Here is an 82002-nt window from a genome sequence, read left to right on the forward strand (position 1 = left end):
GCTGGCCAATCGTCAAAGTACACAAGACTGGCTTGACGCCGGCAGCCCCGACATCCTCGAACAGGCTGGTGAACTTGTTAGGCACATGACAGCCGAGCCCCCAGATCACCTGCCCCCGGACCGCGAAGCGGCTATTCGGGCCGCATTCGATATCAGGCGTTAAGGAGCATCCGATGAAACCCCATGCACGCGTAGTGGTCATCGGCGGCGGTGCCGTCGGCTGTTCGATCCTCTATCATCTTGCCTGCGCAGGCGTCACAGACACTGTCTTGCTGGAGCGGGACGAGTTGACCAGCGGCTCCACCTGGCACGCGGCGGGCAACATTCCGACCTATGCAAATTCATGGCTTGGGATGCGCGCGGGAAATTATGCGTGGTCTCTCTACAAGGATCTGGAACATGTGGTGGACAGTCCGATCACCTATCGCCACACCGGCGCGTTCTGGCCAGCACATACGCCGGAACGGATGGAGCTTTTCGGCCACCTCGAAGGTATCGCACGCAGCGCCGGTTTCGACCTGCATCGTCTCAGCCCTGCTGAAATGGATGCCATGCACCCGTTCTGGTCCCCAGATGACACGGTTCTGGGCGGCATCATGGACCCTTACGAGGGTGATATCGACCCCAGCCAGCTGACACAGGCGCTGGCCAAGGGCGCCCGCGACCTTGGGGCCGAAATCCGGCGGTTCTCGCCAGTCAAGGCTATCGAACGCCTTCCCAACGGGGAATGGCGTGTCTCGACCGCCAAAGGTGATATCACCGCCGAGATCGTGATTAACGCAGGCGGTTTTTACGGGCGCAAGATATCGGAAATGGCGGGCATCTACGCACCTGTCATCACCTTGGAACACCAGTATCTGGTAACCGAACCCCTGACCGAACTGGAACAGCACCCCGACCTGTTCCCACTGGTTCGCGATCCGGATATCCGCTTCTACCTGCGTCGTGAACGCAATGCGTTCCTGCTGGGATCTTACGCCCATGCGGGTCGTCCGGCATGGGCCGACAGTGGCCCGCCCGACGATTTTGCCCACCAGCTTTTCCCGGACAGTGTCGAGGACATCCTTGACGTGCTCGAAGACACGATGGCGCATGTTCCACTGCTGGGCAAAGCGGGTGCGCAGCGGTTCGTGAACGGCCCCATCGCCTATGCCCCGGATGCGCTACCGCTGGTTGGCCCGGCGGCGGGCGCGCCGAATTTCTATCAGGCAACGGGGGTTCAGATCGGCATCACTCATTCGGCTGCCATCGGCAAGGCCATGGCCGAATGGATCACCGAAGGCGAAACCGAATGGGACCTTTCCGCCTGGGACCCGCGCCGCTTCGGCGATTGGGCTGCACCGGATTACGCCCATGCCCGCGCGTCAGAGCACTACGACCTGCAATACGCCATTCCGTTTCCGCACCGAAACATGCAGTCGGGTCGCCCCGTTCAGCAAACACCGCTTTACGACACCCTCAGGGCCAGCGGTGCCGTGATGGGCCAGATCGCCGGGTGGGAACGCGCGTTCTGGTTCGAAACCGACGTGGCCAAAGACACCGGGCATCTCAGCTATCATGACGAACCCTGGCACGCTGCGGTTCGCCGCGAATGCGAAACCGTACGGGACGCGGCAGGGCTGATGGATCATGGCGGGTTCACGAAATACAAGGTGCAGGGCCCTGATGCCGAAGCCTTCCTGAACCACGTCTTTTGCGGCACGATGCCCAAAGTGGGCCGCACAAAACTGTCCTACATGCTGACCCCCAAGGGCCGCATCTGGTCCGAGGCTACAATCGCCAGACTGGCCGAGGACCAGTTTCTGCTGTGTGGACCAACCCTTGCGGACCTGCGCGATTACGACTGGCTGAAAAGCCACTTGCATGACTATGACGTTACCCTGTCCCGAGGCTTCCAGCACGACGGCGCGCTGATGCTGATGGGCCCGAAATCACGCGAGATTCTGGCCGCGCTCACAGATGCCGATGTCTCCGCAACAACTGCGCCTTGGCTTTCGGCTGCTCAATTCAAGGTCGCCGGAGTGGACGTCACCGCGCTGCGTGTGTCCTATGTCGGAGAGCTCGGCTGGGAACTGCACGTCGCCAGCGAAAACCTGAACACTCTCTACGATGCCATCATGGCCGAGGGCGCGGCGCATGGCATCTGTCAGTTCGGCTCCTACGCGCTCAACGCGATGCGGATCGAAAAGGGGTACCACGCATGGGGCGCGGATTTCGGAACCGAGTACACTTTGTATGACGCCGGACTACAAAATTTCGCCAATCTGAAAAAGCTGGCGTTTGTGGGGCGTGAAGCGGTTGTGAGCCAATCCCAGACCGCCGCCGAATGGGAATGGGTCGGGCTGGAAATCACGCAAGCCTCACCCGATCCTCTGGCGTCTGAACCGATCCTTATAGATGGCCAACCGGTTGGATATGTGACGTCAGGAAGCAGTGGTTACAGAACCGGCAAGACACTTGTCCTTGGATATATCAAGCGTGGAACCCTCGGAATGGGCGAAACCTGTCAGGTAATCATTCTGGGCGAGGCGTATGAGGCACGCCGCCACGACCCGCATCAATACGCGCCCCAAAATGGCGGTTGATAAGGCTACCGCCGCTGCGAGTCCCTGATCAAAGCAGCCAGTCGAAAGAACCCATGCGCCATCTTGGTGTATGGGGTCAGCAGGAAAAACGTCAGAACCGACCCAAGATGCAGCGCCAGCAAGGCGGGCATCAGGGCGGTTGCCCCCAGCACGTACAACGCGATCCCGCTGAGCCCCACGAAACCCAGCAACAGGATGAACCCGAATTCGCCAGACCACGCGCCTTGGTCACCAAGATCCGGATCCGAGCGCAGTTTCAACGCAATCATCCAAACGCATCCCAGCACCATCAGCACACCGCCGGGCAGACCCAGAAGTTTCGGGATCGAAAACAACCCGTAGGGCGCGGACATACCGAACCCATAGTGCAATACGGTGGCCGCGCTGGTTGACGCAAAGCACAGCAGAAACCCATACATCACCGCTTGATGCGCGTATCGGCGCGCTTGTGAGAACCTGTCTTCGTCTTCGAAGTTGCAACCCTCGCCATGACCTGCAGCCAGATCCCTGATTGTGGCCGCGCGTGCAACAGCGCGGGCAAAGTCCCGAAAGCGAATTGGCTCGCCACCAATATCCCGCCAGAAGCGCCTTAACCCAACCGCAAGGCTGCCCAAGGGCAACAGGAACGCCGGGGCAAAGATGCCGACCATCGCGGCGTGAGAGAGAACGGCATAAAAACCCTGACCGTCCGTAGGGCCAAGGGCCTGCATCGCCCAGATCAGCAGGGCAATCCCGGCGACCAGCGCCAAGGCAATCGCACCGCCATGACTGTGAAAACGCCGCGCCAAGGGCTGTGGCCAGACGTAATCTTCCCAACTTTCGCGACGAATTTCGGCCAATATGCCGGGCAGGTTCAGATCGAACTCATGCGGCGCGGTGTACTGGCAGGCGTAGTAACATCCACGGCAGTTGTGGCACAGGTTTGCCAGTTGCACGATATCGCTGTCGGCAAAGCTGCGTTTAGCGTGCAGGGCCGGAAAGACCGAGCAATAGCCCTCACAATACCGGCACGCATTGCAGATTTCAGCCTGCCGGCGCGCTTCGTGGATCAGATCAGTTTGCATGTCTGGCTGCCTCACGCCCTGCAATCCGGCCAAACACCGTTCCGATGGCCATGCCAAACCCGGCCAGATACCCCTGCCCCAATATTGACCCGGCCATGGTTTCCCCCGCCGCCCAGAGATTGCTGATCGGCCCGCTGGCTGTCGAACACTGCGCGTTTTCGTCAACCTTCAATCCCAGATAGGTGAACGTCACCCCCGTCCGCAGGGAATAGCCATAAAACGGCGGCTCTGTGATCGGGCGTGCCCAGTTGGTTTTGGGCGGTGTCAGTCCACTTGTGGCCACGCCGTCCAGTTGCGTCGGGTGAAACGCAGATGTGTCGCCGCAGGCCGCATTGAACCCGTCCACCGTCTGCCGCAGCCTGTCCGGCGGCAATTCCATCATCACGGCCAGCTCTTCCAGCGTGTCCGCCTTGAGAGGCGGAAAGACCGAAGGCATGAACAAGTCCAGCGCCTTCGAGTCGATAATCGCATACCCCACCTGATCCGGCTGCGACGCGACCAATCGACCCCAGATCGCGTAGCGTTTGGGCCAAAGGTCCTCGCCCTCATCATAGAATCGCTCGGCATTCCGGTTCACGACAACCGAAAAGGGCACACAGTCCAGCCGCGTGACAATACCGCCGTCATATTTCGGAGCCCGCCCGTCAATCGCAACCGCATGGCACTGATCCGCGTCGCCGACGCTTTCCGCCCCCTGATCCAGCAGGTCGGCCAGAACAACACCGCGGTTATAGGGCGTACCCCGGATCAGAAAGTTGCGTGCCGGCGGCCCCCACGCCCGGGTTAGCCAGTCGATATCGGCCTGAAATCCGCCCGAGGCAACAACTACAGCTTTCGGTGAAATGCTGTGCGCATCGCCCCCATAAGAATACTCAACGCGGACAATCCGGTCGCCTTCCAGCGCAAGATGCGTCACAGCCGCATCATATAATACGTCCACGCCCAGCGCTTCGGCCTTACGGTAATAGGCGTTCACCAGAGATTTTCCGCCCCCCATGAAAAACGCATTTGTCCGCGCCAAGGACAACGTGCCCGACAACGATGGCTGAAAGCGCACGCCATGTTCCTCCATCCACGGAAGGCACCCTTCGGACTCGCGGATGACCATCCGGGCCAGATCTTCGTTGGTCTTGCCCCCGGTAACGGTCAGCAGATCGGTCAGATATTCCTCTTCGTCATATGCGTCCACCAGCGGCCCCATTGGCTGGTGGTGCATACAGCGGAAATTGCGGGTGTGGCGCGAGTTGCCCCCGCGATAATCCTTGGGCGCCGCCTCCAGAATCAGTACCTTAGCTCCGGTTCGGGCAGCCGTCATCGCCGCACAAAGCGCGGCGTTCCCTCCCCCGATCACGGCGATATCGTATTGGTCCGAACCCAGTGCACACATATGCTTTGAATAGGTCGCCGGGGGCGGTTTGACCATTGGGGATTTTCTCAATTTTCATTTCGAATTGCGTGTTTTTCGCAAATCCCGTGATCACCTTCTCGCCGCAGTAAAAACACCGGCATGACTTCGGCAGAGAAAACGGCGTTCCGGCCTGAACTTGGTTCAGCCATATGCGCCGCCAAAAAATTAAGTGACTAAAATACTCAGGTTGACATATCCGACAAATTCTCTCAGTTACATCACCGGAAACGCCCTGTGCTCCGGATAACGTGCTGGCGCCAAACATTAACAAAGGGAAAACCATGTCCAAACTGCTTTACACAACCGGCGCGCTAGCAATCCTGGCCACCTCTGCCGCAGCGACTTCGGCAGCACCGGCCAAAACCGACGTACTGGATACATACGCCAACATTGCCGAAGCCAAGTATGACGACAGCGTTGCCACTGCGAAGACTCTGCAAGCCGCAATTGACGCGCTGATTACCGACCCGTCCGCCGAAAACCTCAACGCAGCGCGCAGCGCCTGGATTGCGGCACGTGTTCCCTATCAACAGACCGAAGTTTACCGTTTCGGCAACGCCATCGTCGACGACTGGGAAGGCAAGGTGAACGCATGGCCGCTGGACGAGGGCCTGATCGACTATGTTGACCCGGCATACGGCGGTGCAACCGACGAGAACGAATTCGCCGTTCTGAACGTGATCGCCAACCCCAGTTTCGAACTGTCGGGCGAAACCATCGATGCCGGTAAAATCACCCCGGAACTGCTGGCCGAAACTCTGCACGAAGCAGATGGGATCGAGGCCAACGTCGCCACGGGCTATCACGCCATTGAATTCCTGCTGTGGGGTCAGGACATGAACGGCCACGGCACGGGCGCGGGCAACCGACCCTGGACTGATTATGCCCGTGGCGCCGACTGCACCGGAGGAAACTGCGACCGTCGCGGCCAATACCTGAAAGCCGCGACCGATCTTCTGGTCAGCGACCTTGAATGGATGGCGGCACAATGGAATTCCGATGGCGACGCCCGCGCAGCGCTGTTTGAGAACGAAACCGCAGGCGTCAGCGCCATCCTGACCGGCATGGGATCGTTGTCTTATGGCGAACAGGCGGGCGAGCGGATGCGCCTTGGCCTGATGCTGAACGACCCCGAAGAAGAACATGACTGCTTCTCGGACAACACCCATAACAGCCACTACTATGACGGGCTGGGTATCCAGAACGTTTATCTGGGCGAATACGCCCGCGCGGACGGTACACTGGTTTCCGGCCCCTCGCTGTCGGATCTGGTTGCGGCCACCGACGCGGAACTGGACGCCGAGATGAAAACCAAACTGTCCAATACCATGCAGGCGCTTGGCCGGATCAAAACCACTGCCGAAGCAGGCTTTGCCTACGACCAGATGCTCGAACAAGGCAATGAAGGCGGCGAGGCCCTGATCATGGGTGGTGTGGACGGTTTGGTCGATCAGACCAAAACCATCGAGCGCATCGTGACAACACTCGAGCTCGACCAGATCGAATTCGAAGGTTCGGACAGCCTGGACAACCCCAACGCCGTTTTCCAGTAACTCCATCCCCAAGCTCAGCCAGCACCCCCTCGGCCAGCCAAGCTACTCACTCAAGAAAGTAGCAAAACAACATGAATACCAAACTTACAGCGGCGCTTGTGGGCGCCGCCTCCTTTTTTGCGGCCTCCGCACACGCGCAATCCTATCCAGAATTCTCGTATGAAGGCGAGTTGGAGATTGAATCCGAAAACCTGTTCAAATCGGATGACCCGACGCGCGAACTCAGCGACACCAAGGCCCGACTGGAAGTCACCGGCGCGGCACAGTTCAACGAAACCTTCGGGGCATTCGCCACAATCGCTTCGGAAACCCTGACCGACCCGTTCGAAGACCGCGTGTTCGAGGATCAGGGCATTTACGTCAAGGAACTGGCCTTGACCTTCGGGTTTGCCGACACGGTCGTTTCTGCCGGTAAGGTCACACCGGTGTTTGGTTCCGCTTTTGACGTAACTTATGGCTTTTTCGCCGGTTCACTGGCTGAAGATTACGAACTGGTGGAACAGATCGGTATCCTCGGCAGCACCGATCTGGGCGCGGGCGGCGTGCTGGATTACGGCCTTTTCTATGCCGACGACACCGTCCTCAGCGAGTCCCTTGGCCACAAACGCCCGCGCAACACCACCGCCGACGGTGGCGCGGGCAACACCGGCAAGCTGAACAACGGCGCGCTGCAGTGGTCCAAGACCTTCAACGACAGCACGACCGTTGCTTTGGGCGCCCGTTATCTGAGCGCCGGAGAGGGTGACTTTGACGACGAAAAGGGCTTTGTCGCGACGGTTGCGCATTCCTTTGACGGCATTCCGCTGGATGCCTACGCCGAATACGCCTATCTCGAGAACTTCGAGGGCACGGCGGATGACGCACAATACCTTACTCTGAATGCGGGGTATGCCTTTGGCAACCTGACAATCTCGGGGGTGCTTGCCCGTCGCGATGTGACCAGTCAGGGCGTTACCGATCTGGCTTCAATTGCCGCTGAGTACGAATTCAACGATTACGTGACAGTCGGAGGCGCCTACGCCTTTGTCGACGAAGCCGGTATCGACGATCAGATTTTCGGCATCAACGTGGTGTTCGCCTTCGGAAGTTAAGGCAAGAAATAAACCAAGCGATCAGGGCCGTAGGCAACGGCCCTGATTTAGTGCAAAGTGCCCGGGCTTACCTAAGGGACCGGGTGGATACTGGTTGAACGACCTGTCGCCCAAAAGTTTGAAACAACGGCGTTTTTTGTGGCGGAGGCGAATATGCCCACATTGGACTGGAATAAAGAAACCTGGGGCAACCGGGATCATTGGGATCAAAAGGTCAGCCACGGCGAATCGTGGTCAAAGGGCTGGGGCACAAGTGAAGTCCATTGGAAGTTTCACCTGCTGCCGCGGCTGCAACCCATTCTGGCGAAATCCGGCTCGGTTCTGGAAGTGGCGCCAGGCTATGGCCGGTGGACCAGATTTATCGCCCCTTATGCTGACCGCTTGACCACGGTTGATCTGAACGAGAATTGCATCGAGCACCTGAAGACGATCGATCTTGGCTGCGACAACATCGAATACTTCGTCAATGACGGCATGACGCTGACGGATGTCCCTGATCAGTCGGTAGATTTCATATTTTCCTACGATTCTCTTGTCCATTGCGACAAAACCGTGCTCGAGTCCTATCTTTCTGAATTCGAACGCGTTCTGCGCCCTGACGGGTTTGCGTTTTTTCATCACAGCAACCTTGCAAATGCACGCAAGCCCGAGGAACTGGCAGGTCAGAAAGTGACCTCTCATGCACGCGATCCTGAAGTTTCAGGAGAATGGGTAAAGCAACAGATTGACCAGTCGGAAACGCTTGAATTGCTCCTGCAGGAAAATGTCGACTGGGGGAACGAGAATTGGTTCATCGACTGTTATTCCGTGCTGCGCAAAGGAAAGACAGGGCAGAAAACAAGATACAGCAATCTGTCAATCATCCGGGAAAAGACAGCAGCAAGGAAATGGTTCGAGATTACGAAATCTCCCGGGCAGGAATGACCCATCAATATCCTGCGACGACTACTTGAGAAATTCGCCCCTGATCGGCCTTTTCCATCCTCGTGGGAAAGGCCGATCTCATTTGAAGCATACCCGGAGCCATTTCTTATTGGCCTTTTGGCAGAGGGCAGATTTCTCTGGACCTCAGAATATAATCTGACTAATTAAGTAAGAAATACAAACTCCCGCGAGTCGCCATGATCGTCTGTCATTGCACAAACATTTCCGACCACGAAATCCGCGCTGCGATTGACTGGATGAGGACCGCTGATCCCCAGACGGTGATCACGCCGGGAAAAATCTACCATGCCCTTGGAAAATCAGCAGATTGTGGCGGTTGCATGCCGCTTTTTCTGGACACGATGCGCTCAAGCGATAGTCTGGAAGTCCCAATGCAACTCCACGCCCTGCGCGCCGGAGTAACACAGGAGAGTGCAGATGAAGGGCGACCCCAAGGTCATAGAATATCTAAACAAATCTCTGCGGCATGAACTGACGGCGGTCAGCCAGTATTGGCTGCACTACCGCATGCAGGAGGATTGGGGTCTTGGCAGCATGGCCAAGAAAAGCCGCGAGGAATCCATCGAAGAGATGGAACATGCGGACAAGCTGATCGAACGAATCCTGTTTCTTGAAGGACATCCGAACCTTCAGAAGCTCGATCCGCTTCGGATCGGCCAAACTCCGAAGGAAACACTCGAATGTGATCTGGCCGCCGAAATCGACGCCAGAGCTCTTTACAAGGAAGCGCGCGAATACTGCCGGGAAGCCGGCGACTATGTGTCGATGTCTCTGTTCGAGCGATTGATGGCCGATGAAGAAAGCCATATCGACTTCCTCGAAACGCAGCTCGACCTCTTTGAAAGGATCGGCGAAGCTAACTATGCGCAACTCAACGCGTCAAAAATGGACGAAGGCGAATAGCCTCATTCTCCTGCCGGTGGCCGCGTTCGCGGCCACCCAATCCCTGTCAGCTCCGCTGCAGGACGACCATCTCAACACCCTTCCCAGAACGCCGGACGAACAGGCCCGAATTACGGCAGCGACAGCTTTGCCAACCGATTTCAGCGCGCCGCAACCGTTCGAAGAACTCAGTGCAGGTGCCGCCACCGTGCGTGCACGGACGAATGCCGACGCGTTTTCGCAACCCTCCGGCAATCTTGAATTCGAGCAGGAGCTGGATTTCAGGGTCGGCAACGGATTGTTCAAGAAGATCTGGGTTTCATCTCCCTCTTCTACCCTTGCCTCGGACGGGCTCGGCCCGCTTTATAACGCCCGCTCTTGCCAACGCTGCCATGTCAAGGATGGCCGCGGACATCCTCCGGCCGGTCCTGAGGACAGCGCAGTATCGATGTTCCTGCGCGTCTCGATCCCCGGCACGGCCAAAGAGGGTCACGCCGATATCGCAGATTATATCGCCACCCTGCCCGAACCGACATATGGCGGCCAGATGCAGGATTTCGCGCTGGCCGGACACCCCGCCGAATACCGGCTGGACATCACCTATGAGGAGGTCCCGGTCGAACTTTCCGATGGCGAAACCGCCTCGCTGCGCCGCCCGACCTACAAGGCCGCCGATCTGGGCTATGGTCCACTGCACCCTGATGCCATGCTCAGCCCGCGCGTGGCACCGCAGATGATCGGCCTCGGGTTGCTCGAAGCCATTCCAGTTGACGACCTTTTGGCGAACACCGACCCGGATGATGCGGATGGCGATGGTATCTCGGGCCGCGCGAATGTCGTCTGGTCGATCGAGTTCGACAAACCGATGATGGGGCGGTTCGGTCACAAGGCAGGTATGCCCACCATCATGGAACAATCGGCGGCCGCCTTTGCCGGAGATATCGGCATCTCAAGCTCGCTTTATCCGGCGCCCCACGGCGACTGCACGAGCGCGCAGGTGAACTGTATCGACGCTCCGCATGGTGATGACGATGTGCGCGGGTACGAGATCGACGCCGAAGGCATGGACCTCGTCGCCTTCTACAGCCGCAATCTTGGCGTGCCCGCCCGCCGCGATGTGGACGACCCGCAGGTGCTGCGCGGTAAACAGGTGTTTCACGACGCGGGATGCGCCTCGTGCCACACCCCGTCATTTGTCACTCACCGCGTGCCCGACCGTCCGGAACACAGTTTCCAGCTGATCTGGCCCTATACCGACCTGTTGCTGCACGACATGGGCGAAGGGCTCGCCGACTACCGCCCCGAGGCCCGCGCCACGGGGCGCGAATGGCGCACACCGCCGCTGTGGGGCATCGGCCTGACTGAGCGTGTCTCGGGGCACACGCAATTCCTGCATGACGGGCGCGCCCGCTCATTGCTCGAAGCGATCCTGTGGCATGGAGGCGAAGCACAATCCGCCCGCGACACTGTTGTGTCCATGCCCAAGGCGGATCGGGATGCGCTGATACAATTCCTCGAAAGCCTCTGACCGATGCGTATACCTGCCATTGCCGCAGCTCTGCTGCTTCCCGTGATGGCCCTCGCCGATGAGCGGGGGCCAATCCTGTTCGAAACAACCGAAACCCACATCCTGCCACACTTCGCACGGCTCGCGGAAACGGCAGAAGCGCTGAACGCAACCGCCTTGGCTGACTGTGCACCGGATTCGAATGCCCTGCGCAGCGCCTATGGTGATGCCTTTGATGCCTGGATATCCGCCAGCCATCTACGGTTCGGTCCGACCGAGACAGATGACCGTGCCTTTGCGCTGGCCTTTTGGCCGGATACCAAGGGGTTCACACCAAAGGCACTGTCTCGCCTGATCGCCAGCAAGGACCCGGTGGTGCAAGACCCCGCCACTTTTGCCGAAACCTCGATTGCCGGACGCGGGTTTTATGCGCTGGAGCTGCTGCTTTACGACCCCGCCTATGCGGAACAGGCTGACGCGGAGTATCACTGCGCCCTGATCCGCGCCATCGCGACGGATATCGACCGGAACGCGGACGCTATTCAGCAAGACTGGCAGAGCTATTCACTTAAACTGACGCAGCCCGGCGAAGGCAGCCTCTATCGTTCAGGCGATGAGGCGATGCAGGAGTTGTACAAGGCCCTGATGGCGGGGCTTGAGTTCACTGCCGACACCCGCCTCGGCCGACCCATGGGCTCGTTCGACCGCCCGCGCCCAAAACGGGCGGAGGCGCGCCGCTCTGAACGCTCGCAGCGCCACGTGGAACTGTCGCTGATCGCCCTGCGTGAACTGGCGGCCCTGTTGTCAGCCGATCACCCCGACATCGCCGCCGATCTGAACGCAGCCTTTAACCGCAGCATCGACAACGCCCAAACGCTGGACGACCCTGCATTTGCCGGGGTTGCAGACCTGCAAGGGCGTTTCCGGATCGAGGCCCTGCAGCAATCCATCAACGATATCCGTACGATTGCCGCGACCGAACTTGGCCCGACCCTTGGCATCAGCGCCGGTTTCAACTCGCTGGACGGGGATTGAACCATGACCAGCCGCCGTCATTTCCTTGCCGGTCTGGCCGCTGCCACATTGGCCCCGGTCAAAGGGTGGTCCGCCGTCGGCGCACCGGATTTTCTGTCCGCAGCGCTGTTCCCCGACGGCTCGTACCGGCTGGCCGGTCTGGACACCCGAGGTGCGATCACCTTTTCACTGCCGCTGCCCGCGCGCGGTCACGCCGCTGCTGCCCACCCCCTCCGTGCACAGGCCGTGGCCTTTGCGCGTCGTCCCGGCACCTTTGCTTTGGTTGTCGATTGCACGACAGGCGAGCAAATCGCACAGCTTGACGCGCCAAAGGGCCGCCATTTCTTTGGCCATGGCGTTTTTTCAACGGACGGCGCACAGCTTTTCACTACTGAGAATGATTATGACGCCGGCGAGGGCATCATTGGCATTTGGGATGCCGAAAACGGGTACTCGCGACTAGGCGAGTTCCCGTCCGGCGGCGTTGGCCCGCACGAGATGCTGCTGATGCCCGGTGGAACATCCATTGCCATTGCCAATGGCGGCATCGAAACCCATCCGGACACCGGCCGTACCAAGCTGAACCTGCCCACCATGCAGCCCAACCTGACCTACGCCGACCTTTCCGGCGGGATACTGGAGCAGGTGGAACTGCCGCGCGCGATGCACAAGAACTCGATCCGCCACCTTGCGGTGCGGGCGGACGGGCTGATGGCCTTTGCCCTGCAATGGCAAGGGGACAAGACGCAACACCCGCCCCTGCTGGGCCTGCATCGCAGAGGCGAACCGTCCCTTCTGCTCTCTGCGCCCGAAGTCGAACAAAGCACGTTGCAAGGATACGCGGGCAGTGTCGCCTTTTCGACCGGTGGTGAAACCGTCGCCATTACCTGTCCGCGCGGCAATGCCCTGCATCACTTCCGAACCCGGGATGGCTCATTCGCCGGAACCATTGCAGTGGAAGATGTCGGCGGGCTGAGCACCGGAGCTGATGGTTTGATTTTCACCACCGGCACAGGTGAGATGGGAAGTCTGTCCAGTGATCGCGCCCGGATCATTGCACGGGCGCCATGCCAGTGGGACAACCATCTGATCCCAATACATCGACACGCATAATCTCGGCAAATCCCTGCCACATAGATTACACTTGGACGAATCAAACGGCTGCCTTATTGGCGGGCGCGAAACCCTGCCACCCGAACCGCAAGGACTGACTTGATTGAAACAGACGCCTGACGCACCGCATTCCATCTACGGGGTTGAGAAATGGGGCAAGGGCCTCATCGAGGTGACGGAGAAGGGCGAGATCGGATTGCGCAACCCCATGGCGCCCGATGCCGCGGCAATCAGCCTGCCGGGTATCCTGAAAGACCTGGACGAGCGCGGCATCAAATCACCGATGATCCTGCGCATCAGCAGCTATCTGGAAAGCGAAATCGCCCACATCAACGAAAGCTTCCGCGATGCCATCGCGCGGGTGGGCTACAAGGGCAGCTATCGCGGTGTGTTCCCGATCAAGGTGAACCAGCAGGCGCAGGTCATCGACCGCATTGTCGAATTTGGCCAAAAGTACAATTACGGGCTCGAGGCCGGGTCAAAGCCCGAGCTGGTGATCGCTCTGGCCCACCGTCTGGCGCGCGAGGCGTTGATCGTATGCAACGGCGTCAAGGATGCCGAATTCATCCAGTTGGCCATCCTCAGCCGCAAGATCGGCTTTAACACGGTCATCGTGCTGGAAAGCCCGAAAGAGGCCGACACGGTGATCGAGGTCTATAACGAACTAGGCATCGAGCCCCTGATCGGCGTTCGGGTAAAGTTGACCAACCAGATCAGCGGCAAGTGGGAAGAAAGCTCTGGCGACCGTTCGGCCTTTGGCATGAACACCGATCAGTTGGTGGCCACAGTCGACAAGCTGAAAGACGCTGGGCTGCTGCATTGTCTGAAATTGCAGCACTCGCATCTGGGATCGCAAGTGCAGGACGTCAATGACGTCCGCCGCGCGGTGGGTGAGGCGTGCCGATACTACACCGAACTCACACGCGAAGGCGTTCCGCTGACCCATCTGGATCTCGGCGGCGGCATGGGCGTGGACTATACCGGCGAGAAGAAGGCCGCAGAGAACTCGATCAACTACACGGTCGAGGAATACTGCGCCAATGTCGTCGAAACCGTTGCTTATGCGATGGATGAGGCCGAAGTCGCCCACCCCACACTGGTCACGGAAAGCGGGCGCGCGGTTGTGGCGACATCCTCGATGCTGGTCTTCAACGTACTGGAAAGCACGCTCTACGACGCGCCCAACGGCCCCGAGGTGGATCCGGACGACCACCATCTGGTCTCGGACCTCGCTGCGGTTCACGGCTATCTCAGCAGCGACCGCCTGCAGGAATGCTGGAACGACGCCACCTTCTACCGCAACGAGTTGCGCGCGCTTTTCAGACGCGGCTATGTCGATCTGCGCCAGATGGCCCGCGCCGAACGCATCTACCTGTCGCTGATGGCCAGCCTCAAAGCGCTGGCGGCATCGGATGAGTTGGAAACAGATGTAGACGACCAGTTGGAGAAGGTGGCCGATATCTACCACTGCAACTTCTCGCTGTTCCAATCCTTGCCCGATGTCTGGGCCATCGACCAGTTGCATCCAATCGTGCCTTTGCAAAACCTGAACCAGGCGCCCGATCGTCGCGCGGTGTTGTCCGACATCACCTGCGACAGCGACGGCAAGATAGACCGGTTCATTCTGGCTGACGGTGTCTCGCCCAGCCTGCCGGTGCATTCCCTGCCCGAAGAGGACGAATACTTCATGGGCGTCTTCTTTGTCGGCGCCTATCAGGAAACGCTGGGCGATCTGCACAACCTGTTCGGGGACACCAATGTCGTGACAATTGACCTGCGCCCCGACGGCGGCTTCGATCTGCTGCACGAACAAGAAGGCGACACGATTTCCCAGGTCCTGTCCTATGTGGAATTCGACCCTGCCGACTGCGTCGCCGCCTTCCGTAAAATGGTGGACGAGGCGATCTCAACCGGTACTCTGATGGCAAAGGACCGCAAAACTCTGATGAGCGCGTACCGCGACTCGATCAACGGCTACACCTATTACGAATAACCCCAGAGAGGAGATGACCCCCATGGGAACTTTGAGTGGCAAAACACTGGTTGTCGGTGCGGGCGGCGTATCCCACGCCGCCGTGCACAAGATGGCGATGAATTCGGACATATTCACCGAAATCACTCTGGCCAGCCGCACCAAGTCGAAATGCGACGCCATCGCCGCAGCCGTGAAAGAACGCGTGGGCGTCGACATCAAAACTGCCGAACTGGACGCCTACAAAGTCGCGGACACCGTGAAGCTGATCAAGGAAACCGGAGCGGAACTCCTCGTGAACCTCGCCCTGCCCTATCAGGATCTGGTGCTGATGGACGCGTGTCTTGAGGCCGGTATCCACTATCTCGACACCGCAAACTACGAGCCTGAGGATGAAGCCAAGTTCGAATACCACTGGCAGTGGGCTTATCAGAACAAGTTCAAAGAGGCCGGCCTGACCGCCATCCTAGGCTCGGGCTTCGATCCGGGCGTTACGTCGGTCTTCGCCAAATGGCTCAAGAAGCACAAGCTGGACACAATCCGCCAGATCGACGTGCTGGACGCCAATGGCGGCTCGAACGAGCAGGAATTCGCCACCAACTTCAACCCCGAGATCAACCTGCGCGAAGTGCTGGCCGAAGTGCGCCACTGGGAAAACGGCGCGTGGCAGCACAGCCCGGCGATGACCCATAAGGTCGAGTTCGATTTCCCCGCCATCGGCCCCAAGAACATGTACCTGATGTATCACGAGGAACTGGAATCGCTCTCGACCCATTTCCCCGAGATCGAGCGCGCGCGCTTCTGGATGACCTTCGGTGACGCCTACATCACCCATGCCAAGGTACTCGAAAACGTCGGCATGACCCGGATCGACCCGGTGATGCATGACGGCAAGGAAATCATCCCGATCCAGTTCCTGAAAACCCTGCTGCCCGATCCCGGTGATCTGGGTGCGGAAACCAAGGGCAAGGCCTGCATCGGCGACATCGCCACGGGTCAGGCCAAGGACGGCTCAGGTGAGAAGACGTATTACATCTACAACATCTGCGACCACGAAGAATGCTACCGTGAGGTCGGCAGCCAGGCCGTCAGCTACACCACCGGCGTCCCCGCCATGATCGGCGCAGCGCAAGTCCTGAAAGGCAACTGGTCCGAGCCCGGCGTGTGGAACATGGAACAGCTCGACCCCGACAACTTCATGGACATGCTGAACGAACACGGCTTGCCATGGCAAGTCCACGAACTCGACGGCCCGGTCGAATTCTGATCTGGACTTCATCTTTTCAAAAATACTCCGGGGGTCCGGGGGCAGCGCCCCCCGGCCTCTCCATTACACGGAGACGCTGGACATGTCCGACATGATGACCACCCAAGCGGGCGATGCCGGAGCCTTCCGCGATTTCGACCTGAGCCGCGTACCCACACCCTGTTTCGTGGTCGACGAAAAAGCTGTCGAGCGTAACCTGCGCGTCCTCGCCGAAATCGGCACCCGTTCCGGCGCACATGTGCTCAGCGCGCTCAAAGCTTTCTCCATGTTCTCCCTCGCCCCGCTGGTGCGTCAGCACCTCGGCGGCACCTGCGCCAGCGGTATCTACGAGGCCCGGTTAGGACGCGAGGAATATGGCGGTGAGGTTGCAACCTTCTGCGCCGGGTACAAAGACGCTGACATGGACGAGATTCTGTCTCTGTCGGATCACATCATTTTCAACAGCCCCACGCAAAAGGACCGCTTCCTGACAAAGGCTCAGGCAGCAGGCGTACAGGTTGGCCTACGCATCAACCCGGAACATTCCGAGGGTGAAGTGGCCAAATACGACCCCTGCGCACCCTGTTCGCGCCTAGGCACCCCGGTCAGCCAATTGACCACCGAAACCCTGACCGGAGTCGATGGCCTGCACATGCACACCCTCTGCGAACAGGGGTTTGAACCATTGCAACGCACATGGGCCGCCGTGGAACCGAAGCTCAAACCGTTTATGGGCCAACTCAAATGGCTAAACTTCGGTGGCGGACACCACATTACCCGCGACGACTATGACCGCGACGGGCTGGTGGCGTTTATCAAGACTATCCGTGAGACATACGGTGTCGACGTGTATCTCGAACCCGGCGAGGCGGTGGCACTGGACGCGGGCATTTTGGTCGGCGAAATCCTTGACCTGCCGGTGAATGGCATGAACCTCGCCATCACCGATATCTCGGCCACCTGCCACATGCCGGATGTGATCGAGGCCCCCTATCGCCCCGCCCTGATGGACGAGGCCGACGCGGGCCATGCCTACCGGCTTGGTGGCCCCTCCTGCCTCGCAGGTGATGTGATCGGCGATTACACATGGTGCAAACCCCTTGAGATCGGTCAGCGCTTTGCCTTCCTCGATCAGGCGCATTATTCAATGGTCAAGACCAACACCTTCAACGGCGTCCCTCTGCCCACCATCGCCCTGTGGAACAGCGAAACGGACGAACTGAAGATCATCAAACAGTTCGGCTATGAAGACTTCAAAGAGAGATTGTCATGAGCATTTTCTTCGACAGTGAACTAACCGCCGCCGAGCGCACCGAAGATGCCCGGTTCCGCGTGATCCCGGTGCCTCTGGAGCGTACGGTCTCGTACGGGTCGGGCACTGCCAAAGGTCCCGAGGCGATCATTGAAGCCAGCAATGAGCTTGAGCGCATCACGGGCCACGCCGAACCCTGCGTCGAAGGGATTTTTACCGAAGCGGAGCTAGACTGTAACGCCGCTCTGCCCGAGATCATGGATCGCCTTGCCGAGCGCACCGAAGCCGCAGTCCGCGCGGGCAAAATACCCGTCGTTCTTGGCGGTGAGCATTCGCTCAGCTACGGCGCTGTCACAGGCGTTGCCCGCGCGCTGGGTCAACCGGTTGGCATCGTTCAGATCGACGCCCATGCCGACCTGCGTGACGCGTATCAGGGCGAGAAGCACTCGCACGCGTCGGTCATGCATCTGCTGGCGCAGGACGGCATTCGCCTCGCCCAGTTCGGCGTGCGTGCATTTTGTACAGAAGAGGCCAATTCCCGTGTACAAAACAACATTTTTCACGTGGATGCTGAAGAATTGGTTACCGGCAACATTCACGCCATCGACCTGCCGGAAGATTTTCCCGAATTGGTCTATGTCAGCTTTGACGTCGACGGTCTGGATCCTGCGATCATGCCAGCCACCGGCACCCCTGTCCCCGGCGGGTTGGCGTATTATCAGGCGCTGCACCTTGTTGAACATGCCCTCAAGGGCCGCAAATGCGTGGGCTTCGATGTTGTCGAACTGGCCCCCAACGGCGATACCGCGTGGGATTTCACAACCGCCCAGATCGTTTATCGTCTGATGGCCTCCTGCTGATCCTGTGCGGCAAAACGCGGGCTCTGATATCAGAACCCGCGCCGTCGCATGTTTCACCCACAGTGAATGCAGAGTTCAAGCAGACCAATCCGATCCGCCTGAGCTGATCGTTAGTCGACCTTGCCGTCGTCGACAGTTTCGTTCAGCTCCATATGGCCTTCGCCTTTGTTCAATAGCCGGCGCAGCATGGGTTCGAAGAACTCCAGCGGCTTGGTGGGATAATCCGGGTCAAAAGCGCACTGGTCGTATTCGTGGCAGAAGTAACGGCAGTCTTCCCAATAGGGACTGTCGCGGTATTTGTCGCGTGCGTTTCGGTCGCCGCCCAGATGATGGTTGTAGTAGTACCCCTGAAACACGCAGTGATGCTTGAGGATCCAATGGGTCCGCTCACTGACATAGGGCTTCATCATTGCCGCGGCCAATTCGCCGTGATTATAAGGCGACAGGATATCGCCGGTGTCATGCACCAGTGCGGCCACGATGATCTCTTCGTCGGCGCCATCCTCATAGGCGCGCGTCGCGGCCTGAAGGCTGTGCTGATAACGATTCACGGGATACGGGGTCCATTCCTCGTCCAACGAGCGGATCGCATCAAGGATACGGTCAGGCAGCGCAGCGTTATACGCTTCCTCATAATCCATGACCGCAAGGAAATCTTCCTTGGTCGCTTCTCCAAAGCTGGTCCAGGTCGGTTTGTGGCTCTTGTCAAGCATGGCGGCATCCCTTGGCATTTCTGGTTCAGGCAGGTTAAACGCAATTAAATGACAAAAAAAATAAATTGATTTTATCGCTTCGATCAAAAAATACTTTCACATGCAGACTAAGTCCTTGGAAACATTTCTGTGCGTTGCCGAAACGGGCGGCTTCCATGCTGCGGCTCGAAAGCTGAACGTCACGCAAACCGCCGTCAGCGCCCGAATCCGTCTGATTGAGGAAGCGACCGGCAAGGCCCTGTTTACGCGCGGGGCCGGCGGCACCGCCTTGACTGATTTTGGCCGCCAATTCCGTCCCTATGCTGAACAAATGTTGTCGCTCTGGTCCTTTGCTTCACGAGATCTTCCGGCACAAAGCCAAAGCCGCGTGGCGCTCAGGCTCGGATCGCAACTGAGCATCTGGGACCCTCTTCTGGTGGATCTTGCTGTCCGGTTTGAAGAGCGGTTCGGGAAGCTGTTGCTGACCCTGAACTATGATCATGACCTGAACGTGATCGACGCGGTTGCCACGCATGTTCTGGATGCGGCCCTGACCCATGTTAAGCCATCCGATCCACGCGTGGCGTGCCACGAACTCAACCCGGAACGCCTGCTATTGATCGAAACGCCGGGTGCGTCCGGCAGTGAGGATGACTCGCTCTTTGTCAATCTGGAGCTGGGCGAGATATATCAGGACCACGTCCGTGCAACGGCCCGACAGGCGTCGGGTCAGACAATCTTTCTCGGAAACTGCATGATGGCGCTGCGCTATGTTCTGCAACGCGGCGGGCAGGGATATTTCCCTGCCTATGTGGTGAAAAAATATCTGGCAGATGGCGCGTTGATACCGGTCCTCCCGGCGCGCGACCTGATGTTGCCGCTGTATTTGGTCGTGCGCCCCGAAAACGAACATCACGGGCTGGTCGACGAGGTACTGAGTTGCCTCAGGGACCTCAGAGAGCAAAAAACCCGGCCTTGATACAGGCCGGGTTTGCCATTGATCAGAAACCTTTGAGATAGGCGATCACGTCTGCCTGATCGCTTTCTTTCTTCAGGCCGGGAAAGGACATCTTGGTCCCCTTCACCAGTTCCTTGGGCTTGGCCAGGAACAGGGCCAGATTTTCTTCGTCCCAGACCAGACCACCATCTGCGGCCTCGATCAATGCGCCGGAATACTTGAAGCCTTCGACCTGACCGGCAGGGGCGTCAACGATACCATTCAGCATCGGGCCAACCTTGTTCTTTGCGCCCTCACCTACGGCATGGCAGGCCTTACACTTCTTGAAAACCTTTTCGCCATTTTCGGCATCTCCTTCTGCCATGGCGGGCATGGCCAGGGCGGCTGCTAGCGTTGACAGGATGAGCGTGCGTTTGATCATGTTTCTTTCCTTTTCATGTCTCAGATCAGCATTTCGAGTTTCGATTGCGGGAATTGTGTAAGAACCCGGGCGATGTCATCTTCCGACAGCAGGCAAAGCGCAGTGGACAGCCCGTCCGCAACCGCAGCGCCGGGGGCAGAAACAGATACTGCGCGGTGAGTTGGCGTACCGCCGCGAGGGTCTAGGATGTGCCCCTGTTCCGCGCTCAGCATGGTACCTGCCGGGGACGAGGTCGCGATCGCCCTGTCGCGCAACGTGATACGACGAACTGTTGCCCCTTTCGGTTCGGCCAAGCCAACCCGCCACGCCGTTCCGTCTGCGCGTTGCCCGAGGGCCGAAATCTCTCCCATATCGACCAGAACGTCACGCAATCCGAATCCTTTGAGCAATGTCGCCACCCTGTCGGTGATCGCTCCCTGAGCGATACCGTTTAGCGTTAGCGCCGAAACACCCGGGCGGGCCAGACGAATTTCACCCGAACGCACCGTGACATTGTGCCACCCAACGGCGGAATTGGCCTTCGCAATCTGAGTTTTCTCTGCGCCCGTGGCCACGGCGTGCCACAATGGTTGCACGGTCGGATCAAAGGCGCCCCCGGTTGCGTCATGGATCGCGCCACACAGGCTGAGTACATCCAATAGCTCGGGCGCGGGTGCTGGCAACACTCCGTCGCGGTTCAGCCGGCAAAGTTCCGAATTCGGGCGATACAGGCTAAAGATGTTCTCCAGCCGGTTCACCTCGGCCTCGACCGCAGAGATGACGGGCGCAGCCTGCGCCTCAGTCAATCCTTCAAGACGCAGGCTGGCCCCTGCGCCCAGCGCGACACCACGCCACCGGGCAACCGGTGCAGCGATGGCACCTGCGGGCAGCGCCGCACAGGCGGCAGAGATCGTCAGAAAGCGGCGACGCGATACATGGGTCATGCCGGTGTCTCCAGGCTGAGGTCCAGATCGACTGGTCCAAGAACTTCTTCGGCCGGAATTTCACTCAGCGGCAGTGCTTCTCCGCCGTACTGGTCGATGAAACCCAGCGCTGCCGAAGAGTTGGCAAAGGGAACGACTTCGGGCGCGCCCATACCACCCGCCACGTTTGCACCAACGACAAATGTTGCGCCATCGGCAGAAATCCAGTTGGAAATCCCCGGCTGCCGCCAACTGGGTGCTACCCCCATGTCGCTGACATAGATGGCGGTTATGTCCGCGTCGCGTTCGGGGCTTTTGAGATAGGCCAGCATGTCGCGTACCTGAGCGAAAAACAGCGGTGCGGGATAGCCCTCAAGATGAATTTGCCCCTTTGGCCCGCCATGTTCCGCAATGTTCATCTGGCAGAAATAGCTGAGCGCGGTTTCCGTCAAATCGACCGGCTCGGGCGGTGCTGCCACCTGTTCCTCCTTACAGGCGGCAAGGGCCACAAGGGCAATAAGTGCAAGGTGCTTCATGGCTCAACCCTCCGGAATGCGGCGCGGGCCAAAAGGAATCCCAGAAACGGCCACAGCAGCAGCGAGGCAGGCGCTGCCCAGGCTGGCAATGCCTGCGCCGCGCCGGACATGCCGGATGCCATCGCAACACCTTCGGTCGCGGCGATGTTCCACAAACGGAATGCGTCGGCCGGGTTGGCCACCATCACCCAAGGAAAGACGGATCGGGTGAAGGTGCCGCCCTGATCCATGACCACGGCTCCCAACAGCCCGAGGTCATAAAGGACGACAAAGACCAGCCAGAGCCCGGCCGACAGACCTGCCGCCGCCGTGGCGCCCCGTGCGAGGGCGGACAGCAGGTATCCCAGCGCCAGAAACACGGCGCCCAGCAGGATGGATGTAAGGATCAGGCGCACCAGTGCCATCAGGCTTTCCGGTCCCGCCCCGCCGAACCATGCGGCGACGGCACCGGCGGTGCCGAAACCAACAGTCATGGCAAAGGCCAGAGCAGCCAGATGGGCCGCGAATTTACCCAGCAGAATTTCACCTCGCCCGGCAGGGTAGGATAGCAGCAAGGCAAGACTGCCCCGGTCAACGTCTCCGGCGATGGCGTCAAAGGCGATCATCAAGGCCAGAAGCGGTGCGAGGTAAACCGACAAGGTCGTCATCGAAGCGACAGACACGGTCAGCATATCCACACCCAGCGTTCCGGTGGGTGCACTGCCAGCAAAGGTCAGCGCCAGTGCGAACAACACCATGATCAGCGTTGCCACCAGCAGCCAGCGATTACGGCGCAAAATCATCATCTCGGTTCGGGTAATGGCAAGAAAGCGTGTCATTGCAATGCCTCCTGCGCATAGTGGCGATACAGGTCTTCCAATTTCGGCGGGGTCATTTCCACATCCGCCACGGCGTCGCCCATACCCGCGATACGCCGCAGCGCCTCCATCTTGTCGGCGGGAGCGCACAGCAACTCAACCGAGGCTCCGTTGACGCGATCACCGCCCAGCTTTGCGGCCAGCACATCGGCGTTTTCAGTCGCACGTACACGCAAACGGATTGGCAGCCCGGCCAATGCCGACAGATTGCTCAGGGTGTCATCAGCCACCATCCGCCCTTTGCGCATGATCGCGATACGGTCGGTGCGCGCCTCGACCTCGGTCAGTGCGTGCGAGGCGATCAGGACTGCCGTGCCCTGCCCCGCCAGATCATCAATGATGGCATACAAATCCTGACGCGAGATCGGATCGAGACCGCTTGTCGGCTCATCCAGAAGTGCCACCCTGGGTTTGCCCAGCAGTACCTGCGCAAGGCCCAGTCGCTGCCGCATCCCTTTGGAATAGGTCCCGATCCGGCGATCAAGCGCGTCGCTGAGGCCGACCCGATCCAGCAGGTCCGGCACATCGGCCTTTGCGCCCGAGAGGCTGGCAAACAGAGTCAGCTGCTCGCGCCCGGTTAACGCGGGATGGAACGACACCGCTTCGGGCAGATAGGCCGTATCCCGCCGCGCCTGTGCGCTGCCGGGGCTGGCCTCGCCTATGCGGATCGCCCCGTCGTGGATGGGTGTCAGTCCGAGAATGGATTTGATCAGGGTCGACTTGCCCGCGCCATTATGGCCCAGCAGCGCCACGCGCTGACCGGGGGCAAGGGACAGGTTGATATCGCTGAGGACACGGGTTGATCCGCGGTCCTTGCAAACATGTTCGATGGTCAGGGCCTTATCCGTCATGAGGCACCTTTTTCATTGCTGGGGGTTCAGGGGCTTTGATCAGGGGATTGCTGTCGATCACCCCTCCCGGCAGCAGTGCCGGAAAGGCCGATTGCGACCAGCGCACCAGCTGCACGGCAGGAGAGCCGAGCAGCATTTTGGCTGCGGGTTGGGTCCACAGCACATGGTCCATACTATCGTTGGGGCGATAGGGGGCGTCGGCAATGCCGTTGCCGTCAACGTCATAGGCGGCAAAATCGGACCAGTAGTTGCCGCGCCCATCTTCAGACCACTCGACCCATTTGGTCGAGACGTATTTCACCTGTGTCCGGTTGCCGATGAACGCATTGCCCACGATGCGGTTGCGTTCGGAGCCGGCGGTAAAGTGGATACCGATACCACAGCCCTGGAACCAGTTGTCGGTGAAGTCGTTCTTGTTGGAATTGTACAGAAAGGTGCATTTCTCTTTGGCACCTTTCACAACGTTTCCGGAAATCACGCTTTTGTTGGCATAGTTCAGCATCACGCCATGCTCGCGGTCACCTATCGACACATTTCCGGTGACTTTTACGCCGGTCGAAAACATGACGGCATAACCTAAGTCATTTCCGATCGAGATATTGTCGCTGACCACCGAATCATCGGCGTACATGTAGTGAACGGCAAAGCGCAGATCGCGAAATAAATTGCCCGAAAAGAAGTTCTTCTTCGAAGAATTGACGAAGATGCCATCCCGGCCAAATTGTATGTCATTGCCTTCAACCACAGCACCCGGCGCGTTCCAGACATAGACGCCGTTGCCGCGCGTGTTCATGTGGCGGTCCTGCCGCCCTTCAATCCGGTTGCGGCGAACGATACTGTCCTTGGCGCCGTGAATGTCGATGCCGTAGAGATTGCCAAGCAGCACATTGTCTTCGACCACCGGCGCGCTGGCCGTCTTGGTCAGTTTGATACCGCTGTCGATCTCATCATGGCCCGAGCCCGAACCAACCACCGTCAGGCCGCGCACGGTCACGTCCGGCCCCGTAACGGTGATGACGCTGCCTGCGCCCTGCCCGTCGATGGTGGCCTGCCCCAGCCCGTCTATGGTGACGGGCCGGTCCAGAACCAGTTGTTCGGTGTAGGTACCGGGGCTCAGGCGGAGGGTGTCTCCATCCGCCGCCTGTGCCAATGTTTCATTGATGGCCCCTGCCCGGTTGGGCACATCCCAATCCGCCGCCCAAAGGGGCGAGCCGAGCAGGAGCGGTATGAGCAGGGGCCAGCGCATGATTACGCGCTCCGCGGCTCAACAAGCATCCGGCCGCGCATCTCCATGTGCAGCGCGTGGCAGAACCACTGGCAATAGTACCAGTGCACGCCCGGACGGTCGGCGACAAATGTGACCGAGGCGGTCGCCTGCGGCCCGATCTCCATCGCGACACCAAAGTTCGACAGGCACAGGCCATGGGTCACGTCGTCGACGTCATCCAGGTTGGTGACATAGATGGTAACCTCATCGCCCTGCTTGACCGTGAACTTCTCCATGCTGAAGGTCGGTGCGATCGAGGTCATGTAGACACGCACCTTATTGCCGTCACGGATGGGTTCTTCGGCCCCTTCTTCCAGATCGACGCCATCAGCCTCGGCCTGTTTGCGCGCATCTTCCCACATTGGGTCGTCGCGGTTCCAGACATTGATCGGGTTCACCTTGGACCGGTGCACGATGATCGAGTCGTGCGGTTCCGCAAAGGTTGGGCCGTCATGGACCACCTTCATCTTGTCGCCCGAGATATCGATCAGCTGCTCGTTCTCCGGCTTCAGCGGACCCACGTTCAGGAAGCGGTCTTTCGAGAACTTGTTCATCGAAATCAGCCACTTGCCATCAGCTTCGGCAGTTTCACCCATCGAGGTCGAGTTGTGACCCGGCTGATACTGCACGTCCACCTTGTCGAGGATCGGATCGACATCAGAACCGGCATAGGCCTCAATCGCCTTGGCGATGTCCCATTTCACGATCTGGCTATCGAGGAACAGGGTGGTATAGGCGTTGCCCTTGTTGTCGAACGCAGTGTGAAGCGGGCCAAGGCCCAGCTGCGGTTCGGCAACGACAGCGGAACGCGGATCGGCATTGTCAGCAAACAGCGCGTCGACCTTTTCCACATCGATCACAGAAACGGTCGGCGACAGCTTACCGTTGATCATGATGTGTTTCTTGTCGGGTGCGGCGTTCACACCGTGCGGCGAGTTCGGGATCGGGATGTAACGAGTCAGGTTGCCGCCTGCCTCTTTACGCCCGTCCACAACCTTGACGCCGTTCAGTTCCTGATAGTTGCCGGCGGCCACGGCCTCTTCGATGCCTTTCAGGTTGAACACGACCACGTGGTCCAGCTCGTTCTCGGTCATCTCGGCCAGGTTCATACCCATTTCCGAGTTGTACGAGGTCGAGAAGGCGTATTTGCCCTGATAGTCGCAGTCGGTGTTGTCGAGGTTGCCCGACACCATCACCTGCCAAGCGATCTCCATCGTGTCGCCGTCGATGGCGGTAAAGATGTTCACGTATTGCGACGGATCATCGAGGATTTGGCCGTCATTGACCAGCGGTGCCTCGTGTTCGCCGTTGGCAAAGATGTAACCGGTGCGCGGATATTTCTGCGGACGCAGGCCGTGGATGTCATGCGCGTTCGGGATCTCGATGATCTTGTCGCATTTCATCACATCGCAGCGCACGCGGGCCACGCGGGTGTTCGCCTTGTCGTTCATGAACAGATAGCGGCCGTCATAGGTGCCATCGGTGAAGGACATGTGCGGGTGGTGCAGGTCGCCGTTGTCATAGGTAACCTTGCCGTTTGCGGCCAGGAACTCTTTGGTTTCGGGCAGCAGGCCCTCGGTCAGGATCTTCAGCGACTCGTTGGTCTGACCCCAGCCGGTGGCCGAGCAGCGGTTGAATACGGGTACCCGCATCAGCTCGCGCATGGAGGGCACGCCCATGATGCGCAGCTCGCCGGTCTGGCCCGACGACCAGAAGCCGTAATATTCATCCAGTTCACCAGGCTCCAGATGCTGCTTGGCCGCGGCGCTGGCCTCTTTCGCGGACATCAGGGTCGAACCCAGACCTGTCCCGGCCAACACGGCGCCGGTTGCAGTCGCACCCAGCATTCCCCGGCGTGTGACTTTCAGTTTGTTATCGTGTTCCGACATGATCGTTCCTCCTTTTTAGGAAACAGATTGCGGTTTGGCGTTCGGATGGTTCGCCGGTGGTTGTCCGAGAGGGGTCTTGAGGTTGACCGACCCTGTCTTGGCCCGCCGTTTCAACTGGCGGATGACGACGGGACACTTCGCCTCGGACTGATAGAGCACCTGACAATGCAGGCAGGTGACGCACTCGTTCGGGTTGATCTCACCGGTGGGGTGGATTGCTTGAACGGGGCATTCGTTGGCGCAGGTCTGACAGGGGGTGCCGCAATCCTTGTAGCGGCGCAGCCAGTCAAACATGCGTATACGCGCGGGGATGGCCAGCGCTCCGCCCAGCGGACAGAGGTAGCGGCAATAGAACCGTTCGATGAACAGCCCGATCCCTAGCAGCAGCAGCGCAAAGACCACAAACGGCCAGTCGCGCATGAATTTCAGGATGATGGCGGTCTTGAAGGGTTCAATCTCGGCATATGTCTCGGCCAGCGGGATCGATACAAAGCTGAGGCCGAACAACCCGAGGAAGATCATGTATTTCGCAGGCCACAGGCGTTCGTTCAGGCCCCATGGCAGGGTCCATTGCGGGATTTTCAGCGCGCGGGCGACCTTGTTGGTCAGCTCTTGAAGCGCACCAAACGGGCACAGCCAGCCGCAATAGGCGCCGCGACCCCAGAACAGCAGGGCGGCCGCCACGGCGAACCACTGAATGAAGACCAGCGGATCCAGCAGGAAGGCGTCCCACGAGAAGCCAGTGCGTAGGCTGCCTGCCAGCGCCATCAGGTTCACCACGCTCAGCTGCGCATTGGCGTACCAGCCGATGAAGAACAGGGTCATTGTCAGATAGCCGATGCGGAACCAGTAGAAGACCCGCGCGTTCATTGTGGCGTGGAACTGGAAGAAGAAGGTTGCGGTCAGCACCAGCAGCATGACGCCAAGTACGGCGATCTCGACTGTGCGGTCCTTCCAGATGCGCTTCCAAAGCGCGGCTTTGGCGTTGGCCTCGTCGGTGGCATCGTCAACAATCGTGGGTGTGGCGACGGGCAGCAGATAGTTTTCGGGCAGTTTGTATCCCAGATCGAAGGTCAGAAAGGTCTTTTCAACCGCGCCCACGGCCCGTTGCGCCAGCAGTTGCAGACGGAAGGGTTCGGCCGGATCGAACTCGGCATCGGCGGGGATTTTGAAAATATCGAGTTCGCTGAAGCTTGGCGCGTCGGGGGCTGCAACCTCGCCCAATCGCCGCTGTTGACGGTCGAAAAACCGGACCGAGCGATCGCCCTGAATCAACTGTATCCGATCAAAGATTCCCCCGCGCACATAGCCGGAACCCTTGAAGCTGTAGGCGCCGCGGCCCAGCACCAGAATGGCCTGCTCGCCCTCATCCAACCAATTGACAAGATTGGCATATTCCGCCTCACCCAAAAGCGATTTTCCGATTGAGGGAACCGAGACCAGAGCCATGTGCATGTCGATGAAAGTGTCATCCGGCTCACCAGGTTCGGGGCGTTTGATGGCGCGCAGATCGCCGGTGGCCTCAAAGGCGGCGTTGATCTGCCCGATGTCCAGCGTCAAACGCCGGACCGAGCCGTCTCCGGACAGGGTCGCCCAGTCGTAGGTCGCACTTTGCGCCATGTCGACTTCGCGTTTGGGGCCGTCGGCCTGTACCGGAGACAGCCCACCCAGACCCAAGGCACGCGCCACCTTGATCCCACCGCGCACGAGGCTGTCGTCGATCACCATGATCGTCACAGTCGCGCCCGAGATGATGTCGAGGTCGTGCCCCTCACCGCCGGTTTCGGCCTCACGTTTGAGGTCAAGGCCAGCATAGCCTTCGGTCAACTCGACCATGCGCGAGTTGGGAATGCCAATAAGAACAATGGGTTCCGAGTGCTTGACCAGCTTTACGCCGGTTAGAACCGCGTCGGCGTCAATGGCTGCAACCACGTGAATGGGTTTGCCGGAATAGCCGGTCGTCCCTACAAAATCGGAAGTCAGGAAAGCCCATGCAATCGTCTCGCCCCCCTTCAGAACAGGGGCGACCTTGACGTCATCGCGCACCGGGCCAAAGGCATCGGCACCGGGGGACAGTTCGGCAGGATCGATCTCGGGCAGGAAGCTGGCGAGGCTGTCGGCATGGGCCGCTACGGCCATCAGGCAGGACAGGATCAGGGCCAGCAGAAAATGGGTTGCGCGCTTAATCGTCATGGCGCACCTCCGGATACTTGGATTGACGCCATGGACGCGCGCGGGGCGCGTTCGGTTCTATCTTGGGACGCGGACGGGGGTCCGCGGGTTTCGGGCCAGAGACGGGCCGAATTGTACGATTTGTACAGGTTCCGGCACCCCAATGTTTCGGTTTGTACACCTGCTGTCAGACCCAGTTCGGGCAAGTTCGGCAGCGGTGCCGCCCCGGTCACGGCGCACAGGGCGCAGTCGGCGCATTTCGGACAGGGCGCGGCGGGATCAGTGGAACCTTCTTCCGGCTCGATCTGAACCCAGACCGCCCCTGCCTCCGAGCAGATCTCCATCCAGACGCCTTGTCCGGGACTCGCCAGCGCCGGACCGAGCATCTGCAACAGCAACAGGAGGATGCCCGCCAAGCCCACCACCGCACGAAACGCGCGGTCGAGAGGGTTAGGGTGTATGCGGCAGGCAGGCATGGAGACTCCGACTCGGGAAGTTTGTCCGAGTCATAGGGAGTCTGCAGGTGAGAAGACTTGACTTAGGTCAGGTTCACAAAATTGAACGCAAGTGACGACCGCCGACATTTAGCGATTGGGGCCGACACAAGGATAGGTCGGGATGCCAAAAATCTGCCCTGCGATTCAATCTGACTTTACCGGACCCAACAGCCACCATGTTTCGACCATTCCCATTCCCTTGATGTCGACCTGCCCCCGCTTTTCGAACCGGTAATCACCGACCAGTTCGCTATACGCCGGTCCGGTGACCTGTATCCGTCCGGGTTCACCGTGGCTTTCCATGCGGCTGGCCGTATTCACCGTCTCGCCCCAGACGTCATAGAAGAGCTTTTTGTTGCCGATGACACCGGCCACGGCGGGCCCGGCGTGGAGGCCAATTCTGATATCCACCGTGTCTCTCAGTTCACCAGAAAGGGGTTTCATCGCCTCTAGCATCCCCAATGCCATTTCCGCCACGCGGTGTACTGGATCACCACAGGGGTTGGGCATTCCGGCTGCAACCATATACGCATCGCCGATCGTCTTGATTTTCTCCAATCCATAGGTTTCCGCGATTGCATCAAATCTGCTGAAAATCAGGTTTAGAAAATCCACAACCTTTTCCGGCTCCATTGCGGCGGAGCGGGGGGTGAACTGGACGATATCCGCAAATAATATGGCCACTTTCGGCAGGTTGTCCGCGATTGTCTTGTCCGGTTCAACCTTGAGCCGCGCAGCGATTTCTTCCGGCAACAGATTGTAAAGCAATGCTTCCGACTTTGCATATTCAGCCTCAAGCGCGTCTTCCGCACTTTCCGCCCGCAGGAACGCGAAATAGACCGCAACGGTGATCATTGCTGCGGTGAGAAAAGCCGCAAGGACAAGAAGCACGCTTTGAAACGGTGGTACGTTGGCTGCGGGTAGTGCAGGTTCGGAAAAATGCAGCGCAGCGTATGCAACAGAGAGCGCACAAACCAGCGTGCAAAGGATGATGCTTTGCTTCCATTTGGTTCCCACCACGACAACGGCGGCGGGTGGAACGACAAGTATATACAGATAAACACCCGACTCAGTGCCCACGAAATAGGTGAGCGTAACAAAGCATCCGCAGATGGATACCGTGGAAAAGGCCGTCAAAGCGGCCGCGCCCAACCGGCTGACAAATGGCAGGGCAAAAATACTGAGCCCCAGAACCACAAGCACCACGGATGCGGGCCACATAGACATGTCGTGAAACTGATAAAATCCGATAAAGAGGAACGAATTGGCCGCCCCCCACAAACTGACGACATTTGCGGTCAGCTGACGCCGTTTTTGACGGTGCGACTTACCCTCGAAACCGGAACTTAAATACCAGTCAAGCCATCGAGGAATTCGAACGCCTGGCAGTATGTCTGAGACCGCCATTAAAATCCCCTGTCAAAAAACTCCTTCAAACATAGCGGTGTTGTTTGGATTTGGTAAACGCGGTGGCGTTTGCCCGGCGGAAACAAAAATGAGCGCGCTAATTTATCGCGCGCTCCAGTCTCAGGGAGGGTAATGAAAAAATACGCTTCAAATAACTCGATAACGCACACTCTGTAATGATCCCAGCATGGCACGGATCAGAGGTGCGGTCAGTGAAGCCGGTTACACAGTTGGGCCATTCGACCGATTAATTTGGCGGCCATCGGCAAAAAGAAGCCCCTGAGATTGCCATTTGGCAATGCGCTTTCGGACGTTGAACCGCACGTGGCGTCATGTGCCGAGTTGATCGCGCAGCAACCGGCGCAGGATTTTTCCGGATGCGGATTTCGGGATTTCCTCGACCACCTCCAGAATGCGGACCTGTTTGTAGTGGGCCAGCCGGTCTTCAAGGTAGTCCTGCACGTCGCCCAGTGTCGGGGCCGTCTGGCCCGGCGCGGCGACGATGAAGGCCATGGGCAGTTCGCCCGCCTCGGCATCGGGTTTGCCAATCACGGCGGCATCGGAAATCGCGGTGTGGGTCAGAAGCTCGGCCTCAAGCTCGGCCGGGGCGACCTGGAACCCATTGTACTTGATCAGTTCCTTGAGCCGGTCGGTGATGTAGATGAACCCGTCATCGTCAACATGGCCGATATCCCCGGTTCTGAGCCATCCGCCATCGACCACGGTGTCCGAAGTGGCCTGTGGGTTGTTGAGGTATCCTTTCATCACCTGTGGGCCGCGCACCCAGATTTCCCCGTCCTCGCCAGTTGGCAGGTCATCCTGCGTTTCAGGGTTTACGATCCGGCATTCGGTGTTTGGAATCACCACGCCCGATGCGCCGGGTTTGCCCCTGCCGAAAGGTGACAAGTGGCTGACGGGCGACAACTCTGTCATGCCGTAGCCTTGCGTGGCATTGGTGCCAAGGCGCTTGCCCATCGCTTCGGCCACGTTGGCGCCCAGCGGTGCGGCGGCCGAGTTGACCTGCACGACACAGGACAGGTCATGGTGATCGACCATTGGGTGCATCGCCAGTGCCAGAGCGACCGGCGGCACGACCCAGAGCCGGGGTGTTTTGTATTTGACCACCAGCGACAGGTACATCTCAAGATCGAAACGCGGCATGGTCACCAGACCGCCATTTGATGCCAGATAGATGTTCTGCAGGATCTGAAGCCCGTAGATGTGGAAGAACGGCAGAAAGGCGATCGTCAATTCGCCGGGGTTCATATCGACGGTGGCAAGCGTCTGGTCGATATTCACGACAAGGTTCTGGTGGGTAAGCATCACGCCCTTGGGCAGCCCCGTCGTGCCCGAGGAATAGGGCAGCGCGACGACATGCTCGGCGACATCGACCGGGGCCTGCTCCTCCAGCGGCGGCCCCATCAGTTCGGATAGTGGGACCATGCCTTCGGGCGCGTCGCCGATGATCACAATCTCCTGCACGCCAGTGCCCTTGATGGCCTCTTGCGCGGTTTCGGCAAACATCGCAACTGTGACCAGAACGTCAGCTCCGGCGTCGATAAGCTGATGGTTGGCCTCATGCGCAGTGTAAGTCGGGTTGATCGTGGTCACCGTTCCCCCCGCCCAGGCCGAGGCGTGAAAGACCACACAATATTCGGGAAGGTTGGGGGCCATCAGGGCCACCACTTTGCCTGCGCCCCATCCGCGCTGTGTCAGACCCCCCGCCAAGGATTTGACCCCGTCTATGAACTGTGCACCGGTTATCGAGCGCCCGGACGGCCCGTCGATCAGGACCGCCATGTCGGGGTCGATTCCTTCGAACACACGCTGAGTAATGGTTTTTTCGGTCAGTGAGACGTCAGGAAATGAACTCTTGTAAATCGTCATGAAACATCCTCCCTCCCTGAAGGATGGCACAGGGAGGGAGGCAGACCAAAGTTTTTCCTGACTCTGCGGCGGTTTCGGGCCGATCGGACAGGGGGTGTTATTGCGCGGCGACCGGCATCCGGGCGATCTGACAGCGTTGCCAGAGGGCCGATAATGCACCGACCAGATGGTCGATATCGGCGTCGGTATGGACCGGCGACGGAGTAATGCGCAGGCGTTCGGTCCCTTTGGGAACGGTCGGGTAGTTAATCGGCTGGATGTAGATGCCGAACTCTTCCAACAGGGTGTCCGAGATGAACTTGCACTTGACCGGATCGCCCACCATCACCGGAATAATGTGGCTGGGGTTGGGCAGGTGCGGAATGCCTTCGGCATCCAGACGTGCGCGAACCTGTTCGACACGCATTTTCTGGGTATCCCGTTCGACCGCAGACTGTTTCAGATGCCGGATCGAGGCGGCGGCCCCGGCGGCGATGGCTGGCGGCAATGCGGTGGTAAAGATGAATCCGCTGGCAAAGCTGCGCACGAAATCACACAGGGCGGCAGAGGCGGCGATATATCCGCCGACCACGCCAAAGGCTTTGCCAAGCGTGCCTTCGATGACCGTCAGGCGGTCCATCAGACCCTCGCGTTCGGCAATACCGCCGCCGCGCGGGCCGTAAAGACCAACGGCGTGCACCTCGTCCAGATAGGTCATGGCGCCGTATTTGTCGGCCAGATCGCAGATCTCCTTGATGGGAGCGATGTCGCCATCCATTGAATAGACCGATTCAAAGGCCACCATCTTGGGCGCATCCGGATCAGCGGCGGCCAGTTTCGCCTCGAGATCCTCGAGGTCGTTGTGTTTCCAGATCACCTTTTGGGCGCGGGAATGGCGGATACCTTCGATCATCGAGGCGTGGTTGAGCGCATCCGAGAACACGATCAGGCCGGGGATCTTGGAGGCAAGGGTACCGAGGGCAGCCCAGTTCGAAACATATCCGGAGGTAAAGAGGAGTGCTGCCTCTTTTCCGTGCAGGTCGGCCAGTTCGGCTTCGAGCAGCACGTGATCGTGAGTGGTGCCGGAAATGTTTCGGGTGCCCCCGGCCCCTGCCCCGCAGCGGTCAAGCGCATCGTGCATTGCCGCAAGGACGGACGGGTGCTGGCCCATGCCTAGATAGTCGTTCGAACACCAGATGCGCACGTCGCGCCGGGTTTCACCGTCGGTCTGGCGGGCATTTGGAAAAGCGCCGCAGCGACGCTGGAGGTCGATGAAAACACGGTAATTCCCTTCGTCCCGCAGATTGTCGAGGCTCTGGGTGAAATATCGCTCGTAGTCCATGACGTTCTCTCCCGGGAATACTGGCTTTGTGGCGACGTTAGAACCGGTGGCGGGCCGGGAACATGACTATTGTCAAGTGTCGCAAAGGATTGACGGCAGGTCGTGGAAAAGGCAGGTGCACCGGGGCCAACTTTGACGTAGTTTGGGTTCGCATGACCCACTGGCCGGATCGAGCCAGCAGGAAATTAATGAGGTGGCCTTATTGGCGCATGAAGCACAGAAAGCGATCGCGCGGCAGTCATTGCTGCTGCGATCACTGCCGGAACAGCATGTCGACACGTTGTTGAGTCACGCGATCTGGCGGAAATACGACCGCGGAGAAACCATATTTCTGCAGGAGGAAGAGGCACAGGCCATTCACGTCGTACTGAGTGGCTGGGTCAAGCTGTTCCGAATGGCGCCCACGGGTGCTGAAGCGGTGGTGAGCGTCTTTACCCGCGGTGAGAGCTTTGGCGAGGCCGTGGCGCTGCGCAACATGCCCTATCCGGTTTCGGCCGAGGCGGTGTCTTCCTGCGAGATTATGCACGTGCCCAGCCCGATCTTCATCTCGCTGATGAAGGAAGACCCGGAAATCGGAATTTCGATTCTGGCGGCCACGTTTACCCACCTGCATTCGCTGGTGGCGCAGTTGGAACAACTGAAGGCGCAGACCGGAGCCCAGCGGGTGGCGGAGTTTCTGCTGAACCTGTGCGATTGCGAGACCGGCGACTGTGACGTCACCCTGCCCTATGACAAGATGCTGATCGCCGGACGTCTGGGCATGAAGCCCGAAAGCCTGAGCCGGGCGTTTTCGCGGCTGAAAGCGGCGGGCGTGGTGGTCAAGCGCAACCACGCGGAAATTTCGGATATCGAGGTGCTGCGCGATTATGCCGAAAGTGATCCGGCAGAGAACTGGAGCAGATGATGAGTGAACGGATGCAAACGGTTCTGGACGCAATTGATGCGGCCAACGATGCGGACCCCAAGCTTGAGGATGGTCGCCCGGAGGCGCTGCTTTATGGCGAACGGATGAGCGCTGAGATGAACCGGCTGTTTCCCGGCGCGGGGGATGTGCTGCAGATCGCGGCGCGAGGGCAGCATGTGGAGCGCTGGAAACTGGCGCGGTCGGAATATCCCGAAGGCCGCGCGGGCTATCTGGCCTGGCGCAAGGCGCAGGGCGTGCATCACGCCGACGTGATCATGGGGCTTATGACCAAGGCCGGGTATAGCGAGGAAGATATCGAGGCGGCGGGCCGGATGCTGCGCAAGGAAGGCATCAAACGCGACGCGGATGTGCAGGCACTGGAGGACGTGATCTGTTTCGTTTTCCTGAAATGGTATTTCGCGCCGTTTGCCGAAAAGCACTCGGCTGTGAAAATTCAGCGCATCGTGGAAAAGACTGCCCGGAAAATGTCAGCTGAGGCGCGAGCGCGGGTGCTGAAGGAATTTGACCTGCCCGAGGATCTGGCGGCGGCGTTCCGGGGCTGAAGCCCTTCCGCCCATTTACGGCACATCTGCGATGCACCCACACGGTTGTGCCGGGTCGCGCCTGCGGTGCGGCGGCGAAATCTGAACCGGTATTTTGGGAAGGTCCGGTGGCGCGATATCAGTCTTATATCATCTGCACTAGCCCCAGAAGCGGCAGTACGTTGCTGTGCGGACTGCTGGCGGCAACAGGTATTGCGGGCCTGCCGGATTCGCATTTTCACCAGCCGTCGGTTGCTGCCTGGCTGGACGCCCACGACTTGTCTGATGAGCAGTTTTCGGGCGAGCTCGAAGCGCTGAATGCTGTATTCGATGCGGCGATCCGGTGCGGAACGGGGGACACCGGAATGTTCGGCCTGCGAATGCAGTGGCATAGCTTTGAGTTTTTCCGCAAGAAACTTACCTGCCTGCATCCCGCGCTGCCCAGTGATGCAGATCGTATGCAAGCGGTGTTCGGAGCGACGCTGTTCATTCATCTGACGCGACCGCAAAAGCTGGAACAGGCCATTTCGCGTGTCATCGCCGAGCAGACGGGGTTGTGGCACCGGGCTGCTGACGGGACAGAGATGGAACGTCTGTCCGCGCCGCAGGAACCTGTTTATGACGCCGCAGCGATCTCTCACCATCTGAGCGAACTGACCGCCTTTGACGAAGGGTGGGACGGCTGGTTCAAGGATATGGCAGTAGAGCCGTTGCGGATTTCTTATGACGAGTTGTCCCGCGATCCGCAGGCAACGCTAGCGGGCATTCTTGAGGCGCTGGGGTTGGATGTGACAGCCGCCGATGGGCTTGCCACGCCGACGGCAAAGCTTGCGGATGAGGTCAGTCATGCCTGGGCAGCGCGTTTCCGGGCGAGAGAGGCACAGGTGGGGTGACCAGCGCGCGCCTCAGATCAGGTACAACCCAAGCAACAGCAGTGTGAATACGGTCAGCATCGCAGTGAATCCCCGGAGCCATGCCGGGCTTTGCGCGAGGTCCAGATAGCGGGCAAGGATGATGCGAGCCTTGGCGAGGGCCAGAAACAGGATACCCGCGCCGATGAACTTGGGTGACAGCGGCAGGGTGGTCAGCAATGCGGTTGTCAGGCTGAGCGCCAGAAGTCCGAGCCATGCGATTGTGAGGCGGTCGGGAGGCCCCTGACGGAAGTATCTGGTGCCAGATGAAGAACGGATCATCGCCATCACCCCAACAGGTAGATCACCGGGAACAGCAGCACCCAGACCAGATCAACCATGTGCCAGAACTGTGCACCTGCCTCGATATTGCGTGGATCGTCGCGCCACGCGACCAGCAAAAGGATGCAAACCCCGGCAAGGACGTGCGCGGCGTGGAAACCCGTGAGCAGGTAGTAGAACAGGAAGAACGGGTGGGATTCGTAGCTGATGCCCTGCCCCGCCTTGCCTGCATATTCCGCGCCTTTGATGATCAGGAACAGGACGCCCAGCAAGGCCGCGCCGATCAGGGCAAGACGGGCGGTTGTACGGCGAGCTACCTGCCGCCATTGCAGCGCCTTGGCGGCGAGAAATCCGGACGTGACCAGAACGGCGGTATTGAGCGCCGCGCCGGTGCGATAGAGGTGTGATTGCGCCTCGGCAAAGCCAGCCGGGTCGGTGAGGCGCACGCCCATGAAGGCGACCAGCCCCGCGCCGAAAACCAGCAGCTCACTGATGATCAGCACCCACATCAGAAGCTCGCCGGGAAGCTCGTCGATCAGGGTCGCATCGCTCATGCGCCGACCAGCTGGCGGTAGATCTGCGGCAGCGCCATGGTCAGGCGGTGCGGGTCGGGAATGACGGCAAAGCCACCCTGCCCGAACATCCGCGGGAACCAGCTTTTGCCGGTTTTGTCGATGGTGACGCCAAAGACCGATTGCCCGGCGCGGCGCGCCTCACGCACGGCCTGCCTTGTGTCTTCGATACCGTGGCGACCTTCGTAATGGTCCAGATCGTTGGGTTTGCCGTCGGTAATGACCAGCAGCAGTCGGCGTTTGCGGGATTGCGCGGCCAGATCGGCGGAACAGTGGCGGATCGCGGCCCCGAGGCGGGTGTAATGACCGGGGCGCAGCGAGGCGATACGTTGTTCGACCGTGGTGCCCATCGGTTCGTCAAAGCGTTTGCAACGCTGGACATAGACCCGCTGGCGTTTCAACGAGCTGAAGGCGTGGATGGCGAAATCGTCGCCACAGGCGTTCAGGCCCCAGGCCAGAGCGGCCAGTGCCTCGCGCTCGATATCGATGACGGCGCGGCCGGTGACGGCGCTTTCGGTCGATCGGCTAACGTCAAGCAGGATCGACACCGCCAGATCGCGGGCCTCGGGCCGGGATTGCAGCCATATGCGTTCGTTGCCTTCACCGCTGGCATGACGGTCGGTTTCGGCGCGCACGGCGGCTTCGATATCCAGCTGATCGCCGTCCAGATGGCCACGGGTCATGACGCGGCCCGGGCGCAGGGCCTCGAACTGGCGTTTGACGGCGCGGATGCGGCGGGCGGTGGCGGGGTCCTTGCCAAACTCGGCGGCGTCCTCGCGAATGTCCGCGTCCGAGGTCAGGACGTTGACGTGATCCGGCAGGTAAGCTCCGGTCCGCACGTCCCATTCGGGATAGAGGATGCGACCTGACAGGCGTTCGCGGTTCACATCCTCGGGCGCGAGGTCGAGGTGGAGTTTCAGCTTGGTCGGCGGCGCCTTGGAGATCTGGCCCAGGCCGATCTCGTCCTGATCGTCGGCGGCCTTTTTGGCGTTGTCGGGGTCGTCGTCATCGATCCGACGATTGATGTTGAGGAATTCGGCCCAACTGAGGATCGCCTCGAACTTGTGCAAAATGAAGCTGTCGCTGCGCGACGCCTGATCGGATTTGCGGCGGCGCGCACGGTGGGTCTTTTCACCTGATTCCTCGGGCGGGCCTTCGGTGTCTGGGTTTTCGACCTCGTTATGTTCGGAAAAGCCGACGGCGCGCAGTTCCGGCCACAGAGGAACCGGGCGGAAATTCTGATAGCCGCGCGGGGCGGTTAGATCATCGTCAATTGCCTTCAACTGTTCGGCCCGCGCCGAAAGCGGCGTGGGGTCACCCAGCATTTGGCGGACCAGTTCTTCGACGGCGGCCTCGACCGGGGGCAGATCGGGGACGTCGCGCTGGTGCAGCAGCCCCTTGCAAAGCTCGGAATACAGCGGGCGCAGGCCCGGGGCGTCGTCAAGCGTCGCCGCAACCATTTCCTGTGCGGCGGTCAGGGCATGCAGATCGGCGCGCAGGGGGTCATCTTCGTCAATTCGGGTTCCCGCATGGGCGGCAGCGGCGGCAAGCCAGACATAGAGCGCGCCGTTGGCTTCGCGCGCGGGGAAAACGGCCAGTCGGTCCGGCAGGCGCAGAACCTCGCCGTCGAACGAGGCGCGCGGAAGCTGCTCGGCCTCGGTCGCCAGACGGCGGCGCCAGCTGAGGCGGTGGCGCGAAATTTCGGGTGAGACCGGGCGCAATTCGACGCCCGGACTACCCCCAAGTCCCCGAAAGAGGACTGCCAGCCGCCCCGCGACCTCAGAAAGGTCGACCGCGGCTCCAACATGCACCTCAGGTGCATCGAGGCGGCTGGCAAGGGTGTGCCACAGTTTCCCGATCGTTTCTTCGGGTTCCCATGGCTCAAAGTCGATCTTGACCATCGGCCGGCCTCACCCAAAGACAGCCGTGACAAGATCGAGGAGCCCGCGTTTGATATCCTCGTCATCGGTCAGAGGTTCGATCATGGCGGCAAGGATGGCGCGGTCGGTGGACATGCCCTGTGCGATCAGCGTCGCGGCATAAACGACCAGACGGGTGGAAACGCCTTCCTCGAGATCCTGACCCTTGAGCCCGCGCAGCTTACCGGCCAGTCGGACCAGCGGCTTGCAGCGTTCCAGCGGCAGGCCGCTTTCTTGTGCGACAACTTCGGCCTCCATCTCGGGCGACGGAAAGTCGAACTCCAGCGAAATAAAGCGCTGCCGGGTCGAAGGTTTCAGGGTTTTCAGGATATTCTGGTAGCCGGGGTTGTACGAGGCCACCAGCATGAAGCCGGGTGCGGCCTCAAGTTCTTCGCCGGTGCGGTCGATCGGCAGGATGCGCCGGTCGTCGGTCAGCGGGTGCAGCACGACGGTGACGTCCTTGCGGGCTTCGACCACCTCGTCGAGATAGCAGATCGCGCCTTCACGCACTGCGCGGGTCAGGGGGCCATCGACCCAGACGGTTTCGCCGCCTTTCAGCAGGTAGCGGCCGATCAGGTCAGCGGCTGCCAGATCGTCGTGGCAGGCCACGGTGTAAAGCGGGCGGCCAAGACTGGCGGCCATGTGGGCCACAAAGCGGGTCTTGCCGCAGCCGGTCGGGCCTTTCAGCAGGACCGGCAGGTTGTTGGTATAGGCGGCGGCGAACACATCGCATTCGTCGCCCTGGGGGAGGTAGAAGGGGGCGTCAGCCGCCCCCGTTCCCATTTGTATGGAGCCGTCCATATCCATTACTCCGCAGGTGTTTCGGCTGCGCCGGGTTCAATGATCTCTTTCCGGGGAACCCAGATCGAGTAGATGAACAGCAGCGCGCCAAGGACCACGACCAGACCAGAACCAAGACGCATCCAGTAGAAGATCGCGATCTGATCCTGCACATCCATGAAGTAGTCACCGACCACCCGCTGCATGTGTGTCTGAACAGTACCGGCAAAGGTCAGCACGAAGGTCATGAAGACCATGCCGCTGGTCATCAGCCAGAAGGACGCCATGTTGAGAACCTGATTGTAGGGATCGCGGTTCTTAAGGATCGGCATGGCATAGCTGAAGATCGCCAGGTTGAGGCAGACATAGGCACCGTAGAAGGCCAGGTGACCGTGAGCCGCGGTGATCTGTGTGCCGTGGGTATAGTAGTTCACCCCGTGCAGCGTGTGCAGGAAACCCCAGACACCGGCACCGAAGAACGCCAACGTGGCACAGCCCAGCGACCACAGAAGTGCGGCCTTGTTCGGGTGGTCACGGCGGCCCTTCCAGACCATGACGAAGGCAAAGGCCATCATCGCAAAGAACGGGATCACCTCGAGGCTGGAGAAGATTGAACCGATCCACTGCCAGTACGCAGGCGTACCGATCCAATAGTAGTGGTGGCCGGTGCCGAGGATGCCCGAGAACAGGGCGGCGGCAACGATGACATAGAGCCATTTCTCGACGATCTCACGGTCAACGCCGGTCAGCTTGAGCATCAGATAGGCCAGGATCGAGGCCATGATCAGTTCCCACACACCTTCGACCCACAGGTGGACGACGTACCACCAGTATTGCTTGTCCAGGGACAGGTTGCCCGGGTTGTAGAAGGCAAACAGGAACAGCAGTGCCAGGCCCCAGAGACCCAGAAGCAGGATGTTCGAAATCGCGGTCTTCTTGCCCTTCAGCACTGTCATGGAGACGTTGTAGAGGAAGATCAGCGCGGCAACGACGATGCCCGCCTTGACCCATTTGGGCTGTTCAAGGAACTCGCGCCCCTCTTTTCCCAGCAGCCAGTTGCCTTCGAACAGGTTGAAGACATAGGTCACGACCACGCCCAGTGTGCCGACCACAAGGATGATCAGCTGCAGATAGGCCAGTTTGGTCGAATGGATCTCACGCTCGGTCTCTTCCGGGATCAGGAAATAGGCCGCGCCGAAGAAGCCAAGGATCAGCCAGACAATCAGCGAGTTGGTGTGCAGCATCCGCACGATGTTGAACGGCAGAAGCTCGCTCAGGAAGTTGGGGGATACATAGATCAGGCCAGCCAGCAGGCCGCCGATCACCTGTATCGCGAACAGGCCCATGGCTACTGCGAAGTAGGCGTAGGCCACCTTTTGGGATTCGTATTTCATTTCTCGGTTCCCTTCTTAGCCCGCGTCGTTCGGCGGCCAGTCCTGAGCGTCGATGTTGTCCGTCCAGATCAGGAAGTTCGCCAGATCGCGGATTTCTTCGTCGCTAAGGTTGAAATTGGGCATCTGCCGCCGGCCTTCGATGCCGGTCGGTTGCGCCTCCATCCAGCCCTTGAGGGTTTCAAAGGCCGACTCTGGGTCGTCCAGAACGCCCCAGCGGGTCATCACGTTGCCGACCTCGGGGGCGAAATACGCACCCTCGCCCAGAATCGAGTGACAGTTGACACAGGCATGTTTTTCCCAGACGTGCTTGCCCCGGATCACGCTGTCATCAAGTGTGGCCGCGTTCTCGGAATTGACGATGTACCAGTGGGAATGGGCCGATAAGGCCAGAAAGATAAGAATAAAGAACAGTGACCCGCCATAGAATATGTTGCGGGCCATGCTCTTGGTCATGACTTCGCGCATTGCGCTCTCCTTTGCGCCGCTTTGCTGATGCACGGAGCATGGAGGTCGGGCCATAGGTACGCCTTAACCAAAGTCAAGACTGCCGGACGAATTCCGGTTTGGTCACACAACTGGGCGGGTGCGGGATCGGGCCGGTTCTCTGGCGCCCCATGTCTGGTGTTTATGTCGCAATACCTAAAAATCGCCCGGTTATTGCCTTGAAAATTGAATTTTGACCCGGCATTGATTTACCCGGTTAGAGATGGTGCCGCCATTTGCGCAACCGCGCGGGATAACAGGCGGGCCGAAGCGAGTAGTTGGGTTAAAGATGGCAATCAATATTTACGGCGCATTCCGTTCTGACTCGACCATGACGGACAGCCAGGCGCAGCTATATCAGCCGGGCACCACCTTTCAGATCACCGCATACAGTCAGATCACGATCTCGGACGGGGCAGACCCCACGATCATCGACGGCGATAATGTTTCCAATGAAACTCCGAATGACCCGAGCCAGACCTATCTGGGTCAGTCATTTGCGTGGGACTATACCATCGAGGTCAACGATGGCGTGAACACCTATGAAATCGGCGTCATGGACTGGGACATCAACAATGATGGCGATTTTGACTTTCCGTCGGCCGAACAGGGTTACTTTCTTGGCTTCATAGGGGACGTTCCGCCGCTGAACACCACCCTGACGATCGGGGCACTGACCGATAACGGTGCAGACATTCCGGTGAATACCGTTGTGCCTTGTTTCACCCGGGGAACACTGATCGAAACGCCACAGGGACCGCGCGCAATCGACACCCTGTCGGTCGGAGATGAGATTGTCACGCTGGATCGCGGCGCGCAGCCAATCCGCTGGATCGGATCGCGGGAACTGGGGCCAGAGGAACTTGCCGCCAAGCCCATGCTGCGCCCGATCCGGATTGCCGCCGGTGCTTTGGGCTGCGGCCTGCCGCATCGCGACCTGCTGGTTTCACCGCAACACCGGATGCTGGTGCGCTCTGCCATTGCGATCCGGATGTTCGATGCCGAAGAAGTTCTGGTTCCCGCACACAAGCTGGTGGGTATGCCGGGCGTCACGGTCGACGAGACGGTCGAAAGCGTGACCTATATCCACATCCTGTTCGACCGGCACGAGGTTGTATTTGCCGAAGGGGCGCCATCGGAAAGCCTGTTTACCGGCCCCGAGGCGCTCAAGGGCGTGAGCCCCGAGGCGCGCGGCGAAATTCTTGACCTGTTCCCGTCGCTGATGAGACCCGGCTACACCCCGGAATCCGCGCGCAGGATACCTGCCAGAGGCGGCCAGATCAGGAGATTGGTGCACCGTCATCTCAAGAACGACCAGCCGCTGATCGGGCGGGTTTGAGGCCGGGGATTAACCTGAGATTTCGCGCGGCCCGCATCAGGGCGTAGAACTGACAGACGTGCCTTGCCACCACTGAACGTTGGCAATAAGACGCGCTGAATTCCGACAGCCGCAACACAGGTTAAGTATATGAATTTCTTTACACGTTTTCTGGCCGCCACGGTCATTTTGAGCACCCCTGCTTTTGCGGCCGACCTGATCGCAAACAAGCGGATGGACAGCGTGTTTTTTGGTCTTGTGAAACCGGGTCTGGATAACGCGCGCACCGCCGATGACTATATCGAAGGTGCCGACTGCAAGGCGACCAGCGAGATCTACAACAAGACGTTTTCCGGTTCTGGTTATCTGAAGATTCCGGCAGCCACCCGAGAACTGAAGCCAATGAAAATTGTGTGCACCTACAACGGACGCACAAAGAAGTTTGAGATCGAAAGCGACAAGGTCTTTCTTGCGAATCCCGTGCATCGCGCGATTATCATGAGAGGGTCCCGGATCAAGGACCCCGAGCAGAATGCCGCCTTTGTAAGGAAGCAAAAAGAGAAGCTGAAATACTGGGGCTACGGAAACTCGATCATTGTGAATTTCTAAGCTCGGTCAGAAGTTTCAGGTCCGGCGCCTCGGGGTCGTGTGCTTTTTTCGATATGTCCGGATTACTGTACCCCTGCTGATCAGGCGGCGGTTGCCCGTGGCCCCGTAAGCGAGGGCCACATGGCGATCAGGTACAGGCCGATGGCGCAGATCCACAGGCCGTCGGCCACCAGCATGGCGGTCAGATAACCGGTGTCGAGCCCCGTGCCGAACCACCGGACGATTGCCGCTGCGGCCATCAACCCATAGGCCAGAACCATCGGCTGGGGCGCCACCAATGCGCGACCGCTATGGCCCAGCGCGGCGCGGCTCATCACCGCAAGGGTCATCCCGCCGACGCACCCGATGCCCAGCACGTGCAGGGCGCCGATCTCATTCCCGATTCCAAGCAGGGCCAGCCCCCACAGGATCAGGCCAAGGGCCAGCATGCCAAGTCCCAGATGCAGGGCGATCAGGATGGGCTGACGCATGGCCCAGCCCGCGCGCCAGCGCGACAGCCGCACCACTTGAAGGACGCCAAAGACCAGAGCCAGCACGCCAGCCACCGGCCCACTGCCAAGGACCAGTATCGACAGCGGCAGCAACAGCGCGGTCACCAGGCTGGCCTTTTCAAGTCGCGCGACGCTGACCGGCCACGCAGATTCAGGTTCACCCGCGCGTTTCATGGCATTGCGGGTGAAGGCCGGTGTGATGCGGCCACCCAAAACGGCAATCATCGAGCACAGGGTTAGCAGCCCCGCGCGTAAACCGGTGTTTAGAGTATCGTCGGTCACACCCATCCATTCCAGATGGGTCATGAGGTTGGCGATCCAGATGAACCCGAGAATCAGCAGAAAGACCATATTTTGAGGTTTTGGGCGGCGGATCAGCTGGCTGCCGATCTTGGCCGCCAGAATCGGGATGAAGGCCAGATCAAGCACCGCCACCAGCCAGGGGTCAAGCGATGCGGAAAACCACATCGCGACACGCCCCGCCAGCCACAACCCGGCCGCCGTGGCGATGAACAGGGCGCGCGCATTCGGGGCGCCGGTCCAGTTGGGCACGGCAGTCAGAAAGAACCCGCCAAGTGCGGCCGTTGCGTAGCCAAAGATCATCTCGTGCGCGTGCCACATTGGCGGGCTCATGGCGTAGGAAGAAGCCTGAGATGTGATCGCGCCGCTCTGCATCGCCAGCCACAGCCCCCAGGCCCCGCCCGCGAATAACCCGTAGAGCCCGGCGGACAGGAAAAAGACGCGAAACCCTTCACCCAGAACGCGCGTGGCAACAGTTGTCATGGATATCTCCTCTGCCTCGATGGCTGTGCGCGATCTGTGGTCGCGCCCTGTTCCAAGATCAGTAGCGACACAGGCGGTCGCCCTACTTAACCAAAATCAAGACGGCTAAAAAAAGATGACTGTCAAAAGCAGGATTTACGAAGCCCTGTGCGGGCAAAAGGACCGGTGATCGCATCACGTTTCCGAGAGCTTCGTTGACTTTGGTCAAGGCGCTTTCCGAGTGCAGGGCGCACTCTCTGCCCTGCCTCACCACGCATATGGAGAGTGATCATGTCACTTGGAATCAGCTACAACAAAACCGGCCGCGCATTTGGGGTTGGTTTGGCGATGCTGCTGGGCAGCGTCGCTGCACCGGCCTTTGCCGAAGAGCCAACACTGAGCGAGGAAGCCTTTGAGGCCTCCAAGCAGCTATATTTTGAACAATGTGCCGGTTGCCACGGTGTTCTGCGTAAGGGCGCCACCGGTAAGAACCTTGAACCCCATTGGAAAAAGACCGCAGACGATGGCACCGTCACCGAAGGCGGCACCCTGAAACTGGGACAGGAACGCCTTGAAAAGATCATCGCCTGGGGAACCGAAGGCGGGATGAACAACTTCTCGGACATCATGACCGAGCAGGAAATCAAGGACATGGCGACCTACATCATGATGGAGCCGCCAAAGCCGCCTGAGATGTCCCTGGATCAGATGATGGCGACCCGCAAGGTTTACGTGGAAGAGGCCGATTATCCGACCGAACCGCTGCATGGCCGTAACTGGGAAAACTTCTTTGTCGTCATCGAGCGTGATGTAGGCAAGGTGGCCGTGATCGACGGCGACACCAAAGAGGTGCTGACACACATCCCGACCGGTTATGCCGTGCACGTGCTGAAGGCGTCCGAGCACCACAAGCTGGAAGAGCCCGAACAGCCCGGCCGTTTCTGGTACACCATGGGCCGCGACGGCAAGATGACCAAGATCGACCTGTGGCAAACACCGGACAAGATGTTGGTTTCCGAGGTCAAGATCGCCTATGACGCCCGCGACGTTGCCGTTTCCGGCGATGGCAAATACGTCATCGGTGGTGGTTACTGGCCGCCGCACTTCGCGATCGTAGACGCCCAGACCATGGAACCGGTCAAGGTCGTATCGACCCGCGGCGTGAACGTGGACGGGGATTATGTGGAAGAAGCCCGCGTGGCCGCCATCTACACCACTCCGAACGAACCCACATGGATCGTTGCCGTGAAGGAGCTGGGACAGCTGTGGCAGGTCGATTACACCGATCTGGACAACCTGCGGATCGACAAGATCGACAGCGCCAAGTTCCTGCATGACGGGTTCTTTGACCCGACAGGCCGTTACTTCCAGATCGCCGCAAACGCGTCGAACAAGATGGTGGTCGTCGATACCAAGACCCACAAGCTGGAAGCGATGATCGACACGGCCGCGCTGCCGCACCCCGGTCCGGGCGCCAACTGGAATGACCCGAATTGTGGCCCGGTGGCCGGTACGACTCACCTTGGTGTTGGCACCGTGACTGTCTGGGGTAACGACCCCGAGAACCGTCCGGACGATGCCTGGAAGGTCTGCTACGAAGTGGAAACCGACGGCCCCGGCCTGTTTGTCCGCACCCACCCGAATTCGGATTACATCTGGGCTGACCAGACCAAACATCCGGAGCCGGAAATTCAGCAGTCGGTTCAGGTCATCTCGAAGGAAACCGGTGAGATCGTGAAAACGATCCAGATCACCGAAGACGAAGGCAGTGCCGCCGTCCACTTCGAGTTCAACGCCGATGGCACCGAGGTCTGGGTTTCCAAGTGGAACCTGTCGGACTCGAAAGAGCCGAACGGTCAGATCGTGATCTTTGACGCCAAAACACTGGAAGAGATCGGCCGCATCGAGGGGCTTTACGCACCAACCGGCAAGTTCAACGTCTACAACCGGTCGAACCACGTCACCTGACGGGTTCGCAGCCAAAACCTGAAAGGGCGGGCCCCTCGCCCGCCCTTTCTTCGTTTGCCCTTTGAGCCAATGCGCCGGCCTGACACGCCGCGCCAGTCAAGACAGCTAAAACGGAGCCCGGATATGACTTCCGAACCGGATAAAAAACCACCGATCTGGCGCCGGTATTTCCTTTGGGGAATGCCCGTGGCCGGTATCGCCGCGGCCTTTGTCGGCGGCATCATCTTCTGGGGCGGGTTCAACACCGCCATGGAAGCGACCAACACCAAGGATTTCTGTATCTCCTGCCACGAGATGCGCGATTTCGTCTACGAGGAATACACAGGCACGATCCACGACGTGAACCGCTCGGGCGTGGGCGCGGTCTGTTCGGATTGCCACGTGCCCAAGGACTGGACGCACAAGATGATCCGCAAGATCAAGGCGTCCAAAGAGCTGTACGGCAAGGTGGTTGGCACCATCAACACCCGCGAAAAGTTCGAAGCCAAGCGCGTGCATCTGGCGATGAACGAATGGGAGCGGATGAAAGCCACCGACTCGCGCGAATGCCGGAACTGTCACGATTTTGAATCGATGATGCCCGAGTTCCAGAAACCCCGCGCACGTCAGCAGCACCTGAACGCGATGGAGATCGGTCAGACCTGCATCGACTGTCACAAGGGGATCGCCCACTCGGACGCCCGTGACCGTGCTGACGAGGAATATCTGGAAGAGCTTGAGGCGCCAAACCCCGCCTTCATCCGCCCGATCCCCCCGGAATACCTGGCCAGTCTTGCAAAGATCGAAGCCGAGGAAGCTGCTGAGGCCGAGGCTGAAAAAGCCGCCAAGCAGGCACAGCAAGAGGCTGTTCAGGCCCAGATCGCAGCCGCTGTTGACGCAGCCGTTGCCGAAGAACGCGCCAACGCAAGCGGAGAAGAAGAAGCCGCAGCGCCCGCCGCAGGTGGTGGTGGCAGCGATGTCGGTGGCAACATCGACTGGAATGCCGTGGCAAGTGCGGATCTGAAACTGTTCTATCCCGGTCAGGCTTCGTTTGAATGGGTACAGAACGGCAAGTTCCACGGTGGTGCCCGTCCGCTGACCAAGGGCGGCGATCAGTGCTCGACCTGTCACGCCAAGGAACTGGATGCGATCGGCAACAAGATCGTGGCCGGTGGCGAACTGGAACCGACGCCGATCCCCGGCAAGCGTGGTGTCATCGATGCGACCGTTCAGGCCGCGCATGACGACGAGAACCTGTACATCCGCATGCAATGGCCGGATGCGGGCCACAGCCCTGCCCCCTTCGTCGAAGGCGGCAAGATGGACCCCGACAACCAGATCAAGGTTGCCATGATGATTACCGGTACCGGAATCGAGCTGGGTGATCAGGTGGGTTGCTGGGCCTCGTGCCACGCCGACAACACCTATATGCCCTTTGATCCGGGTGCCGATGCGATTGCCGCCAATGGTGATTTCACGGGCCGCATGAACACTCAGGACACGGTGACCAAGTACATCAGCGAAAGCCGCACCGAAGTTGAAGTCAAAGGCCGCCGTGGCAAGGCTCTGGGTGGTTGGGACAAGCTGGAGGCCGAAGCCCAGATCGAGCAGTACCTGGCCGACGGTACCTTCCTTGACCTGATGCGCGTCTATGCCGATGGCAGTGCCTCGAACGGTTATCTGCTGGAACAGCGCGTGGTCAACGACGGTGAAATCGCCGCCTCGGCCAACCTGTCGGGTGGCATGTGGACTGTCGTCTTCTCGCGGCCGCTGAATTCCGGTGCGCCGGGGGATGTGCCGCTAGAGCCCGGCCAGACCTACACGGTCGGCTTTGCGATCCACGACGACTTTGCCGCGGCAAGGTTCCACCATGTGACGCTGAACACCAGCCTCGCACTGGATGACGATACCGCCAATATCAACGTGGTGAAACAGTAACGGATGGGGGCCGGATGATCCGGCCCCTGCCCTTTTTCGGACAGGAGAATTGGACCATGAGAACCCAAAACCTTCTTCCTGCTCTGCTGCTTATGGTATCACCGGCATTTGCTGCGGACGAAGACACTGCCGCAATCTGTGCCGAGGCGGAAGAGCGCTATGTCGAGATGTTCGGCCAGCCCTCTGCGGGCGTCGAGGACGCAGAGGTGGTGCTGATGTACAAGTACAACTTTTGCCCCGCCGAACTGGCGGTCAAGGCAGGAACCACGGTGCGCTGGGTCAACGTGGACAAGCGCACCAGCCACAGCGTGCTGCTGAAGGATGGCAGCGAACCCGAATCCGACCGGATTTTCCCCGAGGAAACGGTGGACATGACCTTCCTCACTCCCGGTCCACAGGATTATCTGTGCGGGCCGCACTGGGAGACGCAGAACATGATCGGAATGATCACAGTCGAACCCTGAGCCGAGGCAGAATTACAGGCAAGATCAAAGGGGCGCGGGCGCAAATCCCGCGCTCCTTAACTTATGTCAAGGAGGTTGGTTTGCGATTGCGCCAGTCTGCCCCCATGACACGCCCGGTTCTCCCAGCAACGTCCCTTTTTAGCGCGTGGAAGCTGCCGAAGATCCGGGTTCCGAAGACATTCAGAACAAGCGAGTTTGCACATGAGCGGTAAGGTTTTTCTGATTGGCGCTGGCCCCGGCGACCCCGAACTGATGACCCTGCGCGCCCTGCGTATGCTGCAAGAGGCGGATGTTGTGGTCTATGACCGTCTGGTCTCGGACGACATCCTTGCCATGCACGCCGAAGGTGCGCGGTTGATCCCGGTGGGCAAAGCCCCCAAATGCCACACCGTTCCGCAGGACCGCATCAACGAAATCCTTCTGGAGGAAGCACGCGCCGGTCACACCGTTGCGCGCCTGAAGGGTGGCGATCCGATGATATTCGGCCGCGGCTCGGAAGAGGCCGCCTATCTTTTGGAACATAGCATCGCGGTCGAATATGCGCCGGGCATCACAGCGGCGCAGGGGGCATCCAGTTCGACCGGTGTGCCACTGACCCATCGCGGGCTGGCGACTTCGGTTCAGTATGTCACCGGCCACCGGCAGGCGGACAAGATTCTGGATCTGGACTGGAAGCGTCTGGCCGACCCGGATTCAACACTGGTGGTGTATATGGGCGTGGCCAATATCGGTCAGATCGCCATGGGCCTGATGACCGAGAATCTGCCCGGATCAACCCCCGTTCTTGCCGTGGGCAAGGCCACCACCCCGGACGAGCGCCGCCTCGTGTCGCGACTGGACCGGCTGGCCTCGGATGTGCGCGAGGCCGAACTGAAGGCGCCCACATTGTTCATCATCGGTCAGGTGGTTTCGCTGTACGCGGAACGGCCGGTGGCCGAGTTGCTGGAGCAGGCTCATGGCTAGCATCTGTCAAACAAACAGCGGTCGCGCGGGCTGGCCTTCGCGGGCTGTTCTGACGACCGCCATCATGGTCGCGACCTCGGCATTGGCCGCCGACGCGCTGGACCCCAACGCACTCAGGCGTCTTGTCCATCAGGATTGCGGGTCGTGCCACGGGCTGTCGCTGAAAGGCGGTCTTGGCCCGGACCTGCGCGCGGAAAACCTGAAACACTACGACGCGGATGTTCTGACCGGGGTGATCCTTGACGGTATTCCCGACACGGCCATGCCGCCCTGGCGGCCTTTGATTTCCGAAGAAGAGGCCGAATGGATCGCCCGTTACCTGCTGGAACCGGAGGCACAATGAAACATATCGTCCTTGGCCTTGTGGCAACATTGATGATGACCGCCGCGCATGGTGAACCCACAGCAACCGGCGATCTGGGGCTGGTGATCGAACGGGCGCAGGGCTCGGTCCTGCTGGTGGATCAGTCCGAGCGCGCAGCACTTGCGCGGATCGAAGGGCTGGGCGATCTGTCCCATGCCTCGCTGGTTTATTCGCCCGATGAACGGTTTGCCTATGTATTCGGGCGCGACGGCGGGCTGACCAAGGTCGATATCGTGACCCGGCAGATCGTGAACCGGGTCGTGCAGGCGGGTAATGCCATCGGCGGTGCGATCTCGGACGATGGCAAGCTGGTGGCGGTGTCGAATTATGAGCCCGGCGGTGTACGCGTCTTTGACGCCGATACGCTTGAGATGGTCGCGGACATCCCCACCGACAGCAAAACCATCGGCCTTGTCGATGCGCCGGGGCGTCGGTTCGTGTTCACCATGTGGGACACGGGCGAGACCTGGATCGCCGATTTCGCCAGTGGCACGCCGGAGATTACCAAAATCCCCGATATGGGCAAAAACCCCTATGACGCGCTGATCACCGCCAATGGCCGGACCTATATCACCGGCCTGTTCGGCGAAGACGGGCTGACCGCGCTGGATTTGTGGTCCGAGAAGCCCGAACCCATTCGGGTCCTGCCGGATTATGGGCGCGGGCAAGAGGAAATGCCCGTCTACAAGATGCCCCATCTGGAAGGCTGGGCATTGACGGGGCGCGAGTTCGTTTTACCCGCCGTCGGCCATCACGAGGTTCTCTGGATCGACGCCGACACCCTGACCGAAACCGGACGGACCAAAACCCATGGCCAGCCGGTCTTTGCCATGGCGCGGCCCGACGGGCGGCAGGTCTGGGTGAATTTCGCCCATCCGCTGAACGACACGATTCAGGTGATCGATTCAGTGAGCAAAGAAATCATCCACGAATTCAAACCCGGCCCTGCGGTGTTGCACATGGAGTTCACACCGCGCGGGCATGAGGTGTGGCTCAGCGTGCGCGATGCCAACAAGGTCATGGTCTACGACACGCAAACATTTGAGAAACTGCGCGAAATCGAGGCGGACAGTCCATCGGGCATATTTTTCACCGCCCGCGCGCACAGAACGGGATTGTGATTCATGTGCCATATTACCGACCCGATCGACCGTCGGCTGCTGGATGATTTCCAGCGCGATTTTCCGGTCGTTGAACGCCCGTTTCAGGTTCTGGCCAATACGCTGGAGCTGAGCGAGGACGATGTGCTGGACCGGCTGGCCCGGATGCGCGCGGCGGGGCGGATCACCCGTGTCGGCGCCACAATCGCGCCCGGAGCCGTCTCGGCCAGCACACTCGCCGCCGTCGCCGCACCAGAAGAGCGTATCGAAGAGATCGCGGCCCTGATCGATTCCGAGCCGGGCGTAAACCACAACTATCAGCGCGAAGATGCCTGGAACCTGTGGTTCGTGGCCACCGGGCCGGATCGCGCGCATGTGGATGATACCCTGTCGCGGATCGGGCAACGCACGGGGTTGCGTGTTCTGGACCTGCGGCTGGTGCGGCCTTTCAACGTGGATCTCGGGTTTCGCATGTCGGGCGGCACTCGGAACGTCCCGAATGCGCGAAAAGTGGACCGCTCGGTCATGCAGCCGGGTGACCGTGATCTGTTGCAAGCGCTGAGCTCGGGCCTGCCGCTGGTAGTCGATCCGTTCCTGTCTCTGGCCCGGTCGCTGGGCCGCGACGGGGCCGAGGTTATGGAGCGCATCGATGTTCTGCATCGGGCGGGCATCATCTCGCGACTTGGCGTCATCGTTCGCCACCGCGCTTTGGGATGGTCGGCCAATGCGATGGTGGTCTGGGATCTTCCTGCCGAGCAGATCGACCGCGCCGGGCCGGCGCTGGCCGCCCATCCGGGCGTGACGCTGTGTTACGAGCGCCGACCCATCGAGGGGGTCTGGCCATATCGCCTGTATTCCATGATCCATGCCCGTTCGCGCCCCGAAGCGCGCGAGGTTCTGGGCGAGGCTGCCAATCTGCCGGAACTGGAGGGGGCGCAGCACAAGGTGCTGTTCTCGACCCGCTGCTTCAAACAGACCGGCGCGCTGATCAAGCCCAAGGAGGTGGCCGCATGACACCACTGGATGCAACCGACCGCGCCATCCTGAACCGGATGCAGGATGATCTGCCGCTGACGGCGCACCCCTATGCTGAGGTGGCCGTTGAGCTGGGCATCAGCGAATGCGATCTTCTGGAACGGCTGGCGCGGATGAAAGAGGATCGGGTGATCACTCGCTTTGGTCCCTTTTTTGACGCCGCGGCGATGGGCGGCGCCTTCTCCCTGTGCGCTATGGCGGTCCCTGCGGGGGAATTCGAATCCGTCCTGACCAAAGTCAATGCGCATCCGGAGGTCGCGCATAATTATGAACGTACGCACCGGCTGAACATGTGGTTCGTGCTGGCCACCGAAACGCCCGAGGGGATCGCGGCCGCCGCCGATGCAATCGAACGGGAAACGGGGATTGAAGTTCTCCGTTTCCCCAAACTTCAGGAATTTTTCATCGGCTTCCGGGTGGCGGCATGATCGACGCAAGAGACAGGCAGATTATCGAGGCGCTGCAAGGCGGTTTGCCGCTGGTAGCTGCACCATATGCTGCTGTGGCCGATGACCTTGGGATGGACGAGGATGCCCTGCTGTTCCGGCTGGCCGAACTGAAATCGCGCGGTGTGATCCGCCGCATCGCTGCCGCGCCGAACCATTACAAGCTGGGCATGACCTCGAACGGGATGACCGTCTGGGATGTGGAGGACAACCGCATCACCGAACTGGGCGCACAAATCGGCGCACTGCCCTTTGTCACCCATTGCTACGAACGCCCCCGCGCCCTGCCCGACTGGCCCTACAACCTGTTTGCCATGGTCCATGGTTCGGACCGGGACGAGGTCGAGGAAAAACGGGCCGAGATCACGGCCATTCTGGGCGATGCCTGCCGGGCCAAAGATATCCTTTATTCCACACGCATCCTGAAAAAGACCGGGCTGCGACTGAAAAAGAAAGGCTGAGACATGTTCCGCCTGACCGAATACATGCACCAACTGGTCGAGCCGACCCCGGTGCGCAAACGCCGCCCCGGACCGGTGAAACCCGTGGTGATCTGGAATCTGACACGGCGCTGCAACCTGAAATGCCGCCATTGTTACACCGTTTCGGCGGATGTGGCTTTTCCCGGCGAGCTCAGCCATGAGCAAGCCATGAAAACCCTTGAGGATCTGGGCCACTTTCGCGTCCCGGCCCTGATCCTCTCGGGTGGGGAACCGCTGGATCGGTCGGATTTCTTCGATATCGCCGGTCGTGCGCGGGAACTGGTGCCGATGCTGGCGCTATCGACCAATGGCACGAAAATCCATGGCGAAACTGCGGATCGGATTGCCGAAGTTGGTTTCAGCTATGTCGGGATTTCGCTGGACGGGATCGGGGCCACGAATGACTGGTTCCGGGGTGTCGAAGGCGCCTTTGAAGATGCCCTGCGCGGCGTGCGGGAATGCAAGAAGCGCGGGATCAAGGTGGGGCTGCGGTTCTGCCTGACCGAAGGCACGCAGCATCACCTGCCCGATCTGCTGAAGCTGTGCGACGATGAAGGGGTGGACAAGTTCTATCTGAGCCATCTGGTCTATGCCGGGCGCGGAGACAAGAACCGTGGCGAGGATGCCGAACATCAGCGCACCCGCAGGGGTATGGACCTGCTGCTAGAGCGAGCGTGGGAGGCGGCTTCGGGCGGGCGGCCCCTGGATATCGTGACGGGCAACAACGATGCCGATGCGGGGTATTTCCTGAACTGGGTTCGCGACAAGTTCGATGATGAGAAGGCCGCGCATGTGCGTGAGCACTTGGCGGCATGGGGCGGAAATTCCAGCGGGCTGGGCGTGGCCAATATCGACAATCTGGGCCGGGTGCATCCCGATACCTACTGGTCGGATTACACCGTGGGCAACGTCAAGACGACGCCGTTTTCCGAGCTCTGGACCGGGGAAGACCGGATGCTGTCCCTGCTGCGCACCCGCCCTCGCCCATTGAAGGGGCGGTGCGGCGCCTGCCAGCTGAAGGATGTTTGTGGTGGCAACACCCGCATCCGCGCCTTGCAGGTGACCGGTGATCCGTGGGCCGAGGACCCGGCCTGTTATCTTTCGAACGAAGAAATTGGTGTGAACGATGCGGGGGAACGTCTGCAGGTCACGCCATTCCGGGGGAAAAGCCATGATCCGGCGCATCAGTTCTTTTGAACCCGCCAATGCCCATCGCTCTGACGTTGTAACGGTGGATGGCAAAGGAGCCTCCGGCGGGCATATTTCCGGCAAGAGAAAGCGGCGAGCTGGCCTGTTTCTGGCAGGTCTGGCGCTGGCGGCTACCGGTGCAGCGGTGCAGGCCGATCCGGCGGCGGATTATGCCGAACATTGCGCCGCCTGCCACGGTGAGAACCGGCTTGGCGGAGTTGGACCGGCGCTGATCCCTGAGACCTTGAAGCGGATGCGCGGGCCACGGGTGGCGGCGGTGATTGCCGACGGGCGGACGGCCACGCAAATGCCAGCCTTTTCCCATGAACTGGACGCCTTGCGGATCGAGGAACTGGCCGGTTGGCTGAAATCCCCGCTGGAAACCGATCCTGTTTGGGGTGAGGCCGAAATCATGGCCAGCCGCACGTTGGACGAGGGTTATGCCCCTGTCGACGCCCCCATCTGGGCCAGCGATCCGATGAATATTACACTGGTCGTGGAAACAGGGGATCATCACGTCAGTGTCCTGGATGGTGACACGTTTGAGGTTCTGGACCGTTTCGAGACGCCGTTTGCCGTGCATGGCGGGCCGAAGTTTAGCCCCGACGGGCGGTATGTCTTTATCATGTCCCGCGATGGCTGGGTTCAGAAGTACGACATCTGGGCGCTGAAGCAGGTTGGGCGGGTCCGGGCCGGGCTGAACAGCCGCAACATCGCCATGTCGGGGGATGGCAAATGGCTGGCTGTTGCGAACTATCTGCCGAACTCTCTGACACTGCTGTCTACCGACGATCTGGCGGTCGCCAAGGTTGTTGAAGTCAAGGGCAAGAAGGGCAAGCCCAGTCGGGTTTCGGCCGTATATCAGGCGCCGCCGCGTGAAAGCTTTGTGCTGGCGCTGAAGGACGTTCCGGAAATCTGGGAGGTGTTTTACGGAGCTAATCCACCTCAGTCCGGGTTGGGTCATGACTTTCGTATTGAGGGGCAATTCAAGAACCCCGACCCCTTCCCGGTGCGCAAGATCACAACGCCTGACTATCTGGACGATTTCTTTTTCGACCAGAGCTATGAGTACGTCATGGGCGCCTCTCGTGACGGCAAAGGCGGTCAGGTCATCGATCTGGTCATCGGCCAGAAAGTTGCCGATCTGGATCTTCCGGGCATGCCGCATCTGGGGTCGGGTATCACCTGGAAACGTGGTGACACGACTGTGATGGCGACACCGCATCTGACGGATGGAACCGTGTCGGTCATCGACATGGGCACATGGGAAACGGTAAAGCGGATCACGACCGAGGGCCCGGGTTTCTTCATGCGCAGCCACGAGAATTCGCCTTATGTCTGGGCAGACGTCTTCTTTGGCCCGAACAAGGACGCCATGCATGTGATCGACAAGGAAAGCCTTGAGATCGTCAAGACGCTGCGCCCCGCCCCCGGCAAGACCGTGGCGCATGTGGAGTTCACCCGCGATGGCAGCCGTGCGCTGGTGTCGATCTGGGAAGATGACGGCGCGGTGATCATCTATGATGCGCAGACGCTGGAGGAGATCCGACGGCTGCCGATGCGTAAACCTTCGGGGAAATACAATGTCTGGAACAAAATCACCTTCTCGGAAGGCACCAGCCACTGAAGGGCGGTGGCCAGTCTGGAAACTGGCCCTCCTTCTGTACCCGGCGTCGGCGCTGACCGTGGCGATCAATCTGTTTCTTGTCGGGCTCATCGCCCATAGTGCAGGGTTCGGGGCAATCCGGCCGGTGCCTGCGATCCTGTGGTCAATCCCGCTGGGCATCCCGGCGGCATGGCTGGCGGGGCGCTGGCTGCGCGGGCTGATGGACGAGGCGGACGGTTAGGCGCGTTCAGAACTCTGTGTCACAATTTGATCGGGTATACGCGAAGGGGCTCAAGGACCGACCGGTCAGACCGGAGACAAAGAGGCCTTACCACTCCGATCCCTGCGTTTGATCAGCGGACGCCCGGCGAATGCAAAAAACAGGCAGGATACGGAAATGCCAAAAATTGCGGGCAAATAAAGCAATATCCAAAGGCTCGGGCGATCGATTACGATCGATGCCACGAATCCGCGCACACCTTCGAGCACAACCAGAATCGTGAAGGCTGTCAGAATTTGCGGCCACAGACCAAAGCGGGAAAAGCTGCCCAGCATCAGCGTTGAATAGCCAACCAGTGCAACGGCGATACAGATGGCAATCCAGGAAAACCGCTGGTGCAGTTCCTCGATCAGTTCACCTTGGCTGAACTTGTCAGCCTCGGCCACTGCCGCGCGATCCCAGATGAGCTCGGATGTCGGGATGGCTTCGAGGCTGCGTGTGTGACCGTCGTCGCTGTCGGTCAGCTCGGAAATGTCGAATGTCACATCCTCGAACAGGGTTGAAGACAGGGTTCTTCCCTGACGGTCGAGGCGCAGCGCGACGCCATCCAGCATAACCAGATTATAGCCCGTGTCGCTGTTGACCAGATAGGCGGTCGTTCCGGAATAGTTGACCGGGTGCAGCTTGTCGCGCCCGTCCGAGACGAAAACGTCGTGCAGAGTTCCATCCAGATCTATGCTGCTGATATAGACGGTAACGCCTGGCGTCGGGTGCAGAAACTCGCCCTCGTTCAGCAGTTGGGCAGTGACATCTCCGGCGACTTCGGCCTGCCGCTGCTCAAGTTGCAGAACCGACGCCGGCCGCAGATAGACGCTGATGACAGCCATCATCAACCCGGAAAAGAGGCCGAACAGGAACACCGCACGGGCCAGCCGCAAAGGGCTGCTGCCGGTTGCCAGCATCACCGTCAATTCGCTTTCTCGGCTCAGTCGGTTGGTCGCATAAACAGCTGCCGCGAACACCGCCATCGGCATGACGGTTCGGATCAGCGTCGGCAGGGTCAATGCAGTGAATTCGAGAAACACCATCGCGGACTGGCCGCCGCTGATGACATGATCGAACAGGCTGACCGACCGGGTGATCCAGAACACACCCACCAGAACCAGTGTGAAAAATCCGAACAGAACAAGCAGCTGCCGCAGGAAGTATCCATCGAAACGCGACATGTGACTCCATCCGGTCGCCAGGGTTTCCGCGGATGTTATGTCATTCGAACCCGGGAGGAAACCGCGATTGCACGGCTGAAGCGAAACATAAGAAATATGTTGAGCGCCATTTTGATAAGGAAACGGACTGATAAGGAAACGGACCGGATCAGCGTGTTGGCGATTGATCCTGATGGCAGGGGCAGCAGGGTTCGAACCCGCGACCTACGGTTTTGGAGTTCGTGGGTCTTTAATATTTGCCGATACACACTCATATCTACTCTTATGTAATTGCAGGGTTTATATAACCCGGTATATTGGCACGTATCGCCACCTAACGCACAAAACGCACAAGAAACGCACAAAAAATGAAACTCCGATTGAATGAGCGCAAAGCCGCAGACCTGAAGCCGAAGGACAAGGGGTACGAGGTTCGGGACGAGATTGTGCGAGGCTTGGTGCTGCGCGTTGGAAAGCGCGGTCAAAAGGTCTGGGAGGTTGTTATACCGCGTGGCAAGCGTCGCCACCGTGAGCGTCTTGGCATGTTCCCTGCAATCAGCGTGAAAGAGGCTCGCAAGCAGGCTGAAGAAGCCAAGGAGCAGGCCCATACAATGCACGTGGATATTGGCACGAAAACAGTAGCTGACCTGTTCGACGCCTACAAAGTAGCCCGCGAATATGAAATGCGCACATGGCACGACATACAATCAGTCTGGGATACCTGGGTTAAGGATCGTGTCGGCCACGTCAGGGCAACGGACCTTTCGTTTCATCATGGGCAGGATCTGAGAACCTACGTTAGTAAGAAATCGTCTCCGATCCGGGCTGGCGCAGTAGTCAGCTATATGCGCCCATTCTTGTCATGGTGCGCCGAAGAACAGATGATTAAGAGCAATCCTTGGGAAAAACTCAAAGTGGGGGCTAAGGCTGGCTCTAGGGACCGGGTTCTATCAGGTGATGAATGGGCTGCGCTCTATGCAACTGCCTGTGAAATACCCTATCCATTCGGCCCCTTTACTCAGGCCCTCATGCTAAGCGCTCAGCGGATCAGCAACGTCGCTCAGATGCGCTATGACGAGATACAAGGCGATGTGTGGACAATCCCGAGGGACAAGGTGAAAGCCACGCATACTGCAAGTGCTACGGCCCACGAGGTTCCACTATCCAAAGCATTGGCTGCGCTTATTGCCAGCGTTAAGCGGCGCGGAGATTACGTTTTTACCACGACCGGAGATAGGCCAATCTGGCCGGGATCGAAACTAAAGGCGCTCCTGCAAAAGAACTCCGAGACGTCTGATTGGAGATATCACGATATCAGACGTACAGCGGCCACATTGATGACTACCGGCAATGATGCCGGAAAGGCGAACAGGTTCATTGTGGAACGTGTCTTAGGCCACTCTGACAACAGTGTGACGGCAATCTATGACCGCGCAACGTATCGGGACGAAAAGCGCGAAGCGTTAGAGGTGCTGGCGGCTACAGTAGGCGGTGCCGCTCAATCAGATATTGCCGGAAACGTTGTGCGACTATGAGCAACAGCGAGAATACCCCAAAAGTTGTGGCCGTTGGCTCTGGCATTACGAACTACCGGCGCGAAGAAACGCTATATGATGGCCCTAATTCAAGCAAAGTGCGGGCGGGTGAAAAGGTGCCCGCCACGGTTCGGATGGACCCAGCGCGCCCGATAGTGAACCTGAGGCGGGACATTGAGGATACCTGTCGGCGCATTTTTCAGCGTCACGGATTACCATCACCGCTCAGTATGATTGACCCTGATTGTGTGCTTGATCCTGTGGACTGGAATTTAGCGATTGCCAAAGGTGTAAACCATATCGAGTCCTTAGATGAGGCGGGATATATTTTGGCGGCGCTTTGGCACTGTCCATCAGAGGACCATTCGGAGCTTTGGTATGCAGCGCGAATGTCAATCGTACTAGCGCAGATAGACGTAAAGTCATCTCTGATAAAATCCAGCCCCCAGCAACCAGAAGAAATAGCATTGCTGACGCAATGCGCCGTCGAGTTAGGGCGACTTGAATGCGAGTTCTATATGAAGTTTGCACACGAACACAGTGCGCAACTTGGGAACAAGGTTAGGTCTGGCGGGGCGGCTGGGGCCAAGCAGACGGCCAAAGCGCACATTGGTCGAACAGCGGAGGTGCTTGCCAATATGCAGGCTCGAATTGAGGGAGGGCAGAGTGTATCTGACGCCGCTCGGTTCGCAAAAGAAAAAGACGGCTTAGGCACAAGCCCGAAAGCCAACAGTAAGCTTTGGTATCGCCACAACGGCGACCGTAAATAGTTGAGACATCGCCCCCTGATGTCCCATATATAGCGAAATAATCTCTCAGTACCCGAGATAAACAGAGGTGCTGATTATGAAGATTAACCCAGAAAGCTACTACCCTTCTTCTGCGCCTGAAATGCGTGTTGTTGGCGCTGTTCAGACTTTAGCGCAGTGGCGTCACGACGGGAAAGGCCCGGCCTACATCAAGTCCGGTAGCCGCGTCCTTTATCTCGGTCAGGATGTCTTGAATTGGCTCAGTAAGAATCGCGTCAATCCAACAGCCGCTTAAACGAAACCCGCGCACCATGGGTCAAGCATGGGCACGGGGCATTTCGTTTTCAGTCGGTGGCATGACTGCAAGAAATGTAACGTGTTCTGACCTAAAGCGCAAGCTTGAGGACATGAGCATGAGCTTGAAATATCACTCAATTAACTCTCACTACGACCCGGCAAACCTGTTTGGTGCCGTGTCGGTGTTCATCCACGACAACGACAACAAACCGCCACGCGCGAGGCTGCGTGAATGCCCTATTGTGGCGCTGCACTGGTACGGCGTGAATGTGGAGGCAGGTCAATGACGGATCGCACCTCAAAAGCCCCGACCAAAGAGCCTGCCAACACCCTGTATGTGACACGCTGGGCGGATCTGAACGCCCTGACAGAACCGGCGCAGTACGAGGTTTCTAACGGCGATGGTGAAAGCCATGTCATTCACGCAGACCGAAACTTGCGACGTGTATTGGAGGCATTGCGGACGCAACCCGTCTACTGCGCCAGCCGGTGCCGGATCAGTCACTATGTGAGCTTGTTGCGCCATGAGAAACGGGTGCAAATCGAAACCGACCGCTACAGCAATGACCCGGAATCAGGGCGCATGACTTACGGCGTGTTTCGACTGGTTAGTAAGGTGACCCGAATTGACGGGCGGGAGGTGCTCTCATGAGTGCCTATAACCTTCAAGTCCAAACCCTGCGCCGCAAGCACGGCCTGTCAGAAACGGCAGCCCGGTTGATTGCAGCCCTGCACTATGGGGAGGCGCGGCCATGACGGCGACAATCCAGAAAAACTCCCGTGAAGAACTCCGCGTGTCCCGACAGGAATACAAGGGTCATGACGTCGTCAGTGTCCGTGTCTGGTTCACGTCAGATGACGGAGATAAGCGGCCAAGCAAAAAGGGGGTGGCGCTGAACGCCACCCTGCTTCCGGACATTCAACGCGCTCTGGCTCAGGTCGCGCAGGACGGGGGCGCATGATGAAACGCGGCAAACGAAACGAACAACGCGGGGAGCATTTTGCCAAGATGATCCGCTATACAATGGAGGAACCCGCTTGGCGGGCTCTCTCCCCCGTAGCTCAGGCGTTGTACCCGTGGCTCAAGCTGGAATGGCGCGGCCCGCAGGCAAACAACAACGGGAAGATACAGTTTAGCGTCAGGCAGGCGGCAGAGGCTCTGGGGGTGGCTCTAAACACCGCTGCACGCGGTTTCCACGACTTGCAAGCCAAAGGCTTCCTTGTGGTCACGAAACCCGCTCAGCTTGGTCTTGGTGGTGAGGCCCGATCCCCCTTGTACGAACTTACCGAAATCGAATTGCCCCACGGAGACCGCAGGGGCGGGCGAAAGCTCTATCGGCAGTGGGCTCCTGGTAATGACTTCAGTGTTCACAAGGCTGCTGCACACAACCCCACAGGCAAAGGCGGAAAAACAAAACCCTGTCTCAATTTTGAAGACGTGACCGTCTTAGATTTTGAGACGTGTAAGCAAGGGACGTCTCAATAATGAAGACAGCACGTCGCAATTTTGAAGACGTAAACGGCCATTTTCACCGCTCGCACGTCTCAATTTTTAAGACATCCTTAATCTACCAGGGGGTCTGGGGGAAACAGACACCTTTCACACCAACAATCAAACATAACGAGGCATGAGCAATGGCGGATGAATCTGACCGAAAAAGCGGAACGAATTCGGACGAGAGAAACCCAGACGGCACCTTCGCCACTGGCAACCCCGGCAAGCCAAGGGGAACACGGCACCGAGTCACGAGAGCAGTTGAGGAATTGCTTGAGGGCCAGTCTGAGGCAATCACGCAGAAGGCTGTTGAAATGGCTCTTGAGGGCGACAGCACGGCCCTACGTCTCTGCATTGAGCGGATAGCACCCGCGAGGAAAGACGCACCAGTTAACTTTCAGCTTCCGCCAATCAGCAATGCTGGCGAGGCCTCAAAAGCCTCGCAGGCGGTGCTGAAGGCGGTTTCGGAGGGAGAGATAACTCCGCTGGAAGGCGCAACCGTCATGGGGCTGGTTGAGCAATACAGACGGGTGCTGGAGACGACAGAGCTTGAACGCAGGATCACAGCATTGGAGGCAGCAGAATGAGTTTGAAATCAAGAGTAAATAACTTGGAAAGCAACCGGGGCGGTCTCGCAGAGGTCTTTATTAGCGTACTTATCTATGAAGCCCCGCCCAGCGAAGGTGAGGACGAAGAAATTGTAACGGCGCAAATCATCTGGGGACCACGCATGGTTGCTGGCTTCAAACGCGAAAAGCGTGAAAGCACGGACGATTTCTCTAAGCGAATGAGCCAGATTGGTAACATGTCATGGCCAGAGGCCAAGAAGAGATACGGGCTATGCGGTGATTAGGAATTTGGGCGGCGCAAAGCCAAACACAGCAATCGTCAAGATCCCCGCAGGTCTCAGCGACGATGGCGAACGCTCAGGCGTTGACCCTGTGACCAGCGGCCTTCCCAAACCATTCATCGTCATCGCGTTGCAGGGACCGGACTTAGAAAGCTCCGCGCTGTCTTGGTACGGCGATTTGGACCTCTTGTTAAAACACGTTGCACGAAACAGCAGGCGACCCGGGGTGCACGCATGAATACTAAGCAACGGTAGCTTACTCTGTTCTCTATTCTGGGAATTCAAGTGAGTTAGGATTGTGCGTCGCTCACCTTTGGCTATAGGTTTCATCTCGAGCGAAAAATGGGCTTTGTGATGAATATTGGCTTTAAGATTATTTTCGTATTTGTTGCGGCCTTGTCTGTCGGAGCTTGTGCGCAATCGCCTTCTCCTCAATCAGAGCCGAACGCACAGCAACCCAAGGAGCTAATGCGTTTCGCGGATGTATGCGACGGTGAAAGACTGTGCATGGTAGCACATTCCTATGCAGAAATTCTTGACACCGAACTCAGTTCGAAAAGCGAAGATGGCTTTGTGTTAAAAAGCGTGAAAGCAGACGGGAGTGTTCTAGTAATTTCTCAAGAAGTCCCCGAACAACATTTAGCGAACTTTTCGGAAAGTAGGCGCTCAGATCCCGGTGGCCTGGAAGAGCTATTTAAGCTATTCATTTGTTTTGACCCAGAGCTAAAGCAATTTGGCAAATTCGTGCATGCTGGCGGTAAGTTTAGGAACGTGCTCTACGCTCCGGATGGCACAGTTATTCTTGACCATACTGTATCGAACTGTCAGGTCCCAGTTTGAATGACAACGTACTAATTGGCGCTCTGCAGAGGCGAAGAGACTGTGGAGGACTGAGTATCGCAGCCGGAAGGATCCTAAGAACACCCCAATGTCGTTGACGGGCCGTTGTGGTGCCTTTCCTCACCCGACATTGTGTCGGATTTGTCTGCCACCGTACAAACCAAACAAGCCCGCCCGACAGTCAGGATTGCGACGCGCCTTACTCGTACCCCCTCGTTGAAATCGCAATCTGTATTTCAAGACGCGCCGCACCTTCGAGATAGGCACGGGCCATGACCACAGCATGGCCTGATTGTGTCAGTGGGATTAAGATTCGACGGCCTACGGGAATCCCCCAATTTCATACAATGGCACACTAACGTACCGTCAAATCAACGGAGTACCATTTACCACTCTGTGTACCCACGGAGATGAGAGGCTGGCCTTTACCCCCTCGTCCAGCCCCTCACTCCGCCATCGCATGCAAAACAACTGTAGCAGGCAGATCCCGAGTGTAGTTGTAAGTGCATATCGGCACCGGCCTTGAATCAACTCGCTATTTTTGGGGAGGTTTGGGGTAGTCCAAGTTCCACGGGGCAAATCGACAGGATCAAAGACTGACGAGGACCGTAACGATTGAATTGAGGAGATAAGAGTTTAGTGCGTCGCGCCATCACTCCCGAAGGCGAGGGTTACTTCGCATCTCTCTCTGTTCGACGAGTTAGCTTTAGGAAGAGTTTAGAGCTCGGGTTCCCAATAAAAGCGCTCAAACCTGATTTTCTAACGGGATTTTGAAAATCACAACTTTTTTGTTAAACTGGCCGGAATTTATTGATTTCTTTGGTTGGGGGGTAATGATGAGACTAATCTCTGCAATTGCAGCGGCGATGCTGGCGGCTTCCAGCGCAAGCGCAATAACTTACAACGTCGACATAGCACTTTCTGATTTCGACGGCGCAGGCAGTTTCTACAGTTCGGGGCGAATTTTGGGTACAATCGAAACCAATGGCACCATTGGCGTACTAGATTCAGCCAGTATTACCGGATTTAATCTGAACACGGTTGTTGACGGCTTTGGAACGACGTCAATGAACTCCAGCCTAGGCAGTTTTACCTTATTTGGAGCTGGGTTGAGTGCGACGGCGAACGCTTTGCTTTTTGATTTTTCAAGCTTGGCCTCTGCAATATCCTTTAGCCCCAACAGTCGTAACCTCTGCGGCGCATTTTTCCAGGCGCAAAACTCTTGTGTTGGTGGACAGCCCGGGATTGGTGGCTTTTATGAGTACCTTGATGCAACAGGCAGTCGGAAGATTGCATTGACTTTTTCGGGGGCAACGGGTCTGCAACAGGTCGCGACAGTTGCGGCAGTTCCGCTTCCTGCAAGTGGATTGCTGCTGCTTGGGGCTCTGGTGGGGCTGATTGGTTATCGACGCTCTACTGGCAGTAACGCGCCCGCTTGAGGCGTGACTTGGCGGCTGGTGTCTCAAGATGGCGATACCGGCCCCCTGAATACCGCTTACAATCCAGAGCGTGACCAGCGGCGATGACTGCCGCGCCTATGTCCTGACCGTCTGCGTAGCAGACGCCTACCCATCTATCATGGGTCCGTTCACCGTTAAGCTTGCACTCAACAGCCTTGCCGCGAAGATAGTTAACCATCCATCGCTTTGCGTCTTGTCCGGATCGGGTGCCGAGTTCCGGCGCGTCCACCCCGTTCAGCCTAACGGGGGTTCCGTCAACAACGATGGTATCGGCATCTCTGACGTGTAAACCGGCAGCATGGGCCATCGTCGCGAGCGCTAGAGTGGCGACAATCAGTAAGCATTTCATAGTTCAACCAGGCTAAAAAAAGGAAATCTGTCTATTCAGCTAAGCTGCCAAACCTAAACAAGCAAGCCGTTTACTCTGAATGAATATTCAGATTTCTTCCCAATGACTACATGGTCATGAATTACAATCCCCATTGTGTCACAAGCACTCCTCACCCTCTCCGTCATATCGATATCCGATTTGCTTGGAGTTGGATCTCCCGATGGGTGATTGTGAACGAGAATGAGTGAACTGGCGTTCAGTTCCAAGGCGCGTTTGACAATCTCGCGCGGATACACCGGTACGTGGTCAACTGTTCCACGCGCTTGTTCTTCATCAGCAATCAGCACGTTCTTCCGATCCAGATACATGACGCGGAATTGCTCTACTTCTCGATGCGCCATAGCGGTGCGGCAGTATGTGACCAACGCCTCCCAAGAAGAAACCACATCCCGCTGCATCACCTTTGCTTGCGCCATTCTATGGCCGAACGCCTCGACCACCCTCAAGTGATAGAACACCCATTCGTTTGCTCCCTCCACTTTGAGGACACGATGTTTCGAGGCGGCAATCACGCCGTTCAGGTCACCGAATTCGGCCAGCAGTCTTTTCGCCAGTGGTTTTACGTCGATCCGTGGAATGGCGTTGAACAACAGGATCTCCAGAAGCTCATATTCTGGCATGGGCTCATGGCCACCCTTTAAGAAACGCTGCCTAAGCCTTTCGCGGTGCCCCCAATAATGCGGCCTCTTAGCTCCGTCATCGCCTTTGACCAAGCCACCGCCAGCCGCGTTTTGGGGCGACAGCCGGTCCCGATAAACGAAAGACGGTGAATGCGCGGGCTCAATCGCAGCGCCCGGTGGCGGTATACGCGCTTCAAGGTCTCGCAGGCCCTGCAATGCATTATCCGAAAAACCTGCCGAGGCTATGCTCCCGCTAGGTGTGCCATTTCTCCACTTCTCCCCGGTCACGGCGTCTATGAGGTGGCCCAATAGCCGACTTTTCATTCCTGCACCCGTTCATGTCCTTGCCAGCCAACAATGGCCAATTGTTGGTTAATGGAGGGTAAAAGCGCCCCTAAAATAGGGTTGCTGCCACTCGCTTTTGTTCACGGCTTGTTCTTGCATGATATGGGGTATTATAGTACCTTATTGTGAGACTGAGGTGGGAACATGGAACGGGCAGTGGAAAAAGGGACCGGCAAGCAACGGGCGCAGCGGCTGCACCCGGCTGATGAGCTTGATCCTTTTGAATTGGAAGAGCTCGCCGGAGATGCCTTAGCGGCAATTCAAAGTGGCAATGTCCAGTATTGGCGGGTGAATGACGTACTTGGGGTGTTTTCCACGCTGGCTATTGAAGGTGTCTGGGATGTGCGATTCTCCACAGGGGATGAAGGCGGGGACAATCTGGCCGATGAAGTGAAAGCCATTCTGAACGGCTTTTGGGACGCGGAAAAACCAGAGTACATCATGGTAAGCGTCGCCGCCGTAGAGCCCGCATTATCGTTTTTGCAAGGGATCGGGTTTCAGCAGGTGGGAGTTATCCCGCTTTTGTCAGGCCCAGTAATTCAGATGGGGTGGCGCAAATGTCATTAACCGAAATGTGCGGGGCGAAAATGCCCGATGGTAACGCCTGCCGCAAAGCCCCTGTTCCGGGCAAGGCTCGCTGTCACCAACACGGCGGGGCCTCAACGGGGGCAAAGACCGCAGAGGGCCGCAAGCGCCAGTCAGAGGGCGCTAAAGCTCGATGGGCAGAAATTCACAAGGCATTGATGATTGCCCGTGCGCGGGAGCAAGCCGAAAAGGGGCAAGAACATGATGGGCCAAAAGAGAGGCAGTCGAGGAAGTCAGCCGGGGTTTATCTTTGGCGGTGATACTGGATTGGATTACGAGACGCTGCAACGCCGCCGTGCGATGGCTGACGCAATGGCGCGCAATCTCAACCACATGCCTAAAAACGTTGGCGAGGGTCTTAGCGCTCTTGGGCAAGCCCTGATGGTGCGGGGCATAAACAAGCGGGCGGATAAAGCCGAGGCTGAAGGTCGCGCGGCATCTGATGAGCTATGGGGCAACATCTTCGGCGGCGGCTCGCCTCGACCATCACAGCCAGCCTCAGGGGATGCATCATCGCGCATCAAGCAAGGCTTGGTTTCGCGGGGGTTGCCTGAACACGTTGCGGACGGCTTCGTCATGAACTTCCGCGATGAAAGCGGGCTTGATTCTGGAATTAACGAGAAAAACCCCATCGTCCCCGGATCGCGCGGGGGCTTTGGATTATCCCAATGGACTGGACCGCGCAGAGTGGCGCTAGAGCAATTCGCAGCTTCGCGCGGTGTGCCGGTAGACGACGAAAATATGCAACTGGACTTCCTTATGCATGAGTTGCAGAGCTCGGAAAGCAAAGCGGCGCAATCTATTCTTGGCACGAAGAACTCAGGTGAAGCAGCGGCGGCAATCGTCAAAGAGTTCCTTCGCCCCGCGCAGGAGCATATGACGCGCCGGATTAACAACTATACCGGAGGCCAAAGCCCAGGTATGGCGCAAATCGCACAGGCCATGTCTGACCCCTACATCCGCCGTGACCCAGGCAAAATGGCGGTTGTGAATGCCCTACTGCAACAACAAATGCGGGCGAATGATCCGCTGCGTCAATTGCAGATTGAAAAGGCGCAGCTTGAGTTGGGCAACCTGCGCAATCCTAAAGAAGATAAGACCGCGCTGGTGCGTAACTATGAGGCGGCGGTTGAGGGCGGTTATCAAGGCGACTTGATGCAGTACCAGACCGATATCAAAAAGGCGGGCGCTGCACAGAACAACATTACTGTTGGCGGCGACACTTCAGTACCTGACTATCCCAAAGCGCCAAACGGGTTCATGTACGTCCGCGACCCTGCTACCGGGCAAGTCGTTTTGAACGAACAGGGAATTGCGACAATGGCCCCAATCATTGGCGGGCCTGAAGATACCAGCGCAGCGGACGCTAAGGCCGCTCAAGCGGCTGCGCAAACAGAAGCAAACCGCAGTAGCGTGGTTATGAATACCGTGGGCGAAATTCGGGACGCCCTAAAAAATGACGGCCTCTTTGACCTTCCCGAGGTTGGGGTAGTCGGCAGCAAACTAAGATATATCAATCAAGAAGCTGCTGATATGTCCGGTATGCTCGAAACCCTAAAGGGAACGGTGGTGTTTGACCGACTTGAGCAACTCAAGAAGGCCAGCGCGACCGGCGCAAGTGGGCTGGGACAGGTTACAGAGAAGGAAATCGACCTGTTAGGCGCGCAACTTGACTCGCTGAAGCAAGACATGTCCAAGGAGCGCATCATGGCTACGCTCGACACCATTGAAGGCGTGTTTGGTAAGCTGTCACCAGAAGCCGAAGCCTACCTTACGGGGCGGTCTGAGGCCCTGCCATCGGGGAAAACGCAGAGTCACCCTGCGCCGACGATTGAAGCGGGGTCGGCTGACTACTCCACCATGCAGATTGGCGACCTCAACAGCATCGACATAGACACCCTGACGCCCGCCCAGCAAGAGGCCCTGTCGCGTCGTTATCAGGAGTTGGGATATTGACTAACGATCCTAAGACGAACTTGAAGCTGCGCCAGTTGAAGGCGCGACAGGCAGCAGCCAGACAGGCCGCGCAGGAAGGCCCGCAAGGGGATGGCTCAACAGTCGCCCCCTACAACCCGTCCCTGTTTGAGCGGGCCATGACCGGCCTGCGCCAGAGTGGATGGGTGCCCCGCGCCAATATCCGGGACTTTGAAAGCATCGGCGCTGGCGTCCGTAGCGCGGCTGATACCGCCATGTTCGGGTTCGGAGACGAGGCCCTTGCCCTTGGGAACACCGTTACAGGCGTTGGCGGCGAATTCGGGGAATTCTCGGAAAACCTTGCGGCACAGAAGGCCCGTTCACAGGCTGCTGACACCCACCACCCTACAGCGTCCACGGCTGGCGATGTGGCGGGCCTTGCAACAGGCGTGGCCGGGATCGGCAAGTTAGGGCTGAGTCTGGCCGCTAAAGCCAAAACGCCGGGTAAGGTGATTGCTGGCTCTATGGCTGACGGTGCGGGTTACGGAGTTTTGGCAGGGGCTGGTCACACCGATGGCAGTTTTGCGGATCGCGGTATGGGGGCGCTAGAGGGCGGGGCTATTGGTGGCGTAACTGGCGGTGTTGCTTCTGGCGTTCTGTCCGGTGCGCCCGCAATGAAAGAATACCTAGCGCGCCGGGTTGGGCAACCAGCATCACAAGCAACGGCACGGGTCAGGCAGGCAGTTACACCCGAGACCGCAGCAAAGCTGGATGAACTCGGCCCGGATGGAATGCTTATAGACGCTCTGGGCGAGCGTGGGCGCTCTCTGGGGCGCGTTGCAGCCAATTCCAGCCCCGAGGCCCGCGAAATGCTTGAAAGCGCCTCACAGGCCCGTATGGCGGGCCAGAGCGACCGATTAACGGACGCCCTTCTAAAGGCGTCCCGCATGGACCAGCCGCAAACCGTTGACGACTTGGTTTCAGGTATCCGCCAGAAAGCAAAGCCGGGAATTGACGCGGCCTATGCCGAGGCGCGGTCATTGGGCCACGATATAGACCTGAATGCCTTTGACGATGTATTCGGCACCGAAATGGGGCGTAAAGCTCTGCTGCAGGGCCAGAGGCTCGCAAGAGACCGCATGGTAGCGGAAAGCATCCCCGGCGAACCTTCAGCCTTGGCGGTGCTGGACGAAGCCAAGAAAGCGCTAGATGACATGGCCCGCCCCTCTCTGGGTCAAAGCCCCACTAATGAGCAGGCTATTGCCGGAATGCTGGCGAAGAAACTTCGTGAACGCACAGACGCTCTAACGCCTGAATATGGCGGCGCAAGGGATCTGGCCGCGCAGAGATTTTCAAAGGAAAACGCTGTCCTCCTTGGTGCAGAAGGGGCCAAGCCTCGCGTCCCTGCCGATTACGCGGATCGGGCGCGGACGGCGGCGCGGTCACACCCTGACGACGTTGCGCAGGGCTACGCCAGCGGCAAGATAGACCAGATTGAAAACCGCAGGGGCACACCGGGCGCAATAGACACACTGTTTGGCCCACGTCGGCAACAGGACGCCATGCAAGCGGCTCTTGGACCTGACGGGGCGAAAACGGTTCGCAGTCAGATTGCCAACGAGCGCACCTATGCAGACACCCACAGAGCCCTTACGGGAAATTCCAGCACAACCCGTCAGTTAATCGAGAGCGGCATTATTGGCGGCGCTGGCGGCGGCGCAGGGTTTGCCATCGGGGGTGATACACAAAGCGCGAGTACAGGCGTTCTAGCAGCCCTCTTGGCAAAGCGCGGCGGCGGGGCGCTTCTCAGTAAGGCAACAGCAGGCCGTGAAGCAAAGGTTGCACCTGTCTTGGCAAAAATGCTGACTGAGTCGGGGTTACCCCCACAGTTCCAGAAGGCGTTAACTCAAGCGCCGAGCAAAGTACGGCAAAGCCTTGTGCGGGCGCTAATGTTGAATGCGGTGGGGCCTCAGTTAAGCCCGGAATAAAGTATCCAGGCCCCGTATAGCGCGGGGCCTATTATCACGCCTAGCGCGCCGAGCCCGACAAAGGCATACCCAAACCTAGAAAGTTGATAATCTGTGTCGGTCAGCACACCCCGGAACGCCCAGCAAAACCCGGCAAATACCGCGACCGACGCCACAATCACGCAATACAGTTGAAATATGGTCAGGTCTGCGACTGTCATGCCTGCAAGATGGCTCCTGAGAGGTTCCCTGTAAAGCCCACAGGGGGAGCCGAAGCAGTTTTAGAAGTTCAGGCGATTGGACGCACTTGAGATGCAAGTCTTGGTTGCCGCCATGTTGATTGCTAACGTGCGTAGTAAGGCGGACGTTTGAGGATTTCATGCTGAAGTATTTTTTTGTCGCAATGGCCTTTTTCATGCCACTTGCCGTATATGCTGAACCGAAGCAGTACACCTGCAAATTTCAACGACAGCCATCCACCCGGATCGAACCTGAGAGCAGCTTAGTTCCCAAAGAAGCCGTCTTCGAGATTGACGAAGAGAATGGAACAGCCACAGCCTACGACGCTTTCATCCATTACGTTCACCAAGCGCCAAAGCACGTGAAGTTCACAAAGAACAGGAAGGGAATGTTCCGGCTGAGTTGGAAGTTGGCTGGGATACCTGTACAAACCACTTGGAGTTCTGATGGCATCACGCAGCTCAGCTCAAAGAGCAAAAGAAGCTTTCGCTACTTGTTTGTGCTCGATCCCCAAAAGCTACAAGGGGAACTGTCCGCTACAGGTGCTGGCAAGCGTCACTTGGACCCTGGCATTATGGTCTGTAAAGTCACAAGCTAATTTGGTCTGTGGCCAATCCAGGATGACCGCAAGCGACCAAAGTGGAGGTTATCTCCACATTTCCGAAATGGTGTAGATATGAATAGCTTCGCACCTCTGGTAGACAATTCTACAGTGTCACTCCGAACCATCCGGCTTGCCTCCACGTGATTTTCCGGTTCGTATCAGTCGTCCAACAGATTATTCGGTCCCCCGACCCAATTAGACGCCCATAGGGGCGCGAGAAACAGAATAGCGAACCCGTGGGTTCGCCCACAACGTCCACAAAGCCCAAGTTCTGTTGCGCCATCTCTTTCTCGGACAACCGCCTTGTTACGGGCTTCCGCGTTTGCATGTCATAAAACGTCCGGACAGATGGGCGCAATTCGATAGCAGCAAAACCACGCTGACCCACTAGTTTAGTAGCTTCGCTTTGGTCCATGCCCAGAGGAATGTTTCCGTCGAGCCAATCAATATCTGCTTCAGGTATCGGAGCGCATCCGACCAACGTTGCTACAAATGGAAGAAGCATGAGCTTTAGTGTGTTCGCCATGAATAAACTTGTCCGTCGTTTGCTAAATGCCTGAAATATACCTCACGGTGGAGCAAACCCCCATGTGGCGTACCCGATGCGGCGTTGTTTTGCGGGCGGTTCCTCAGCCTGAGGGATCGGAGCGGAGCAGCAATGTGGCTGACCCCGCCTGTTGAAACCACCAATGTGTGGCCTTCACCAGTAATACTCGTGAGGCTTGCGGTTGCCGAGCGGCCACGCAACATCTTCGGAATCTGCGCCGCGCAATACAGCCATAGACAACTCCTTATTGAGCCGCCGCCTAGGCCGACTGTTGTAAAGGATGTTGTGCCATGCGGGCGTTTCACGAAACCAGTGATGAACCTCACCACGAGCCTCAATTTTCTTCATTCGCTCTTTGGATAGCCCGCGAGTCTTCGCCCCACGAATGCGGGCGCGCTTGCGTTTATGATGGGCCATTTCAGCCTCCGTAGGTTGTTAGGTACCTACATGGCTTGTTCCTCCGCCTGAGTGTTGGGTGCACTGTTTAGTTCAATCCAGTCGGTTTCGTCATCACCCGCTGGCTGATAATGCAGAATTGATGCAATTGTGACATTGAAAAAGGGCGCACCTACAATAAGCGCGCCCGTTTTCTGGATGAAAATCAAACCAACTGCGCCCTACTAAAAAATGAGCGCTTACTCGTTAACATCATCTTTCTGGCCGATTTTGGTGGTTTGGTCAGTGATGCGGATCACACAAGGCGTAGGAAATTTGCATTGATGCACCACTCCCCTAGCAGGGGAGCGCCTTCAACTTCTTTTGGTTCTGGGCATTCTGTAGTTGGGACCAGGATTCTAACGTTGAGCAGCGTAGTTCCGTCTGCCTGTTGATGGTATTCGACCTGTATCGCTAAATGGAGATTGCTCATGGCAAGACTGCTTACGATTGAAGAAGCCAGCAAGATATTGAACGTGCCAAAAGCCTCACTGCGTTCCGCCGCTGAGGAACACGGGTTTATTGTTCGCATGGGGCGCGCAATTCGCATCGACCGGGAGCAGCTAAGCGACCTTGTTGAGAAGTGCAAAGCGCCACCGCGCCAACCCTTGGGCCACAAGAAGCTGCCTCAAACAGTAGAGAGTAGCCCTAACGAAAGCGCAGAGGTCAGGTGCAAAAAAACAGCGGAAAGACTGATACGGGCAGGCAAATCCTAAGCTCTCGACTTCGGCTCATCGATCCTTGAGGGTAAAATTTGTTGCCGTTTATCAGGCTTCGCTCTTGAGGTTTGCAATCGAGGTGGTCGGCTGAAGTGCGATTTTGGAAATGCCTGTAATTTGCCGGGCTTTACCCCACCATGGGGCATGTCTCACTGAATTGAATGCTTGATACTCGCCCGCTCAATCAGATAGGCACAAAAGTATGCATAGATTCCTGTTTTTATTCCTTTTGATTGCTTTCCCCACGACATCAAGCGGTGAGTTTTATTCGAACCGAGGTGACTGGAACCGGATGACAGAGGGCCAAAAGCTCGGATATGTCGCGGGCGTTTTGGACCGTGACTTGATGTTGACAACAACCGGTGATGAAAGTGGCGAAAATCAAAGGTCGGAACGCACCTCGGATTGCTTAGTTGAATTAGGAATAAATACAGGTGACTTAGTGCAGTTGGTTGGCGAACAGTATCAGGACATTGAAAAATGGGATTGGCCACCATACGCAATAGTGTTGACCGTTGCTTATCAGCTTTGCAAGGATCGCCAGTAGTAACGATACCCTAGGTAAAATCTAGGGATCAGAAGTGTAATCAAGAGGCTTGCCGAGGCCTACTCATCATGGAGAATCCAGTGGGTTATGAGATTAACGCCAACGCCACCCCAAACAAAGCCGACGACAATAAACGCCATATCGGTAGAGCCATCATGTTGCGCCCCGATTGAAATGATTGCCGCTGCCCCCATCACAAGACCCACACCCAGCAATCCCCAAAGCCAAAGCGGCGGACTCGTGAATTTCAGGGCGTACAGCAGCAGAAGAACCGCTGAAAGATAGACCACCATTTATGCTGCCCCTTTTATTGTCTCTGAACTGTGCCACAACAGCCAGCAGTGTAGTTTATTGACTACGGCTCATACTGCACCTATCTTCGTAATTGCCAAGACGCCCCGCCTGTCCGAACTGTCACCGTAGGGTGTGCGTTCCAGCCAGTCGAGTTGGATAGGAAGGTGGGGCGCAACTATTTGAACTCCCAGACATTATGGATTTTACCAGACTGCCCGAGCATCTTGTGCCATCTGTTGGCGTCAGGCTTGTCCGTATAGGTTCGCGCCACGGCTCCGACGCACATATCCGCCAATTGCACCAACTCATCTTTTCGAGAGTCCTTGAACCCCATCTTTTTAATTGTCCCCTGCGGCAATTCTCGACGCAGATAGGATTGCAATTCCTGCTTGAACCGCCTGTCTCCCGATCCGTCGATAACAAGGGACGCATTGGTAAGTGTTCCCCCGTCATGCTGGCACATCATGCGAGTAAAAAAGTTGTAGAACAGACGGGGCTTGGTTTTCAGGTCGTGCGACCGGATCAAATGTTTCTGGACTATCACAGTACGGCAGACGAACGGGCATTCCGCCACGGCCTGAAAGAACGCATCGCGCTTTGACGCCTTCACCTTCGAAAATTTCCACTCCGGCTTAACCCGTTCAGCGGACGAAACAGCTTTTATCGCGGCCTGCGTTTGCATGGCCGCTTCTTTGTTGTCGAACAACACCATTGATAGCGCGAAAATTGGGGATGAACCCTTTTCCAGCTTAAAGCCCGGATCGCCGGTTTCGTCTATGAAAACGAGCATTCAGCAACCCTTTGTCACTGGTCGTCCTTCTTCACCAGAACCGCCCCGAACCCATTGGCTGTGTCGCCATTGTCCAGGAATTGCACCCCGAGAGATTGATACACTTTCTTCAATGCTTCGACGGTGGATTGCTTCGGATCTGAACCGTTCTCGAACCGGGAAATGGTATTGGGCGTGACCCCAGCCATATCCGCAACTTCCCTAACTCCAACCTTTAGCGCCGCGCGCGCCATTCGTGCCTGTTCCGCGTTCATAGATACACCGTACCTTCCTATCGATACACTGTGTTAATTAAGTGTTGACTACACCACATGCCTCATATAGATACAGTGTATCGACGAACGATACAAGGTAAGGGTTTCCGCCATGTTTGACCGCCAGCACATCATGAACCGCGCTTGGACCATTATGGGCGACCGCCCACGCAACCGGATCAACTGGCGGCATTCTCTGTGTCAGGCATGGCACGAGGCAAAGGAAGCCCTGCGCCGCGCCAGCATGACCGAAGCGGACCACATCCGCGAAGCGCTGAACATGTTGGATAACAAGGATACTTGGACCGACGCAGACTATCGCAAACATGACGAGTTGCAGGCCGCTTTGATGGCCGCGCTCAACCACGAAGCCGAAGCAGAGGCATACGCCGAAAAGCGCGCCCTGATTGCCGACGCTAAAGGCCGGTTCGTTTCCATCACCTTTACCAAGAAAGACGGCAGCATGCGCACAATGCGCGTCCAGCCCGCAGCCCTGCGCCAGCACGTCAAAGGCAAGACGGCATCAGAAGCCGCGCGCAAGGCCATTGAGACCCGCGCCCGTCGCCACCCTCACCTGCTGAGCGTCTGGGATACCGAAGCACAGGCCCCGCGCTCTGTGAACCTCGCAACCGTGTCCCGGATCGCCGCTGACGGCCACGTTCACGAATTCCACCACTGATAGGAGAAATACATATGACCAGCATTACACGCCGCTCACTCATGCAGTCCGCACCGCCCGCCCTTATCGCCACTGTTGCGGCTGCAGGTGCAGACGATATGGACCACGACGATTACAGCGCCGCAGAGGGCCGTGTGCGGCTCTTTGCAACCACCATCGGGAAAGAGCCCCCGGCCCGCCTGACCAGCGAGGATGGCGCACCATCGCCCGAGTTGCTGGCGTTCTGCGCAGAAACCGGCATGTCACTTGATTGGGTATTCGTGGGCGACCCCAAGGCCATGATCCTTGCCACCTATCGGGACCGCTTGGCCACCACAGAAACCCATATCCAGCGGATCTATAAGCGCTGGGAGATTGCAACCGCCCAGTTCAACAGGCTTGCCGACGAAAGCACGGCATTGCTTGAGAATGATTTGGCGGCAGGTGACCCAGACGCCCGAAAGCGCGCTGATGAGCGGGAGCGCCAGATTGTGAATCCCGCTTATCAGACAATCATCAAGCTAGAGGACGAGGCTTTCGCGCAGCCAGTCGAGAACGCGCGGGACTTGGCGGTCAAAGCCCTGATGGCCCTGAGAGTCGAGGACACCCACGACCTAGAACAGTTCCGCATTCTGAAACGCGACGCTGACCGCGTTCTGACCGCCTGAAACCCCTGAACTGAGAGGTAAGAGCAATGACAACTTTTCACCGCCGTACACTTCTGAAATCCAGCATTCCCGCACTGGCCGGGGCAATCGCAACCGGGGCCGTAGCCAACGAACTGACGGAAGCCGAGACACCCGTTCAGCGCCTCTATGCCGAATGGGAAAAGCTGGGGAACCGCTATGGCAACATGATAGACGCAAATGATGCATTGTTTGCTCGCCTGAAAGCAGAAGGTAACCCGGATGCGCACGGCCTGACCGAGGACCATTATTCGCAGTACGCTGATCCTCTCTGCACTGAGTTTCTTGCCCTTGAAGATAAGTTGATGGAAACGCTGTCGCAGGACTTCAAAGACATGGCTATCAAGGCGCGGATATCGGCCCGACAGGATGGGTTTATTGGTGAAAAGTTCAATAGGTTGATCCGCGAGGACGCAACCCGCCTTTTGGGGTACGTGAATATCTAAGCCGCCCCAAGTACCAGAAGTTTGCAGCCGGTCCAGCAATGGGCCGGTTGTTTCACTTAATGCAGCGATACGGCAGTACTAAAGAAAGAACTTCAATCTTCGACATCCGGATATGTTGCAAGGTGTTCCCACCCGGTCCAAGTCTCATTTTTATCGTCCCAAAACTCTTTCAGTGCTTCCCAGAGCTCGTCGGCGTCATCAATCATATCCTCCAAATTGGAAAGCATGTCTCTGGACAAGGATACGTATGTATAGCTCTCGGTGACTATCTCTACTTCGCTTTCTAAATTGAAACGAAGCGCAACAACGTCTCCCTCGACATCCGGCAGGAAGGCAATAACGGAAGGCTCACCACTTCCGTCATCCCCGATTAGTACTTTGTTCAGTGGAAAACCTCCCGATGAGATTTTCATTAGTCGCTCAACAATATCGTCCATGCTGACACCTTGGGTTTAAAAGACACTTGGATATCATCGTTGTATCAACTCAACAGTACAGACTTTGTAGAATTGTGGCAGCAAAAACGAGGGCGTCGTGAACTTTCAAGGGCAAGAACTAATTTCCCGAGCTACTTATGTATCAAACAGAAGTCTTATGGCTTTGGCGCTTGCCAAGATTTTGACTGTGAGCACTGGGATTGATTTAGAAAAGTTCACACTGTTAGGTGTTACACCCGGCGAGGCAAGTGTTGGGACAATCACAAACTACTTGTTGATTTTCTTGACCATCAACCACCTGTTGTCCTGGTTTGGTGATTATAGGAGCTTTAAGAGTTGGAATCGGCCTGCCAAAGTGATCCCGAAGGGTTCCATCGTCACTCAAATGACCAAACCTGTATCAAACCTGGAATATTTTGCCGAGCATCTGGCTCAACAAACGAGAAAAGTCGATGAGTGGATTAGCGATACCACCAAGGAGCCTGCACCTAATCTTTTGTCAGCATATCAAGAACTCACAATAGAAGCGGTGAATCTGGTCAGAGAAACCAATAGATTCTCGTTGCACGCTTGGATTTACTTATGGGTTTGGTTTCTGGCATTGCCAATCGGGGCGACGGCATACGCCTTATTGCTTTAAGCAAAAACACCCATCTTTTCCGATATCACGGAAAAGAACAGGGCTTTCTGCCGGTTTTTTGCCAGTTCGGGCAACAACAGCCAAGATACCGCGAAACAAGAGGTCACAGACCTTTTTGCTGGTTTCTGCCGTATGTCGGTAAGGTCAATACCAAAGAGGCTCTAAGCAGGCGGGAGAGAATCTGTCAAAATCCGTTACTTGGCTCAGTTTTTTAGCCCGGCTCATGCACTTTTTCAGAATAACGCACAAAAAAACGCACAAAATTTGGCGCGGCTACAAACGAATATTCGCATAAGTGGTTGATTTTACTGGCAGGGGCAGCAGGGTTCGAACCCGCGACCTACGGTTTTGGAGACCGTCGCTCTACCAACTGAGCTATACCCCTGTATCGAGCATCCAGATATGCCAGCCGCGCGGCGGACTCAAGAGGCTTTTTCGATTTTACCCACAGTTCTGTTACTGACAAACCGATTGCACGCGACGCCAAGTCGGGTATGACTTTGCCCGGCCAGCAGGAGGACGCCGCCAGTGAAATTGCGCAAGAGAATCGCAAACAGCGAAACCGCTCTGAACTGGTTCGCGCGGCGCATTGCGAGCTATATCCGCATGGTGCATCGAAATACCAAGTGGCAACGCATCGGATACGAGGAACTGGATCAGCTGGCCGAACAGGGTGAACCGGTCATCGTGGTGCTGTGGCATCAGCGCCTGGCCCAGTCGCCCTATTTCTTTCCGCTGGACAAGGGACGCATCTGTTCCATCACATCAGCCGCGCGGGCAGGCAGCATGGTTGGACGGGTTCAGCAGCAATTCGGCATGGATACTATCGCCATGTCCAGCCACAAGCGGCACGTTGCCCTGTCGCGCGAAGTGCTGGGCAAGATGAAGCAGGGGATATCGATCGGTATCGCTGCCGACGGTCCGCGTGGGCCCGAGCGGGTGTCGTCGACCGTGCCACTGATCTGGGCACGCACCTCGGGCAAACGGGTGTTCGGCATCACATATTCCGCCCGTCACGGCCGAGAAGCCGGGACATGGGATCGCCTGCTGATGCCGCGGCCCTGGCGGAATGAGGGCGTGTTCCTGTGCCGCGAATGGACCGACCCCGTTCCTCGCAAGGCCAGCGAAGACCAGATCGAGGAACTGCGGCAGAGCCTTGAACGGCACATGAACGACATCACGGCAGAGGCAGACCGGATGGTTGGACGCGAACCGTGGCGGGGCGGTCAGGCTGACTGACGCCGCGCAACGGCCCCTCTCAGAACCAGATCTTGAAGTTTAGCGACCCTACGACCTGCCCTTCGGGCTGCGGATCGAATTCGCGGCTCAGATACGTCGCGCCGTAAAAGAAGGTTCCGTATTTCGCCTCCCAGTTCAGGCCAAGCCGGGCGCGGTAGCGTTCATGCTTGAGGCTGACAGTGCCTGAATTCGGAATATAGGCGCTGTCGGCCACATAGGCTGCATCGACGCCAAACACAGCGCTGAACCCTTTCGGGCTTTTGCGCATGGTGCGATAGCGCTGCCCAGTGATCTTGTCGCGCACCAGCAGCTCCGAGCGGCCCATCTGTCCAAACACCAGATCGAATCCGACGCGGGCCAGCGTTTCGTCACCTGCACGCAGTGAGGCAAAAGGGCGAATACGCGTGGAACGCCCCAATTCCCATTCGCGTCCAACCTCTGCAATTGCAGTCGGGTAAAAGCCGTTGGGAATCTGATCATCCAGAACCGCCTGCGATGGCGGTGTGCTGCCGATCAGCTTGTGAAACTCGGTCTGGAGGCTGTCGACGCCGGTCTGAGGACCGACCGCCACAAGTTCGGCGCCCAGCGTGTATTCAGCCTGACGTCTTTGAAAATGGGTGAATGCACCCAGTGACAGAATACCTGCATACTGCCTGTCCGTAGCACTGGGTGTAATCAGGTCCTCGGGCGAGATCATCTGAGTATAAGCCCGGATTTCGATCACGTCTCCGAACGCCTCGGGCAATTCCCCGTTCCATCCACGCGCCAGAACCCACGACAGGTTCAGGGACGAGGTCTGCCAGCGGTCGTGATCGTCACCGATCAGATCATCGCTGAACATCCAGCCAAAGCCCACCAACTCGTGCTTTGTCGGTTTGGTCTGATCCGGCACAATCGTGTTCGACTGCGCAAAAAGCAGTTGTGGAATACACAGCAAAATGGCTGCCAGAAAATTCTTCATGGTTCAGTCCCGGTTCCTGTCTGCTTCAGGTAAGTTGTTCGTCCAGCCTTAATCTTTGAAAAACTGTAGAAAATAGAATCTCTTGCAGCAATAACGGCATCAATCCGCACAATGGGTCGATACCAAAAAGCAACATTTTCGGGGCCGGTGACCAAGCGAAGGCAGGAAGAGCAATTTCGGTGCGCAAACTACACCGATTATGTGCAGACGTTGATAGCGTGCCCGGCGTCACACCCAGAACGTCAGCGCCAGCGGCAAGACCACAAGGGTTGCAAGTGTCGAAACCAGAATGAACCCCGCCACATCCGGGGCTTTTTCCGGAAGATACTGATCGGCGAACAGATAGTTGGCCACGGATGACGGCATCAGGCAGCACAAAATCACCACGCCCCGCTCGGTTCCCGTAAATCCGAACAGTTGCGTCACCGCCAGTGCGACCGACGCCGCGATAATCAGGTGGATTGCGGTAAGCAGGCTGGCCTGCCGAACATCTCCGATCTTGAACGAGGCAAGGGTGTGACCCATCGTCAGCAGCAGCAAAGGAATCGCAAGCCCGCCAAGAATATTAAAGCTCGCCGCCACCGGTTTTGGCAGAGATGTATCCGTCATCACCAATCCCAATGCGATCAGGGCGGCATAGATCACCGGAGAGGTCAGCACCGCCTTCAGCGAAACAGAACGGGAGGGAATCCAGATGCCGACCGTGAACATGCTGAGCAGGATGACAACGACGAAACCCATCGCATAGGCCATGCCCGCATCCCCGAACGCCAGCAAGGTCACCGGCAAGCCGATGCTGCCGACATTGCCGTGCGTCAACGGCCCCAGAAACGCCGGTATGGAATAGCCGAGCAATCGCAGAGCCAGAAGACTGAAAATGGCCAATCCCGCAACTGCCATCGCCGCTGCGGCGATCACCGTTAGAAAGGTGGGACCATCGATCTGGGCAGTCGAGATATGAGAGATGACCAGAGTGGGAAACCCGACACGCGATATGAGGTCGTTCACCACCTTGTTGTCGAAGGGCGCCTTGATCAGGGCCAGAACATATCCAACGCCGACACAGAGCAGTACCGGCAGGATGATGTTGAAGACATTCAGGAAAATGTGTTCGAGGTGAGTCGTCATCACTGTTCGGTCGTTCTCCGTTCGGGTTCCCTGACTTCCGAGCATTCAAGCCCAGAGCAAAGTTTGGGTTTCTCAAGCGATGGCCCACTGTAACAACCATAATGAGATAATCTACGGAAACTGAACACAAAAAAGGGCGCCCTGGGGGCGCCCTTTCTGTCTGGTCACTCGCTTGCGCGAATTATTCGACGATTTTCGACACAACGCCGGCGCCGACGGTGCGGCCGCCTTCGCGGATCGCGAAGCGCAGACCGT

At 58.2% G+C, this 82002-nt stretch carries 89 protein-coding genes and 1 tRNA gene (1 of these 90 cut by a window edge); 55 read left to right on the forward strand and 35 right to left on the reverse strand.

The annotated features are described in order from the left end of the window. On the forward strand, positions 1-163 hold the end of the coding sequence (locus ACR0NA_RS11695; protein ID WP_480729050.1) for a trimethylamine methyltransferase family protein. The gene continues 1319 nt to the left of window position 1, outside the view; 163 of the gene's 1482 nt are visible here — the last part of the coding sequence; the start codon falls outside the window, past its left edge; it ends in the stop codon at positions 161-163. Between the two features lie 10 nt (positions 164-173). After that, positions 174-2585, forward strand: coding sequence for a GcvT family protein (locus ACR0NA_RS11700; RefSeq protein WP_480729052.1), 2412 nt, complete (start codon positions 174-176; stop codon positions 2583-2585). 5 nt (positions 2586-2590) lie between these two features. On the opposite strand, the gene tcuB is transcribed toward ACR0NA_RS11700, so the two are convergent. Continuing rightward, complete coding sequence (tcuB, locus tag ACR0NA_RS11705; protein WP_480729054.1) at positions 2591-3649, reverse strand: tricarballylate utilization 4Fe-4S protein TcuB; 1059 nt, start codon at positions 3647-3649, stop codon at positions 2591-2593. Continuing rightward, positions 3639-5072, reverse strand: a complete 1434-nt coding sequence (tcuA, locus tag ACR0NA_RS11710) for an FAD-dependent tricarballylate dehydrogenase TcuA (RefSeq protein ID WP_480729056.1) — start codon at positions 5070-5072, stop codon at positions 3639-3641. The genes tcuB and tcuA overlap by 11 nt, the downstream gene beginning before the upstream one ends. Before the next feature lie 266 nt (positions 5073-5338). Here tcuA and ACR0NA_RS11715 point away from each other — a divergent pair, with 266 nt between their 5' ends. The 12 genes from ACR0NA_RS11715 (at position 5339) to speB (ending at position 18492) form a co-directional block, all read left to right on the forward strand. Next, a complete protein-coding gene (locus tag ACR0NA_RS11715; protein WP_480729058.1) occupies positions 5339-6610 on the forward strand; it encodes an imelysin family protein in 1272 nt (423 codons plus the stop codon). 71 nt (positions 6611-6681) lie between these two features. After that, positions 6682-7701 (forward strand): hypothetical protein, encoded by a 1020-nt coding sequence (locus ACR0NA_RS11720; RefSeq protein ID WP_480729060.1) that lies wholly within the window; start codon positions 6682-6684, stop codon positions 7699-7701. A gap of 153 nt (positions 7702-7854) precedes the next feature. Further along, the gene (locus ACR0NA_RS11725) at positions 7855-8625 is read left to right on the forward strand and encodes a class I SAM-dependent methyltransferase (protein WP_170651340.1); all 771 of its coding nucleotides are present in this window, start codon (positions 7855-7857) and stop codon (positions 8623-8625) included. Between the two features lie 197 nt (positions 8626-8822). Beyond that, positions 8823-9116 carry a (2Fe-2S)-binding protein gene (locus ACR0NA_RS11730; protein WP_480729062.1) on the forward strand — a complete coding sequence of 98 codons (294 nt, stop codon included), beginning with the start codon at positions 8823-8825 and terminating at the stop codon, positions 9114-9116. After that, a complete protein-coding gene (gene bfr / locus ACR0NA_RS11735; protein ID WP_170651338.1) occupies positions 9064-9549 on the forward strand; it encodes a bacterioferritin in 486 nt (161 codons plus the stop codon). Before ACR0NA_RS11730 ends, bfr begins: the two co-directional genes overlap by 53 nt. Positions 9550-9565: 16 nt before the next feature. Continuing rightward, positions 9566-11056, forward strand: coding sequence for a di-heme oxidoreductase family protein (locus ACR0NA_RS11740; protein WP_480729064.1), 1491 nt, complete (start codon positions 9566-9568; stop codon positions 11054-11056). A gap of 3 nt (positions 11057-11059) precedes the next feature. Continuing rightward, positions 11060-12070: an imelysin family protein gene (locus ACR0NA_RS11745; RefSeq protein WP_480729066.1), complete on the forward strand. Its 1011-nt coding sequence runs from the start codon at positions 11060-11062 to the stop codon at positions 12068-12070. 3 nt (positions 12071-12073) lie between these two features. After that, positions 12074-13162: a DUF1513 domain-containing protein gene (locus ACR0NA_RS11750; RefSeq protein WP_480729068.1), complete on the forward strand. Its 1089-nt coding sequence runs from the start codon at positions 12074-12076 to the stop codon at positions 13160-13162. Between the two features lie 103 nt (positions 13163-13265). Further along, positions 13266-15155 carry a biosynthetic arginine decarboxylase gene (gene speA, locus ACR0NA_RS11755; protein WP_480729070.1) on the forward strand — a complete coding sequence of 630 codons (1890 nt, stop codon included), beginning with the start codon at positions 13266-13268 and terminating at the stop codon, positions 15153-15155. Positions 15156-15177: 22 nt separating this feature from the next. Next, on the forward strand, positions 15178-16401 hold the full coding sequence (locus tag ACR0NA_RS11760; protein WP_480729072.1) for a saccharopine dehydrogenase family protein: 1224 nt from the start codon (positions 15178-15180) through the stop codon (positions 16399-16401). 82 nt (positions 16402-16483) lie between these two features. Then, the gene (gene nspC / locus ACR0NA_RS11765; protein WP_480729073.1) at positions 16484-17653 is read left to right on the forward strand and encodes a carboxynorspermidine decarboxylase; all 1170 of its coding nucleotides are present in this window, start codon (positions 16484-16486) and stop codon (positions 17651-17653) included. Continuing rightward, positions 17650-18492, forward strand: a complete 843-nt coding sequence (gene speB, locus ACR0NA_RS11770; RefSeq protein WP_480729074.1) for an agmatinase — start codon at positions 17650-17652, stop codon at positions 18490-18492. The genes nspC and speB overlap by 4 nt, the downstream gene beginning before the upstream one ends. Positions 18493-18602: 110 nt before the next feature. Here speB and ACR0NA_RS11775 read toward each other — a convergent pair whose 3' ends face one another. Continuing rightward, positions 18603-19205: an HD domain-containing protein gene (locus tag ACR0NA_RS11775; RefSeq protein ID WP_170651330.1), complete on the reverse strand. Its 603-nt coding sequence runs from the start codon at positions 19203-19205 to the stop codon at positions 18603-18605. Positions 19206-19305: 100 nt separating this feature from the next. Between ACR0NA_RS11775 and ACR0NA_RS11780 the strand changes: the two genes are divergently transcribed. Then, a complete protein-coding gene (locus tag ACR0NA_RS11780) occupies positions 19306-20163 on the forward strand; it encodes a LysR family transcriptional regulator (protein ID WP_480729076.1) in 858 nt (285 codons plus the stop codon). Between the two features lie 22 nt (positions 20164-20185). Here the strand turns inward: ACR0NA_RS11780 and ACR0NA_RS11785 are convergent, their stop codons facing one another. The 12 genes from ACR0NA_RS11785 to hemA all read right to left on the reverse strand — a co-directional run bounded on the left by ACR0NA_RS11785 (position 20186) and on the right by hemA (position 34149). Then, entirely contained in the window at positions 20186-20563 is a 378-nt protein-coding gene (locus tag ACR0NA_RS11785) for a c-type cytochrome (protein ID WP_480451258.1), read from the reverse strand. Between the two features lie 20 nt (positions 20564-20583). Then, positions 20584-21486: an FAD:protein FMN transferase gene (locus ACR0NA_RS11790; RefSeq protein WP_480729079.1), complete on the reverse strand. Its 903-nt coding sequence runs from the start codon at positions 21484-21486 to the stop codon at positions 20584-20586. Then, positions 21483-22001 (reverse strand): nitrous oxide reductase accessory protein NosL, encoded by a 519-nt coding sequence (locus ACR0NA_RS11795; RefSeq protein WP_480729081.1) that lies wholly within the window; start codon positions 21999-22001, stop codon positions 21483-21485. Before ACR0NA_RS11795 ends, ACR0NA_RS11790 begins: the two co-directional genes overlap by 4 nt. After that, entirely contained in the window at positions 21998-22819 is an 822-nt protein-coding gene (locus ACR0NA_RS11800; RefSeq protein ID WP_480729083.1) for an ABC transporter permease, read from the reverse strand. Before ACR0NA_RS11800 ends, ACR0NA_RS11795 begins: the two co-directional genes overlap by 4 nt. Next, positions 22816-23709 (reverse strand): ABC transporter ATP-binding protein, encoded by an 894-nt coding sequence (locus ACR0NA_RS11805; RefSeq protein ID WP_480729085.1) that lies wholly within the window; start codon positions 23707-23709, stop codon positions 22816-22818. Before ACR0NA_RS11805 ends, ACR0NA_RS11800 begins: the two co-directional genes overlap by 4 nt. Continuing rightward, positions 23699-24955: a nitrous oxide reductase family maturation protein NosD gene (locus ACR0NA_RS11810; RefSeq protein WP_480729087.1), complete on the reverse strand. Its 1257-nt coding sequence runs from the start codon at positions 24953-24955 to the stop codon at positions 23699-23701. The genes ACR0NA_RS11805 and ACR0NA_RS11810 overlap by 11 nt, the downstream gene beginning before the upstream one ends. 2 nt (positions 24956-24957) lie before the next feature. Further along, a complete protein-coding gene (gene nosZ / locus ACR0NA_RS11815) occupies positions 24958-26865 on the reverse strand; it encodes a TAT-dependent nitrous-oxide reductase (protein WP_480729089.1) in 1908 nt (635 codons plus the stop codon). Between the two features lie 15 nt (positions 26866-26880). Then, the gene (locus tag ACR0NA_RS11820; protein ID WP_480729091.1) at positions 26881-29058 is read right to left on the reverse strand and encodes a 4Fe-4S binding protein; all 2178 of its coding nucleotides are present in this window, start codon (positions 29056-29058) and stop codon (positions 26881-26883) included. Further along, complete coding sequence (locus ACR0NA_RS11825) at positions 29055-29513, reverse strand: DUF2946 family protein (protein WP_480729093.1); 459 nt, start codon at positions 29511-29513, stop codon at positions 29055-29057. The genes ACR0NA_RS11820 and ACR0NA_RS11825 overlap by 4 nt, the downstream gene beginning before the upstream one ends. Positions 29514-29678: 165 nt before the next feature. Further along, positions 29679-30941: an adenylate/guanylate cyclase domain-containing protein gene (locus tag ACR0NA_RS11830; protein ID WP_480729095.1), complete on the reverse strand. Its 1263-nt coding sequence runs from the start codon at positions 30939-30941 to the stop codon at positions 29679-29681. A gap of 330 nt (positions 30942-31271) precedes the next feature. Next, entirely contained in the window at positions 31272-32828 is a 1557-nt protein-coding gene (locus tag ACR0NA_RS11835; protein ID WP_480729097.1) for an AMP-binding protein, read from the reverse strand. A gap of 97 nt (positions 32829-32925) precedes the next feature. Continuing rightward, complete coding sequence (gene hemA, locus ACR0NA_RS11840; RefSeq protein ID WP_480729100.1) at positions 32926-34149, reverse strand: 5-aminolevulinate synthase; 1224 nt, start codon at positions 34147-34149, stop codon at positions 32926-32928. Between the two features lie 202 nt (positions 34150-34351). On the opposite strand from hemA, the gene ACR0NA_RS11845 reads away from it, so the two are divergent. The 3 genes from ACR0NA_RS11845 (at position 34352) to ACR0NA_RS11855 (ending at position 36488) form a co-directional block, all read left to right on the forward strand. Next, positions 34352-35053 carry a Crp/Fnr family transcriptional regulator gene (locus ACR0NA_RS11845; protein ID WP_480729102.1) on the forward strand — a complete coding sequence of 234 codons (702 nt, stop codon included), beginning with the start codon at positions 34352-34354 and terminating at the stop codon, positions 35051-35053. Next, entirely contained in the window at positions 35053-35616 is a 564-nt protein-coding gene (locus ACR0NA_RS11850) for a DUF4202 domain-containing protein (protein WP_480729104.1), read from the forward strand. The genes ACR0NA_RS11845 and ACR0NA_RS11850 overlap by 1 nt, the downstream gene beginning before the upstream one ends. Before the next feature lie 107 nt (positions 35617-35723). Further along, positions 35724-36488, forward strand: a complete 765-nt coding sequence (locus ACR0NA_RS11855) for a Stf0 family sulfotransferase (protein WP_480729105.1) — start codon at positions 35724-35726, stop codon at positions 36486-36488. 12 nt (positions 36489-36500) lie between these two features. Here ACR0NA_RS11855 and ACR0NA_RS11860 read toward each other — a convergent pair whose 3' ends face one another. Genes ACR0NA_RS11860 through ACR0NA_RS11885 form a run of 6 tightly spaced genes read right to left on the reverse strand, consistent with a single transcriptional unit; the run spans position 36501 to position 41918 of the window. Further along, positions 36501-36788 carry a cytochrome C oxidase subunit IV family protein gene (locus ACR0NA_RS11860; protein WP_480729107.1) on the reverse strand — a complete coding sequence of 96 codons (288 nt, stop codon included), beginning with the start codon at positions 36786-36788 and terminating at the stop codon, positions 36501-36503. Positions 36789-36793: 5 nt separating this feature from the next. Beyond that, entirely contained in the window at positions 36794-37342 is a 549-nt protein-coding gene (locus tag ACR0NA_RS11865; protein WP_480729109.1) for a cytochrome c oxidase subunit 3, read from the reverse strand. After that, positions 37339-39261 (reverse strand): nitric oxide reductase activation protein NorD, encoded by a 1923-nt coding sequence (locus tag ACR0NA_RS11870; protein ID WP_480729112.1) that lies wholly within the window; start codon positions 39259-39261, stop codon positions 37339-37341. Before ACR0NA_RS11870 ends, ACR0NA_RS11865 begins: the two co-directional genes overlap by 4 nt. A 9-nt stretch (positions 39262-39270) precedes the next feature. Next, positions 39271-40080 carry an AAA family ATPase gene (locus tag ACR0NA_RS11875; RefSeq protein ID WP_480666202.1) on the reverse strand — a complete coding sequence of 270 codons (810 nt, stop codon included), beginning with the start codon at positions 40078-40080 and terminating at the stop codon, positions 39271-39273. Between the two features lie 5 nt (positions 40081-40085). After that, positions 40086-41453, reverse strand: a complete 1368-nt coding sequence (locus ACR0NA_RS11880) for a cbb3-type cytochrome c oxidase subunit I (protein ID WP_480729115.1) — start codon at positions 41451-41453, stop codon at positions 40086-40088. A 15-nt stretch (positions 41454-41468) separates the two neighbouring features. After that, the gene (locus ACR0NA_RS11885) at positions 41469-41918 is read right to left on the reverse strand and encodes a c-type cytochrome (RefSeq protein WP_480729117.1); all 450 of its coding nucleotides are present in this window, start codon (positions 41916-41918) and stop codon (positions 41469-41471) included. Positions 41919-42225: 307 nt separating this feature from the next. Here ACR0NA_RS11885 and ACR0NA_RS11890 point away from each other — a divergent pair, with 307 nt between their 5' ends. Continuing rightward, complete coding sequence (locus ACR0NA_RS11890) at positions 42226-43275, forward strand: Hint domain-containing protein (protein WP_480729119.1); 1050 nt, start codon at positions 42226-42228, stop codon at positions 43273-43275. Between the two features lie 129 nt (positions 43276-43404). Then, positions 43405-43863, forward strand: a complete 459-nt coding sequence (locus ACR0NA_RS11895) for a hypothetical protein (protein ID WP_480729121.1) — start codon at positions 43405-43407, stop codon at positions 43861-43863. 80 nt (positions 43864-43943) lie between these two features. Here ACR0NA_RS11895 and ACR0NA_RS11900 read toward each other — a convergent pair whose 3' ends face one another. Next, positions 43944-45137, reverse strand: coding sequence for an NnrS family protein (locus ACR0NA_RS11900; RefSeq protein ID WP_480729123.1), 1194 nt, complete (start codon positions 45135-45137; stop codon positions 43944-43946). Between the two features lie 270 nt (positions 45138-45407). Between ACR0NA_RS11900 and ACR0NA_RS11905 the strand changes: the two genes are divergently transcribed. The 12 genes from ACR0NA_RS11905 (at position 45408) to ACR0NA_RS11960 (ending at position 56890) form a co-directional block, all read left to right on the forward strand. Beyond that, entirely contained in the window at positions 45408-47084 is a 1677-nt protein-coding gene (locus tag ACR0NA_RS11905; RefSeq protein WP_480451285.1) for a cytochrome D1 domain-containing protein, read from the forward strand. A 123-nt stretch (positions 47085-47207) separates the two neighbouring features. Beyond that, entirely contained in the window at positions 47208-49001 is a 1794-nt protein-coding gene (locus ACR0NA_RS11910; protein ID WP_480729126.1) for a NapC/NirT family cytochrome c, read from the forward strand. A gap of 56 nt (positions 49002-49057) precedes the next feature. Next, positions 49058-49465: a cupredoxin domain-containing protein gene (locus ACR0NA_RS11915; RefSeq protein ID WP_480729129.1), complete on the forward strand. Its 408-nt coding sequence runs from the start codon at positions 49058-49060 to the stop codon at positions 49463-49465. A 201-nt stretch (positions 49466-49666) separates the two neighbouring features. Continuing rightward, a complete protein-coding gene (gene cobA / locus ACR0NA_RS11920; protein ID WP_480729131.1) occupies positions 49667-50428 on the forward strand; it encodes a uroporphyrinogen-III C-methyltransferase in 762 nt (253 codons plus the stop codon). Next, positions 50421-50771, forward strand: a complete 351-nt coding sequence (locus ACR0NA_RS11925) for a c-type cytochrome (protein ID WP_480451291.1) — start codon at positions 50421-50423, stop codon at positions 50769-50771. The genes cobA and ACR0NA_RS11925 overlap by 8 nt, the downstream gene beginning before the upstream one ends. After that, positions 50768-51913, forward strand: a complete 1146-nt coding sequence (locus ACR0NA_RS11930) for a cytochrome D1 domain-containing protein (protein ID WP_480729136.1) — start codon at positions 50768-50770, stop codon at positions 51911-51913. Before ACR0NA_RS11925 ends, ACR0NA_RS11930 begins: the two co-directional genes overlap by 4 nt. Positions 51914-51916: 3 nt before the next feature. Next, on the forward strand, positions 51917-52906 hold the full coding sequence (ahbB, locus tag ACR0NA_RS11935) for a siroheme decarboxylase subunit beta (RefSeq protein ID WP_480729138.1): 990 nt from the start codon (positions 51917-51919) through the stop codon (positions 52904-52906). Further along, entirely contained in the window at positions 52903-53355 is a 453-nt protein-coding gene (locus tag ACR0NA_RS11940) for an Lrp/AsnC family transcriptional regulator (protein WP_480729140.1), read from the forward strand. The genes ahbB (ACR0NA_RS11935) and ACR0NA_RS11940 overlap by 4 nt, the downstream gene beginning before the upstream one ends. Further along, positions 53352-53834 carry a siroheme decarboxylase subunit beta gene (gene ahbB, locus ACR0NA_RS11945; RefSeq protein WP_480729143.1) on the forward strand — a complete coding sequence of 161 codons (483 nt, stop codon included), beginning with the start codon at positions 53352-53354 and terminating at the stop codon, positions 53832-53834. Before ACR0NA_RS11940 ends, ahbB (ACR0NA_RS11945) begins: the two co-directional genes overlap by 4 nt. 3 nt (positions 53835-53837) lie before the next feature. Continuing rightward, complete coding sequence (gene nirJ, locus ACR0NA_RS11950) at positions 53838-55052, forward strand: heme d1 biosynthesis radical SAM protein NirJ (RefSeq protein WP_480729145.1); 1215 nt, start codon at positions 53838-53840, stop codon at positions 55050-55052. Continuing rightward, positions 55027-56670: a cytochrome D1 domain-containing protein gene (locus ACR0NA_RS11955; protein WP_480729149.1), complete on the forward strand. Its 1644-nt coding sequence runs from the start codon at positions 55027-55029 to the stop codon at positions 56668-56670. The genes nirJ and ACR0NA_RS11955 overlap by 26 nt, the downstream gene beginning before the upstream one ends. A 58-nt stretch (positions 56671-56728) precedes the next feature. Further along, positions 56729-56890, forward strand: a complete 162-nt coding sequence (locus tag ACR0NA_RS11960) for a hypothetical protein (protein WP_480451299.1) — start codon at positions 56729-56731, stop codon at positions 56888-56890. Positions 56891-56955: 65 nt separating this feature from the next. Here ACR0NA_RS11960 and lptF read toward each other — a convergent pair whose 3' ends face one another. Beyond that, entirely contained in the window at positions 56956-58095 is a 1140-nt protein-coding gene (gene lptF, locus ACR0NA_RS11965) for an LPS export ABC transporter permease LptF (protein WP_480729150.1), read from the reverse strand. 347 nt (positions 58096-58442) lie between these two features. On the opposite strand from lptF, the gene ACR0NA_RS11970 reads away from it, so the two are divergent. The 11 genes from ACR0NA_RS11970 (at position 58443) to ACR0NA_RS12020 (ending at position 65279) form a co-directional block, all read left to right on the forward strand. Then, a complete protein-coding gene (locus ACR0NA_RS11970) occupies positions 58443-59609 on the forward strand; it encodes a tyrosine-type recombinase/integrase (RefSeq protein ID WP_480729152.1) in 1167 nt (388 codons plus the stop codon). Next, on the forward strand, positions 59606-60379 hold the full coding sequence (locus ACR0NA_RS11975; RefSeq protein ID WP_480729154.1) for a hypothetical protein: 774 nt from the start codon (positions 59606-59608) through the stop codon (positions 60377-60379). Before ACR0NA_RS11970 ends, ACR0NA_RS11975 begins: the two co-directional genes overlap by 4 nt. 76 nt (positions 60380-60455) lie before the next feature. Next, complete coding sequence (locus ACR0NA_RS11980) at positions 60456-60653, forward strand: MerR family transcriptional regulator (protein ID WP_480729156.1); 198 nt, start codon at positions 60456-60458, stop codon at positions 60651-60653. A 118-nt stretch (positions 60654-60771) separates the two neighbouring features. Continuing rightward, positions 60772-60942 (forward strand): hypothetical protein, encoded by a 171-nt coding sequence (locus ACR0NA_RS11985; protein WP_480729159.1) that lies wholly within the window; start codon positions 60772-60774, stop codon positions 60940-60942. After that, positions 60939-61307 (forward strand): hypothetical protein, encoded by a 369-nt coding sequence (locus tag ACR0NA_RS11990; RefSeq protein ID WP_480729160.1) that lies wholly within the window; start codon positions 60939-60941, stop codon positions 61305-61307. The genes ACR0NA_RS11985 and ACR0NA_RS11990 overlap by 4 nt, the downstream gene beginning before the upstream one ends. A gap of 100 nt (positions 61308-61407) precedes the next feature. After that, the gene (locus ACR0NA_RS11995) at positions 61408-61617 is read left to right on the forward strand and encodes a transcriptional coactivator p15/PC4 family protein (RefSeq protein WP_480729163.1); all 210 of its coding nucleotides are present in this window, start codon (positions 61408-61410) and stop codon (positions 61615-61617) included. Continuing rightward, positions 61617-62141, forward strand: a complete 525-nt coding sequence (locus tag ACR0NA_RS12000; RefSeq protein ID WP_480729165.1) for a hypothetical protein — start codon at positions 61617-61619, stop codon at positions 62139-62141. The genes ACR0NA_RS11995 and ACR0NA_RS12000 overlap by 1 nt, the downstream gene beginning before the upstream one ends. A gap of 149 nt (positions 62142-62290) precedes the next feature. Next, the gene (locus tag ACR0NA_RS12005; RefSeq protein ID WP_480729166.1) at positions 62291-62737 is read left to right on the forward strand and encodes a DUF5681 domain-containing protein; all 447 of its coding nucleotides are present in this window, start codon (positions 62291-62293) and stop codon (positions 62735-62737) included. Next, positions 62734-63003 carry a hypothetical protein gene (locus tag ACR0NA_RS12010; RefSeq protein WP_480729169.1) on the forward strand — a complete coding sequence of 90 codons (270 nt, stop codon included), beginning with the start codon at positions 62734-62736 and terminating at the stop codon, positions 63001-63003. The genes ACR0NA_RS12005 and ACR0NA_RS12010 overlap by 4 nt, the downstream gene beginning before the upstream one ends. A gap of 339 nt (positions 63004-63342) precedes the next feature. Then, entirely contained in the window at positions 63343-63840 is a 498-nt protein-coding gene (locus ACR0NA_RS12015; RefSeq protein ID WP_480729171.1) for a hypothetical protein, read from the forward strand. 770 nt (positions 63841-64610) lie between these two features. Next, positions 64611-65279 (forward strand): hypothetical protein, encoded by a 669-nt coding sequence (locus tag ACR0NA_RS12020; protein WP_480729174.1) that lies wholly within the window; start codon positions 64611-64613, stop codon positions 65277-65279. Here the strand turns inward: ACR0NA_RS12020 and ACR0NA_RS12025 are convergent. Both ACR0NA_RS12025 and radC read right to left on the reverse strand, forming a co-directional pair. Next, a complete protein-coding gene (locus ACR0NA_RS12025; protein ID WP_480729176.1) occupies positions 65254-65649 on the reverse strand; it encodes a thermonuclease family protein in 396 nt (131 codons plus the stop codon). The two genes, ACR0NA_RS12020 and ACR0NA_RS12025, sit on opposite strands and share 26 nt — an antisense overlap. 53 nt (positions 65650-65702) lie before the next feature. Continuing rightward, entirely contained in the window at positions 65703-66599 is an 897-nt protein-coding gene (gene radC, locus ACR0NA_RS12030) for a RadC family protein (RefSeq protein ID WP_480729178.1), read from the reverse strand. A 201-nt stretch (positions 66600-66800) separates the two neighbouring features. Here radC and ACR0NA_RS12035 point away from each other — a divergent pair, with 201 nt between their 5' ends. Genes ACR0NA_RS12035 through ACR0NA_RS12050 form a run of 4 tightly spaced genes read left to right on the forward strand, consistent with a single transcriptional unit; the run spans position 66801 to position 71143 of the window. Then, entirely contained in the window at positions 66801-67223 is a 423-nt protein-coding gene (locus ACR0NA_RS12035) for a hypothetical protein (RefSeq protein ID WP_480729181.1), read from the forward strand. 20 nt (positions 67224-67243) lie between these two features. Beyond that, positions 67244-67501 (forward strand): HGGxSTG domain-containing protein, encoded by a 258-nt coding sequence (locus tag ACR0NA_RS12040; protein ID WP_480729221.1) that lies wholly within the window; start codon positions 67244-67246, stop codon positions 67499-67501. Continuing rightward, complete coding sequence (locus tag ACR0NA_RS12045) at positions 67443-69197, forward strand: phage tail tip lysozyme (RefSeq protein ID WP_480729184.1); 1755 nt, start codon at positions 67443-67445, stop codon at positions 69195-69197. The genes ACR0NA_RS12040 and ACR0NA_RS12045 overlap by 59 nt, the downstream gene beginning before the upstream one ends. Further along, positions 69194-71143, forward strand: coding sequence for a hypothetical protein (locus ACR0NA_RS12050; protein ID WP_480729185.1), 1950 nt, complete (start codon positions 69194-69196; stop codon positions 71141-71143). The genes ACR0NA_RS12045 and ACR0NA_RS12050 overlap by 4 nt, the downstream gene beginning before the upstream one ends. Here ACR0NA_RS12050 and ACR0NA_RS12055 read toward each other — a convergent pair. After that, positions 71125-71343 carry a hypothetical protein gene (locus ACR0NA_RS12055; protein WP_480729187.1) on the reverse strand — a complete coding sequence of 73 codons (219 nt, stop codon included), beginning with the start codon at positions 71341-71343 and terminating at the stop codon, positions 71125-71127. The genes ACR0NA_RS12050 and ACR0NA_RS12055 overlap by 19 nt on opposite strands. A 158-nt stretch (positions 71344-71501) precedes the next feature. Between ACR0NA_RS12055 and ACR0NA_RS12060 the strand changes: the two genes are divergently transcribed. Further along, positions 71502-71960, forward strand: coding sequence for a hypothetical protein (locus tag ACR0NA_RS12060; protein WP_480729190.1), 459 nt, complete (start codon positions 71502-71504; stop codon positions 71958-71960). A gap of 706 nt (positions 71961-72666) precedes the next feature. Here ACR0NA_RS12060 and ACR0NA_RS12065 read toward each other — a convergent pair. After that, a complete protein-coding gene (locus ACR0NA_RS12065) occupies positions 72667-72930 on the reverse strand; it encodes a hypothetical protein (protein WP_480729192.1) in 264 nt (87 codons plus the stop codon). A 449-nt stretch (positions 72931-73379) separates the two neighbouring features. Here ACR0NA_RS12065 and ACR0NA_RS12070 point away from each other — a divergent pair, with 449 nt between their 5' ends. Together ACR0NA_RS12070 and ACR0NA_RS12075 are read left to right on the forward strand one after the other, a co-directional pair. Then, positions 73380-73664, forward strand: coding sequence for a helix-turn-helix domain-containing protein (locus tag ACR0NA_RS12070; RefSeq protein WP_480729193.1), 285 nt, complete (start codon positions 73380-73382; stop codon positions 73662-73664). Positions 73665-73869: 205 nt separating this feature from the next. Beyond that, positions 73870-74214 carry a hypothetical protein gene (locus ACR0NA_RS12075; RefSeq protein WP_480729195.1) on the forward strand — a complete coding sequence of 115 codons (345 nt, stop codon included), beginning with the start codon at positions 73870-73872 and terminating at the stop codon, positions 74212-74214. A 59-nt stretch (positions 74215-74273) separates the two neighbouring features. Here the strand turns inward: ACR0NA_RS12075 and ACR0NA_RS12080 are convergent, their stop codons facing one another. From ACR0NA_RS12080 to ACR0NA_RS12090, 3 genes are all read right to left on the reverse strand, one after another. Then, positions 74274-74507 carry a hypothetical protein gene (locus tag ACR0NA_RS12080; RefSeq protein WP_480729197.1) on the reverse strand — a complete coding sequence of 78 codons (234 nt, stop codon included), beginning with the start codon at positions 74505-74507 and terminating at the stop codon, positions 74274-74276. Positions 74508-74683: 176 nt separating this feature from the next. Continuing rightward, positions 74684-75298, reverse strand: a complete 615-nt coding sequence (locus ACR0NA_RS12085) for a DUF3800 domain-containing protein (RefSeq protein ID WP_480729199.1) — start codon at positions 75296-75298, stop codon at positions 74684-74686. A 14-nt stretch (positions 75299-75312) separates the two neighbouring features. Next, positions 75313-75552, reverse strand: coding sequence for a helix-turn-helix domain-containing protein (locus ACR0NA_RS12090; RefSeq protein ID WP_480729201.1), 240 nt, complete (start codon positions 75550-75552; stop codon positions 75313-75315). Positions 75553-75664: 112 nt separating this feature from the next. Here ACR0NA_RS12090 and ACR0NA_RS12095 point away from each other — a divergent pair, with 112 nt between their 5' ends. From ACR0NA_RS12095 to ACR0NA_RS12105, 3 genes are read left to right on the forward strand one after another with little or no spacing between them, the layout of a single operon-like run. Beyond that, positions 75665-76231 carry a hypothetical protein gene (locus ACR0NA_RS12095; protein ID WP_480729202.1) on the forward strand — a complete coding sequence of 189 codons (567 nt, stop codon included), beginning with the start codon at positions 75665-75667 and terminating at the stop codon, positions 76229-76231. A gap of 14 nt (positions 76232-76245) precedes the next feature. Next, positions 76246-76878: a hypothetical protein gene (locus tag ACR0NA_RS12100; RefSeq protein ID WP_480729204.1), complete on the forward strand. Its 633-nt coding sequence runs from the start codon at positions 76246-76248 to the stop codon at positions 76876-76878. Positions 76879-76904: 26 nt separating this feature from the next. Then, entirely contained in the window at positions 76905-77342 is a 438-nt protein-coding gene (locus ACR0NA_RS12105; protein ID WP_480729206.1) for a hypothetical protein, read from the forward strand. A gap of 92 nt (positions 77343-77434) precedes the next feature. On the opposite strand, the gene ACR0NA_RS12110 is transcribed toward ACR0NA_RS12105, so the two are convergent. Continuing rightward, a complete protein-coding gene (locus tag ACR0NA_RS12110; RefSeq protein ID WP_480729208.1) occupies positions 77435-77779 on the reverse strand; it encodes a hypothetical protein in 345 nt (114 codons plus the stop codon). Positions 77780-77936: 157 nt separating this feature from the next. Between ACR0NA_RS12110 and ACR0NA_RS12115 the strand changes: the two genes are divergently transcribed. Continuing rightward, on the forward strand, positions 77937-78419 hold the full coding sequence (locus ACR0NA_RS12115) for a hypothetical protein (protein WP_480729209.1): 483 nt from the start codon (positions 77937-77939) through the stop codon (positions 78417-78419). A gap of 309 nt (positions 78420-78728) precedes the next feature. On the opposite strand, the gene ACR0NA_RS12120 is transcribed toward ACR0NA_RS12115, so the two are convergent. After that, positions 78729-78804: transfer RNA gene (locus ACR0NA_RS12120), tRNA-Trp, on the reverse strand. A gap of 143 nt (positions 78805-78947) precedes the next feature. On the opposite strand from ACR0NA_RS12120, the gene ACR0NA_RS12125 reads away from it, so the two are divergent. After that, on the forward strand, positions 78948-79658 hold the full coding sequence (locus ACR0NA_RS12125) for a lysophospholipid acyltransferase family protein (RefSeq protein ID WP_480729210.1): 711 nt from the start codon (positions 78948-78950) through the stop codon (positions 79656-79658). A gap of 19 nt (positions 79659-79677) precedes the next feature. Here the strand turns inward: ACR0NA_RS12125 and ACR0NA_RS12130 are convergent, their stop codons facing one another. The 3 genes from ACR0NA_RS12130 to ACR0NA_RS12140 form a co-directional block, all read right to left on the reverse strand. Next, a complete protein-coding gene (locus tag ACR0NA_RS12130; protein WP_480451303.1) occupies positions 79678-80619 on the reverse strand; it encodes a lipid A-modifier LpxR family protein in 942 nt (313 codons plus the stop codon). Between the two features lie 228 nt (positions 80620-80847). Continuing rightward, positions 80848-81747, reverse strand: coding sequence for an AEC family transporter (locus ACR0NA_RS12135; protein WP_480451305.1), 900 nt, complete (start codon positions 81745-81747; stop codon positions 80848-80850). Between the two features lie 181 nt (positions 81748-81928). After that, a partial coding sequence (locus ACR0NA_RS12140) for an EF-Tu C-terminal domain-related protein (RefSeq protein ID WP_296514147.1) occupies positions 81929-82002 on the reverse strand: 74 nt, incomplete at its 5' end.

It is taken from the genome of Ruegeria sp. C11 (assembly GCF_056537725.1).

What these genes read in the sequence shown, in the direction of transcription:
- ACR0NA_RS12095 (WP_480729202.1), top strand. Translation starts at nt 75,665, where the DNA reads ATGTTTGACCGCCAGCACATCATGAACCGCGCTTGGACCATTATGGGC.
- ACR0NA_RS11760 (WP_480729072.1), top strand. Translation starts at nt 15,178, where the DNA reads ATGGGAACTTTGAGTGGCAAAACACTGGTTGTCGGTGCGGGCGGCGTA.
- ACR0NA_RS11700 (WP_480729052.1), top strand. Translation starts at nt 174, where the DNA reads ATGAAACCCCATGCACGCGTAGTGGTCATCGGCGGCGGTGCCGTCGGC.
- ACR0NA_RS12075 (WP_480729195.1), top strand. Translation starts at nt 73,870, where the DNA reads ATGCATAGATTCCTGTTTTTATTCCTTTTGATTGCTTTCCCCACGACA.
- ACR0NA_RS11850 (WP_480729104.1), top strand. Translation starts at nt 35,053, where the DNA reads ATGAGTGAACGGATGCAAACGGTTCTGGACGCAATTGATGCGGCCAAC.
- ACR0NA_RS11745 (WP_480729066.1), top strand. Translation starts at nt 11,060, where the DNA reads ATGCGTATACCTGCCATTGCCGCAGCTCTGCTGCTTCCCGTGATGGCC.
- ACR0NA_RS11785 (WP_480451258.1), bottom strand. Translation starts at nt 20,563, where the DNA reads ATGATCAAACGCACGCTCATCCTGTCAACGCTAGCAGCCGCCCTGGCC.
- ACR0NA_RS11905 (WP_480451285.1), top strand. Translation starts at nt 45,408, where the DNA reads ATGTCACTTGGAATCAGCTACAACAAAACCGGCCGCGCATTTGGGGTT.
- ACR0NA_RS12080 (WP_480729197.1), bottom strand. Translation starts at nt 74,507, where the DNA reads ATGGTGGTCTATCTTTCAGCGGTTCTTCTGCTGCTGTACGCCCTGAAA.
- ACR0NA_RS11975 (WP_480729154.1), top strand. Translation starts at nt 59,606, where the DNA reads ATGAGCAACAGCGAGAATACCCCAAAAGTTGTGGCCGTTGGCTCTGGC.
- ACR0NA_RS12105 (WP_480729206.1), top strand. Translation starts at nt 76,905, where the DNA reads ATGACAACTTTTCACCGCCGTACACTTCTGAAATCCAGCATTCCCGCA.
- ACR0NA_RS12025 (WP_480729176.1), bottom strand. Translation starts at nt 65,649, where the DNA reads ATGAAATGCTTACTGATTGTCGCCACTCTAGCGCTCGCGACGATGGCC.
- ACR0NA_RS11870 (WP_480729112.1), bottom strand. Translation starts at nt 39,261, where the DNA reads ATGGTCAAGATCGACTTTGAGCCATGGGAACCCGAAGAAACGATCGGG.
- ACR0NA_RS11800 (WP_480729083.1), bottom strand. Translation starts at nt 22,819, where the DNA reads ATGACACGCTTTCTTGCCATTACCCGAACCGAGATGATGATTTTGCGC.
- nspC (WP_480729073.1), top strand. Translation starts at nt 16,484, where the DNA reads ATGTCCGACATGATGACCACCCAAGCGGGCGATGCCGGAGCCTTCCGC.
- ACR0NA_RS12005 (WP_480729166.1), top strand. Translation starts at nt 62,291, where the DNA reads ATGGCGGATGAATCTGACCGAAAAAGCGGAACGAATTCGGACGAGAGA.
- ACR0NA_RS11925 (WP_480451291.1), top strand. Translation starts at nt 50,421, where the DNA reads ATGGCTAGCATCTGTCAAACAAACAGCGGTCGCGCGGGCTGGCCTTCG.
- hemA (WP_480729100.1), bottom strand. Translation starts at nt 34,149, where the DNA reads ATGGACTACGAGCGATATTTCACCCAGAGCCTCGACAATCTGCGGGAC.
- ACR0NA_RS11970 (WP_480729152.1), top strand. Translation starts at nt 58,443, where the DNA reads ATGAAACTCCGATTGAATGAGCGCAAAGCCGCAGACCTGAAGCCGAAG.
- ACR0NA_RS12065 (WP_480729192.1), bottom strand. Translation starts at nt 72,930, where the DNA reads ATGGCCCATCATAAACGCAAGCGCGCCCGCATTCGTGGGGCGAAGACT.
- ACR0NA_RS11890 (WP_480729119.1), top strand. Translation starts at nt 42,226, where the DNA reads ATGGCAATCAATATTTACGGCGCATTCCGTTCTGACTCGACCATGACG.
- ACR0NA_RS11795 (WP_480729081.1), bottom strand. Translation starts at nt 22,001, where the DNA reads ATGAAGCACCTTGCACTTATTGCCCTTGTGGCCCTTGCCGCCTGTAAG.
- nirJ (WP_480729145.1), top strand. Translation starts at nt 53,838, where the DNA reads ATGTTCCGCCTGACCGAATACATGCACCAACTGGTCGAGCCGACCCCG.
- ACR0NA_RS11910 (WP_480729126.1), top strand. Translation starts at nt 47,208, where the DNA reads ATGACTTCCGAACCGGATAAAAAACCACCGATCTGGCGCCGGTATTTC.
- ACR0NA_RS11825 (WP_480729093.1), bottom strand. Translation starts at nt 29,513, where the DNA reads ATGCCTGCCTGCCGCATACACCCTAACCCTCTCGACCGCGCGTTTCGT.
- ACR0NA_RS11915 (WP_480729129.1), top strand. Translation starts at nt 49,058, where the DNA reads ATGAGAACCCAAAACCTTCTTCCTGCTCTGCTGCTTATGGTATCACCG.
- ACR0NA_RS12135 (WP_480451305.1), bottom strand. Translation starts at nt 81,747, where the DNA reads ATGACGACTCACCTCGAACACATTTTCCTGAATGTCTTCAACATCATC.
- ACR0NA_RS11805 (WP_480729085.1), bottom strand. Translation starts at nt 23,709, where the DNA reads ATGACGGATAAGGCCCTGACCATCGAACATGTTTGCAAGGACCGCGGA.
- nosZ (WP_480729089.1), bottom strand. Translation starts at nt 26,865, where the DNA reads ATGTCGGAACACGATAACAAACTGAAAGTCACACGCCGGGGAATGCTG.
- ACR0NA_RS12070 (WP_480729193.1), top strand. Translation starts at nt 73,380, where the DNA reads ATGGCAAGACTGCTTACGATTGAAGAAGCCAGCAAGATATTGAACGTG.
- ACR0NA_RS12035 (WP_480729181.1), top strand. Translation starts at nt 66,801, where the DNA reads ATGGAACGGGCAGTGGAAAAAGGGACCGGCAAGCAACGGGCGCAGCGG.
- ACR0NA_RS12045 (WP_480729184.1), top strand. Translation starts at nt 67,443, where the DNA reads ATGATGGGCCAAAAGAGAGGCAGTCGAGGAAGTCAGCCGGGGTTTATC.
- bfr (WP_170651338.1), top strand. Translation starts at nt 9,064, where the DNA reads ATGAAGGGCGACCCCAAGGTCATAGAATATCTAAACAAATCTCTGCGG.
- ACR0NA_RS12060 (WP_480729190.1), top strand. Translation starts at nt 71,502, where the DNA reads ATGCTGAAGTATTTTTTTGTCGCAATGGCCTTTTTCATGCCACTTGCC.
- ACR0NA_RS11930 (WP_480729136.1), top strand. Translation starts at nt 50,768, where the DNA reads ATGAAACATATCGTCCTTGGCCTTGTGGCAACATTGATGATGACCGCC.
- ACR0NA_RS11725 (WP_170651340.1), top strand. Translation starts at nt 7,855, where the DNA reads ATGCCCACATTGGACTGGAATAAAGAAACCTGGGGCAACCGGGATCAT.
- ACR0NA_RS11730 (WP_480729062.1), top strand. Translation starts at nt 8,823, where the DNA reads ATGATCGTCTGTCATTGCACAAACATTTCCGACCACGAAATCCGCGCT.
- speB (WP_480729074.1), top strand. Translation starts at nt 17,650, where the DNA reads ATGAGCATTTTCTTCGACAGTGAACTAACCGCCGCCGAGCGCACCGAA.
- ACR0NA_RS12100 (WP_480729204.1), top strand. Translation starts at nt 76,246, where the DNA reads ATGACCAGCATTACACGCCGCTCACTCATGCAGTCCGCACCGCCCGCC.
- ACR0NA_RS12090 (WP_480729201.1), bottom strand. Translation starts at nt 75,552, where the DNA reads ATGAACGCGGAACAGGCACGAATGGCGCGCGCGGCGCTAAAGGTTGGA.
- ACR0NA_RS12085 (WP_480729199.1), bottom strand. Translation starts at nt 75,298, where the DNA reads ATGCTCGTTTTCATAGACGAAACCGGCGATCCGGGCTTTAAGCTGGAA.
- ACR0NA_RS11860 (WP_480729107.1), bottom strand. Translation starts at nt 36,788, where the DNA reads ATGATCCGTTCTTCATCTGGCACCAGATACTTCCGTCAGGGGCCTCCC.
- ACR0NA_RS11775 (WP_170651330.1), bottom strand. Translation starts at nt 19,205, where the DNA reads ATGCTTGACAAGAGCCACAAACCGACCTGGACCAGCTTTGGAGAAGCG.
- ACR0NA_RS11750 (WP_480729068.1), top strand. Translation starts at nt 12,074, where the DNA reads ATGACCAGCCGCCGTCATTTCCTTGCCGGTCTGGCCGCTGCCACATTG.
- lptF (WP_480729150.1), bottom strand. Translation starts at nt 58,095, where the DNA reads ATGTCGCGTTTCGATGGATACTTCCTGCGGCAGCTGCTTGTTCTGTTC.
- ACR0NA_RS12010 (WP_480729169.1), top strand. Translation starts at nt 62,734, where the DNA reads ATGAGTTTGAAATCAAGAGTAAATAACTTGGAAAGCAACCGGGGCGGT.
- ACR0NA_RS11780 (WP_480729076.1), top strand. Translation starts at nt 19,306, where the DNA reads ATGCAGACTAAGTCCTTGGAAACATTTCTGTGCGTTGCCGAAACGGGC.
- ACR0NA_RS11875 (WP_480666202.1), bottom strand. Translation starts at nt 40,080, where the DNA reads ATGGACGGCTCCATACAAATGGGAACGGGGGCGGCTGACGCCCCCTTC.
- ACR0NA_RS12015 (WP_480729171.1), top strand. Translation starts at nt 63,343, where the DNA reads ATGGGCTTTGTGATGAATATTGGCTTTAAGATTATTTTCGTATTTGTT.
- ACR0NA_RS12110 (WP_480729208.1), bottom strand. Translation starts at nt 77,779, where the DNA reads ATGGACGATATTGTTGAGCGACTAATGAAAATCTCATCGGGAGGTTTT.
- ACR0NA_RS11885 (WP_480729117.1), bottom strand. Translation starts at nt 41,918, where the DNA reads ATGCGCGAAGTCATGACCAAGAGCATGGCCCGCAACATATTCTATGGC.
- tcuA (WP_480729056.1), bottom strand. Translation starts at nt 5,072, where the DNA reads ATGGTCAAACCGCCCCCGGCGACCTATTCAAAGCATATGTGTGCACTG.
- ACR0NA_RS11715 (WP_480729058.1), top strand. Translation starts at nt 5,339, where the DNA reads ATGTCCAAACTGCTTTACACAACCGGCGCGCTAGCAATCCTGGCCACC.
- ACR0NA_RS12000 (WP_480729165.1), top strand. Translation starts at nt 61,617, where the DNA reads ATGAAACGCGGCAAACGAAACGAACAACGCGGGGAGCATTTTGCCAAG.
- ACR0NA_RS11720 (WP_480729060.1), top strand. Translation starts at nt 6,682, where the DNA reads ATGAATACCAAACTTACAGCGGCGCTTGTGGGCGCCGCCTCCTTTTTT.
- ACR0NA_RS12130 (WP_480451303.1), bottom strand. Translation starts at nt 80,619, where the DNA reads ATGAAGAATTTTCTGGCAGCCATTTTGCTGTGTATTCCACAACTGCTT.
- ahbB (WP_480729138.1), top strand. Translation starts at nt 51,917, where the DNA reads ATGTGCCATATTACCGACCCGATCGACCGTCGGCTGCTGGATGATTTC.
- ACR0NA_RS12115 (WP_480729209.1), top strand. Translation starts at nt 77,937, where the DNA reads ATGGCTTTGGCGCTTGCCAAGATTTTGACTGTGAGCACTGGGATTGAT.
- ACR0NA_RS11895 (WP_480729121.1), top strand. Translation starts at nt 43,405, where the DNA reads ATGAATTTCTTTACACGTTTTCTGGCCGCCACGGTCATTTTGAGCACC.
- ACR0NA_RS11830 (WP_480729095.1), bottom strand. Translation starts at nt 30,941, where the DNA reads ATGGCGGTCTCAGACATACTGCCAGGCGTTCGAATTCCTCGATGGCTT.
- ACR0NA_RS11990 (WP_480729160.1), top strand. Translation starts at nt 60,939, where the DNA reads ATGACGGATCGCACCTCAAAAGCCCCGACCAAAGAGCCTGCCAACACC.
- cobA (WP_480729131.1), top strand. Translation starts at nt 49,667, where the DNA reads ATGAGCGGTAAGGTTTTTCTGATTGGCGCTGGCCCCGGCGACCCCGAA.
- ACR0NA_RS12055 (WP_480729187.1), bottom strand. Translation starts at nt 71,343, where the DNA reads ATGACAGTCGCAGACCTGACCATATTTCAACTGTATTGCGTGATTGTG.
- tcuB (WP_480729054.1), bottom strand. Translation starts at nt 3,649, where the DNA reads ATGCAAACTGATCTGATCCACGAAGCGCGCCGGCAGGCTGAAATCTGC.
- ACR0NA_RS12040 (WP_480729221.1), top strand. Translation starts at nt 67,244, where the DNA reads ATGCCCGATGGTAACGCCTGCCGCAAAGCCCCTGTTCCGGGCAAGGCT.
- ACR0NA_RS11810 (WP_480729087.1), bottom strand. Translation starts at nt 24,955, where the DNA reads ATGCGCTGGCCCCTGCTCATACCGCTCCTGCTCGGCTCGCCCCTTTGG.
- ACR0NA_RS11900 (WP_480729123.1), bottom strand. Translation starts at nt 45,137, where the DNA reads ATGACAACTGTTGCCACGCGCGTTCTGGGTGAAGGGTTTCGCGTCTTT.
- ACR0NA_RS11980 (WP_480729156.1), top strand. Translation starts at nt 60,456, where the DNA reads ATGAAGATTAACCCAGAAAGCTACTACCCTTCTTCTGCGCCTGAAATG.
- ACR0NA_RS11940 (WP_480729140.1), top strand. Translation starts at nt 52,903, where the DNA reads ATGACACCACTGGATGCAACCGACCGCGCCATCCTGAACCGGATGCAG.
- ACR0NA_RS11995 (WP_480729163.1), top strand. Translation starts at nt 61,408, where the DNA reads ATGACGGCGACAATCCAGAAAAACTCCCGTGAAGAACTCCGCGTGTCC.
- ACR0NA_RS11880 (WP_480729115.1), bottom strand. Translation starts at nt 41,453, where the DNA reads ATGAAATACGAATCCCAAAAGGTGGCCTACGCCTACTTCGCAGTAGCC.
- ACR0NA_RS11835 (WP_480729097.1), bottom strand. Translation starts at nt 32,828, where the DNA reads ATGACGATTTACAAGAGTTCATTTCCTGACGTCTCACTGACCGAAAAA.
- ACR0NA_RS11955 (WP_480729149.1), top strand. Translation starts at nt 55,027, where the DNA reads ATGATCCGGCGCATCAGTTCTTTTGAACCCGCCAATGCCCATCGCTCT.
- ACR0NA_RS11865 (WP_480729109.1), bottom strand. Translation starts at nt 37,342, where the DNA reads ATGAGCGATGCGACCCTGATCGACGAGCTTCCCGGCGAGCTTCTGATG.
- ACR0NA_RS11790 (WP_480729079.1), bottom strand. Translation starts at nt 21,486, where the DNA reads ATGACCCATGTATCGCGTCGCCGCTTTCTGACGATCTCTGCCGCCTGT.
- ACR0NA_RS11820 (WP_480729091.1), bottom strand. Translation starts at nt 29,058, where the DNA reads ATGACGATTAAGCGCGCAACCCATTTTCTGCTGGCCCTGATCCTGTCC.
- ahbB (WP_480729143.1), top strand. Translation starts at nt 53,352, where the DNA reads ATGATCGACGCAAGAGACAGGCAGATTATCGAGGCGCTGCAAGGCGGT.
- ACR0NA_RS11985 (WP_480729159.1), top strand. Translation starts at nt 60,772, where the DNA reads ATGAGCTTGAAATATCACTCAATTAACTCTCACTACGACCCGGCAAAC.